The 111,887-nt window shown below is 68.6% G+C and carries 105 protein-coding genes (2 of these 105 only partly in view); 69 read left to right on the top strand and 36 right to left on the bottom strand.

Translation table 11 applies throughout. The features are described 5' to 3' along the window. A protein-coding gene (locus tag ACFFII_RS06390; protein ID WP_377698049.1) for a fasciclin domain-containing protein crosses the window boundary here: on the bottom strand, window positions 1-39 show its 5' portion. It extends 486 nt beyond the left edge of the window; 39 of the gene's 525 nt are visible here — the first part of the coding sequence; the start codon lies at window positions 37-39; its stop codon lies beyond the left edge, outside the window. A 198-nt stretch (window positions 40-237) separates the two neighbouring features. Here ACFFII_RS06390 and ACFFII_RS06385 point away from each other — a divergent pair, with 198 nt between their 5' ends. Then, window positions 238-1,014: an HpcH/HpaI aldolase family protein gene (locus ACFFII_RS06385; protein ID WP_377698048.1), complete on the top strand. Its 777-nt coding sequence runs from the start codon at window positions 238-240 to the stop codon at window positions 1,012-1,014. Between the two features lie 10 nt (window positions 1,015-1,024). Here ACFFII_RS06385 and ACFFII_RS06380 read toward each other — a convergent pair whose 3' ends face one another. Together ACFFII_RS06380 and ACFFII_RS06375 are read right to left on the bottom strand one after the other, a co-directional pair. Then, window positions 1,025-1,708, bottom strand: a complete 684-nt coding sequence (locus ACFFII_RS06380; RefSeq protein WP_377698047.1) for an HNH endonuclease — start codon at window positions 1,706-1,708, stop codon at window positions 1,025-1,027. Further along, window positions 1,701-2,282 carry a peroxidase-related enzyme gene (locus tag ACFFII_RS06375; protein ID WP_377698046.1) on the bottom strand — a complete coding sequence of 194 codons (582 nt, stop codon included), beginning with the start codon at window positions 2,280-2,282 and terminating at the stop codon, window positions 1,701-1,703. Before ACFFII_RS06375 ends, ACFFII_RS06380 begins: the two co-directional genes overlap by 8 nt. A 220-nt stretch (window positions 2,283-2,502) precedes the next feature. On the opposite strand from ACFFII_RS06375, the gene ffh reads away from it, so the two are divergent. From ffh to ACFFII_RS06320, 11 genes are all read left to right on the top strand, one after another. Beyond that, on the top strand, window positions 2,503-3,999 hold the full coding sequence (gene ffh, locus ACFFII_RS06370; RefSeq protein ID WP_377698045.1) for a signal recognition particle protein: 1,497 nt from the start codon (window positions 2,503-2,505) through the stop codon (window positions 3,997-3,999). A 106-nt stretch (window positions 4,000-4,105) separates the two neighbouring features. Beyond that, complete coding sequence (locus ACFFII_RS06365; RefSeq protein WP_377698044.1) at window positions 4,106-4,402, top strand: chorismate mutase; 297 nt, start codon at window positions 4,106-4,108, stop codon at window positions 4,400-4,402. 25 nt (window positions 4,403-4,427) lie between these two features. Continuing rightward, on the top strand, window positions 4,428-4,853 hold the full coding sequence (gene rpsP / locus ACFFII_RS06360) for a 30S ribosomal protein S16 (RefSeq protein WP_377698043.1): 426 nt from the start codon (window positions 4,428-4,430) through the stop codon (window positions 4,851-4,853). A gap of 64 nt (window positions 4,854-4,917) precedes the next feature. Continuing rightward, on the top strand, window positions 4,918-5,424 hold the full coding sequence (gene rimM / locus ACFFII_RS06355; RefSeq protein WP_377698042.1) for a ribosome maturation factor RimM: 507 nt from the start codon (window positions 4,918-4,920) through the stop codon (window positions 5,422-5,424). Further along, window positions 5,417-5,773, top strand: coding sequence for a hypothetical protein (locus ACFFII_RS06350; RefSeq protein WP_377698041.1), 357 nt, complete (start codon window positions 5,417-5,419; stop codon window positions 5,771-5,773). Before rimM ends, ACFFII_RS06350 begins: the two co-directional genes overlap by 8 nt. Then, window positions 5,766-6,635 carry a tRNA (guanosine(37)-N1)-methyltransferase TrmD gene (gene trmD / locus ACFFII_RS06345; protein ID WP_377698040.1) on the top strand — a complete coding sequence of 290 codons (870 nt, stop codon included), beginning with the start codon at window positions 5,766-5,768 and terminating at the stop codon, window positions 6,633-6,635. The genes ACFFII_RS06350 and trmD overlap by 8 nt, the downstream gene beginning before the upstream one ends. Beyond that, the gene (gene rplS, locus ACFFII_RS06340) at window positions 6,632-7,024 is read left to right on the top strand and encodes a 50S ribosomal protein L19 (protein ID WP_090752485.1); all 393 of its coding nucleotides are present in this window, start codon (window positions 6,632-6,634) and stop codon (window positions 7,022-7,024) included. The genes trmD and rplS overlap by 4 nt, the downstream gene beginning before the upstream one ends. Window positions 7,025-7,035: 11 nt before the next feature. Further along, window positions 7,036-7,257: a 50S ribosomal protein L31 gene (gene rpmE / locus ACFFII_RS06335; RefSeq protein ID WP_090752488.1), complete on the top strand. Its 222-nt coding sequence runs from the start codon at window positions 7,036-7,038 to the stop codon at window positions 7,255-7,257. Between the two features lie 177 nt (window positions 7,258-7,434). Next, entirely contained in the window at window positions 7,435-8,211 is a 777-nt protein-coding gene (locus ACFFII_RS06330; protein ID WP_377698039.1) for a division plane positioning ATPase MipZ, read from the top strand. A gap of 89 nt (window positions 8,212-8,300) precedes the next feature. Further along, complete coding sequence (locus ACFFII_RS06325) at window positions 8,301-9,632, top strand: efflux RND transporter periplasmic adaptor subunit (RefSeq protein WP_377698038.1); 1,332 nt, start codon at window positions 8,301-8,303, stop codon at window positions 9,630-9,632. Continuing rightward, window positions 9,629-12,685 carry an efflux RND transporter permease subunit gene (locus ACFFII_RS06320; protein ID WP_377698037.1) on the top strand — a complete coding sequence of 1,019 codons (3,057 nt, stop codon included), beginning with the start codon at window positions 9,629-9,631 and terminating at the stop codon, window positions 12,683-12,685. Before ACFFII_RS06325 ends, ACFFII_RS06320 begins: the two co-directional genes overlap by 4 nt. Before the next feature lie 96 nt (window positions 12,686-12,781). Here the strand turns inward: ACFFII_RS06320 and ACFFII_RS06315 are convergent, their stop codons facing one another. The 4 genes from ACFFII_RS06315 to ACFFII_RS06300 form a co-directional block, all read right to left on the bottom strand. Beyond that, window positions 12,782-14,167 carry a pyruvate dehydrogenase complex dihydrolipoamide acetyltransferase gene (locus ACFFII_RS06315; protein ID WP_377698036.1) on the bottom strand — a complete coding sequence of 462 codons (1,386 nt, stop codon included), beginning with the start codon at window positions 14,165-14,167 and terminating at the stop codon, window positions 12,782-12,784. A gap of 12 nt (window positions 14,168-14,179) precedes the next feature. Further along, entirely contained in the window at window positions 14,180-15,598 is a 1,419-nt protein-coding gene (locus tag ACFFII_RS06310) for a pyruvate dehydrogenase complex E1 component subunit beta (RefSeq protein WP_377698035.1), read from the bottom strand. Window positions 15,599-15,608: 10 nt separating this feature from the next. Continuing rightward, a complete protein-coding gene (gene pdhA, locus ACFFII_RS06305) occupies window positions 15,609-16,652 on the bottom strand; it encodes a pyruvate dehydrogenase (acetyl-transferring) E1 component subunit alpha (RefSeq protein ID WP_377698034.1) in 1,044 nt (347 codons plus the stop codon). 86 nt (window positions 16,653-16,738) lie between these two features. Continuing rightward, window positions 16,739-17,032, bottom strand: a complete 294-nt coding sequence (locus ACFFII_RS06300; RefSeq protein WP_377698033.1) for an FtsB family cell division protein — start codon at window positions 17,030-17,032, stop codon at window positions 16,739-16,741. Between the two features lie 157 nt (window positions 17,033-17,189). Here ACFFII_RS06300 and ACFFII_RS06295 point away from each other — a divergent pair, with 157 nt between their 5' ends. After that, the gene (locus ACFFII_RS06295; protein ID WP_377698032.1) at window positions 17,190-17,885 is read left to right on the top strand and encodes a DUF1523 family protein; all 696 of its coding nucleotides are present in this window, start codon (window positions 17,190-17,192) and stop codon (window positions 17,883-17,885) included. Between the two features lie 53 nt (window positions 17,886-17,938). Here ACFFII_RS06295 and ACFFII_RS06290 read toward each other — a convergent pair whose 3' ends face one another. The 4 genes from ACFFII_RS06290 to ACFFII_RS06275 all read right to left on the bottom strand — a co-directional run bounded on the left by ACFFII_RS06290 (window position 17,939) and on the right by ACFFII_RS06275 (window position 21,584). Then, window positions 17,939-18,493, bottom strand: a complete 555-nt coding sequence (locus tag ACFFII_RS06290; protein ID WP_377698031.1) for a sugar O-acetyltransferase — start codon at window positions 18,491-18,493, stop codon at window positions 17,939-17,941. Continuing rightward, a complete protein-coding gene (locus ACFFII_RS06285; protein WP_377698030.1) occupies window positions 18,493-18,852 on the bottom strand; it encodes an SUF system Fe-S cluster assembly protein in 360 nt (119 codons plus the stop codon). Before ACFFII_RS06285 ends, ACFFII_RS06290 begins: the two co-directional genes overlap by 1 nt. Before the next feature lie 74 nt (window positions 18,853-18,926). After that, entirely contained in the window at window positions 18,927-19,676 is a 750-nt protein-coding gene (locus ACFFII_RS06280; RefSeq protein ID WP_377698029.1) for a MipA/OmpV family protein, read from the bottom strand. Between the two features lie 60 nt (window positions 19,677-19,736). Beyond that, window positions 19,737-21,584 carry an ABC-F family ATP-binding cassette domain-containing protein gene (locus tag ACFFII_RS06275; protein ID WP_377698028.1) on the bottom strand — a complete coding sequence of 616 codons (1,848 nt, stop codon included), beginning with the start codon at window positions 21,582-21,584 and terminating at the stop codon, window positions 19,737-19,739. A 214-nt stretch (window positions 21,585-21,798) separates the two neighbouring features. Here ACFFII_RS06275 and ACFFII_RS06270 point away from each other — a divergent pair, with 214 nt between their 5' ends. Further along, the gene (locus ACFFII_RS06270) at window positions 21,799-22,005 is read left to right on the top strand and encodes a cold-shock protein (RefSeq protein ID WP_090752510.1); all 207 of its coding nucleotides are present in this window, start codon (window positions 21,799-21,801) and stop codon (window positions 22,003-22,005) included. Between the two features lie 145 nt (window positions 22,006-22,150). Continuing rightward, window positions 22,151-22,573 (top strand): nucleoside-diphosphate kinase, encoded by a 423-nt coding sequence (gene ndk, locus ACFFII_RS06265; RefSeq protein WP_377698183.1) that lies wholly within the window; start codon window positions 22,151-22,153, stop codon window positions 22,571-22,573. A gap of 58 nt (window positions 22,574-22,631) precedes the next feature. Here the strand turns inward: ndk and ACFFII_RS06260 are convergent, their stop codons facing one another. Continuing rightward, window positions 22,632-23,861: a cytochrome b/b6 domain-containing protein gene (locus tag ACFFII_RS06260; protein WP_377698027.1), complete on the bottom strand. Its 1,230-nt coding sequence runs from the start codon at window positions 23,859-23,861 to the stop codon at window positions 22,632-22,634. 70 nt (window positions 23,862-23,931) lie between these two features. Here ACFFII_RS06260 and fabD point away from each other — a divergent pair, with 70 nt between their 5' ends. The 4 genes from fabD to dps all read left to right on the top strand — a co-directional run bounded on the left by fabD (window position 23,932) and on the right by dps (window position 26,649). Continuing rightward, window positions 23,932-24,858 carry an ACP S-malonyltransferase gene (gene fabD, locus ACFFII_RS06255; protein WP_377698026.1) on the top strand — a complete coding sequence of 309 codons (927 nt, stop codon included), beginning with the start codon at window positions 23,932-23,934 and terminating at the stop codon, window positions 24,856-24,858. 60 nt (window positions 24,859-24,918) lie between these two features. Further along, window positions 24,919-25,656, top strand: a complete 738-nt coding sequence (fabG, locus tag ACFFII_RS06250; RefSeq protein ID WP_377698025.1) for a 3-oxoacyl-[acyl-carrier-protein] reductase — start codon at window positions 24,919-24,921, stop codon at window positions 25,654-25,656. Window positions 25,657-25,793: 137 nt separating this feature from the next. Then, complete coding sequence (locus ACFFII_RS06245; protein ID WP_095640207.1) at window positions 25,794-26,033, top strand: acyl carrier protein; 240 nt, start codon at window positions 25,794-25,796, stop codon at window positions 26,031-26,033. A 142-nt stretch (window positions 26,034-26,175) separates the two neighbouring features. Next, window positions 26,176-26,649 carry a DNA starvation/stationary phase protection protein Dps gene (gene dps / locus ACFFII_RS06240; protein WP_377698024.1) on the top strand — a complete coding sequence of 158 codons (474 nt, stop codon included), beginning with the start codon at window positions 26,176-26,178 and terminating at the stop codon, window positions 26,647-26,649. 87 nt (window positions 26,650-26,736) lie between these two features. On the opposite strand, the gene ACFFII_RS06235 is transcribed toward dps, so the two are convergent. The 4 genes from ACFFII_RS06235 to ACFFII_RS06220 are packed head-to-tail and all read right to left on the bottom strand — an operon-like array spanning window position 26,737 to window position 31,327. Further along, window positions 26,737-27,837, bottom strand: coding sequence for a BMP family ABC transporter substrate-binding protein (locus ACFFII_RS06235; protein WP_377698023.1), 1,101 nt, complete (start codon window positions 27,835-27,837; stop codon window positions 26,737-26,739). Between the two features lie 25 nt (window positions 27,838-27,862). Beyond that, entirely contained in the window at window positions 27,863-28,744 is an 882-nt protein-coding gene (locus ACFFII_RS06230) for an ABC transporter permease (RefSeq protein ID WP_377698022.1), read from the bottom strand. Next, on the bottom strand, window positions 28,741-29,817 hold the full coding sequence (locus tag ACFFII_RS06225) for an ABC transporter permease (protein WP_377698021.1): 1,077 nt from the start codon (window positions 29,815-29,817) through the stop codon (window positions 28,741-28,743). Before ACFFII_RS06225 ends, ACFFII_RS06230 begins: the two co-directional genes overlap by 4 nt. After that, on the bottom strand, window positions 29,804-31,327 hold the full coding sequence (locus tag ACFFII_RS06220; RefSeq protein ID WP_377698020.1) for an ABC transporter ATP-binding protein: 1,524 nt from the start codon (window positions 31,325-31,327) through the stop codon (window positions 29,804-29,806). The genes ACFFII_RS06225 and ACFFII_RS06220 overlap by 14 nt, the downstream gene beginning before the upstream one ends. Window positions 31,328-31,518: 191 nt before the next feature. Here ACFFII_RS06220 and dnaE point away from each other — a divergent pair, with 191 nt between their 5' ends. Continuing rightward, window positions 31,519-34,992 carry a DNA polymerase III subunit alpha gene (dnaE, locus tag ACFFII_RS06215; protein ID WP_377698019.1) on the top strand — a complete coding sequence of 1,158 codons (3,474 nt, stop codon included), beginning with the start codon at window positions 31,519-31,521 and terminating at the stop codon, window positions 34,990-34,992. A gap of 88 nt (window positions 34,993-35,080) precedes the next feature. Next, window positions 35,081-35,338, top strand: coding sequence for a DUF333 domain-containing protein (locus ACFFII_RS06210; RefSeq protein ID WP_090752533.1), 258 nt, complete (start codon window positions 35,081-35,083; stop codon window positions 35,336-35,338). 10 nt (window positions 35,339-35,348) lie between these two features. Here ACFFII_RS06210 and ACFFII_RS06205 read toward each other — a convergent pair whose 3' ends face one another. The 5 genes from ACFFII_RS06205 to ACFFII_RS06185 form a co-directional block, all read right to left on the bottom strand. Beyond that, window positions 35,349-36,608, bottom strand: coding sequence for an AI-2E family transporter (locus ACFFII_RS06205; RefSeq protein ID WP_377698018.1), 1,260 nt, complete (start codon window positions 36,606-36,608; stop codon window positions 35,349-35,351). 235 nt (window positions 36,609-36,843) lie between these two features. Continuing rightward, window positions 36,844-37,866, bottom strand: coding sequence for a ketol-acid reductoisomerase (gene ilvC, locus ACFFII_RS06200; protein ID WP_377698017.1), 1,023 nt, complete (start codon window positions 37,864-37,866; stop codon window positions 36,844-36,846). A 128-nt stretch (window positions 37,867-37,994) separates the two neighbouring features. Continuing rightward, window positions 37,995-39,185, bottom strand: a complete 1,191-nt coding sequence (locus tag ACFFII_RS06195; protein WP_377698016.1) for a UbiH/UbiF family hydroxylase — start codon at window positions 39,183-39,185, stop codon at window positions 37,995-37,997. A 5-nt stretch (window positions 39,186-39,190) separates the two neighbouring features. Then, on the bottom strand, window positions 39,191-39,427 hold the full coding sequence (locus ACFFII_RS06190) for a hypothetical protein (RefSeq protein ID WP_090752544.1): 237 nt from the start codon (window positions 39,425-39,427) through the stop codon (window positions 39,191-39,193). Continuing rightward, window positions 39,414-40,199 (bottom strand): pyrimidine 5'-nucleotidase, encoded by a 786-nt coding sequence (locus tag ACFFII_RS06185; protein WP_377698015.1) that lies wholly within the window; start codon window positions 40,197-40,199, stop codon window positions 39,414-39,416. Before ACFFII_RS06185 ends, ACFFII_RS06190 begins: the two co-directional genes overlap by 14 nt. A gap of 65 nt (window positions 40,200-40,264) precedes the next feature. On the opposite strand from ACFFII_RS06185, the gene ACFFII_RS06180 reads away from it, so the two are divergent. The 4 genes from ACFFII_RS06180 (at window position 40,265) to ACFFII_RS06165 (ending at window position 42,938) form a co-directional block, all read left to right on the top strand. Further along, window positions 40,265-40,912 (top strand): GntR family transcriptional regulator, encoded by a 648-nt coding sequence (locus tag ACFFII_RS06180; protein ID WP_377698014.1) that lies wholly within the window; start codon window positions 40,265-40,267, stop codon window positions 40,910-40,912. Further along, on the top strand, window positions 40,909-41,538 hold the full coding sequence (locus ACFFII_RS06175; RefSeq protein ID WP_377698013.1) for a DNA-3-methyladenine glycosylase family protein: 630 nt from the start codon (window positions 40,909-40,911) through the stop codon (window positions 41,536-41,538). The genes ACFFII_RS06180 and ACFFII_RS06175 overlap by 4 nt, the downstream gene beginning before the upstream one ends. Beyond that, entirely contained in the window at window positions 41,535-42,185 is a 651-nt protein-coding gene (locus ACFFII_RS06170; protein WP_377698012.1) for an alpha/beta hydrolase, read from the top strand. The genes ACFFII_RS06175 and ACFFII_RS06170 overlap by 4 nt, the downstream gene beginning before the upstream one ends. A gap of 153 nt (window positions 42,186-42,338) precedes the next feature. After that, window positions 42,339-42,938, top strand: coding sequence for an HNH endonuclease (locus ACFFII_RS06165; protein WP_377698011.1), 600 nt, complete (start codon window positions 42,339-42,341; stop codon window positions 42,936-42,938). A 4-nt stretch (window positions 42,939-42,942) separates the two neighbouring features. Here ACFFII_RS06165 and ACFFII_RS06160 read toward each other — a convergent pair whose 3' ends face one another. Next, window positions 42,943-43,128 (bottom strand): hypothetical protein, encoded by a 186-nt coding sequence (locus ACFFII_RS06160; RefSeq protein WP_377698010.1) that lies wholly within the window; start codon window positions 43,126-43,128, stop codon window positions 42,943-42,945. 121 nt (window positions 43,129-43,249) lie between these two features. Here ACFFII_RS06160 and ACFFII_RS06155 point away from each other — a divergent pair, with 121 nt between their 5' ends. Both ACFFII_RS06155 and arsC read left to right on the top strand, forming a co-directional pair. Further along, window positions 43,250-44,329, top strand: coding sequence for a PA0069 family radical SAM protein (locus ACFFII_RS06155; RefSeq protein WP_377698009.1), 1,080 nt, complete (start codon window positions 43,250-43,252; stop codon window positions 44,327-44,329). 21 nt (window positions 44,330-44,350) lie between these two features. After that, window positions 44,351-44,740 (top strand): arsenate reductase (glutaredoxin), encoded by a 390-nt coding sequence (gene arsC / locus ACFFII_RS06150; RefSeq protein WP_377698008.1) that lies wholly within the window; start codon window positions 44,351-44,353, stop codon window positions 44,738-44,740. A 105-nt stretch (window positions 44,741-44,845) separates the two neighbouring features. Here the strand turns inward: arsC and trpS are convergent, their stop codons facing one another. Beyond that, window positions 44,846-45,865: a tryptophan--tRNA ligase gene (gene trpS, locus ACFFII_RS06145; protein WP_377698007.1), complete on the bottom strand. Its 1,020-nt coding sequence runs from the start codon at window positions 45,863-45,865 to the stop codon at window positions 44,846-44,848. A gap of 80 nt (window positions 45,866-45,945) precedes the next feature. Between trpS and ACFFII_RS06140 the strand changes: the two genes are divergently transcribed. Continuing rightward, the gene (locus ACFFII_RS06140; RefSeq protein WP_377698006.1) at window positions 45,946-46,656 is read left to right on the top strand and encodes a rhomboid family intramembrane serine protease; all 711 of its coding nucleotides are present in this window, start codon (window positions 45,946-45,948) and stop codon (window positions 46,654-46,656) included. Window positions 46,657-46,848: 192 nt separating this feature from the next. Here ACFFII_RS06140 and murJ read toward each other — a convergent pair whose 3' ends face one another. The 3 genes from murJ to ACFFII_RS06125 are packed head-to-tail and all read right to left on the bottom strand — an operon-like array spanning window position 46,849 to window position 52,383. Then, window positions 46,849-48,381 carry a murein biosynthesis integral membrane protein MurJ gene (gene murJ, locus ACFFII_RS06135; protein WP_377698005.1) on the bottom strand — a complete coding sequence of 511 codons (1,533 nt, stop codon included), beginning with the start codon at window positions 48,379-48,381 and terminating at the stop codon, window positions 46,849-46,851. A 4-nt stretch (window positions 48,382-48,385) separates the two neighbouring features. Further along, complete coding sequence (locus tag ACFFII_RS06130; protein WP_377698004.1) at window positions 48,386-51,178, bottom strand: [protein-PII] uridylyltransferase; 2,793 nt, start codon at window positions 51,176-51,178, stop codon at window positions 48,386-48,388. Between the two features lie 5 nt (window positions 51,179-51,183). Beyond that, window positions 51,184-52,383 (bottom strand): penicillin-binding protein activator, encoded by a 1,200-nt coding sequence (locus tag ACFFII_RS06125; protein WP_377698003.1) that lies wholly within the window; start codon window positions 52,381-52,383, stop codon window positions 51,184-51,186. A 107-nt stretch (window positions 52,384-52,490) separates the two neighbouring features. Between ACFFII_RS06125 and rsmI the strand changes: the two genes are divergently transcribed. The 28 genes from rsmI to ACFFII_RS05985 all read left to right on the top strand — a co-directional run bounded on the left by rsmI (window position 52,491) and on the right by ACFFII_RS05985 (window position 83,664). Beyond that, complete coding sequence (rsmI, locus tag ACFFII_RS06120) at window positions 52,491-53,420, top strand: 16S rRNA (cytidine(1402)-2'-O)-methyltransferase (RefSeq protein ID WP_377698002.1); 930 nt, start codon at window positions 52,491-52,493, stop codon at window positions 53,418-53,420. Then, window positions 53,398-53,820, top strand: a complete 423-nt coding sequence (locus ACFFII_RS06115; RefSeq protein WP_377698001.1) for a YraN family protein — start codon at window positions 53,398-53,400, stop codon at window positions 53,818-53,820. The genes rsmI and ACFFII_RS06115 overlap by 23 nt, the downstream gene beginning before the upstream one ends. A gap of 72 nt (window positions 53,821-53,892) precedes the next feature. After that, window positions 53,893-54,843 (top strand): glutathione synthase, encoded by a 951-nt coding sequence (gene gshB / locus ACFFII_RS06110; protein ID WP_377698000.1) that lies wholly within the window; start codon window positions 53,893-53,895, stop codon window positions 54,841-54,843. Between the two features lie 143 nt (window positions 54,844-54,986). After that, window positions 54,987-55,979, top strand: coding sequence for a Gfo/Idh/MocA family protein (locus tag ACFFII_RS06105; RefSeq protein ID WP_377697999.1), 993 nt, complete (start codon window positions 54,987-54,989; stop codon window positions 55,977-55,979). Beyond that, complete coding sequence (locus tag ACFFII_RS06100) at window positions 55,979-57,550, top strand: acyl CoA:acetate/3-ketoacid CoA transferase (protein WP_377697998.1); 1,572 nt, start codon at window positions 55,979-55,981, stop codon at window positions 57,548-57,550. Before ACFFII_RS06105 ends, ACFFII_RS06100 begins: the two co-directional genes overlap by 1 nt. Next, window positions 57,547-58,314: an enoyl-CoA hydratase/isomerase family protein gene (locus ACFFII_RS06095; protein ID WP_377697997.1), complete on the top strand. Its 768-nt coding sequence runs from the start codon at window positions 57,547-57,549 to the stop codon at window positions 58,312-58,314. Before ACFFII_RS06100 ends, ACFFII_RS06095 begins: the two co-directional genes overlap by 4 nt. A 1-nt stretch (window position 58,315) precedes the next feature. Then, window positions 58,316-59,842, top strand: coding sequence for an aldehyde dehydrogenase family protein (locus ACFFII_RS06090; protein ID WP_377697996.1), 1,527 nt, complete (start codon window positions 58,316-58,318; stop codon window positions 59,840-59,842). Between the two features lie 30 nt (window positions 59,843-59,872). Then, window positions 59,873-61,126, top strand: a complete 1,254-nt coding sequence (locus ACFFII_RS06085; RefSeq protein ID WP_377697995.1) for an ABC transporter substrate-binding protein — start codon at window positions 59,873-59,875, stop codon at window positions 61,124-61,126. Between the two features lie 76 nt (window positions 61,127-61,202). Further along, on the top strand, window positions 61,203-62,120 hold the full coding sequence (locus tag ACFFII_RS06080; protein ID WP_377697994.1) for a carbohydrate ABC transporter permease: 918 nt from the start codon (window positions 61,203-61,205) through the stop codon (window positions 62,118-62,120). Next, window positions 62,117-62,998, top strand: coding sequence for a carbohydrate ABC transporter permease (locus ACFFII_RS06075; RefSeq protein ID WP_377697993.1), 882 nt, complete (start codon window positions 62,117-62,119; stop codon window positions 62,996-62,998). Before ACFFII_RS06080 ends, ACFFII_RS06075 begins: the two co-directional genes overlap by 4 nt. A gap of 3 nt (window positions 62,999-63,001) precedes the next feature. Beyond that, entirely contained in the window at window positions 63,002-64,114 is a 1,113-nt protein-coding gene (locus ACFFII_RS06070; RefSeq protein ID WP_377697992.1) for an ABC transporter ATP-binding protein, read from the top strand. A gap of 3 nt (window positions 64,115-64,117) precedes the next feature. Beyond that, window positions 64,118-65,596 (top strand): FAD-dependent oxidoreductase, encoded by a 1,479-nt coding sequence (locus tag ACFFII_RS06065; RefSeq protein WP_377697991.1) that lies wholly within the window; start codon window positions 64,118-64,120, stop codon window positions 65,594-65,596. Continuing rightward, entirely contained in the window at window positions 65,593-66,348 is a 756-nt protein-coding gene (locus tag ACFFII_RS06060; protein ID WP_377697989.1) for a 3-ketoacyl-ACP reductase, read from the top strand. The genes ACFFII_RS06065 and ACFFII_RS06060 overlap by 4 nt, the downstream gene beginning before the upstream one ends. Window positions 66,349-66,358: 10 nt before the next feature. Continuing rightward, the gene (locus ACFFII_RS06055) at window positions 66,359-67,960 is read left to right on the top strand and encodes a GMC family oxidoreductase (protein ID WP_377697988.1); all 1,602 of its coding nucleotides are present in this window, start codon (window positions 66,359-66,361) and stop codon (window positions 67,958-67,960) included. Next, window positions 67,957-69,129 (top strand): dihydrodipicolinate synthase family protein, encoded by a 1,173-nt coding sequence (locus ACFFII_RS06050; protein ID WP_377697986.1) that lies wholly within the window; start codon window positions 67,957-67,959, stop codon window positions 69,127-69,129. The genes ACFFII_RS06055 and ACFFII_RS06050 overlap by 4 nt, the downstream gene beginning before the upstream one ends. Before the next feature lie 6 nt (window positions 69,130-69,135). After that, window positions 69,136-70,146 (top strand): LacI family DNA-binding transcriptional regulator, encoded by a 1,011-nt coding sequence (locus ACFFII_RS06045; protein ID WP_377697985.1) that lies wholly within the window; start codon window positions 69,136-69,138, stop codon window positions 70,144-70,146. Continuing rightward, complete coding sequence (locus tag ACFFII_RS06040; RefSeq protein ID WP_377697983.1) at window positions 70,143-71,378, top strand: glycerate kinase type-2 family protein; 1,236 nt, start codon at window positions 70,143-70,145, stop codon at window positions 71,376-71,378. The genes ACFFII_RS06045 and ACFFII_RS06040 overlap by 4 nt, the downstream gene beginning before the upstream one ends. 9 nt (window positions 71,379-71,387) lie before the next feature. Further along, window positions 71,388-72,626 carry an AGE family epimerase/isomerase gene (locus ACFFII_RS06035; protein ID WP_377697982.1) on the top strand — a complete coding sequence of 413 codons (1,239 nt, stop codon included), beginning with the start codon at window positions 71,388-71,390 and terminating at the stop codon, window positions 72,624-72,626. 52 nt (window positions 72,627-72,678) lie between these two features. After that, on the top strand, window positions 72,679-74,193 hold the full coding sequence (locus tag ACFFII_RS06030) for a YifB family Mg chelatase-like AAA ATPase (RefSeq protein WP_377697980.1): 1,515 nt from the start codon (window positions 72,679-72,681) through the stop codon (window positions 74,191-74,193). A 222-nt stretch (window positions 74,194-74,415) separates the two neighbouring features. Further along, window positions 74,416-75,708, top strand: a complete 1,293-nt coding sequence (locus ACFFII_RS06025) for a bifunctional phosphopantothenoylcysteine decarboxylase/phosphopantothenate synthase (protein ID WP_377697979.1) — start codon at window positions 74,416-74,418, stop codon at window positions 75,706-75,708. Next, complete coding sequence (locus ACFFII_RS06020; protein ID WP_377697978.1) at window positions 75,705-76,751, top strand: cysteine desulfurase family protein; 1,047 nt, start codon at window positions 75,705-75,707, stop codon at window positions 76,749-76,751. The genes ACFFII_RS06025 and ACFFII_RS06020 overlap by 4 nt, the downstream gene beginning before the upstream one ends. A gap of 3 nt (window positions 76,752-76,754) precedes the next feature. Next, complete coding sequence (gene sufB / locus ACFFII_RS06015; RefSeq protein ID WP_377697977.1) at window positions 76,755-78,293, top strand: Fe-S cluster assembly protein SufB; 1,539 nt, start codon at window positions 76,755-76,757, stop codon at window positions 78,291-78,293. Window positions 78,294-78,410: 117 nt separating this feature from the next. After that, on the top strand, window positions 78,411-79,172 hold the full coding sequence (sufC, locus tag ACFFII_RS06010; RefSeq protein WP_377697976.1) for a Fe-S cluster assembly ATPase SufC: 762 nt from the start codon (window positions 78,411-78,413) through the stop codon (window positions 79,170-79,172). Beyond that, on the top strand, window positions 79,165-80,502 hold the full coding sequence (locus ACFFII_RS06005) for a SufB/SufD family protein (protein WP_377697974.1): 1,338 nt from the start codon (window positions 79,165-79,167) through the stop codon (window positions 80,500-80,502). The genes sufC and ACFFII_RS06005 overlap by 8 nt, the downstream gene beginning before the upstream one ends. Window positions 80,503-80,505: 3 nt before the next feature. Continuing rightward, window positions 80,506-80,994: a hypothetical protein gene (locus ACFFII_RS06000; RefSeq protein WP_377697973.1), complete on the top strand. Its 489-nt coding sequence runs from the start codon at window positions 80,506-80,508 to the stop codon at window positions 80,992-80,994. Next, window positions 80,991-81,569, top strand: a complete 579-nt coding sequence (locus tag ACFFII_RS05995) for a YIP1 family protein (RefSeq protein WP_377697972.1) — start codon at window positions 80,991-80,993, stop codon at window positions 81,567-81,569. Before ACFFII_RS06000 ends, ACFFII_RS05995 begins: the two co-directional genes overlap by 4 nt. After that, the gene (locus ACFFII_RS05990) at window positions 81,566-82,777 is read left to right on the top strand and encodes a cysteine desulfurase (protein WP_377697971.1); all 1,212 of its coding nucleotides are present in this window, start codon (window positions 81,566-81,568) and stop codon (window positions 82,775-82,777) included. Before ACFFII_RS05995 ends, ACFFII_RS05990 begins: the two co-directional genes overlap by 4 nt. A 44-nt stretch (window positions 82,778-82,821) precedes the next feature. Next, entirely contained in the window at window positions 82,822-83,664 is an 843-nt protein-coding gene (locus ACFFII_RS05985; RefSeq protein WP_377697970.1) for a lysozyme family protein, read from the top strand. Between the two features lie 3 nt (window positions 83,665-83,667). On the opposite strand, the gene ACFFII_RS05980 is transcribed toward ACFFII_RS05985, so the two are convergent. From ACFFII_RS05980 to ACFFII_RS05970, 3 genes are all read right to left on the bottom strand, one after another. Beyond that, a complete protein-coding gene (locus ACFFII_RS05980; protein ID WP_377697969.1) occupies window positions 83,668-85,287 on the bottom strand; it encodes a CHASE domain-containing protein in 1,620 nt (539 codons plus the stop codon). 253 nt (window positions 85,288-85,540) lie between these two features. Next, complete coding sequence (locus ACFFII_RS05975; RefSeq protein ID WP_377697968.1) at window positions 85,541-87,637, bottom strand: ATP-binding protein; 2,097 nt, start codon at window positions 87,635-87,637, stop codon at window positions 85,541-85,543. Window positions 87,638-87,693: 56 nt separating this feature from the next. Further along, entirely contained in the window at window positions 87,694-88,845 is a 1,152-nt protein-coding gene (locus ACFFII_RS05970; protein ID WP_377697967.1) for an RsmB/NOP family class I SAM-dependent RNA methyltransferase, read from the bottom strand. 259 nt (window positions 88,846-89,104) lie between these two features. Here ACFFII_RS05970 and recA point away from each other — a divergent pair, with 259 nt between their 5' ends. The 4 genes from recA to ACFFII_RS05950 all read left to right on the top strand — a co-directional run bounded on the left by recA (window position 89,105) and on the right by ACFFII_RS05950 (window position 95,191). Then, window positions 89,105-90,175, top strand: coding sequence for a recombinase RecA (recA, locus tag ACFFII_RS05965; RefSeq protein WP_090752643.1), 1,071 nt, complete (start codon window positions 89,105-89,107; stop codon window positions 90,173-90,175). A gap of 152 nt (window positions 90,176-90,327) precedes the next feature. Further along, window positions 90,328-91,545 carry a serine hydrolase domain-containing protein gene (locus ACFFII_RS05960; protein ID WP_377697966.1) on the top strand — a complete coding sequence of 406 codons (1,218 nt, stop codon included), beginning with the start codon at window positions 90,328-90,330 and terminating at the stop codon, window positions 91,543-91,545. Between the two features lie 79 nt (window positions 91,546-91,624). Further along, window positions 91,625-94,282, top strand: coding sequence for an alanine--tRNA ligase (gene alaS, locus ACFFII_RS05955; RefSeq protein ID WP_377697965.1), 2,658 nt, complete (start codon window positions 91,625-91,627; stop codon window positions 94,280-94,282). A 114-nt stretch (window positions 94,283-94,396) separates the two neighbouring features. Further along, window positions 94,397-95,191 (top strand): class II glutamine amidotransferase, encoded by a 795-nt coding sequence (locus ACFFII_RS05950; protein ID WP_377697964.1) that lies wholly within the window; start codon window positions 94,397-94,399, stop codon window positions 95,189-95,191. Here the strand turns inward: ACFFII_RS05950 and aroC are convergent. Next, a complete protein-coding gene (gene aroC, locus ACFFII_RS05945; protein ID WP_377697963.1) occupies window positions 95,188-96,288 on the bottom strand; it encodes a chorismate synthase in 1,101 nt (366 codons plus the stop codon). The genes ACFFII_RS05950 and aroC overlap by 4 nt on opposite strands. A 225-nt stretch (window positions 96,289-96,513) precedes the next feature. On the opposite strand from aroC, the gene ACFFII_RS05940 reads away from it, so the two are divergent. Next, window positions 96,514-97,008 carry a BrnA antitoxin family protein gene (locus ACFFII_RS05940; protein WP_377697962.1) on the top strand — a complete coding sequence of 165 codons (495 nt, stop codon included), beginning with the start codon at window positions 96,514-96,516 and terminating at the stop codon, window positions 97,006-97,008. A gap of 75 nt (window positions 97,009-97,083) precedes the next feature. Here ACFFII_RS05940 and ACFFII_RS05935 read toward each other — a convergent pair whose 3' ends face one another. From ACFFII_RS05935 to ACFFII_RS05920, 4 genes are all read right to left on the bottom strand, one after another. Then, window positions 97,084-98,211, bottom strand: a complete 1,128-nt coding sequence (locus ACFFII_RS05935) for a hypothetical protein (RefSeq protein WP_377697961.1) — start codon at window positions 98,209-98,211, stop codon at window positions 97,084-97,086. Between the two features lie 6 nt (window positions 98,212-98,217). Continuing rightward, window positions 98,218-101,556 (bottom strand): carbamoyl-phosphate synthase large subunit, encoded by a 3,339-nt coding sequence (gene carB / locus ACFFII_RS05930; RefSeq protein ID WP_377697960.1) that lies wholly within the window; start codon window positions 101,554-101,556, stop codon window positions 98,218-98,220. Window positions 101,557-101,761: 205 nt separating this feature from the next. Beyond that, a complete protein-coding gene (locus ACFFII_RS05925; protein WP_377697959.1) occupies window positions 101,762-102,430 on the bottom strand; it encodes a flagellar hook capping FlgD N-terminal domain-containing protein in 669 nt (222 codons plus the stop codon). A 10-nt stretch (window positions 102,431-102,440) separates the two neighbouring features. Continuing rightward, entirely contained in the window at window positions 102,441-103,841 is a 1,401-nt protein-coding gene (locus ACFFII_RS05920; protein WP_377697958.1) for a flagellar hook-length control protein FliK, read from the bottom strand. 105 nt (window positions 103,842-103,946) lie between these two features. Here ACFFII_RS05920 and ACFFII_RS05915 point away from each other — a divergent pair, with 105 nt between their 5' ends. The 6 genes from ACFFII_RS05915 to ACFFII_RS05890 all read left to right on the top strand — a co-directional run bounded on the left by ACFFII_RS05915 (window position 103,947) and on the right by ACFFII_RS05890 (window position 107,502). Continuing rightward, window positions 103,947-104,195, top strand: a complete 249-nt coding sequence (locus ACFFII_RS05915; RefSeq protein WP_377697957.1) for a flagellar biosynthesis protein FlgJ — start codon at window positions 103,947-103,949, stop codon at window positions 104,193-104,195. Continuing rightward, window positions 104,188-104,502, top strand: a complete 315-nt coding sequence (locus ACFFII_RS05910; protein ID WP_377697956.1) for a hypothetical protein — start codon at window positions 104,188-104,190, stop codon at window positions 104,500-104,502. Before ACFFII_RS05915 ends, ACFFII_RS05910 begins: the two co-directional genes overlap by 8 nt. 174 nt (window positions 104,503-104,676) lie before the next feature. Then, window positions 104,677-105,909: a flagellin N-terminal helical domain-containing protein gene (locus tag ACFFII_RS05905; RefSeq protein ID WP_377697955.1), complete on the top strand. Its 1,233-nt coding sequence runs from the start codon at window positions 104,677-104,679 to the stop codon at window positions 105,907-105,909. A gap of 59 nt (window positions 105,910-105,968) precedes the next feature. Continuing rightward, on the top strand, window positions 105,969-106,331 hold the full coding sequence (flaF, locus tag ACFFII_RS05900; RefSeq protein WP_377697954.1) for a flagellar biosynthesis regulator FlaF: 363 nt from the start codon (window positions 105,969-105,971) through the stop codon (window positions 106,329-106,331). Beyond that, window positions 106,328-106,729 (top strand): flagellar biosynthesis repressor FlbT, encoded by a 402-nt coding sequence (gene flbT, locus ACFFII_RS05895; RefSeq protein WP_377697953.1) that lies wholly within the window; start codon window positions 106,328-106,330, stop codon window positions 106,727-106,729. Before flaF ends, flbT begins: the two co-directional genes overlap by 4 nt. Further along, on the top strand, window positions 106,726-107,502 hold the full coding sequence (locus ACFFII_RS05890) for a DUF1217 domain-containing protein (protein ID WP_377697952.1): 777 nt from the start codon (window positions 106,726-106,728) through the stop codon (window positions 107,500-107,502). Before flbT ends, ACFFII_RS05890 begins: the two co-directional genes overlap by 4 nt. Window positions 107,503-108,137: 635 nt before the next feature. Here ACFFII_RS05890 and ubiB read toward each other — a convergent pair. Beyond that, complete coding sequence (gene ubiB / locus ACFFII_RS05885; protein ID WP_377697951.1) at window positions 108,138-109,664, bottom strand: 2-polyprenylphenol 6-hydroxylase; 1,527 nt, start codon at window positions 109,662-109,664, stop codon at window positions 108,138-108,140. 1 nt (window position 109,665) lies between these two features. Further along, window positions 109,666-110,430 (bottom strand): bifunctional demethylmenaquinone methyltransferase/2-methoxy-6-polyprenyl-1,4-benzoquinol methylase UbiE, encoded by a 765-nt coding sequence (gene ubiE / locus ACFFII_RS05880; protein ID WP_377697950.1) that lies wholly within the window; start codon window positions 110,428-110,430, stop codon window positions 109,666-109,668. Between the two features lie 54 nt (window positions 110,431-110,484). Between ubiE and mutM the strand changes: the two genes are divergently transcribed. After that, entirely contained in the window at window positions 110,485-111,327 is an 843-nt protein-coding gene (gene mutM / locus ACFFII_RS05875; protein WP_377697949.1) for a bifunctional DNA-formamidopyrimidine glycosylase/DNA-(apurinic or apyrimidinic site) lyase, read from the top strand. Window positions 111,328-111,396: 69 nt separating this feature from the next. Continuing rightward, window positions 111,397-111,887: the 5' portion of an enoyl-CoA hydratase gene (locus ACFFII_RS05870; RefSeq protein ID WP_377697948.1), read on the top strand. 286 nt of this gene lie beyond the right edge of the window; 491 of the gene's 777 nt are visible here — the first part of the coding sequence; its start codon is at window positions 111,397-111,399; its stop codon lies beyond the right edge, outside the window.

The following is a 111,887-nucleotide window of genomic DNA, read 5'->3' as shown; positions in this document are numbered from 1 at the left end:
GAACAGGGCGGCAGCGGTGAAGGTTCTGGCGAAGCTCATGGTCGTCTCCTGCAGGATAGATTGTTACGGTCGTGCCACGATAACTGCGCGACCTCGCAATCGGGATCCCTGCCGTCCGGTCAAACCGGCGTGAATGTTCAGGAGCTTGCCGTGATCCGCCTTTCGGGCGAAGTTCCCGCTTGTGCCCGGCGCGGGGCTTTTCCATCCTCCACCCGCCTTGCCCTGCCGGAGTTCCCCATGCCTGCCCCCGAGAACCGCTTCAAATCCCGGCTTGCGGCGGGCGAGATCCTGATCGGCGCCTGGGTGGGCCTGGGCGATGCCTATGCCGCCGAGATCACCGCGACGGCGGGCTTCGACTGGCTGCTGATCGACGGCGAGCATGCGCCGAACGACCTCCGCTCGACCCTTGCGCAACTGCGGGTGGTCGAAGGATCGGGCAGCGCCCCCGTGGTGCGACTGCCGATGGGCGAGACATGGGCCATCAAGCAGGCGCTGGACATCGGCGCGCAGTCGCTGCTGATCCCCATGGTCGAAAGCGCCGCGCAGGCGGAACAGCTGGTCCGCGCCGTCCGCTATCCTCCGAACGGGAACCGCGGCGTGGGGGCGGCGCTGGCGCGGGCGTCTCGCTTTTCCGCGATCCCCGACTATCTGGCGACGGCGGACGCGCAGATCTGGCTGGGCGTGCAGGTGGAAACCCGCGCGGGCCTGGACGTCCTGGACGAGATCCTGACGGTCGAAGGGGTGGACGGCGTCTTCATCGGCCCCTCGGACCTTGCCGCCGACATGGGCTTTCCGGGGCAACTGGATCACCCGCTGGTGCAGCGGGCGATCCGCGCCGCCATCCGGGTGATCTACGCCTCGGGCAAGGCGGCGGGCATCCTCTGGACGGACGAGGCGAACGCGCGCAACGCCGTGGCCGACGGCGCCCGCTTCGTTGCGACCGCCATCGACGTGACCACCTATGCCGCCGCGATCCGGGATGCGGCGGCACGGGGGCTGGCGCTGAAACCCTGAAGTTCAATAATCATCTGGCCTTCGTAGCAGAGTTCCGTGTGTTTTGCGCCGCAGCCAAGTGGCGCAGTTCGTTCAAAGTTAGAGGTGCCTCGCGCCGGGCGTGAGCGCTGCGGTGACAGTTGGGGCAGAGACAGACAAGGTCTTCTAGGCGCGTGACCACCGCCGTTTCGGTGGTGCCCAGCGGGTTCAAGTGATGCACCTCTATAATATACTGATTTTCAACACGACTTAGATAACCACACGCTTGGCAGCGGCAGCCATCCCTTGTGCGGGCAGCATCGACAAGGGTGCGGTTGCGCGAGCGTGTGAGATAGCGCGCTTCGCGCAAGATACCTTCAACACCTTTGGCATAGGCGGGCGCATTGAGGATCTCGTGAACTTCCGCAGGTGCATCGGCATCGCTGACCATGAACCTCTGTTTTAGAAAGTTGCGGTACTTCTTAATCACCGTCGCATAAACGGGGATGCTTGATCGCTTTTCCGTAACTGGAAGAGGATCAGGAGCCGAACGCTCCAGACGCAGAGAGCGTTCAACCTCCTCAAGTCGGTCCAAGTTGTAGAGTGTGTCTACCTCCCCATAGCGCTCTTTATAGCATGTCTCGATGCGTCGCAGATCGCTGAGATAAGTGCGGACTGTGCTTTCCTTGATAGATGGGTCCGACCTCAGATATGCAGCAAAATCCTCTTTATACATTCTTCGGCACCCGCCCCAGCAGGAAGAACTCGTCGTTCGGGGGCACGTCGGCCATGTTCACCAGCCGGTTCGACATGCCGAAAAAGGCCGCGATCGCGCCGATGTCCCAGATCTCGTCAGGGGTGAAGCCCGCGTCGATCATGTCCTCGTAATCGTCCTGGGTGATGTTGTCGGCATCCGTCGCCACCAGTTCGGCATAATAGAGCATGGCGTAATGCCGCTCGCTCAGGCCCGCCTTGCGCCAGTTGATCGCCACCTTGTCCGCGATCAGCGGGTCACGCGCGCGGATGCGCAGGATCGCCCCATGTGCCACCACGCAATACTGGCAGCGGTTCAGCCCGCTGGTCGCCACCACGATCATCTCGCGCTCGGCCTTCGACAGCCCCTCGTCCTTTTCCATCAGCGCGTCGTGATAGGCGAAGAAGGCGCGGAACTCGGCCGGGCGATGGGCCAGCGCTAGGAAGATGTTCGGGACGAAGCCCGACTTCTCCTGCACCGCGCGCATCATTTCCTGAATGTCGGGCGGGAGGCTGCGCAGGTTGGGGATCTCGAAACGGCTGATCGGCTGGTTCATGGTCTTCTTTCTGATCCAAATGCCCCGGAAGGCCGTGCAAGTGGCGCGGGGGGCGGGGCCCGTCCTTCCGGTTCCGGTTGACTCTCGCCCGCCAATCTGAAATGTCCACCCGGATTCCCGGAAGGTCAGCCTTCCGGTCCCCGCCTTGCCCGGGGATCGCCCCCCGTCAGCGCGGATGCGCCCACGGGGGCAAATGGTGTTTTCTTGCGGAGGGTCCGCGATGTTCGAGAGCCTGTCAGACCGCCTTGGCGGAGTCTTCGACCGCCTGACCAAGCAGGGCGCCCTGACCGAGGATGACGTCACCGCCGCTATGCGCGAGGTGCGCCAGGCGCTTCTGGACGCCGACGTCTCGCTGCCGGTCGTCCGCAGCTTCGTCCGCGCCGTCACCCAGAAGGCCACGGGCGCCGCCGTCACCAAGTCGGTCAGCCCCGGCCAGCAGGTCGTCAAGATCGTCCATGACGAACTGATCCGCACGCTTCAGGGCGAGGATGCGCCCGACGCGCTGAAGATCGACACGCCGCCCGCGCCGATCCTGATGGTCGGCCTTCAGGGCTCGGGCAAGACCACCACCACGGCGAAGCTCGCCAAGCGCCTGAAGGACCGCGAGAAGAAGCGCGTCCTCATGGCCTCGCTGGACACCAACCGTCCGGCGGCGATGGAGCAGCTTGCGATCCTCGGCCAGCAGGTCGGCGTCGATACCCTGCCGATCATCAAGGGCGAGAACGCGGTCCAGATCGCCAAGCGCGCCAAGCAGCAGGCGACGCTGGGCGGCTATGACGTCTACATGCTCGACACCGCGGGCCGTCTGCACATCGACGAAGTCCTGATGGACGAGGTCCAGGCCGTCCGCGACGTCGCGAACCCGCGCGAGACGCTGCTGGTCGTCGATGGCCTGACCGGCCAGGACGCCGTGAACGTCGCGACCGAGTTCGACGCCAAGGTCGGCGTCTCGGGCGTGGTCCTGACGCGGATGGACGGCGACGGGCGCGGCGGTGCCGCGCTGTCCATGCGCCAGATCACCGGCAAGCCCATCCGCTTCGTCGGCGTGGGCGAAAAGATGGATGCGCTGGAAACCTTTGACGCGGAACGCGTCGCGGGCCGCATCCTCGGCATGGGCGACATCGTGGCGCTGGTCGAGAAGGCCCAAGCGGTGCTGGAGGTCGAGCAGGCCGAGCGCATGATGAAGCGCTTCGCCAAGGGCCTGTTCAACATGAACGACCTGAAGAACCAGCTTGAGCAGATGCAGAAGATGGGCGGGATGCAGTCCATCATGGGCATGATGCCGGGCATGGGGAAGATGGCCAAGCAGGCCGAGGCCGCCGGCATCGATGACAAGATGATCCGCCGCCAGATCGCGCTGATCAATTCCATGACCAGGAAGGAACGCGCGAACCCCGAGCTTCTGCAGGCCTCCCGCAAGAAGCGGATCGCGGCGGGCGCCGGCATGGACGTGGCCGAGCTGAACAAGCTGCTGAAGATGCAACGGCAGATGGCCGACACGATGAAGAAGGTCAGCAAGATGGGCAAGGGCGCCATGCTCAAGCAGGCGATGCGCGCCATGTCCGGCAAGGGGGGCGGGCTGCCCGACCTGGGCGAGGTCGATCCGGCCAAGATGGCCGAGGCGACCAAGATGTTGCAGGACCCCAAGGGCCTCGGCGGTCAGCTTGGCGGCCTGAACCTGCCCGGCGGGCTTTCGGGGCTGTTCGGCAAGAAATGACCAGCCCTGCCGCACCTCTGCCGGTGATCGCATCTGCCCGGTTCATACCCTCCGTGCATCGGCTGTGCATGAACCGTGCATCCCATGCACAGCCCGGATCAGCCCGATGACCGACGCCGCCAACCGCGCCGCCGAGCTTCTGGCAGAGCATCGCGCCAGCATCGACCGGCTGGACGCCGTTCTGGTCTTCACCCTGGCCGAGCGGTTCAAGCACACCCAGTCCGTGGGACGACTCAAGGCCCAGCACGACCTGCCGCCCTCGGACCCGGCGCGCGAGGCGCAGCAGATCGCCCGGCTCGAACGGCTGGCGGCCGAGGCGGATCTCGATCCGGCCTTCGCCCGCAAGTTCCTCAATTTCGTGATCTCGGAGGTCATCCGGCATCACGAGCAGTTCCAGAAATAACCGCCATACTCAAGGAGATAGACCTATGGCCATGAAGATCCGGCTCGCCCGCGGCGGGTCCAAGAAGCGTCCCCACTACGCCATCGTCGCGTCCGACTCGCGCATGCCGCGCGACGGCCGCTTCCTGGAAAAGCTGGGCACCTACAACCCCCTGCTGCCGAAGGACTCGGAAGAGCGGATCAAGATGGACCTCGAGCGCGTGCAGTACTGGCTGGGCCAGGGCGCGCAGCCGACCGACCGCGTGGCCCGCTTCCTGGAAGCCGCCGGCGTGAAGGACAAGACCGAGCGCGCCAACCTCAAGAAGGGCGAGCCGGGCAAGGCCGCGAAGGACCGCGCCGAGAAGCGCGCTGCCCGTGAAGCCGCCGCTGCTGAAGCCGCTAACGCCCCGGCCGCGACCGACGAGACCGCGCTGGATGCCTCGGAATCGACCAGCGGCACCGAGTCGCCCTGATCCACGGATCACCGGCGGGCGCGCCTGTGCGCCCGCCGTCTGACGCTCGGCAAGGGACACCCGCATGGCTGAACCGTCCAACCGCATCTGCGTCGGCGCCATCGCCGGCGCTTTCGGCGTTCGTGGCGAGGTGCGGCTGAAGAGCTTCTGCGCCGTCGCCGAGGATATCGCCACCTATGGCGAGCTGACCAGCGAGGACGGCAGGCGCCGCTTCGCCGTCAAGCTGACCCGTCCTGTCAACGGGGGCCTCGGCGCGCGGCTGTCGGGAATTGACACAAAGGAACAGGCGGATGCGCTGAAGGGCGCGACGCTCTGGGCCGACCGCGCGGCGCTGCCCTCGCTGCCGGATGACGAATTCTACCACGCCGACCTGATCGGGCTCGAGGTGATGGACACGGGCGGCGCGAGCCTTGGCCGTGTCCGCGCCATCTATGACCACGGGGCGGGCGACATCCTCGAGGTTTACGGGCCTTCCGGCGTGCTGCTGATCCCCTTCACGAAGGCGGCGGTGCCGACGGTCGATCTGACCGCCGGACGCATCGTCGCAGACCCGCCCGCTTCGGATGAATAGGGTGTCCTCGCGGCAGTGGATCGGCCGCGCGCTGATCTTCGCCGGGCCGCTGCTCGCGGGTCTCGGCCGGGCAGGGGGCTGGTCGGTGGGGCTGTTCGCGCTGCTGGCCGTCTTGGGGCTGGTGCTGGCGGCACCGGGGGAAACCTGGCGTTCGCCCTTTCATCTCGCGGGGGCCACGGCAGCGGCGGCGCTGGGCTGCATGGCACTGTATTTCGGCACGGATGCACTGACGCGCAGTCTTGGCTGGTCGGCCAACTGGGGTGGACTCGGCCCCCTGGCGTTGTCCGCTGCAGGCGCGGTGCTGGCAGGCACCGACTGGTTCCCCATTGGCGGAGGCCGCGATGGCTGAGCCGCCCTCCCGTTCCCACGGCCGGGTCGCGGTGCGCCCGACGCTGCGGCCCCGCGACCTGATGGCACCGCCCGAGTTGGCGGGCGCCTGGACCGCGCAGGTCATCACCCTTTTCCCCGAGGCCTTTCCCGGCACGCTGGGCCTGTCGCTGACGGGCCGCGCGCTGACCGAAGGGCTGTGGTCCTTGCGCACGATCCAGTTGCGCGACCACGGCATCGGGCGGCACCGCAACGTGGACGACACCCCGGCAGGCGGCGGCGCCGGCATGGTCATCCGCCCCGACGTCATGGCCGCCGCCCTGCGCGAGGCGAAATCCGCCGCCCCCGATCTTCCGGTGGTCTATCTTTCCCCCCGTGGCCGCCCGCTGACGCAGGCCATTGCGCGGCGTCTGGCACAGGGGCCGGGCGTTACGCTGATCTGCGGGCGCTTCGAGGGCGTGGACCAGCGCGTTCTGGACGCCTTCGACGTGACCGAGATCAGCATCGGCGACTATGTCCTGACCGGCGGAGAGATCGCCGCTCAGGTCTTGATCGACGCGACGGTCCGCCTTATACCGCGCGTGCTGGGGAATCAGGAATCTCTGGCCGAGGAGTCCTTTTCCCACGGCCTGCTTGAGCATCCGCAGTACACGAAGCCCGCCGAATGGGAAGGCCGCAGGATCCCGGATGTTCTTCTGTCCGGAAATCACGCGGCAATTTCGCATTGGCGGGACGACGAGGCCGAAAGGCTGACAAAGGAACGCCGCCCCGACCTGTGGCGGGCATACCGCGACGGTATGGACCCGAACCGAAGGACGCAGCTCTCGGGCGCATCAGACCAATCGCGGAACCACCGCGAGCATGACGAGGATCAATCGCGATGAACCTGATCGCCCAACTGGAAGCCGAGCAGATCGCCTCGCTCGGCAAGACCATTCCCGACTTCAAGGCCGGCGACACCGTGCGCGTCGGCTACAAGGTGACGGAAGGCACCCGCACCCGCGTGCAGATGTACGAAGGCGTCTGCATCAGCCGCAAGGGCGGCGAAACCATCGGTGCGTCCTTCACCGTCCGCAAGATCTCCTTCGGCGAGGGCGTCGAGCGCGTCTTCCCGCTGTACTCGACCAACATCGACTCGATCGAGGTCGTGCGCCGTGGCCGCGTCCGCCGCGCCAAGCTGTACTACCTGCGCGATCGTCGCGGCAAATCCGCCCGCATCGCCGAAGTGTCCAACTACAAGCCGAAGGCCGCCAAGGCCGACGCCAACGCCTGAGGTCGCGCGCGATGAAAGCCGATACCCATCCCGAATACCACATGATCACCGTCAAGATGACGGATGGCACGACCTACCAGACCCGTTCGACCTGGGGCAAGGAAGGCGACACGATGTCCCTGGACATCGATCCGACCTCGCACCCGGCCTGGACCGGCGGCTCGGCCAAGCTGATGGACACCGGGGGACGCGTCTCCAGGTTCAAGAACAAGTACGCCGGCCTGGGCTTCTGATCCCCAGCACTGGAACCCGGAAGCGCCGCCCCGAAAGGGCGGCGCTTTCTCATGCGGCGGGGGCCATCGGCAAGGAACCGTCCAGGGGCGGCGATTGTCCACAGATGGGCGTCGGGACCGCCATGACTTGTCCCGCCCGGCCCGTTAGCCTTCCGCCGATCTGAAGCGAGGCGATTCGTGGCGCATATCATCGTTGTCGGCAACGAAAAGGGCGGCTCGGGGAAATCCACCACCTCGATGCATGTGGCGACCGCGCTGGCCCGCATGGGGCACCGCGTGGGCGCGCTGGACCTCGACGTGCGCCAGCGCAGCTTCGGCCGCTACCTGGAAAACCGCGTGGCCTTCATGGACCGCGAGGGGCTGTCGCTGCCCACTCCCACCTTGGCCGAACTGCCGCGCGACGAGGGCGGGGATCCCCTGTCGGCTGCCGTGGCGGGGCTGGACCCGGACCACGACTTCATCGTCATCGACTGCCCCGGCTCGCACACCAAGCTGAGCCAGATGGCGCATACGCTGGCCGACACGCTGGTCACGCCGATGAACGACAGCTTCATCGACTTCGACCTGCTGGCGCGCATCTCGCCGCAGGGCGAGGTGCTGGGGCCGTCGATCTATGCCGAGATGGTCTGGTCCGCGCGGCAGTTGCGGGGGCAGGCCGGGGCGGGGCCGATCGACTGGGTGGTGCTGCGCAACCGCCTGGGGACCACCGAGATGCACAACAAGCGCAAGGTGGGCGAGGCGCTGGCGCGGCTGTCGCGCCGCATCGGCTTCCGGGTCGCCGCGGGCTTTGCCGAGCGGGTGATCTTCCGCGAGCTGTTCCCGCGCGGGTTGACGCTTCTGGACCTGCGCGACATCGGCACGCAGAACCTGTCCATGTCGAACATCGCCGCGCGGCAGGAACTGCGCGACCTGCTGGTCGAGCTGCGCCTGCCCGGCGTCCGGGTCAACATCTAGGCACCATCGCGTCAACGCCTTGAACGCGGCCATTGTGGCGCGTCAGGGTGGCTCTTATGTGCCATCGGCACCAGAGAGACATCAGACCCATGCGGCGCCTTCCCCTTCTTGCAGCCCTGATCCTGCTTGTTCCCGGCCCGTTGCTGGCCATGGGCGGCGCCCCGCCCGAGGAACCGGCCGCCCCCGCCGCCACGGCCGTTCCGACCGTCACCGTCGAACCTGCCGCCGTGACCGAGGTGCAGCGGCGCGTGCCGCTGTCGGGCACGCTGGTCGCGCGGGCCGAGGTGCAGGTTTACCCGCAGGTCGAGGGGCTCGAGATCACCTCGCTGGGCGCCGAGGCGGGCGACCGCGTGGAAAAGGGGCAGGAGCTTGCCCGCCTGTCGGACGCGACCGTGCGGGCGCAACTGGCCCAGGCCGAGGCCGAGCTGCAGCGCGCCACCGCGGGCGTCAGCCAGGCCGAAAGCCAGATTTCCAGCGCCGAGGCCGCGCTGACGCAGGCCGTCACCGCGCTGGAACGTGCCCGCAGCCTGCGCCGCAGCGGCAGCGGCACCCAGGCCTCGCTGGACCAGGCCATCGCCGCCGAGGCCGCCGCCCGTGCCGCCGCCACCAGCGCGCGCGAAGGGCTGGCCGTTGCGCAGGCCGCCGAGGCGCAGGCGCGGGCCGCGCGCGAGATCGCGCAGCTGAACGTGGACCGCACCCGCATCGTCTCGCCCGTGGAGGGGCGGGTCGCCAGCCGCAGCGCCCAACTGGGCAGCATCGCCTCGGCCGCCTCGGGGCCGATGTTCACCCTGATCGCGGACGGCTCGATCGAGTTCCAGGGCGAGGTGATCGAGACCGACCTGCCGCAGCTTCGCCCCGGCCAGCCGGCCGAGTTGCAGGTCGCGGGCGTGGGCCGAGTCACGGGCCGCGTACGCCAGTTGCCCGCCGCCGTGGACGCGACCACGCGGCTGGGGCTTGTCCGGGTCGAGCTGGATCACGACGAGCGGCTGCTGACGGGGCTTTTTTCCAGCGGCGACATCATCACCGACCGGCATGACGCGGTGACGGTTCCCGCCTCGGCGATCCTGGCCGATGCCTCGGGCGCGCGCGTGCAGGTCGTGGCGGACGGGGTCGTCGAAACACGGCCGGTGGACGCGGGCCTTCTGTGGCAGGAGCGGCGCGAGATCCGGGACGGCCTGGCCGCGGGCGAGACGGTGATCGCCCGCGCGGGCGCCTTCTTCACCAGCGGCGACCGCGTGAACGCGACGACCGGAGACCTGGACGCGCCCGCCGTGGCCTCGGCCCAGCCCGCCGCGCAGCCGGCGGTCGCCACGCCCTCGGCCACGCTGGCCACCCCCGCCGCGGCGGCCACCATCCAGGCGGCGGTGCCGATCCCGACCGAGCCGGTGACCCCGGCGGCCCAGGCAGGGGCGCAGCCATGAACCTGTCCACCTGGTCCATCCGGCATCCTGTCCCGCCCATCGCCATCTTCCTGGTGCTGGTCGTACTGGGGCTGGTCAGCTTCCTGCGCCTGCCGGTCACGGCCATGCCGAACGTGGACCTGCCGATCGTCTCCGTCACCGTCGCCCAGCCGGGCGCCGCACCGACCGAGCTGATCTCGCAGGTGGTGCGCCCGATCGAGGACGCCATCGCCAATGTCCAGGGAATGCGCCACATCAGCGCCACTGCCTCGGACGGCTCGGCCAGCCTGACGGTCGAGTTCGAGCTGGAAACCGACAGCGACCGGGCGCTGAACGATGTCAAGGACGCGGTGGCGAGCGTGCGCTCCGACCTGCCGCAGTCCATTACCGAGCCGCTGGTCCGCCGTCTCGACGTGACGGGGATGCCGATTCTGACCTATGCGGTGGGCGACCCCACGCGGTCTATCGAGGGCCTGTCCAAGTTCGTGGACGACGTGATCGCGCGCGAGCTGACGACCCTGCGCGGCATCGGCCAGGTCAGCCGCATCGGGGGCGCGGACCGCCAGATCGAGGTCGCGCTGGACCCCGACCGGCTGCTGGCGCACGGACTGACGGCGGCCGAGGTTTCGAACGAGCTGCGGTCCCAGAACGTCAACATGGGCGGCGGCCGCGGCGACCTTGCGGGGACGGAATATTCCATCCGTACGTTGGGATCCGCCGACACGGTGGCGCAACTGGCGTCAACCCCGGTGTCCATCGCAGGCGGCAAGACGGTGCGGCTGGACCAGCTGGGCACCGTCACCGACGGGCCCACGGATGAACGCAGCTTCGCGCTGCTGGACGGCAAGCCCGTGGTGGCCTTCGGCGTCTACCGCGCGACGGGCGAATCCGACCTGATGGCCGGCGACAACGCCAAGGAGCGTCTGGCCGAGATCGCCGGACGCTATCCCAACCTGACCATCACCCTGGTCGATGACACCACGACCTATACCGAGCAGTCCTACGAGACCGCGATGCACACGCTGTACGAGGGCGCGGCGCTGGCGGTCATCGTGGTGCTGCTGTTCCTGCGCAACTGGCGCGCGACGGTGATCGCGGCGGTGGCGCTGCCCCTGTCGGTGATCCCCACCTTCTTCGTCATGGACGCGCTGGGCTTCACCCTAAACGGGATCAGCCTGCTGGCGATCACGCTGGTCACCGGCATCCTGGTGGACGACGCCATTGTGGAAATCGAGAACATCGTGCGCCACATGCACATGGGCTCGCCTCCCTACCAGGCCTCGGAGGAGGCCGCGAACGAGATCGGCACCACCGTCATCGCGATCAGCTTTTCCATCGTCGCGGTCTTCGCGCCCGTGGGCTTCATGAGCGGGATCGCCGGGCAGTATTTCAAGCAGTTCGGCCTGACCGTCGCGGTGTCGGTCCTGTTCTCGCTGCTGGTCGCGCGGATCGTCACGCCCATGCTGGCCGCCTATTTCCTGCGCGGCGCTGGCCACCCCGAGGAGGAGCGCGACGGGCGCATGATGCGCGGCCTCATGGCCGTGCTGCGCTGGACCATGCGGCACCGGGGGCTGACGCTGCTGCTGGGCCTGGGCGTCTTCGCGGGCTCGATCTATTCGGCCACGCTGCTGCCGACCGAGTTTATCGCCCCCGCCGACGTGGGCCGCAGCCAGATCGAGGTCGAGCTGCCCCCCGGATCGACCGTGGACGACAACGAGGAGGTGACGCGCGCCCTGACCGCCCGCGTGGCCGCGATCCCCGAGGTGCAGTCCGTCTTCGTCATGGGCGGCACCTCGGAACCCACCAAGTCGCGGTTGATGATCAACTACGGCAACAAGGCCGGCCGCGAGCGCACCCAGTTCGAGATCGAGGAGCAGCTGAAGGGCTTTCTGGCGGACACCCCCGACGTCCGGCTGAATTTCCAGAACGAGGCTGGGGCCAACGATCTGACCGTCAGCGTCCTGGGCGACACCGAGGAAGGCGCGGCCGAGGCCGCCGGGATGCTGGTGGCCGAGATGCGCGGGATGCCGGAACTGGAAAGCGTGACCTCGTCGTCCGCGCTGCAGCGGCCCGAGATCCAGATCACGCCGCATGTCGAACGCGCGGCCCAGATGGGCGTGTCCACCGCCGCGATGGCGCAGACGCTGCTGGTGGCGACGCTGGGCGATTCGGAATCGAACCTGCCCAAGTTCAACGCGGGCGACGAGCAGATCCCGATCATGGTCCGCCTGAACGAGGAGGCGCGCGAGGACCTGCTGCAGTTGCGGAACCTGCGCGTGCCGTCCTCGGTCGGGCAGGTGCCGCTGGGGGCGGTGGCGGACGTGTCGCTGTCCGCGGGCGCCACGCAGATTTCCCGCTATGACCAGCGCTATCGCACCACGGTTTCGGCCAACCTCGCGGACGGGGCGATCCTGGGACCGGTCGCGGCCAAGGTGCAGGCCGCGCAGTACCGGCTGAGCCTGCCGCCCGGGACCGAGTTCGAGGCCTCGGGCGACGCCGAGATCATGGGCGAGGTCTTCGGCGCCTTCGGCTTCGCCATGGGGGCGGGGGCGCTGCTGGTCTATGTCGTGCTGGTGCTGCTGTTCCACAACTTCGTGACGCCGGTCAGCATCCTTCTGTCGCTGCCGCTGGCCATCGGGGGCGCGATCCTTGCGCTTTATGCCACGGGCAATGCCATCGGCATGGCGGTGGTGATCGGGTTCCTGATGCTGATGGGGATCGTGACCAAGAACGCCATCATGCTGGTCGAGTTCGCCGTGCAGGCGATGGACGAGGGCGCCGCCAAGCGCGACGCGATCTTGGACGCCGTCCACAAGCGGGCGCGGCCGATCATCATGACCACCATCGCCATGGCGGCGGGGATGCTGCCCTCGGCCCTGTCCACGGCGGAAGGGTCCGAGTTCCGCTCGCCCATGGCCATTGCGGTGATCGGGGGGCTGCTGCTGTCGACGCTGCTGTCGCTGCTGTTCGTGCCCTCGCTGTTCTCGCTGCTGCATGGCGGGCAGCAGCGGGTCGGGGGCTGGTTGCAGCGGCGGCTGGGGCTGAACAAGGCCGAACCGGCTGCGGCGGAGTAGGGTGCGCTGCCCCCATTCATCCCTCAGGATATTGGGGCCAGAAAGAAGAAGGGCGCCCGGTTGGAGCGCCCTTTCTCTTTGCGGCTGCGGGATGGCTCAGGCAAGCATCCCGATCGGGTTCTCGAGGTGGTTCACGATGGCTTCGAGCAACTGCGCGCCGAGGGCGCCGTCGATCACCCGGTGATCGACCGACAGCGTCATGGACATGACGTTGCGGACGACGACCTGGCCGTCTTCCACCACCGGCGTCTGGATGCCTGCGCCGACCGCCAGGATCGCGCCGTGGGGCGGGTTGATCACGGCGTCGAAGTTCTCGATCCCGAACATGCCGAGGTTCGAGATCGCGAAGCTGCCCCCCTGGTATTCATGGGGCGCGAGCTTCTTGGTCTTGGCGCGGTTGGCGAGGTCCTTCATCTCGGTGGACAGGGCCGAGAGAGTCTTCTTGTCGGCGTCCTTCAGGACCGGCGTGAACAGCCCGCCTTCGATCGCGACGGCCACCGCCACGTCCGAGGGCTTGAGCTTGATGATCCGGTCGCCCGCCCAGACGGCATTGGCATCCGGCACCTGTTGCAGCGCCAGCGCGCAGGCCTTGATGATGAAGTCGTTGACCGACAGCTTCACGCCCCGCGAGCCGAGCTGGCTGTTCAGCGTGCCCCGGAACTCCATCAGCGCATCCAGCTTGGCCGAACGGCGCAGGTAGAAATGCGGGATGGTCTGCTTGGCCTCGGACAGGCGCGCGGCGATGGTGCGGCGCATCCCGTCCAGCGCGACCTCCTCGGTCTCGCGGCCTTCCAGCATCTTGCGGACGGTCTCGTAGCCCATGCCCTGCGGGGCAGCGGCGACAGGTTTCGGCGCCTCGGCGGTTGCAGCCTGCGCCGGGGCAGCCGCCGGGGCCTGGGTGGACTGGGCCGCAGGCCTTGCCGCGCCGGGCTGGGCGTTTTCCACGTCGGCCTTGACGATCCGGCCCTTGGGTCCCGTGCCGGTGAGGCCCGACAGGTCGATGCCGCGCTCGGCCGCGATGCGGCGGGCGAGGGGCGAGGCGAAGACGCGCTCGCCCTTGTCCCTCGACGCGGCAGTGCCGGAGGCGGCGGCTGCACCGCCGCCGTCGCCCGCGACCGGGGCGCCGATGGGACCGCCGTAGCCTTTTTCGGCAGCAGCCTTTTCCTCGGCATCCGTCGATGCGCCGGCAGCCGGAGCAGCCGGGGGCTTGGGCGCGCCTGCGGCGTCATCCACGCTTTCGCCGTCCTCGACCAGCACGGCGATGGGGGTGTTCACCTTCACCCCCTGCGTGCCCTCGGCGACCATGATCTTGCCGATCACGCCTTCGTCCACGGCCTCGAATTCCATCGTGGCCTTGTCGGTCTCGATCTCGGCGAGGATGTCGCCGGATTTGACTTCGTCGCCTTCCTTGACCAGCCATTTGGCCAAGGTCCCTTCCTCCATCGTCGGGGACAGGGCGGGCATCAGGATCTGCGTTGCCATCTGTGATTCCCCTTACCGATAGGTGACCTTGCGGACCGCCTGCACGACTTCGTCCGCCGTGATCAGCGCGAGGCGTTCCAGGTTCGCCGCATAGGGCATTGGCACGTCCTTGCCGGTGCAGTTGATCACCGGCGCGTCGAGCCAGTCGAAGGCGTTTTCCATGATCCAGGCCGACAGGTGGTTGCCGATGGACCCCACGGGGAAGCCTTCCTCGACCGTCACCACGCGGTTGGTCTTCTGCACGGACTTGAGGATCGCCGGGTAGTCGATGGGCCGCAGGGTCCGCAGGTCGATCACCTCGGCGTCGATGCCGTCGCCCGCCAGCTTTTCGGCGGCTTCCAGCGCATGGGCCATGCCGATGCCGAAGCTGATGATGGTCACGTCGCGGCCCTTGCGGGCGACGCGGGCCTTGCCGAAGGGGATGGTGAAGTCGTCCATCTGCGGCACGTCGAAGCTGCGGCCGTAGAGGATCTCGTTTTCAAGGAAGATCACCGGGTTCGGGTCGCGGATCGCGGTCTTGAGAAGGCCCTTGGCGTCAGCCGCGGTATAGGGCTGCACGACCTTGAGGCCGGGGATCGCCGCGTACCAGGCGGCGTAGTCCTGCGAATGCTGGGCCGCCACGCGGGCGGCGGCGCCGTTCGGGCCGCGGAAGACGATGGGACAGCCCATCTGCCCGCCGGACATGTAGAGCGTCTTGGCCGCCGAGTTGATGATGTGGTCGATCGCCTGCATGGCGAAGTTGAAGGTCATGAACTCGACGATGGGACGCAGGCCGCCGAAGGCCGCGCCGGTGCCGATGCCGGCAAAGCCCATTTCGGAGATCGGCGTGTCCACCACCCGGCGCGGACCGAAGCGGTCCAGAAGCCCCTGGCTGATCTTGTAGGCGCCCTGGTACTCGCCGACTTCCTCGCCCATCAGGAAGACGGTGTCGTCGCGCTCCATCTCCTCGGCCATGGCCTCGCGCAGCGCCTCGCGCACGGTCATCTGCCTGACGGTCGTGCCCTCGGGCCAGTCGGGGGATTCGTCGGGCTCGGGCGTGTTCACCTGCTCGACGGCCGATCTCGCGGCGGCGGGGGCGCGCTCTGGGGCCTCGCCGGTTTCGTCCTTGCTGGCCTCGCCTGCGCCGGGCTGGGCCAGCGGCTCGGCGGCCTGGGGGGCAGAGCCCTGGGGCGCGGCGTCGGCGGACTCGCCATCGGCCACAAGGACGGCGATCGGGGTGTTCACCTTCACCCCCTGCGTGCCCTCGGACACCAGCAGGCGGCCCACGGTGCCCTCATCGACGGCCTCGAACTCCATCGTGGCCTTGTCGGTCTCGATCTCGGCCAGGATGTCGCCGGATTTCACCGTGTCGCCTTCCTTGACCAGCCACTTGGCCAGGGTCCCTTCCTCCATCGTCGGGGACAGGGCGGGCATCAGGATTTCGGTTGCCATGCGTCAGCCCTCACACGTTCACGTCTTCGGCCGTCTTCTGCGGCACGTCGTCGGCATAGATGTCGGTCCACAGCTCATCCAGCGGCGGCTCGGGGCTTTCGCGAGCGAAGTCGGCCGAGTCGTTGACGATGTCCTTGATCTCCTTGTCGATCGACTTGAGATCATCCTCGCTGGCGTGTTTCCCGGTCAGCAGCAGGTTGCGGACGCTCTCGATCGGGTCGCGCTCGTCGCGCATCTTCTGCACCTCTTCCCGGGTGCGGTATTTCGCGGGGTCCGACATCGAGTGGCCGCGATAGCGATAGGTCATCATTTCCAGGATGTAGGGGCCGTTGCCGGCGCGGCAGTGCGCGACCGCCTTTTCGCCCGCGGCCTTGACCGCCAGCACGTCCATGCCGTCCACCTGCTCGCCGGGGATGCCGAAGGCCTCGCCGCGGCCGTAAAGCGTCGTGGACCGGGTGGACCGCTTCATGCTGGTCCCCATGGCATACTGGTTGTTCTCGATCACGAAAACGACCGGCAGCGCCCAGAGCTCTGCCATGTTGTAGGTTTCGTAGACCTGGCCCTGGTTCGAGGCGCCGTCGCCGAAATAGGTGAAGGTGACGTTGTCATTGCCCTTGTACTTGTCGGCAAAGGCGAGGCCCGCCCCCAGCGGCACCTGCGCGCCGACGATGCCGTGGCCGCCGTAGAAGTGCTTCTCGCGGCTGAACATGTGCATCGAGCCGCCCTTGCCCTTGGAATAGCCGCCGATGCGCCCGGTCAGTTCCGCCATGACGCCGCGCGCCTCCATCCCGCAGGCGAGCATGTGGCCGTGGTCGCGGTAGGACGTAATGCGCTTGTCGCCGTCCTTGGCGGTGGCCTCCAGCCCCACGACGACAGCTTCCTGGCCGATGTACAGGTGGCAGAAGCCGCCGATCAGGCCCATGCCGTAAAGCTGGCCGGCCTTTTCCTCGAACCGGCGGATCAGCAGCATGTCACGGTAGTATTTCAGCAACTCGTCGCGTGAGACATTCGCGGACGCGGCTGGCGCGGCAGTCTCGGTCGGCTTTCTGGCCATCTGCATCCTCCGGCGCAGGTAGTTCAACGTTGAACTAAACTTACGGCGGGGCGCCGGAGACGCGCAAGCCGATTTCTGACGTGGCGTCAGCGGACGATCAGCTCGTCGGCGCGCACCAGCCCAAGGACGTCGCGGGAGCGTTCGTCCAGCAGTTCGAGGTCGAGATACTGGTCCGACAGGCGGCGCGTCAGGTTGCGCATCCGGTCCACTTCGGACTGCAGGCGGTCGCGTTCGGCCACAAGCTCGGCCGTCTCGGCCTCGAGCTGCACGCGGCGAAGGATGCCCGAAGGGCCCTGCACGGCGGCGAAGGCGAAATAAAGCGACAGCATCAGCGCCGCGAAGAAATAGATCAGCGCGCCAATGGGCAGGGTCCTGGTCACGGTCGATGGCCTCGTGTCTTTTCGCCCATCATGGCACGCCGCGGCGTCAAGCGGAACGGCGGGCGAGGCAGCGCCGTTCTGCCATGGGGCGAGGCGGGCGTTTCCCTTGCGCGCCGTCACGTCTATTGTCCCGCCAGCCGCAGCCGAGGAGAGCCCCATGTCCATGCGCAATGTCCAGGTCGTGCTGGGAGTGCTGTTCGGTGTCGCGGTTTTCCTGTTCCTCGACTATGCGCTGCCCTCGCGCGAGACGGTGCGGATCACCAACACCTACAACAAGCTGACCGACCTGAACTGGAGCAACCGGATCTTCTATGCTTCGGCCAGGACCGGCACGGTCGAGAACGCGCAGGGATCGCGCGACGTCCGCTTCATCGACACGGTGCGCCCGAACGGCAAACCGCTGGTTTACCGCAACGAGGACACGGGCCTGATCTGGCCGCCTTATTTCAAGTACGACAGCTCGAACCTGCATGCAGTGGCGGGCGATCTGAGGTCCACGGCGGACAACCCGCGCTGGGTCAGCGTCACCTCCTATGGCTGGCGCAACGACCTGCTGACGATCTTTCCCAACGCGATCTCGATCACCCCCGTCGCGGGGCCGGGCGAGCGGCCGACGAACTGGCCCGCGCTGATGATCCTGGTCATCCTCGGGGTGCTGCTGGCACTGTTCTGGCGTGCCTGGAACCGCTTCCGCGAGGCCCGCATCTCGCCTGCCGTGACACGGGCCGAGCGGCGGCTGCAGCGGATGGACGCCCGTGCCGACCGCGCGCGCGACCGGCTGGGGGCCGAGGCGCGTGAGGCGCGGGGCCGCTTCCGGGGCTGGGTGCAAAGCTGGCGTCCGCCCCGTCGCTGATCCCGCGCCAAGGGCCGCACCGGGGTCTTCAGGTCAGACGAGGCTGCCGGCTTTCAGATAAACGGGGGCTTCGAGGCGATCGGCCGGGCCGGGTTGCCCGCGACCGTGGTCCTTGCCGCCACGTCGCGCGTCACGACCGCGCCCGCGCCGATGATCGCCCCTGCGCCGATGGTGACGCCCGGCAGGACAAGCGCGCCCGCACCGATCCAGACATCGTCGCCGATGGTAACGGGGCGGCCCGATTCCTCACCCGCCGCGCGGCGATGCGCCTCTCGCGGGTGGTCGGCGGTCAGGACCTGAGCCATGGGTCCGACCTGGACGCGGGCGCCAAGGCGGATCTCGGCCACATCCAGGAAGACGCAGCCGTAGTTCAGGAAGCAGCCCGGGCCGAAATGGATGTGAAGGCCATAGTCCACGTAGAAGGGCGGGCGGATCACCGCGCCGTTCCAGCTGCCCAGAAGGTCCGACAGGATGCTGCGGTCGTCGCCGTCGATGGTGGCGTTGTAGCTGCGCATCAGGCCCTGCGCGCGGCGGCGCAGGGCGGCGAGTTCGTCGTCCTCGGGATCATAGGGCAGGCCGGCCAGCATCGCCCGGCGGGCAGGCCCCATCAGATGAAGCCGAGTTCCAGCCGCGCCTCGTCCGACATCATCTCCATCCCCCAGGGAGGCTGGAAAACCATGTCCACGTCCACCTGCCGGACGCCGGGGATGGCATTGACGGCATCGGCGACCCAGCCCGGCATCTCGCCCGCCACGGGGCAGCCCGGCGCGGTCAGCGTCATCAGGATGCGCACCGCGTTCGTGTCGTCGATGGCGATCGTGTAGATGAGGCCGAGGTCGAAGATGTTGACCGGGATCTCCGGGTCATAGACCGTGCGGCAGGCCTCGACGACATTGTCGTAAAGGGGATGGTCGGTGGTCGAGGGCGCGATCAGCGGCTCGCCCTCGGTCGGCTGCGTCTGATACATGGGTCGGCCTCCGTCTCGGGTTCGTTCCCGCATATAGGGGCTGGCGGTCCGGGACGAAAGACCATGAGCACAACTCAGAACCGCAGGCTGAAGCGGTTGACGATGCCCAGCCGCAGCGCGGGCTGGTCCTTTTCCTCGACAAAGGGGGCATCCGCCGCGTCCCCCGTCAGACGGGAATATTCCGCCTCGCCCACGACCGCGAGGGTGGGGGTCAGGGCATAGCGCGCCTCGAGGCTGGCGCCGACAGCGTAGAAGCCGCCGTCGGGCGAATAGGCCTCGTAGCCGCTGCGGGCCGATTCGCCCTCGGTCACGCCGAAGAAGGTGCGGGTAAAATGGTTGTTGCCGAACTTGCCCTCGATCCCCGGCCAGAGGGTCAGGCGCTCGTTCGGGGCGATGCGGTATTTCGCGCCAACCGCGCCCACCAGCCCGTCATGACCGCCGAAGCCCTTGCGGACGACCAGGTAGCCGCTGGCCGGGCCACGGGTATAGCGGAAGCGCACGCCCGCCTCGATCGTGCGGTCGATGTCGTCAAGGCCCGCCAGCGCCTCCGAATCGCCCGGATCGCGCCCCCCGCGCCAGTTGAAGGTCGGCACGACCCGCAGGCCGTCCGACGAGCCGTCACGCGTCGCGGGCTGGCCCGGCGCGGTCACGTCGAAGTTGCGGAAGATGATCCAGGGCGAGGTTTCCATGTCCTTCGAGCCCAGCCAGTCCGGCTCGGTCTCGGCCCCAAGGCCGATATCGGCGGCAAGGCCCCAGCCCTCCTGCGCCTGGGCGGCGGGCGGCAGGGCAAGAGCGGCAAGAAGCAGGAGCAGGCTGGCGCGCATGGGGGTGTCTCCGGGGTTCGGGTCAAGCATTCGTCGGCAGGCGTTTCCGCGCAAGAGCGATCAGCCGCGCTCGGCGGCGTCCAGCCGTTCCAGCGCGTCCATCCACAGGGCCTCGGCGCGGGGCAGGGCCTCGGCGGCCTCGGCGTGCTTGCGGCCCCATTTCTCGGCCTCGGCCGGGTCATCGTACAGCGCAGGGTCGGCCATCTTCTCGCTGATCTTCGCCATCATGGCGGTCAGCTTCTCGACCCGCTCCTCTCCGCGGCGCACCTCGGCCCGCAGGTCCAGGATCTCGTCGCGGCTGGCCTTCTTCGGCGCGGGTCTTGGGGTTTCCTTCGGACGCTCGGGCTCCTCGGCCGTCAGCAGCGACTTGCGGTAGGTCTCAAGGTCGTGCGGATAGGGGGCGACCGCGCCCTCGGCCACCAGCCACAGCCGGTCGGCAACCAGTTCCAGCAGGTGCATGTCGTGGCTGACCAGCACCACGGCGCCGGTGTAGTCGTTCAGCGCCTCGGTCAGCGCCTCGCGCGATTCGATGTCGAGGTGATTGGTCGGTTCGTCCAGCACCAGCAGATGCGGCGCGTCGATGGTGGCCAGCAGCAGCGACAGCCGCGCCTTTTGCCCGCCTGAGAGGGCGCGGACCTTCGTCTCGGCCTGCGCCTCCATCAGACCGAAGCCGGCAAGGCGGGCGCGCAGGCGGGCGGGCGGCTCGTCGGGCCGCAGGCGGCGGACGTGGTCCAGAGGGGTTTCGTCCAGGTGCAACTCGTCCACCTGATGCTGGGCGAAGTAGCCCACGCGCAGTTTCGAGGACTGCGCCATCGTCCCGTCCATCGCGGGCAGGCGGTCGGCCAGCAGCTTGGACAGCGTGGACTTGCCCTGGCCGTTCCGTCCCAGCAGCGCGATCCGGTCGTCCTGGTCGATCCGCAGGTTCAGCCGCTTGAGCACCGTGCGGTCGCCATAGCCGACCGACACGCCGTCCAGCGCGAGGATCGGCGGCGACAGCTGGTCGGGCTGGGGAAATGTGAAGCGGTGGAACTTCGCCTCTTCGGGGGCGGTGATCGGCTCCATCTTCGCAAGCGCCTTCAGGCGCGACTGCGCCTGCGCGGCCTTGGTCGCCTTGGCACGGAAACGGTCCACGAAGCTTTGCAGATGGGCGCGGCGGGCTTCCTGCTTCTTGGCCTCGGCGGCCTGCAGCGCCCGGCGCTCGGCCCGGATGCGGGCGAAGCTGTCGTAGCCGCCCGAGTAGAGGTTCAGCTTGCGGTCCTCGAGATGCAGGATCGAGCCCACGGCCCGGTTCAGCAGCCCCCGGTCGTGGCTGATGACGATGACGGTGTGAGGATAGCGGGCCAGATACCCTTCCAGCCACAGCGCGCCTTCGAGGTCGAGGTAGTTCGTCGGCTCGTCCAGCAGCAGCAGGTCGGGCTGCGCGAACAGCACCCCCGCCAACGCCATCCGCATCCGCCAGCCGCCGGAAAAGTCGCCGGTGGGCCGCGCTTGGTCCCCGGTCGAGAAGCCGAGGCCGTGCAGGATCGATGCGGCGCGGCCTTCAGCCGACCAGGCGTCGATGTCGGCCAGCCGCGTCTGGATGTCCGCGATGCGGTGGGGGTCGGTGGCGGTCTCGGCCTCGGCCATCAGCGCGTGACGTTCGGTGTCCGCGGCCAGCACCGTGTCCAGCACCGACACGTCGGTCGCGGGCGATTCCTGCGCGACTCCGCCGATGCGCGCGCGGGCGGGCAGGCCGATCGTGCCGCCGTCCAGCGTCAGTTCGCCCCGGATCAGCCGGAACAGCGTCGTCTTGCCCGCGCCGTTCGGGCCGACGAGGCCCACCTTGTGCCCGGTCGGGATCACGGCCGAGGCGTGGTCGAACAGCGGCCGTCCCGCGATGGAATAAGAGATGTCGTCGATGCGCAGCATGGGCGGGGCTTGCAGCAGCCGCGCGGCTTCGTCAACGCGGCTGATCGGCCTCGGGCGAATATCCTTGTTGGAAGGACCGACCTCGCCTATATGGGGCAGGCAACGTTTTTCTATCTGCTCTCTGTCTCCGTCTACCGGCTTCAGTATGCTGCTATGACTGACTGCGCCGGGCCATCGCATTTCCGCGGATGGCGACATGACAGGAGATCTCACGATGGCCAACGGCACCGTGAAGTGGTTCAACTCGACCAAAGGCTTCGGCTTCATCCAGCCGGAAAGCGGCAACCGCGACGTGTTCCTGCACATCTCGGCGCTCGAGCGCGCCGGCCTGCAGGCTCCCGCTGACGGTCAGAAGGTCACCTTCGACCTGGAAAAAGGCCGCGACGGCCGCGAATCCGCGATCAACATCCGCTTCGTCTGATCGGACGCAGCGACGGACATCGAAAGGGCGGGCCTGCGGGCCCGCCCTTTTCCGTTCGGGCGCGGCTGTCGGCGCGGGGTTTCCTTCGCCCATGACCCGTGCTAGCCGCCCGGCCAATCTGACAACCCCGGACCCCGAGGACATCATGGCCATCGAACGCACCCTTTCCATCATCAAGCCCGACGCGACCCGCCGCAACCTGACCGGCAAGATCAACGCCAAGTTCGAGGACGCGGGCCTGCGCATCGTCGCGCAGAAGCGCATCAAGCTGTCGCCCGAGCAGGCCGGCCAGTTCTATGCCGTCCACAAGGACCGCCCCTTCTATGGCGAGCTGGTCGAGTTCATGGCCTCGGAACCCGTCGTCGTGCAGGTGCTGGAAGGCGAGAACGCCATCGCCAAGAACCGTGAAGTGATGGGCGCAACCAACCCGGCCAATGCCGATGCGGGCACCATCCGCAAGGAATTCGCCCTGTCGGTGGGCGAGAACTCGGTCCACGGCTCGGATGCGCCGGAAACCGCCAAGGAAGAGATCGCCTTCTTCTTCTCGGGCCTCGAGCTGGTCGGCTGAACGCCTGATCCCATTCGATGCGAAGGCCGCCCTTGGGGCGGCCTTTTTCGTTGGGACGTCAGCCGCGCGTGGCCGTCAGGTTGATCGTGACCACAACCGGGAAGGCCACCGTGCTTTCATCCGCGTAAGTCGCGCCCACGCGGAAGTCGCGGCGGTCCAGCGTCAGGGTCCCCCTGGCGGTTGCCCGGTCGCCCTCGATCGTCAGGTCAAAGGGCAGGGTGGCAGGCTGCGCCTGTCCTGCGACGGTCAGCGTTCCGGTGGCCTGGTGCGCCGTGCCCCCTTCGGTCGTGCGGGCGATCTGCCCTTCGAAGCGGGCGGCCGGGAAGGCGGCGGCGTTCAGGAAATCCGGCCCCGTCGCCATGCCGCTGACCGCGCCCAGGGTCAGCGAGGCGATGTTGACCTCGGCTGCGACCTCGCCCGTGCCGGTCGTCTCGTCATAAGCGATGGTGGCGGTCCAGGTGCCGAACTGCCCCTCGACCGCAACGCCCGCCTGCGTGACCGAAAGGCCGAGCGTGCCGGATTGGACTGTCCAGGCCGAAGCCGCCGTTTCCGCGGGCGCGACGGAGGCAGGCGCCTGCTGCGCGGCTTGTTCGGGGGGCGCTTCCGGCGCCCGTTCAACCGTGGCGGCCCAGGTGGCCAGCCCGCCCCAAAGCGCCAGCGCCAGCAGTGGCGGCAGCCAGCGGTGCCGCTGCGGGTGGCGCGGCGGCTCGGGCACAAGCGCCGCGTTGCCCGCCATGCGCGCCAGCGTCGCATCCCGGTCAATGATCGTGTGCTTCAAGGCGCCGCCGATATGCAGCGCGACAAGCGCGGTCAGCAGCCACCATCCGTTAACGTGGAAAGCGGTAAAACGCTCGGACAGCGCCGCATCCTGCGGCACGCCGGGCAGGCGCTGTCCGAAGGGCCAGAGAATGTCGGCAAAGCCTCCGCCCGGTGCGGCCGAATGCAGCAGCCAGCCCGCCAGCGGCATCAGCACCATGCCGCCGTAAAGCGCCCAGTGGACGGTCGAGGCGACCAGCGTTTCCAGCCGGCGCTGGGGATGCAGCGGCCTCGGGTGACCCTGCACCAGCACCCAGGCAATGCGGACCAGGGCCAGGAACAGCACCGCAATGCCCACGGTCTTGTGGATCGAGAAGACCTCGACCATCCGGGCCAGCGTTGCGGCGCCGCCCGCGCGGAAGCTTTCGGCGTAAAGGCCCAGCGCGATGGCTGACAGGATCAGGACGGCGATGGTCCAGTGCAGGAAACGGTGGACAGTGCCATAGGCGCGCGAGGTGTTGGTTGCGGGCATCGCTCTCTCCTGCCGTTGCGGGATCGCCGTGACCGGGCTATCCCAACCCAAAGCATGGAGGAAGCTCAAGATGCGCGCATTCGTCTTTCCCGGCCAGGGGGCCCAGACCATCGGCATGGGGCGCGCGCTGGCCGGTGCCTATCCGCAGGCGCGCGCCGTCTTCGAGGAAGTGGACGAAGCGCTGGGCGAGAAGCTGTCCGCGCTGATCTGGGACGGCGACATCGAGACGCTGACGCTGACCCGCAACGCCCAGCCCGCGCTGATGGCGACCTCGGTCGCGGCCATGCGGGCGCTGGAGGCCGAGGGATTTGCGGTGACCGACGCGGCCTTCGTCGCGGGGCATTCGCTGGGAGAGTATTCCGCGCTCTGCGCGGCGGGGGCGATCAGCCTGTCGGACACGGCGCGGCTTCTGTGCATCCGTGGCACGGCCATGCAGGAGGCCGTGCCCGTCGGCATGGGCGCCATGGCCGCGATCCTGGGGCTGGACTTCGCGGCAGTGGACGAGATCGCCCGCGAGGCGGCCGAGGACGAGGTCTGCCAGGCCGCCAACGACAACGACCCGGCGCAGGTGGTGATCTCGGGCCACAAGGCGGCGGTGGAACGGGCGGCGGCGCTGGCCAAGGCGCGGGGCGCCAAGCGGGCGCTGATGCTGCCCGTGTCCGCCCCCTTCCATTGTGCGCTGATGCAGCCCGCCGCGACCGTGATGGCCGACGCTCTGGCGGGCGTGGACATCCACGAGCCTGCCGTGCCCCTGATCGCCAACGTGCGGGCCGAGCCGGTGACCATGCCCGGCGCGATCCGGCAGTTCCTGGTCGAGCAGGTCACGGGCTCGGTGCGTTGGCGCGAATCCGTGCAGTTCATGGCCGACCAGGGCGTGACCGAGTTCTGGGAGATCGGCGCGGGCAAGGCGCTGTCGGGCATGATCAAGCGCATCGCGCCGGGCGCCGAGACGAAAGCCGTGGGCACCCCCGAGGATATCGCCGCGCTGAAGGGCTGAGGCCGAACCGGGGCGCTGCCCCGGACCCCGGGATATTTCAAGACAGAAGATGAGGCATTGATGTTCGACCTGACCGGAAAGAACGCTCTGATCACCGGCGCTTCGGGCGGCATCGGCGGGGCCGTGGCGGCGGCGCTGCACGCGGCGGGCGCGACCGTGACCCTGTCGGGGACGCGCGAGGCGCCCTTGCAGGAACTCGCCGCGTCGCTGGGCGGGCGGGCGCATGTGGTGACCGCGAACCTTGGCGATCCGGCCGAGGTCGAGGCGCTGCCGAAGAAGGCGGCCGAGGCAATGGGCTCGGTCGATATCCTCGTCAACAACGCGGGCATCACGCGGGACAACCTGTTCATGCGGATGTCGGACGAGGAATGGGCGCAGGTGCTGGACGTGAACCTGACCTCGTCCTTCCGGCTGGCGCGCGGGGTGCTGCGCGGCATGATGAAGGCGCGCTGGGGGCGGATCGTCAGCATCACCTCGGTCGTCGGCACCACGGGCAACCCGGGGCAGGGCAACTATGCCGCCGCGAAGGCCGGGCTGGTGGGCATGTCGAAAAGCCTCGCCTACGAGGTCGCCTCGCGCGGGATCACGGTCAACTGCGTGGCGCCGGGCTTCATCGAGACGGCGATGACGGACAAGCTGAACGATGATCAGAAGGGGCGCATCCTGACCCAGATCCCCGCCGGTCGCATGGGCCGCGCGGACGAGATCGCGGCCGCCGTGCTGTATCTGGCCAGCCCCGAGGCGGCTTACGTCACAGGCGCCACGCTGCATGTCAACGGCGGCATGGCGATGGTCTGAGGGGCCGCGAAAGCGGTTGCGGATCACATTGGCGTTGCTATATGCCGGGGCCAAGGCCGCAGGGACCCGCCCGCGGCTTGTTGCCGGGTGCGTCCCGGTCGCATCCGGGCGGAGTGCCCGTAACTGAGGAACGAGACATGAGCGATATCGCTGATCGCGTGAAGAAGATCGTCGTCGAGCATCTGGGCGTCGAAGAGGACAAGGTCACCGAGACCGCCTCGTTCATCGACGATCTGGGCGCGGACTCGCTGGACACCGTCGAGCTGGTCATGGCCTTCGAGGAAGAATTCGGCATCGAGATCCCCGATGACGCCGCCGAGACGATCCAGACCTTCGGCGACGCGGTGAAGTTCATCGGCCAGGCGACCGCCGCCTGATCGCTGCCTCCATCGGCATCCTTTGAACGGCGTCCCTAGGGGCGCCGTTTCCTTTTTACGGCTGTGGTGGAGGTGGCACGGCGGCGGAACCTCGGGCCTTGCGGTTCGTTGACCTGCAAATCAACGACATCAGGAGAAGATCATGCCTGTGAACCTGCAGGGACTGGAAGACAATGCCCGCAAGACCGCCATCTCGGAACTGCAGGCCTGCATGACCGACGGCTTGTCGCTGTCGATGTCGCTGAAGCAGGCGCATTGGAACCTCAAGGGACCGAACTTCATCGCCGTCCATGAACTGCTCGACGGCGTGAAGACGCGGCTCGACCCCAACATCGACGACATGGCCGAGCGCATCCAGCAGCTCGACGGCACCGCCGTCGGCACGGTCGAGGAGGTTGCCCGGGCGACCCGGCTCGAGCCCTATCCGACCAACCTGACCTCGGCCGAGGATCACCTGCGCGAGGTCGCGAACCGGCTGCGCGCTTATGGCGAGCGGGTGCGGACGGCCATCGACACGGTGGACGAGGCGGGCGACGCCGACAGCGCCGACATCCTGACCGCCGCCTCGCGTCAGGCGGACAAGGACCTGTGGTTCATCGAGGCGCATCGCGGCTGAGGGGCAGCCGCAGAGTACGCGCAGACCGCGCGCGCTATGGAAAAGGGCGGGCCGCAAGGCCCGCCCTTCGTGCAGCCGGGGGCTTGTTCAGCTCGGGATCTGAGCGGAAATGCCTTCCACGAAGAAATTCATCGAGGACAGTTCCTCGTCGGTGGCCTTCTGTCCCTCGGCCAGCCACGCGCTGCCGTCCTGCTTGTTCAGCGGGCCGGTGAAGGGATGATAGGCGCCCGAGCCGATCTGGTCGCGCAGGGCCTCGGCCTCTGCCTTGACCTCGGCCGGGACGGCTTCGGTGATCTCGCCGATCTCGACCTCGCCGTCGCCGATCCCCAGCCACACGCCATGCGACTTCCAGGTGCCGTCCAGCACCTCGCCCACGCGGCGGATGTAGTAGGGGTTCCAGTTGTCGATGATCGAGCTGACGCGCGGGGTGGGCTTGAAGGCCGCCATGTCGGACGCCTGCCCGAAGCCGATGCCGCCCTTTTCCTGCAGCTTGGCCAGCGGGGCGGTGGAATCGGTGTGCTGCAGGATCACGTCCACGCCTTCGGCCAGCAGGGCGGATGCAGCGTCAGCCTCTTTCGCCGGGTCGAACCAGGTATAGGCCCAGACGACGCGCATCTCGACATCCGGGTTCACCTTGCGGGCATGGATGAAGGACGAGTTGATGCCTTGGATCACCTCGGGAATGGGGAACGACCCGATGTAGCCGATCTTGTTCGACTTGGTCATGCGGCCTGCGATGGTGCCCATGACGGCGCGGCCCTCGTAGAAGCGGGCGTCATAGGTCGCCACGTTCTCGGCGCGCTTGTAGCCGGTCGCGTGCTCGAACTTCACGTCGGGGAACTTGGCGGCGGTGTTGATGACCGCGTCCATGAAGCCGAAGCTGGTCGCGAAGATCAGCTTGCAGCCCGACAGCGCAAGCTGGGTCAGCGCTCGCTCGGCGTCGGCGCCCTCGGGGACGCTTTCGATGAAGGTCGTCTCGATCCGGTCGCCGTATTCGGCCTCGATGGCCTGGCGGCCGAGGTCGTGCTGGTAGGACCAGCCGCCGTCGCCCACGGGACCCACGTAGATGAAGCCGACCTTCAGCTTTTCGCCTTCGGGGATCGGGGTCTGTGCGGTGGCGGGCAGGGCGGGCAGCATGGCGACCAGCGCCAAGGCGGCGGCCGAGGCCAGAAGGGTTCTGCGGTTCATCGACATCTCCTCTGTCGGGGTCTTGTTATCGCAGCGCGTGGAAGGGCCGGCCTAGGGAGCCCGGGGCCGTTCCGCCGCCGCCTGCGTATTTGTGGCGCGCCGATATGATCACCAGGACGATGATCGTGGCAAGATAGGGGGCCATGCTGAGCAGCTGGACCGGCACCGCCACGCCCGCCGCCTGCAGGCGAAGCTGCAGAACGGTCACGCCGCCGAAAAGCCAGGCACCGGCCAGAACGCCCCAAGGGCTCCACCCGGCGAAGACGACGATGGCGAGCGCGATCCAGCCCGCGCCGGCGGTCATCCCTTCGGTCCATTGCAGGACGGTGGCGATGGACACGTAAGCCCCGCCGATCCCGGCCAGCGCGCCGCCGATGGCGATCGCGGCCATGCGGGTGCCGCGCACCTTATAGCCGAGCGCATGGGCCGCGTCGTGGTTTTCCCCCACGCCGCGCAGGATCAGGCCGGGTCGGGTGCGGTTCAGGACCAGCCAGGTCACGGGCACGAGGATCAGCCCGAGCCAGATCACCCAGTTGATACCAAAGGGACCGCTGGCCATCGAGGGCGCCTTGACCCCTTCATAGGGCTTGCCGAACATCGCCGTCAGGCCAAGGCCGAACATGGTCAGCGCAAGGCCCGTGGCGACCTGGTTGGTCAGCAGGTATTGTGTCAGGCCCCCGAAGATCAGCGACAGCGCCGCGCCCGCCACCGCGCCCGCGACGAAGCCCGCCATGGGCGAGCCGGTCGCATGGGCGGCGGCAAAGCCCGCCAGCGCGCCGGTGATCATCATCCCCTCGACGCCGAGGTTCAGCACGCCCGCGCGTTCCGCGATGGTCTCGCCCAAGGCCGCGAAGAGGATCGGGGTCGCCGCCGACAGAAGCAGCAGGAAGGTCGTCCATTCGATCATTGCGCGGTCCCCCAGCGCAGGCGGTATCGGGTCAGCGTGTCGAACGCGAGCAGGAAAAACAGCAGCATCCCCTGGAAGACCTGCACGGTCGCGGCGGGCAGGGACAGCATCAGTTGCGCCAGTTCGCCCCCGATATAGGTCAGCGCCATCAGCAGCCCCGCCAGCAGGATCCCCAGCGGGTGCAGGCGGCCAAGGAAGGCCACGATGATCGCGGTGAAGCCGTAACCCGAGCCGAAGCTGTCGGTGATCTGGCCGCCGGGGCCAGCCACCTCGAACAGTCCTGCCATGCCCGCCAGCGCACCTGACAGGCCAAGGCAGAAGGCCACCAGCGTTTCCGGCCGGACGCCTGCGAAGCGCGCCGCGCGAGGGGCGAGGCCCGCCACCCGGATGCGGAAGCCGCGGATATGGCGGCTCATCAGGAACCAGGTCGCCAGCACCGCGATGGCCGCCGCGACCACGCCCCAGTGGATTCCGGTCCCGGCAATCAGTTCAGGGTTCGAGGCAGGGGGGTATTGCTGCAGGTTGCGCGAGCCGGGCATCCCGAAGCCTTCCGGGTTCCGCATCGGCCCGAAGGCCATCCAGGCGGCGACCCTCTGCGCCACATAGACCAGCATCAGCGACACGAGGATCTCGGACGCGCCCGTCCGGTTGCGCAGGACTGCCGGGATCATGCCCCAGGTCCAGCCCCCGGCCGCGCCCGCCAGCACCATCGCCGGGAAGATCCAGAAGCCCTCGGCGGGATAGGCGGCCAGCGCCACGGCCGCGCCGCAGATGCCGCCGATGATGTATTGCCCCTCGGCCCCGATGTTCCAGATGCCTGCCCGGAAGCCGATGGCAAGCCCCGCGGCGATCAGGATCAGCGGCCCCGCCTTGACCAGCAGCTGCGGGCGGGAATAGCCGGCCGCAGGCCCGAACAGCGGGTCCCAGAAGATCGTGCGGATCGAGGCGACGGGGTCGAAGCCCATCAGCGCGAACAGCAAGCCGCCCACGATCATGGTGGCGACTACCGCCATGACTGGCGAGGCGACGCCCAGCCACCAGGGCGCGCGGGTCCGGGGCTCAAGCCGCAACATGGGCGACCTCCATCCCGTGCGCGCCGCCCAGCATCAGGCCGACCTGTTCCAGCGTCAGCCCCTCGGTCGGAACGGGCGGGGACAGCACCCCGTTGTTCAGCGCGGCGAAGCAGTCGGAGAGTTCGAGCAGTTCGTCGAGGTCCTGGCTGATGACGACCACCGCCGCGCCGCGCCCGGCGAGGTCCAGCAGCGCCTGCCGGATCGCGGCGGCAGCCCCCGCATCGACGCCCCAGGTCGGCTGGTTCACGACCAGCGCGCGAGGCTCCTGCAGGATTTCGCGGCCGATCACGTATTTCTGCAAGTTGCCGCCGGACAGAGCGCCCGCCGCCGTGCCCGGGCCGGGGGTGCGCACGTCGAAGGCCGCGATGATCTTCTCGGCAAAGCTGCGGGCGGCGCGGTGGTCGAGGATGCCGTTTTTCTGCAACCCCTGCCGGGTGGCGCCGGTCAGGATGGCGTTCTCGGTCAGGCTCATGTCGGGGACCGCCGCATGGCCCAGCCGGTCCTCGGGGGCGGCGAGCAGGCCCGCGCGGCGCCGCGCCTCGGGGCCTTCGGCCGACAGGTCGCGGCCGTCCAGGGTGACGGTGCCGGGCCGGCCGGTCGTCTCACCGGATAGCGCGGCGATTAACTCCTCCTGCCCGTTGCCAGCGACGCCGCCGATTCCGAGGATCTCGCCCGCACGGACCTGGAAGCCCACGTCCTTCAGCGCAGTCCCTTCAAGCCCCGCGGCCGAGGTCAGCCGGGCGACGGTCAGCACGACCTCGCCCGCCTGTCGGCCCGAGCGGTCCACCAGCCGCATCTCGGCCCCGACCATCATCGCCGCCAATTCGCGCGCCGAGTGGTCGGCAGGGTTCACCGTGCCCACGACGCGGCCCTGCCGCAGGATCGTCGCGCAGTCGCAATGGGTGCGGATCTCGTCCAGCTTGTGGCTGATATAGAGGATCGAGGTTCCCTGCGCGGCCAGCTGGCGCAGGGTGGCAAACAGGATCTCGGCCTCCTGCGGGGTCAGAACGCTGGTGGGCTCGTCCATGATCAGCAGGCGCGGGTTGCCCAGAAGGCAGCGCACGATCTCGACCCGCTGGCGCTCGCCCGCCGACAGGCTGGCGATGCGGCGGGCAGGGTTCAGCGGCAGTCCATAGGCCGTGCTCACCTCGGTGATCCGGCGCGACAGGTCCGCGCGGGGGGGTGGCGAATCCATCCCCAGCGCGATGTTTTCCGCCACCGTCAGGGCGTCAAAGAGGCTGAAGTGCTGGAACACCATGCCCACGCCCGCGGCCCGCGCGGCCCTTGGGTCTGCCGGCGCATGGGGCTGCCCGCCCAGGGTCATCCGCCCTTGATCGGGGCGCACGAGGCCATAGATCATCTTCACCAGGGTGGACTTGCCGGCGCCGTTCTCGCCTAGCAGCGCGTGGATTTCACCCGGTGCGACAGAGAAGGACACATCGTCGTTGGCGCGGACGCCCGGATAGGACTTCGCCAGGCCGTCGGCCCGGAACAATTCGCTGGTCGTCACGCCATCCCCGTTGTCTTTTTCGCACGTTAGCCGGTTCCGGCGCCCACACAATCATCCTTCCGGTCGCCGATTATAGTGGTCCCCGCGAAGACTGTCTTCGTGAACCTCACGGCAATCCCGGCGCCCATATGCCGCGTCGGAAGCTGCAGCGCCACCTTCTGCGTGGCTCTTTCTGGTGCTAGCAACGGCCCATGACCGACCTGCCCAAGTTCATCCACCTGCGCTGTCATTCCGAGCATTCGCTTCTGGAAGGCGCGATCCCCGTCAAGAAGCTGCCGGCCTTGGCCGCCAAGCACGGCATGCCCGCCGTCGCCCTGACCGACACCAATGCGCTGTTCGCCGCACTGGAGTTCTCGGTGAAGGCCATGGACGAGGGCATCCAGCCCATCGTCGGCTGCCAGATGACGCTGGACGCAGGCCCCATGTGCGGCCCGGTCGTGCTGCTGGCGCAGAGCCAGCAGGGCTGGATGAACCTGATGGCGCTGTCCACCTGCCTTTACGTGACGCCGCCGCGCGAGTTTCCCCATGTGACGATGGCGGAACTGGGCAGGCACGCCGAGGGGCTGATCTGCCTGACCGGAGGCGCCTGCGGCCCTCTGGGCCTGATGGTCGCGGCGGGCAAGATGGCGGACGCCGAATCGCACCTGCGCAACCTTGCGGGCATGTTCGGCGACCGGCTTTATGTCGAGATCCAGCGCCACATGCAGGACAACGGCCAACTGATGCAGGCGGAACTTGCCAGCGAAGGCGGCATGATCGACCTCGCCTATGCGCTGAACCTGCCGCTGGTGGCGACGAACGACGTCTATTTCCCAAAAGCCGAGATGTTCGGCGCCCATGACGCGCTGATCTGCATCCGGGAACGCGCGATGGTGGACCAGTCCACGCCCCGTCGCCGTCTGACCGCGAACCACGACTTCAAGTCGGCCGAGGACATGCTGGTCCTGTTCGCCGACCTGCCCGAGGCCACCGCCAACACGGTCGAAATCGCGCAGCGCTGCGCCTTCGCCGTTTCCAAGCACAAGCCGATCCTGCCGCGCTTTGCCGATGACGAGGTCGAGGAACTGCGCCGCCAGGCGCGCGAGGGGCTTGCCGCCCGCCTGGCCGTCATTCCCCATGCCGTCAGCGTCGAGGAATACAACGCGCGGCTCGACTTCGAGCTCGGCATCATCGAGCAGATGGGCTTCCCCGGCTATTTCCTGATCGTGGCCGACTTCATCAAGTGGGCCAAGTCGCAGGGCATCCCCGTCGGTCCCGGGCGCGGCTCGGGCGCAGGGTCGCTTGTGGCCTATGCGCTGACGATCACCGACCTCGACCCCCTGCGCTATTCGCTGCTGTTCGAGCGCTTCCTGAACCCGGAACGCGTCTCGATGCCGGACTTCGACATCGACTTCTGCATGGACCGGCGCGAAGAGGTCATCGACTACGTCTGCCAGAAATACGGGCGCGAGAAGGTAGGCCAGATCATCACCTTCGGCGCGCTTCTGTCCAAGGCCGCCGTCCACGACGTGGGCCGCGTGCTGGGCATGGGCTTCCCGCAGCGCGACCGGTTGTCGAAGATGATCCCGGTCGAAGGCGTGAAGCCCGTCTCGATCACCAAGGCGCTGGCCGACGAGCCGCGCCTGCGCGAAGCCCGCGACGCAGACGAGAACGTCAAGCGGATGCTGGAGTTCGCCGAGAAGGTCGAAGGGCTTTACCGCAACGCCTCGACCCACGCGGCGGGCGTCGTGATCGGTGACCGTCCGCTGGACCAGCTGGTGCCGCTGTACCGCGATCCGGCGTCCGACATGCCGGCCACGCAGTACAACATGAAATGGGTGGAACAGGCCGGGCTGGTGAAGTTCGACTTCCTCGGACTCAAGACCCTGACGGTGATCCAGAACGCCGTGGACCTGATCCGCGCGGGCGGGCGGCACCTGCATATCGCCGCCGACGGGCGCCAGCTCTACAATCCGCCCGCAGGTGCCGTGGACGAAATCAACCTGATCCCGCTGGACGATCCAGCGACCTATCAGCTTTTCGCCTCCGCCCGCACGGTCGCGGTGTTCCAGGTCGAAAGCTCGGGCATGATGGACGCGCTGCGGAGGATGCGGCCCACCTGCATCGAGGACATCGTGGCGCTCGTCGCGTTGTATCGCCCGGGTCCGATGGAGAACATCCCGGTCTATTGCGACGTCAAGAACGGCGTCCGGCCGCTGGAATCGATCCACCCGACCATCGACCACATTCTGGCGGAAACGCAGGGCATCATCGTCTACCAGGAACAGGTGATGCAGATCGCGCAGGTCATGGCGGGCTATTCGCTGGGCGGCGCCGACCTTCTGCGCCGGGCCATGGGCAAGAAGATCGCCGAGGAAATGGCGAAGGAGCGTCCCAAGTTCGTCGAGGGCTGCAAGGCGCAAGGGGTGGACGAGAAGAAGGCCGGCGAGGTCTTCGACCTGCTGGAGAAATTTGCCAACTACGGCTTCAACAAGTCCCACGCCGCGGCCTATGCGGTGGTCAGCTATCAGACCGCATGGCTCAAGGCGAACCATCCGGTCGAGTTCATGGCCGCTGTGATGAACTGCGATATCCACCTGACCGACAAGCTGGCGATCTACCGCCGCGAGGTGGACCGCATGGGGATCGAGGTGATCCCGCCCTCGGTCAACCGCAGCCAGCCCCGCTTCAGCGTGGACCAAGGCCGCATCGTCTATGCGCTGGGCGCGCTGAAGAACGTGGGCGTCGAGGCGATGAAGACGCTTGTGGCCGCGCGGGGCGACCGACCCTTCCGCGACCTGACCGACTTTGCCCGCCGCGTGCCCATGCGCCAGATCGGCAAGCGCGCCTTGGAAATGCTGGCGCGGGCAGGGGCCTTTGATGAACTGGACCCGAACCGGGCACGGGTACTGAAATCGCTGGATGCGCTGGTCGCCTGGTCCACGGCAGTGCAGGAGGCCGCGCAGTCCAGCCAGTCCTCGCTGTTCGGCGCGGGAGAGGACCTGCCGCCGCCGCGCCCTGCGCTGGCCTCGGTCTGGATGCCCGCCGAGAAGCTGGCCGAGGAGCGCACGGCCATCGGCTTCTACCTGTCCGGCCACCCGCTGGACGATTACGTCCCCGCGCTGAAGCGCAAGGGCGCGATGACGCTGGACCAGGTGCAGGCCGCCTGCGCCGACGGCCCCATGGTCGCGCAGATCGCGGGCACGGTCGCGGCGCGGGCCGAGAAGAAATCGGCCAAGGGCACGCGCTATGCCTTCGTGACGCTGTCGGATCCGACCGGACTTTACGAGGCAACCGTCTTTTCCGACGTGCTGGACGCCCACCGCTCGCTGCTGGAACCCGGCATGAACGTCCTTCTGACGGTCAACGCCGAGCCCTCGGGCGATCAGGTCAAGATGCTCGCCCGGTCCGTCCAGGCGCTTGAGGAAGCGGTTGCAGACGCCGGTTCCGGCCTGCTGGCGGTCGAGGTGGCGGACCCCAGGACGGCGGTCGCGGTGCTGAACCGGCTGCGCGAAACCAGCGCCGAGATCGCGGTCTCGGCCAAGGGCCGCGGTCCCCTGCTGATGCGGGTGCGCGAGGGCAACACTGTCTATGATGTCGAGGTCGCCCCCGACGTGCCGGTCACGCCCAAGATGCGCCAGGCCCTGCGCGCCGTCGAGGGCGTGATCGACGTGACCGAGGAATAGGGCCGGTTGCCCCCCCGGCCCAAATCGGGGCAGGGTAGGCGCCACGCCCCAGACCTGCGGACCCGTGAGACGTGAAAGGACCGACGCCATGCCCCGACGCCTGATCCATGCATCCCTCGCCGGTGCCGCGGCCCTGCTGGTTGCCGCCTGTGGCAGCCCGGCGCCCCGCACGACGGGCGCCGTTCCGCCTGCCGCGCTGGTCGATCCGGCGGCGCTTTACTGTCAGGGAACGGGTGGGACGGTGATCCCCCGCGTCTCGCAAGGGCGGCGCGCGGACCTGTGCCGGACGCGAGACGGCCGAACCGTCAGCGCGGCCGCCCTGCTGAACAGCCACAACGACCTTTAAGGGCGCGCCCCTACTTGGGGCGCGTGGCCTCGGCCAGGCCTTCCATGTCCGTGCGGTCCGACAGAAGCAGCGCCCAGGGGCGCAGGATCGGCACATGCGCCCCCAGCACGACCAGCGCCACGGTGACGGGGGCCGCCAGCAGCGCGCCGGGAATGCCCCAGATCCAGGACCAGAACAGCAGCCCCACCAGCACCACCAACGGCGAGACCGAGATGCGGTTGCCCGACACCTTGGGGTCGACGAAGTTGCCCATGACCTGCTCGATCACCAGCAGGCCCGCCCCCACGGCCACTGCCGTGCCCAGATCCTGCGTGGCGACCACGTAGATGACCGGCAGCAGCCCCGCGATGATGGAGCCGACGGTGGGGATGAAGTTCAGAAGAAAGGTCAGCAGCGCCCAGACGAAGATCAGCCCCGCGCCGAAGAACCACAGCCACAGCCCGTAAAGAGCGGCGGTGGCCAGTCCGAGAACTCCGCGGATCAGCAGGTAGGCGCGGACCTTCTGGGCGATCACCTCGGCGGATTCGGTCAGCCGCCATTCCGTGCGCCAGTGGGTGATCGTGGAGATCTTCCGGCCCCAGTCCCGGCTTTCGATCAGGATCAGCAGTGTCAGGAAGAAGATCACCACCAGCGCCGACACGATCCCCACGGCAGACCCAAGCAGGATCTTGGCCACCCGCGTCAGGACGCTGACCAGGGTGTCGCCGAAGCGCGAGGCAAGGCCATCGGCGGACTCGCCAGCCGACCCTTGCCCGGCCTGCGGCACCTGACCCGAGGCGCCCGGCTCCGCCACGCCCGAGGGCAGCCCCAGCGGCAGGCTGGACCCGGCATTGTCCTGGGAAGGCTGCGCCTCGGTCCCGCCCTGCGCCTCGGTCCCTTCCTGCGGCATGGCCTGTTCGATGACCTGCGTGATCTGCTCGGTGCCACCGGGGACCTGGGCGATCACCTGCTGGGCGGCCAGCCACAGCGCGCCGAAGAACAGCCCGATCACCAGCAGCAGCAACGTCATGGCCGCCACCACGCCCAGCCAGCCGAACTTCCTTGACACCCTGCGCTGCACCCAGTTTCGCACCGGCATGACGGCCAGCGCGATCATGATCGAGGCGACCAGCGGGACGAAGACGCTGGACATCGCCCGCAGCGCCCAGCCCGCCAGGACCAGCGCGACGATGACCAGAAGGATGGTGCGGATGGCAGGCCGCTGTCCCGAGGCTTGCGAGGGCACCGCCTGCTCCTCGTCCCGTCGGGTGGGGCTGCTTCCATCGACCATGATCCGCTCCTCGGCTTGTGTCGGGGTCAAACCGCCGCTTTCCCGGAAGGTTCCCGCAACCGGATCGCGCCGGCCAGGAAACCGCAGGATTAACAGGAATTTGGCTAAAGTCCCGCAGATGACTGCAAAAGAAGAAGGGCGCCGCAAGGGCGCCCTTCTTCTTGGCTGATATATCCCGGGATCGTCGTATGTGACGATGGGGCAGAGCCCCGGTCGGGCGAGGCCGCGAGCGCGATCAGTTCCGCGCGCGGTCCACCATCTTGCCCTTGGAAATCCAGGGCATCATCTCGCGCAGCCTGGCGCCGACCTGCTCGATCTGGTGCTCGTCGTTGATGCGGCGGGTCGCCTTGAAGGACGGCTGGCCGACGGCGTTCTCCTGCATGAAGTCGCGGACGAACTTGCCGGTCTGGATGTCGCGCAGGACCTCCTTCATCCGCTTCTTCGTCTCGTCATAGGGCAGGATGCGCGGCCCCGAGACATATTCGCCATATTCGGCGGTGTTCGAGATCGAGTAGTTCATGTTGGCGATGCCGCCTTCGTAGATCAGGTCCACGATCAGCTTCACCTCGTGCAGGCACTCGAAATAGGCCATCTCGGGCTCGTAGCCCGCCTCGACCAGCGTCTCGAAGCCCATGCGGATCAGCTCGACCAGACCGCCGCAGAGGACCGCCTGCTCGCCGAACAGGTCGGTTTCGCATTCCTCGCGGAAGTTGGTCTCGATGATGCCCGAGCGGCCGCCGCCGATGGCCGAGCAGTAGGACAGGCCGATGTCCATGGCCTTGCCGGATGCGTCGTTGTGGACCGCGACCAGGCAGGGCACGCCGCCGCCCTTTACGTATTCGCCGCGCACGGTGTGGCCGGGGCCCTTGGGCGCCATCATGATGACATCGACGCCCTTCTTGGGCTCGATCAGGCCGAAATGGACGTTCAGGCCGTGGGCAAAGGCGATCGCGGCGCCTTCGCGCAGGTTGTCGTGGACATACTTCTTGTAGGTCTCGGCCTGCAGTTCGTCGGGCATGGTGAACATGATCAGGTCGGCCCAGGCGGCGGCCTCGGCGATGCCCATGACCTTCAGGCCCTCGCCTTCGGCCTTGGCCGCCGACGGGGAGCCTTCGCGCAGCGCGACGACCAGGTTCTTCGCGCCGGAATCGCGCAGGTTCAGCGCATGTGCATGGCCCTGGCTGCCGTAGCCCAGGATCGCGATCTTCTTGTCCTTGATCAGATTGACGTCGCAATCGCGATCATAATACACGCGCATCTTTGTCTGCCCTCGTGGTTCCCGATGTTTCGCGCAAGGGCCTACACCGCGCATCTTTGGGTGTCCAGAACGCGGGCGCGCGCAATCTCAGGAAAGGCAGGGCTTTCCGCCATGCGGCAGGGACCCGCTCAGCGCATCCCCAGCCCGGCGCGCATCATCGTCCGCCGCACGGGGGCGAGCGCGTAAAGCCCGCCCAGCGCCGCCGCGCGCAGGTCGCGCAGGGGGCGGGGCGTCAGCATGCTGGCGCGGTTCAGCGCGTCGATGCCCATCAGGCGGACCATCGCCTCGGGGCGGCGGGCGCGGGCATAGCGGTCCAGCGCCGCCTGATTGCCCGGATCGGGCGCCATCAGGTCCAGCAGGGCCGACAGGTCCGCGAGGCTCATGTTCAGCCCCTGCGCGCCGATGGGCGGGACGACATGGGCGGCCTCGGCGATGAGCGCCGTGCGCGGGCCGGTATAGCGGTCGGCGATCTGGCTGATGATCGGCCATTCGGTCAGGCCCGTGGCCTGCGTCAGGTGGCCGAGGATGCCGGCGGAACGGGCGTTCAATTCGACCTCGAAGGCATCGCGGGGCAGGCCCCGCAGCCGCGCGATCTCGGCTCCGCGTTCCATCCAGACGACCGCCGACGACGGCTTGCCGTCGCGGTCGGGCAGGGGGACCAGCGTGAAGGGGCCGCCCCAGCGGTGGATCTCGGTCGAGATGTTCTCGTGCGGGATCTCGTGGGTGACGGCGAAGGCCAGCGCCTTCTGGCCGTAGCGGATCGTGCGGACGCCGATCCCCAGTGCCTCGCGCACGGGCGAGTTGCGCCCGTCCGCCGCCACGACCAGCCGGGCCCGCATGCGGCTGCCGTCCGACAGGTCCACCAGCGCCGCGTCGTCGCGCACGGTCAGCCCGGCGGTGCCGGTGCCGGGCCGGAACTCGACATTGGGCAGTTCCCCCAGCCGGGCCGAGATCTCGCGGCGCAGCAGCCAGTTGGGCAGGTTGTAGCCGAAGGGCTTGTCCGAGATTTCCGAGGCGTCGAAGGCCCGCGTCAGCCGTGCGACCGGTTCCGCCCCGCCCGCGTCCACGATGCGCATGACCTGCAGGGGCGTGGCATAGGGCGCCAGACGGTCCCACAAGCCGATGCGGGTCAGCAGATCGACGGACGGCTGCAGGAAGGCCGTGGTCCGCAGGTCGGCGCCCGCGCCGCCTTCTTCCGTCACCGGGGGCGCGGGGTCCACGCACAAGACGCTCAGGCCCGAGGCGCCGAAGGCCGCCGCCGCTGTCAGCCCGGCGACGCCGCCGCCGGAAACCAGGACATCCACGGACGCGCCCGGCACGGGTCCTAGAACCCGGCCGCGTAGGCGATCAGCAGGCCCATGACGACAACCGTCGCCAGCAGCGCGATCATGGTCAGCGCGGGCAGGCCGAACAGCGCCACGACCACGATCACCAGCACCACCACCAGCGCCAGGATGACGAGGATGCGGGCGGCGAGGATGCGTTCCTTCTGCGTCTGCATCTCGGCGTCGGGGCTGAGCGCAGAGGCAAGGTGCTCGGCAGAGGTTTCAGTGCGGCTCATGGTCGGCCTCGGCTGTTGACGGATTTGGCTGCGAACTTGCCACGGCGCCAAGGGCCGCCGCAAGCGCAGGCAGGAATGCCACGATGTCGCGGGTGTGCCACAGGACGTGGCTTCCATGGCTGTGATCCTCGGCCAGTTCGTCGGGGCCGTGGCGTCCCGCACCCACCAGAATCGTCCTCATTCCCAAGGAAAACGGCACTTCGAGGTTGCGGGGATCGTCCTCGAACATGGCGCAGTGGGTCGGGTCGAGGCCGTGCGCGCGAAGAACTGCGGCAAAGGAGCGCGGGTCGGGTTTGGGGTGGTATCCGACCTCTCCGATGCCGTGGATGGCGTCGAAGACGTCCAGTTCGCGCCGGGCGAGCACCCGGTGCGCGTAGGCCGCGTCGGCGTTGGTGTGGATGATCTTCAGCCCCGGCAGCGACCGGATCGCCTGTGCAAGCGCGGGTTCCGGCGTCAGGGCGGTGAAGTCGATGTCATGGACCTCGGCCAGGTAGGTCTCGGGGTCGATGCCGTGATGGGCCATCAGCCCGGCCAGCGTGGTGCCATGCTCGCGCCAGTAATGGGCGCGCAGGCGGTCGGCTTGGGCGGCGTCGACGCCCAGAAGGCGCTGGACATAGGCCGTCATCCGCGTCTCGATTTGCGAGAACAGCCGCAGGTCGGGGGAGTAAAGCGTGTTGTCCAGGTCGAAGATCCAGGCGTCCACGCCGGCGAAATCCGCCTGCAGGGCGGCGGTGTCGATATCGCGCCGGGGGCGCATGAAGGGCCTATCCATGACCAAGGGCTAACGCGGACGCTGCGGCCTTGCAATCGTGGGGGCACCCGGCCAACTCTGCCCGGATGAAAGATGCATACAGCCTGATCCTGTCGGCGATCGACGACGGCACCTACCGCCCCGGCGACCGGCTGGTCGAATCGGAACTGGCCGAGCGCTTCGGCGTGAGCCGCACCCCCGTGCGCGAGGCGCTGCAGCGGCTGGAAACCCAGTCCATGCTGACCCGCGACGGCCGCAGCCTGATCGTGGCCACGCTGGACCACAACCAGCTGGCCGAGCTTTACACCGTCCGCACCGAGCTTGAGGCGCTGGCCGCTCGCCTCGCCGCCCGCCATGCCACCCCCGAGGAGGTGCGGGTGCTGGGCCAGATGGTCGAGGACGACCTGCGCATCGTCGACGACCCGCAGGCGCTGAGCCGGGCCAACCGCCGTTTCCACCACCAGATCCACCTTGCCTCGCACAACCGCTATCTCGTCCAGCAACTCGACATCGTGCACCGGACCATGGCGCTGATGGCGCGCACGTCGCTCGCCGCCGAGGGCCGGGGTCTGCGGTCGCTGGCCGAGCACCGCGAGATCGTCGACGCCATCGCCTCGGGCGACGGGGATGCGGCGGAGAAGGCGCTGCGCCACCACATTTCGACCGCCTTCGAGACGCGCCTGATGGAGTCGGCGCGCCTTTGGGCCAGCACCATCGAACAGGGCCGCAAGTGAGCCTGCGCGTGATCGCGTCCGAGGCCGACCTGGCCGAAGGCGCAGCGCATCTGGCCTCGGTCTGCCCGGTGTGGGCGCGGGTGCTGCCGCAGCTTGGCCCCCTGCCGCTGCGCCGGCGCGCCGACGGCTTCGGCGCACTGATGTCGGCCATCGTTTCGCAGCAGATTTCCACGGCCGCCGCGGCCTCCATCTCGGCGCGGCTCGCGGCCGCGGGGCTGGACCGGCCCCAGACGATCATGGCGGCGGATGACGCCGCGCTCAGGGCTTGCGGGCTGTCGGGGCAGAAGGTGCGCTACCTGCGCGCCTTGGCCGGGGCAGGGATCGACTTCGACGCCCTGCGGCTGATGCCCGACGAGGAGGTCAGCGCCACCCTGACCGCACTGCCCGGCATCGGACGCTGGACGGCCGAGATGTACCTGATCTTCGCGCTGGGCCGGGCCGATACCTTCGCGCCCGACGACCTCGCCCTGCAGGAAGCGGCGCGGCTGATGTACGGCTTGGCCGAACGCCCCAAGGGTCGTGCGCTGGCCGAGCTTGCGCGCCCCTGGGCGCCCTGGCGCGCGGTTGCGGCGCGGGGGCTCTGGGCCTATTACCACGCAGCCAAGGGACGCGAGGGAGTGACATGACGCGCGAGTTGCAATCGGGCCGCCGCGGCCCCGAGAAGGCCGGCTCGGTCATCGTCTTCCTGCACGGCTATGGCGCGGATGGCGCGGACCTGCTGGGGCTGGCCGATCCGCTGGGACGCTACCTGCCCGACACCGCCTTCTATGCCCCGAACGCGCCCGAGCCCTGCCGCAACAATCCCTTCGGCTTCCAGTGGTTTCCGATCCCCTGGCTGGACGGCTCGACCGAGGCGCAGGCCCGCGCCTCGATGGAGAAGTCCATCGACGACGTGAACGCCTTCCTCGACGCCGTTCTGGCGCGCGAGGAGCTGGAGCCCGACCGCATGGTGGTGGTGGGCTTTTCCCAGGGAACCATGATGGCGCTGCACATCCTGCCGCGCCGGGACGATGCGGTGGCGGGGATCGTCGGCTTTTCCGGCCGGCTGCTCGCGCCCGAGCTGCTGGGCCAGGTCAAGGTCCGCCCGCCGGTCATGCTGCTGCACGGCGACCAGGACCAGATGGTGCCCTTCGCGGACATGGGCCTGGCCGAACGGGCGCTGTCAGGCGCGAACTTCACCGTGACCACCCATACCATGCGCGGCACGGGCCACGGCATCTCGCCCGATGGCCTGGGTGCGGCGCTGGGCTTCGTGCGCGAGGCGCTGGGCTGACGCCTGCGTCATCCCAGCGTCGCGTCGCGTCACCGTCACGCAACGGTTACGACCGCCCCCGATACCCGTCCATATCCGAAGCCTTGTCAGGACGCCGCCGCCCAATATAGTCGGCGCAAAGTCCTGAGGCGTCATGGCGGGGGGACAGACCGGATGCTTGACGACCCGAATGTAGACGATTTCCGCAGCCAGTTCGTGCGCGACCCTGCCGCGTTGCGCCGCAACCCCGCATTGGTGCTGAACGCAGACTACCGCCCGCTCAGCTATTATCCCCTGTCGCTGTGGCCTTGGCAGGAAACGATCAAGGCGGTCTTTCTGGACCGCGTCCTGATCCTCGCCGAATACGACGAGGTCGTGCGAAGCCAGAAGGAGACCATACGCATCCCCTCGGTCGTGGTGCTGAAGGATTATGTGAAACCCAGGAAGCGCGTGGCATTCACGCGCTTCAATCTTTTTCTGCGGGACGAATTCTGTTGCCAGTACTGCGGATCAAGGGGCGACCTGACCTTTGACCATGTCGTGCCGCGCTCGCGCGGGGGCACCACCGCCTGGGAAAACGTGGTCGCCGCCTGTTCGCCCTGCAATCTGAAGAAGGCGAACAAGAGCCTGCGCGCGTCCGGCCTGCGGCTGAGGCGCGCCCCCCGCCGCCCCACCACCGAAGAGATGCACGCCATCGGCCGGCGCTTCCCGCCGAACCACCTGCATGTCAGCTGGATGGACTATCTTTACTGGGACGCCGAACTGGAAAGCTGACGGCTTACGCGTCGGGCGTGTGGCGCGGCCCGTCGCCGGTGCGCGCCGACAGATGCGCCACCACCGCCGCGATCCCCGCAGCCAGGGCCAGCGCCTGCAGCGGCACCCCCATGACCAGCGCGAGAACCAGCGTCGCGCCCGCCGCCAGGATCACGGCTGCGACCAGCAGAAGGAAATGGGGCAGGGGCATCGCGTCCTCCTTTACGGTCCGAATATGTGACCTGACGCACCGAATGAAAAGCCGCCATGGGCCGCAAACGTTCCATGGGCGCGGACTTGCCAATGTTCTCTTGATGTTCCAGTCTTGGACCATGCTGCCGCCTCGCGACCCCGACCAGATCCTCAAGGCCCGAGGCGCCGCCCACCGCCCGGCCGGACGGTTCGAGCCCTACCGGGCGGTGCGCGAGGACGATGGCTGGGACAGCCCCCCGGACCAGACGCTGCTGCGCACCGATGTCACGACCGAGACCCCGCGCCGGATCATCACCCGCAACGATTCGCCCGACGTTCCCTTCGACCGCTCGGTGAATCCCTATCGCGGCTGCGAGCATGGCTGCATCTACTGCTTCGCCCGCCCGACGCACGCTTACCTCGGCCTTTCGCCGGGACTGGATTTCGAAACGCGGATCACCGCAAAGCTCGATGCCGCGCGCCTGCTGGAGGCCGAGATCGCCCGGCCGGGCTATGCCGTCGCCCCCATCGCCTTCGGCACCAACACCGATCCCTACCAGCCGGTGGAAGCGCGGCTGGGGATCATGCGCGCCTGCCTGCAGGTGATGCACGACTGGAACCACCCGCTCAGCATCGTGACACGCGGAAGGACGATCCTGCGCGACCTCGACCTGATCGGGGCGATGGCCGCGCGGGGCCGGGTCTTTGTCGGCATCTCGCTGACCACGCTGGACGCAGGGCTGGCCCGGCAGATGGAGCCACGCGCGCCCGCCCCCACGACCCGGTTGAAGATGATCCGGGCGCTGGCGGATGCGGGCGTGCGTGTCCGCGTCATGCTGTCCCCCATGATCCCGGCCCTGACGGACCACGAGATCGAGGCGCTTCTGTCCGCCGCGCGCGATGCGGGCGCGGCCACTGCCAGCATGATCCCGATCCGCCTGCCGCATGAGGTCGCGCCGCTCTTCCGCGACTGGCTGGACCGCCACCATCCTGGTCGCGCGGCCCATGTCATGTCGCGCATCCAGGCAATGCGGGGCGGGCGCGACAACGATCCCCGCTTCGGCCACCGGATGCGCGGCGAAGGCCCCGAGGCCGATCTGATGCACCAGCGCTTCCGCCTGGCCCGCAGGCGGCTGGGCTATGACCGCGAGAGTCCGCCGCTGGATGCCAGCCGCTTCGCTCCGCCCCCGCGCGCGGGCGACCAGCTTGCGCTGTTCTGACGATCCGGGCAGGTTGGCCCCATGACGGTGATCTGGCATAACCCGAACTGCTCGACCTCGCGCCGCGTGTTGCAGATGCTGCAGGACGGTGGAGAGGCTCCCGAGGTCATCGACTACCGCCGGACCCCGCCCGACCGGGAAACGCTGCGCCAGTGGATTGCGGATGCCGGCCTGACGGTCCGGCAGGCGCTGCGCCGCCGGAACACGCCCTATGACGACCTCGGCCTCGACGCCCCCGAACTGACCGAAGATCAGCTCGTCGACTCGATCCTGGCGCATCCGATCCTGCTGGAACGCCCCTTCGTGCGGACGCCCCTCGGCACCCGCCTCTGCCGCCCGCCCGAGCGCGTCTTCGAGATCATGGCGAACCCGCCCGCGCCCTCGACCCCGGACGGCCAGCCGCCCGCCTGACCCTACGGCGCCAGGCAGGCCCGTTCTTCTTCGTCCAAATATTTCGTGGGGTGAATGGGAGTGGGGCCCCATTCATACGAAGGGACGGGGGCAGCGCCCCCGATCTTACCGTGCCCCGCGGATCATCCCCATGATCTCGCGCGCCTCGGCCACGATGGGCGAGGCGATGGCGTCGGCCTTCTCGGCCCCCGCCAGCAGGATGCGGTCGATCTCGTCAGGACTCGCCATCAGTTCGTTCATCCGCCGCGTGATCGGCTCCAGCACCGACACCGCCAGGTCCGCCAGCGCCGGCTTGAAGGTGCCGAAGCCCTGGCCCTCGAAGCGCGCCAGCACCGCGTCCGGCGTCTCGCCCGACAGGGCCGCGTGGATGTTGACGAGGTTCCGCGCCTCGGGCCGGTCCTTCAGCCCTTCCATCGTCCCCGGCAGCGGGTCGGCGTCGGTGCGCGCCTTGCGGATCTTCTGGGCAATGGCGTCGGCGTCGTCGGTCAGGTTGATGCGGCTGGCGTCCGAAGGATCGGACTTCGACATCTTCTTCGTCCCGTCGCGCAGGGACATGACGCGGGTCGCCGCGCCCTCGATCACCGGCTCGGGCGAGGGGAAGAAATCCGTGCCGTAGTCGTGGTTGAACTTGGCCGCAATGTCGCGGGTCAGTTCCACATGCTGCTTCTGGTCCTCGCCGACGGGCACATGGGTCGCGCGATAGGCAAGGATGTCGGCCGCCATCAGCGCGGGATAGGCGTAAAGTCCAAGGCTCACGGCCTCGGCGTTCTTGCCGGCCTTGTCCTTGAACTGGGTCATGCGGTTCATCCAGCCGACACGGGCCACGCAGGACAGCATCCAGCCGAGCTCGGCATGGGCGGGCACGTGGCTTTGCACGAACAGGACCGACTGCGCGGGATCGATGCCTGCCGCAAGAAAGGCCGCCGCCGCCTCGCGCGTCTGGTGGCGCAGCCGCTCGGGTTCCTGCCAGACGGTGATGGCGTGCAGGTCCACAAGGCAGTAGATCGTCTCGACCTGTCCCTGCTTCTCGACGAAACGGCGTAGGGCGCCGAGATAGTTGCCCAGCGTCAGCCCTCCCGACGGCTGGATGCCTGAAAAGATGCGCGGGGTGTGGACGCGTGCCATGCTGCTGCCTGCTGGAAAAACCGTCGCGGCCGGATTACCGCTTGAGTCCTGTGGGCGCAACCGCGCCGGAAAGGACCCCGATGCGCGCCGGAATGAACGAAAGCCCCGTCAACAGCCTTCCCGCCGTGCTGTGGCTGCTGGCCATGCCCATCATCGCGGCCGAGGCCTATTTCGGGCTGGGCCGGCTGGGATTCCTTGCGGGGGGCGTGAACGCGGGCCAGGCGGCGCGCCAGATCACGATCGAGCGCACCGCCTTCGCGCCCGAGTTCCTGGTCCGCGCCGTCGACCGCTCCTCGGTCGCAGGGGCCGAGCTTTACCGGCTGCTGACCTATCCCTTCGTGCATTACTCGCTGACCCACGCGATCTTCGTCCTCGTGTTCCTTCTGGCGCTGGGGAACATGGTGGCGCGGGTCTTCCGCCCTGGGGCAGTGGTCGCGCTGTTCCTGGCCTCGGCCATCGGCGGCGCGGCGCTCTATTCGCTGGTTGCGGGCTTCCTGCCGATGGTCCGCTTCGATCCGCTGGTGGGGGGCTATGCGCCGGTCTACGGGTTGCTCGGCGCCTTCACCTTTCTGCTCTGGACGCGGCTGGGCGAGGAGAACGCCAACCAGCTGCGCGCCTTCACCCTGATCGGAATGCTGCTGCTGTTCCAGCTTGTCTTCGGCATCGCCTTTGGCGGAGCGGGCAAGAACTGGATCGCCGAGGTGTCCGGCTTCGTGATCGGCTTCCTGCTGTCCTTCGTCCTGATCCCCGGCGGCATGGGCCGCGTTCGTCGGCGCATCCGCCAGCGGTAGCTTCCGGACCGTCGCGGCGCTCCCTGCTGCACGGTTACAGGCGGGGGTTTCACACCCCCGCGCCCCCGTGGGATATTTGGCCAAAAGAGAATGACAGAGCGGCCCTGTGGTACATTCTTCTTCGCGTAAACATCCTGGGATCGTCGTATACGGCGATGGGGCTGGCCCCCGGTCCGGGTCCGGCGCCGATCCTCAGCGCCGCCGGCGGACGTTGGCGCGCAACTCGGAAGGGCTGATCGCCCCGGTCAAGAAGCTCAGGACGAAGTAAACGGCCGCGCCGCCGAAGACGAGGATCGCAAGTCCCGCGATGTCGCCCTCGCCGTCCTGTGCAAGCCAGCCCCGCAGCGCCCACAGCCCCGCCGCCATCAGCGCCGAGGACAGCACGATCCGCGGCAGCCGGCTGTGCAGCCGCCCGTCCAGTTGCGCGGCCTGGCCCATGCCGCGCGTGCCCCACCAGAGTTGCCCGACCATCACCCAGGCGGCAACGGTCGTGCCCAGCGCGGCGGCCACGAAGCCGACCAGCGGCATCAGCCCGACGGCGACGACGGCGTTCACGACCATCGAGTTCACTGCATAGCGGAAAGGCGTCCTGGTATCCTCGCGCGCGAAATACAGCGGCTGCAGGATCTTCTGCAGGACAAAGGCGGGCAGGCCCAGCGCATAGACGACCAGCGCCCGCGCGGTCATCTGGGTGTCATGCGGGCCAAAGGCGCCGCGCTCGAACAGGGTGGCGACCATCGGCACCGCGATCACGGCGATGGCGAAGGCGGCGGGCAGGGTCAGGAACATCCCGAACTCGGTCGCGCGCGACAGGGCCGACTGGCCGCCCGCCTCGTCGCCCGCCCGCAGGCGGCGCGACAGCTCCGGCAGCAGGACCACAGCCACGGCCGCGCCGACGACCCCCAGCGGCAACTGGTACAGCCGGTCGGAATAGCTGAGCCAGCCGATCGCGCCCTCGAAGAAGGACCCGACCTGCCGCCCGACCAGCAGGTTCACCTGCACCACGCCGCCCGCGAACATCGCGGGCATGGCGATGGCCAGCAGCCGCTTCATGTCGGGCGTCAGCCTCGGACGGCGCGGCACGAAGCGCCAGCCGGTGCGCGCCGCGTCCCACCAGACCAGCGCCAGCTGCGCGATCCCCGTGACGGGCGTGGCCCAGGCGAGCGTCAGGCCCAGGTCCCAGCCGAACCAGCGTCCCAGCAGCATCCCCGCGATAAACAGGAGGTTCAGCAGCACGGGCGCCGCGGCGGCCACACCGAAGCGGCCGTTCGCGTTCAGCACGCCCGAGATCATCGAGGCGAGCGAGATCAGAAGGATGTAGGGGAAGGTGATGCGGCTGTATTCGACCGCCAGGTCGAAGCGCTCGTCCCCCGCGAATCCCGCCGCCATCAGCCAGACGAGCCCCGGCATCAGGATCATCGCCACAGCCGAGAAGACCGCCACCACGAACCCTAGCCCCGCAAAGGCGTCGGCCGCGAAGGCTCGCGGCGCCTCGCCCGATTCCAGCTTTTTCGAGAACATCGGCACGAAGGCCGTGTTGAAGGCGCCCTCCGCGAAGAAGCGGCGGAACATGTTGGGCAGGGACAGCGCCACCAGGAAGGCCTCGGCCTGGGCACCGGTGCCAAGCCAGCGCGCCATCAGGATGTCGCGCACGAAGCCCGTCAAACGGGACAGGAAGGTCCAGAGGCCCACGGAGATGAACCCCCGCACCAGTCCGCCGCGCATGAATTCAGGCCTCCGCTCGTTCTGCGCCTTCGCGTATCGCCTGTCGCAGCCTGCGTTCAAGGGCCTCTCGCTTCGCGGCCTGGGTCAGCTTCAGCCCGAAGGCGTCCTTGACGTAGAAGCTGTCCACCACCTGCGCGCCATAGGTTGCGATCACGGCGCTGACGATCTGGATGTGGTTGGCGGCCAGCGTCCGCGTCAGGTCGTAAAGCAGGCCGGGCCGGTCGCGGGCGTCCACCTCGATGATCGTGTGGATGTCCGAGCCCTCGTTGTCGAAGGTGATGTGGGTCGGGAAGCGGAAGGCGCGGTCGCGCTTCTTGGGCTTGTCGCGCTCGGTCAGGGCGTCGCGCGGCACGACCTCGCCTGCCAGCGTGCGGAAGATCATGCGCTTGAGCTGGGGCAGGCGGTCAGCGGAATAGGGCTTTCCCTCGGCGTCCTGCACCCAGAAGACGGCGGTCGCATAGCCGTCGCGCGTGGTGTAGGTGCGCGCGTCCACGACATTGGCGCCGACCAGCGCCAGCGCCCCTGCCAGACGCGAGAACAGCCCCGGGTGGTCCGCCATGACAAAGGCCGCCCGTGTCGCGTCGCGCCGCAGGTCGGGGTCGAGGTCCATGCGGATCTCGTCGGCGGTGATGTCCTTCAGAAGCCGGGCGAAGACCTGCTGCGTGTCCGTGGGCAGCCCTTGCCAGTAGCTGTCGTAATGGCGCTTGGTTTCGGCCCTGATGTCGGCGGGAGGCCAGCCCTGGGCGACCAGAAGGTGGCGCAGGCTGCGCCGGGCCTCGTCCACCCGCTGCTCGCGGTTGACGTCCTCGAACCCGTTTTCCAGCAGGTCCGCCGTTTGCCGGTGCAGCTTGCGCAGCAGCTCGGCCTTCCAGTTGTTCCAGGTGGTGGGGCCGACCCCGCGGATGTCGCAGACGGTCAGCACCGTCAGCAGGTCCAGCCTGCGCCGCGTCCGCACGGCCTTGGCGAAGTCGCGCAGCGTGCGCGGGTCCGAGATGTCGCGCTTCTGCGCCACGTCGGACATGACCAGGTGGTTGCGGATCAGCCATTCCACAAGCTGCACCTGAACGGGCGTCAGCCCCAGCCGCTGGCAGACGCGCCGGGCGATCTGCGCGCCGATGATGGAATGGTCCTCGGGCCGGCCCTTGCCGATGTCGTGCAGCAGGGTGGCAAGATAGATGACCGTGCGGTCCAGCTTTCCTTCGGCCATGATGGCGCTGACGATGGGCAGGTCCTCGACCAGCTCGCCCCGCTCGATCTGGGCCAGCGCCGCCACGCACTGGATCAGGTGCTCGTCCACCGTGTAGTGGTGATAGACGTTGAACTGCATCATGGCGACAATGCGTTCAAATTCCGGGATATAGGCGCCCAGCACGCCCAGCTCGTTCATCCGCCGCAGCGCGCGTTCGGGGTTTCCGTGCTTCAGCAGCAGGTCCAGGAAGATGCGCGCGGCCTCGGGGTCAGAGCGCACCTGATCGTCGATGCGGTGCAGGTTCTGCGCGACCAGCCGCATCGCCTCGGGATGGATCAGGATGCCGCTGCGCAGCGCTTCCTCGAACAGCCGCAGGATGTTCAGCGGATCGGCGAAGAAGGCCCGGGGGTCGGCGATGGCCAGCCGCCCGGTTTCCACCTTGAAGCCCGCCGCAACCCGCGGGCGGCGGAAGCGTTCCAGCAGGGGTGCGCGATACAGGTGGCGCTGTTCCAGACCGGTCAGGAAGACGCGGGTCAGCTCGCCCACCTTTGTCGCGTGGCGGAAATAGTCCTGCATGAAGATCTCGACGCCGCGCCGCCCGCCCGCGTCGCGGTATCCCATGCGCGCCGCCACCTCGAGCTGCATGTCGAAGCTGAGCTTTTCCACGGCCCGGCCCGCCGCCAGGTGCATGTGGCAGCGCACGGCCCACAGGAAATCCTCGGCCGCCCAGAAGGTGGTGTGCTCGGCCCGCGTGAAATGGCCGAGATCCACCAGCTCGATCGCCCGGTCCACCTGATGGATGTATTTCGCGATCCAGTAGAGGGTCTGAAGGTCGCGCAGTCCGCCTTTCCCCTCCTTGACGTTGGGCTCCAGCACATAGCGCCGGCCGCCCTGTCGGCGGTGGCGGTCCTCGCGCTCTTCCAGCTTGGCCTCGATGAACTGGGGCACGGTGCGGGCGAACAGCTCGGGCCAGAGCCGCTCGCGCAGGGACTGCGCCAGCACGGCATCGCCGCAGACAAGCCGGTGTTCCAGCAGGCTGGTGCGGATCACCATGTCGGCCTCGGCCAGGCGGATGCATTCGTCCACGGACCGCGTGGCCTGGCCCACCTTCAGCTTGAGGTCCCAAAGCATGTAGAGCATCGACTCGACGACGCTTTCGATCCAGCCGGTGGGCTTCCATGGCAGCAGGAACAGCAGGTCGATGTCGGAATGCGGCGCCATCTCGCCGCGCCCGTAGCCGCCGACGGCCAGCACGGCCAGTCGCTCGCCCTCGGTGGGGGACAGGTTCGGATGCAGGCAGTTCGTCGCCACGTGATGGATGGCCCGCACCGTGGCATCGGTCAGCTGGGCGATGGCGCGGACCGTTTCGCGCCCCTTGCGGGGGTGGGTGGCAAGTCCCGCGACGATGTCGGCCATGGCCTCGGCCCGCGCGGCGGCCAGCCAGGCGACGGTGCGGGCGCGGATCTCGCGCGGGTCCGCCAGCCCCTTCAGCTCGGCGGCCAGGGCGGCAATCGCCGTGTCGCCGTCGAACAACGGATGCGCCCCGGGCAGGGCCGGGGCGCTCTGGACCGGGCGGAAAGCCGGGTCGTTCTCGTCGTCGGGTCGCACCAGGGTCAGAGCCCGGCCCCGCGGAAGCTGGCGCGGGGGGCGTCGATGATGACAAGCTGGCCGTTCCGCAGCGTGGCGACCGCCAGCTGGCGCTGGTTGCTGCCGTCGGGCAGCAGGCGGAAGGCGCCCTGGATGCCCGCGAAGCCGCCGCCGTGGGTCAGCCCGGCGGTCGTCACCGCATTGCTGCGGCCCGCCCGGACCGAGGCCGCCACGGCCGAGACCCCGTCATAGGCGAGCGTCGCGAATTCATGCGGCGTTTCGCCGAAGGCCGCCTGGTAGCGGCGGTTGAACTCGGCGATGCGGGGCAGATCGGGGACGGCGAACCAGCCGTTCTGCATCTGCGGCAGGCGGGCGCGGTCGCCGGGCACGTCCCAGCGCGTCAGCCCCATCAGCTGGATGGACTGGCTGCTCAGGCCCACGTTGGCCAGCGCGCCCGTGATCTCGGGCAGGACGGCGGTGTTGTTGCCGGTCAGGAAGATCGCCTGCGCCTGGTTGGCGGCGGCGGCCTGGGCAATGGTGGGGGCGATGCGGTCCATCTCGGCCCGGCTTGGCCCGTGGCCCGTCTTTCCAACCAGCGTGGCACGGTTGCGGGCAATGGCGCCCTCGATCGCGGCGCCGCCGATCTGGCCTGCCACGTCTGTCTCGTGCACGATCAGGAAGCGGCGCAGGCCTTGGGAAACGCCGTAGGACACCAGCCGGTTCGCGGTGTTCGAGAAGGTGTTGCCCAGCACGAACAGGTTGCCGCCCGCGATGTCGGCGTTGTTCGAGAAGGACAGCACGTTCACCCGTCCCCGCACGGCATTGCCGACCGCGTTGGCCGATTCCGCGTGCAGGGGACCCACGATGATCTTCGCACCCTCGGACACCGCCCGGTTCGCCTCGCGCACGGCAAGGCCCGCGTCATCGCCCGTCTCGTAGACGCGCAGGTCGATCCGCGCGCCCTGCGCATCGGCCACGGCCATCCGCGCCGCATTCGCCATGGAGCGCGCCATGTACTCGTAATTCGGGTCCCCCGATCCGCCCGGCACCAGCAGCGCCACCTGGACAGGCTGAGAAGGGTCGATCGTGGGCCCCGTCTGCGGTCCCGCGGCCTGTTGCTCGACGGGTTCGCAGGCGGCCAGGGCGGCGGCGGCCACCAAGGCGGCCACGCGCATCAGCGGACGCCGCCAGCCCGCGGGGCCAAGGCGCAGGGGAATGGAGAGCATGGGTGATTCCCTTGTTCTGGGGTGCCGGTTCCGGCGGAAGGGTAGCCACAGACCCCCCGGCGTGGCAACCTGACGGACCGGCAGGCGAAGGGAACGGCAGGATGGACATGGATGACGACGGACCCGGTCCGGCAGAGGGCGCGCGGGTGCTTGCGGCCTCGGTGCTGGCGGCAAGGCTCGACCCCGGGCTCTACCTCGTCGCCACGCCCATCGGGACGGCGCGCGACATCACCCTGCGGGCGCTGGACGTGCTGAACGCGGCCGACCTGCTGGCGGCCGAGGACACGCGCACCCTGCGCCACCTGATGTCGATCCACGGCATTCCCCTGCGCGGGCGGCGCATCCTGGCCTATCACGATCACAATGCCGACCGGGCCCGCCCGGCGATCCTGTCGGCGATCGGGGCGGGGCAGGCGGTCGCCTATTGCTCGGACGCGGGCACGCCGCTGGTGGCCGATCCGGGCTTCCGGCTGTCGCGCGACGTGGCGCAGGCGGGCGGGCGCGTCCATGCTGTTCCCGGCGCCTCGGCGCTGCTGGCGGCGCTGACGGTCGCGGGGCTGCCCACGGACCGCTTCCTTTTCGCGGGCTTTGCGCCCTCGCAGAAGGGCGCGCGGCGGCGCTGGCTGGAAACCCAGGCGCGGCTGGACGCGACAGTGGTGATCTTTGAAAGCCCACGGCGCGTTAAGGATATGTTGAGAGATCTGTGCGAGATCGACGAGGAACGTGATATCGCGGTCTGCAGGGAGCTGACCAAGAAGTTCGAGGAAGTGCTGCGCGGAACCGCCCGTTCCGTGATGGAGACGATCCCCGAGGAGGGGCTGCGGGGCGAGATCGTGGTGGTCATGGCGCCGGGCGGCGCCGTGGTGGCGGATGACGATGCCGTGCGCGCGGCGCTGGCCGAGCGGGCGGGGCGGATGAGCCTGCGGGATGCGGCGGCCGAGGTCGCGGCGGCGGCGGGGCGCCCGCGCAAGGACGTGTATCGCATGGCGCTGGCCATGCAGGAGGAGCGGGACAATGACGATCATGCCCTGGATTGAGGCGGGACGGCCCGCGCCGCGGCGGCCTTCGCATTCCCGCGTCGCCCGCGGCGTCGCCGCCCATGCAAGCGGTCACGCGGCCGAGCGGCGGGTGGCCGAGCATTACGCTGAGCGCGGCTGCGAGATCCTGGAGCGCTGCTGGCGCAGCCCCGCCGGAGAGGTCGACCTGATCCTGCGCGACGGCGAGGCGGTCGTCTTCGTAGAGGTCAAGAAATCCGAAACCCATGACATCGCCGCCCAGCGCATCTCGCGCCGGCAGATGGACCGGATCTGCCAAGCGGCTCTGCTGTATACCGATCGGTTGCCCACGGGCGGGCTGACCGAGTTGCGCTTCGACGCGGCGCTGGTGGATGCGGACGGCCGGGTCCAGATCGTGGAGAACGCCTTCGGCCTGAACTGACCGCCCGGCTTGCATCGCCCCTTGGCGCGGGCCAGAACCGGAGCCGAGTTCAAATCCAGCCCGGAGCCGACGATGCCCCTCAAGGTCGCCCTGCAGATGGACCCGATCGAGAATGTCTCGATCTCGGCCGATTCCACCTTCCGGCTGGGGCTCGAGGCCGAGGCGCGGGGACACAGCCTGTTTCAGTACACGCCAGACGGGCTGATCTTCGACGAGGGAAAGCTGTTCGCCCGCGGTCGCGACGTCAGCCTGCGGCGGGAACAGGGCAACCACGTCAGCTTCGGAGAATGGCGCACGGCGGAACTGGCCGAGTTCGACGTGGTCTGGTTGCGCCAGGACCCGCCCTTCGACATGGGCTATGTCACGACCACGCATCTTCTGGACCGTGTCCACCCGGAGGTGCTGGTGGTCAACGATCCCTTCTGGGTGCGCAACTCGCCCGAGAAGCTTTTCGTGCTGGACTTCCCCGAGCTGACGCCGCCCACGATGATCGCCCGCGACGTCGAGGCGATCCGCGCCTTCCGCCAGCGCCATGACGAGATCATCATCAAGCCGCTTTACGGCAACGGCGGCGCGGGCGTCTTCCACCTGCCGCAGGCTGACGCGAACCTGTCGGCGCTGCTCGAACTTTTCGGCGGCATCAACCGCGAGCCGGTGATCGTGCAGAAATACCTGCCCGCCGTGATCAAGGGCGACAAGCGCGTCATATTGGTGGACGGCGAGCCGGTCGGCGCCATCAACCGCATCCCCGCCCAAGGTGAGGCGCGGTCCAACATGCATGTCGGCGGCCGCCCCGAGAAGGTCGGCCTGACCGAACGCGAGCGCGAGATCTGCGCCACCATCGGCCCGGTCCTGCGCGAGAAGGGCCTGATCTTCGTCGGCATCGACGTGATCGACGGCTGGCTGACCGAGATCAACGTGACCTCCCCTACCGGCATTCAGGAACTCGAGCGCTTCGACGGCATCAACGCCGCCGCCCTGATCTGGGAGGCCATCGAGCGCCGCCGCGCCGCCCAGGGCTGAGGACGAACGAAGTACCCAAGTTCCGACGGGTCAGGCGCGGATCGCGCCTGACCCTTTTGCTTTCCGACAAGCCGCAACATCACCGTTGACAGAACGATCGAACCGTTCCAAAAGCATTGGAACGGTCCAAATGGAGGATGCGGATGCGTTGGGGCCTGATCGGGGCGAGCAACATCGCCGCCACGCAGATGATCGATGCCATCCGGTCAAGCGGGGGAGAGATCGCCTCGGTCCTGTCGGGCGATAGCCGTCGCGGGCAGGACTTTGCCGCGCAGCATGGGATCGCAGCCAGCACCACGGAACTCGACAGCCTGCTGGACGGGGTGGACGCGGTCTACATCTCGACCACCAATGAAAAGCACTTCCCGCAGGCCATGGCGGCCATCTCGGCGGGCAAGCATGTGCTCTGCGAAAAGCCGCTCGCGATGAACGTGGCGGATGCCGTGACGATGGTCGCAGCCGCCCGTCAGGCAGGGCTGGTCTTCGGCACCAACCACCATCTGCGCAACGCGGGCAGCCACCTTGCCATTCGCGACGCCATCCGCGCAGGCCGGATCGGGCGCGTGCAGAGCGTCCGTGTCTTTCACGCGGTCCAGCTTCCTGCCCATCTGCAGGGCTGGCGCATCGACAATCCGGCTGCGGGCGGCGGGGTGATCCCCGATATCGTCGTCCATGATGCCGACACCGTCCGCTTCCACCTGGGCGAGAACCCGGCCGAGGTCGTGGCCATGACCGCCGACGCGGGCCTGGGCGCTGGGGTCGAGGACAACGTCATGTCCGTCTGGTCGATGCCTTCGGGCGCGCAGGTCATGGCCCATGAAAGCTTCACCCATGGCTTCGCGGGCACGGGAATCGAGATCCACGGCACCGAGGGCTCGATCTTCGCCCGCAACGTCATGACCGGCCGCCCGGTGGGCGAGGTCATGCTGGTCACGGAAGCGGGCGCCGAGGCAATCCCCTTCGAGGACCACAACCTTTACCACCGCAGCGTCCGCCTGTTCACCGGGGCTGCGCAGGGGCAGGGCCGCCCGGCGGCGGATGGCGAGGACGGCATCCGCTCGCTTGCCGTGGCGCTGGCCGTGGCCGAGGCTGCCCGCACCGGGCGCCGCACCCCTGTCGATTACGGAGGGATCTGATGGCCCGGATCGTTTCCGCCGCCGAGGCCGTGGCGCAGATCGGGGATGGCGCGGTCGTCACCGTCTCCTCCTCTTCGGCACTGGGCTGTCCCGACGCGGTGCTGGCCGCATTGGGCGAGCGGTTCCGCGCCGAAGGCCATCCGCGCGGACTGACCACGCTGCATCCCATCGCGGCGGGGGACATGTATGGCGTCAAGGGCATGGACCACCTGGCGCAGGACGGGCTGCTCGTCCGGGTGCTGGCAGGCTCCTACCCCTCGGGACCGTCCTCGCTGCCGATGCCCGAGATCTGGCGCATGGCCGTGGAGAACCGGGTCAAGGCCTACAACGTGCCTTCGGGGATCATGTTCGACATGCACCGCGACGTGGCCGCGCGCCGTCCGGGCGTGCTGACGCAGGTGGGGCTGGATACCTTTGTCGATCCTGTCCGGCAGGGCTGCGCCATGAACGAGGCCGCCGCGGCCGAGCCCATCGTTCATAGGCAGGACTTCGGCGGGCAGACCTGGCTGCATTTCCCCAACATCGTGCCCGACGTCTGCATCCTGCGCGCCACCACCGCCGACGAGAACGGCAACCTGACCTATGAGCACGAGGGCGCCTATCTGGGCGGGCTCGACCAGGCCATCGCCACGCGCAACCACCGCGGGCTGGTGATCGCACAGGTCAAGCGGGTGACGGCGGCAGGCTCGCTGCGGCCCCATGACGTCCATGTGCCGGGCCATCTGGTGGACCTGGTCGTGGTCGCGCCCGACCAGTGGCAAACGACCGAGACGCCCTATGACCCCGCCATCTCGGGCGAGATCATGCGCCCCTGGTCCAGCTTCGCCCTGGCCGAGCATGGGGTCGAGAAGGTCATCGCCCGCCGCGCCGCGATGGAACTGCGGCGGGGCCAGACGGCGAACCTTGGATTCGGCATCTCGGCGCTGGTTCCCCGCGTCCTGCTGGAAGCGGGCGAGCCGCAGGCTGTCACCTGGGCCATCGAGCAGGGCGCCGTGGGGGGGATGCCACTGACCGGCTTTGCCTTTGGTTGCGCGTCCAACGCCTTCGGCTTCGTGCCCTCGCCCAACCAGTTCACCTATTTCCAGGGCGGCGGCTTCGACATGTCCTTCCTGTCCTTCCTGGAAGTGGACCGGCAGGGCAACGTGAACGTGTCCAAGCTGGGCAAGAAGCCCTATCTGACCGCCGGCTGCGGCGGCTTCGTGGACATCACGGCCAACGCCCGCAAGCTGGTCTTTTCCGGCTTCTTTGAAGCCGCGGCCGAGCTGGACCTGTCGCCCTCGGGCCTGCGGGTGACGAAACCCGGCCGCTTCACCAAGATGGTGGACGAGGTCGAGCATGTGACCTTCTCGGGGAGGCGCGCGCTCGAACTGGGCCAGGACGTCCTTTACGTTACCGAGCGCTGCGTCATGCGCCTGACGCCCGAGGGCCTGGCCGCCGTCGAGATCATGCCGGGGATGGAGCCCGAGCGCGACATCGTGACCGCCTCGCAGGGCCGCGTCCGCATCGCTCCTGACGCGCGCACCATGCCGCTGTCGCTGCTGGCCGAGGGCCCCATGGAGTTGGCGCTGTGAGTGCCGTGCATCTGGAGATCGAGAATGGCATCGCCATGCTGCGGCTGGACAACCCCGCGCGGCTGAACGCCTTCACGCCCGCGATGCTGGAACAACTGGCCGCGCATTGCGAGGCGCTGGACCGGGACAGCGCCGTGCGGGCCGTCCTGCTGACCGCAGAGGGCGAACGCGCCTTCTGCGCGGGCGCCGACATCGGGGCCTGGGCCGGTATTCCTCCGGCCGAGTTCGCGCGCCTCTGGGTGCGGGGCGGACATCGCATCTTCGACCGGCTGGCGCGGCTGCCCATGCCGACGGTGGCCGTGATCCGGGCCCATGCCTTTGGCGGCGGGCTGGAGCTGGCCGCCGCTTGCGATCTGCGGGTCATGGCGCCCGGCGCGACCCTCGCCCTGCCGGAAACGCAGGTCGGCATCGTGCCGGGCTGGTCGGGCACGCAGCGGCTGGCCCGCCTGATCCCCGAGCCGCTGCTGAAGGAAATGGCGCTGTTCGGGCGCCGGTTGACCGCCGAACGCGCCCATGCGGCAGGCTTCGTGGCCGAGGTCGCGGAAGACCCGCTGGCCGCCGCGCAGGCGATCGCGGGCAAGCTGCTGGAAACTTCGCCGCGCGCCACCGAGGTCGCGAAATACATGATCCACGCCGCCGCGGGCGAGGATCGGGACGCCATGATCGAGGCGCTGGGGTCCGGCATGATCGCCGCCAGCGCCGACAGGGCCGAGGGAGTCGCCGCCTTCGCCGCCAAGCGCAAGCCCGTCTTTCCGGGGACATGAGATGACCGAGCACACCCTGATCGCAGGCCCCGCCACCCCCGTCGCACTGGAGCCCCGGACCAACCGCCACCTGATCGGCGGCGAATGGGTGGACAGCGCCGACGGCGCAAGGTTCGACCGCCTGTCGCCCTCGCACGGGATGCTGGTCAGCCGTTCCGCCAAAGGCGGCGCGGCCGAGACCGAGGCTGCCATCGCCACCGCTCGCGCGGCGTTCGATGGGGACGACTGGCGCTTCCTTCCGGGCAGGCAGCGCGCGACCCTGCTGAACCGCGTGGCCGAGCTGATCGACCGGGACCGCGAGCGTATTGCCCGCATCGAGGTGCTGGAATCCGGCAAGCCCATTACCCAGGCGCTGGCCGAGATCGAGGGCGCGGCCGACCTGTGGCGCTATGCGGCGGCCCTGGCGCGGACAGTCCATGGCGACAGCCACAACAGCCTCGGCCCCGACATGCTGGGCGTCGTGCTCAAGGAGCCCATCGGCACCGTTGGCATCATCACGCCCTGGAACTTCCCCTTCCTGATCGTCTGCCAGAAGCTGCCCTTCGCGCTGGCCGCGGGCTGCACGGCGGTGGTGAAGCCCTCGGAGTTGACCCCTTCGACCACCGTGATCCTGGGCGAGTTGCTGATGGAAGCGGGCCTGCCCGCGGGCGTCGTCAACATCGTGCTGGGCCACGGCGAGCCGGTGGGCGCGGCCTTGTCCAGCCATCCGGGCGTGGACATGGTGTCCTTCACTGGCTCGACCGCCGTGGGCAAGCGCATCGTCGCGGCGGGTTCGGGGACGCTGAAGAAGGTCTTGCTGGAACTGGGCGGCAAGAACCCGCAGGTGGTCTTTCCCGACGCGGACCTTGATGCTGCCGCCGACGCCATCGCCTTCGGCGTTTATTTCAACGCGGGCGAATGCTGCAACTCGGGCAGCCGCATCATCGTGCACGAGGACGTGGCCGAGGATCTGGTCGCCCGCGTGGCCGCGCTGTCCCGCCGCGTGCCCTTCGGCGACCCGCTGAACCCGGCGACGCAGGTGGGGGCCATCATCTCGGACGACCACCTTGCCAGGATCGACGGCCATGTGCGGGCCGCGCGCGAGGCGGGGGCGCGGGTGGTGATCGGGGGCGGCGTGCTGACGGTGCCGGGCCTCGACGGCCGCTTCTATGTGCCGACCGTGATCGCGGACGTGACCCCCGGCATGGCGGTCGCGCGCGAGGAGGTCTTCGGCCCCGTCCTGTCGGTCCTGACCTTCCGTGCCGAGGACGAGGCGATCCGCCTTGCCAACGACGCCAGCTACGGCCTGTCGGCGGGCGTCTGGAGCCGCGATGTCCACACCTGCCTGAACTTCGCCCGCCGCGTGTCGGCCGGGACGGTCTGGACGAATACATGGATGGACGGCTTTGCGGAAATGCCGTTCGGTGGCATGAAGGAAAGCGGCCAGGGGAGGGAGCTTGGCCGCTACGGGTTGGAGGAGTTCCTGGAGGTCAAGACCGTCCAGATGCGCGTCGCGCGGGGGCGGAGCCTCTGGGTCGATAACGGCTGACAAGGCCGGTTTGCGCAGGGGGAGGAACGAATGCGCGTCTTGAACAGACTGATGATGTCGGCGGCCCTGGTGGTCGCCTCGGCGGGGGCGGCCTCGGCTGCCGAGGTCGAGGTGCTGCACTGGTGGACCTCGGGCGGCGAGGCCGCGGCGCTGAACGTGCTGAAGCAGGACCTGGAGGGGCAGGGTATCACCTGGCGCGACATGCCGGTCGCGGGTGGCGGCGGCGAGGCCGCGATGACCGCGCTGCGCGCCCGCGTGACGGCAGGCGACGCGCCGACCGCCGTGCAGGTGCTGGGCTTCGACCTGCTGGACTGGACCGAACAGGGCGACGTGCTGGCGAACCTCGACGAGGTCGCGCAGGCGGGCAACTGGGACGCGGTGATCCCGGCGGCGCTGCAGCGGTTTTCCAAGCCCGGCGACCACTGGGTCGCCGCGCCGGTGAACGTGCATTCGACGAACTGGGTCTGGGCCAACAAGGCCGTGCTGGACGAACTGGGCATCAGTCAGCCCACGACCTGGGACGAGTTCATCGCCGCGCTGCAGAAGGCCAAGGACGGGGGCAAGGTCGCGCTGGCCCATGGCGGGCAGCCCTGGCAGGAGGCCACGATCTTCGACAGCGCCGTGCTGGCGTCGGGCGGGCCCGAGTTCTACCAGAAGTCGATGATCGACCTCGACCCCGAGGCGCTGGGCTCGGATCAGATGGTCGCGGCCTTCGACAAGATGGAACAGCTGCGCGGCTTCGTGGACGACAACTTCTCGGGCCGCGACTGGAACCTGGCCAGCGCCATGGTCATCAACGGCGAGGCCGCCTTCCAGATCATGGGCGACTGGGCCAAGGGCGAGTTCCTGAACGCGGGCAAGCAGCCGGGGACCGACTTCCTGTGCTTCCGGGTTCCGGGCACGGACGGCGTGGTCACCTTCAACAGCGACCAGTTCATGATGTTCAGGCAGGACGACCCCGAGGCCACCAAGGCGCAGATGGCCATGGCGGCGGCGATCGAGTCGCCCGAGTTCCAGGTGGCCTTCAACACGGTCAAGGGCTCGGTCCCCGCGCGCAGCGCCGCGCCCGACACCGAGTTCGACGACTGCGGCAAGAAGGGCATGGCCGACTTGAAGGCCGCGTCCGAGGCGGGCACGCTGCTGGGGTCCATGGGCCACGGCCATGCCAACCCGGCCGCCGTGAAGAACGCGATGTATGACGTCATCACCGCGCATTTCAACGGCGAATACGACAGCCGGCAGGCCGCCGAGGAACTGGTGAACGCGGTCGAGGGCGCGCAGTAAACCACCGGCGCGGGGCCCGCGCGGCCCCGCCCTTTCCGCCGCGGGAGGGCGCGGCGGTCCATCCGGGAGGAAACTCATGTCCGCAGAAGCCATGCCCGCGGCGGCAAGCCGCGCGGATCTGCGCGGGCGCTTGCAGGACTGGCTGCCGAGGCTGGTGCTGTCGCCCTCGGTCGCGGCAATGCTGGTCTTCGTCTACGGCTTCATCGCCTATTCGGTCTTTCTGTCCTTCACCGGCTCGAAGATGCTGCCCAGCTACGACTGGGTGGGCTTCGACAACTACCGGCGCCTGTTCGGCCTGTCGGCCTGGACCACGGCGCTGGTGAACCTCGGGATCTTCGCGAGCCTGTATATCCTGATCTCGATCGCCATCGGCCTGATGCTGGCGATCTTCCTGGACCAGAAGATCCGCGCCGAGGGCACCCTGCGCGCGATCTACCTGTATCCGATGGCGCTGAGCTTCATCGTCACCGGCACCGCCTGGAAGTGGCTTCTGGACCCCGGCATCGGGATCGAGAACACGATGCATCTGTGGGGCTGGGAAAGCTTCCGCTTCGACTGGATCAAGGACCGCGACATGGCGATCTACACGCTGGTGATCGCGGCGGTCTGGCAGTCCTCGGGCTTCGTCATGGCGATGTTCCTGGCGGGCCTGCGCGGCATCGACAACGAGATCCTGAAGGCCGCGCAGATCGACGGGGCCTCGAACCTCAGCCTGTATCGCCGTATCGTCATCCCGCTGCTGCGGCCCGCGTTCCTGTCGGCCTTCGTCATCCTCGCGCATCTGGCGATCAAGTCCTATGACCTGGTGATCGCGCTGACGGGCGGGGGGCCGGGGCGGGCGACCGAGCTGCCCGCGACCTTCATGTATTCCTATACCTTCACCCGCAACCAGATGGGCGTGGGCGCGGCCAGCGCCGTGATCATGCTGATGGGCGTGGCCTCGGTGATCGTGCCCTACATCTACGCCGAGATGCGGCAGGGAGAGGAGCGATGAGCGTCGCCACCCAGGGCTCTGCCGTCCGCACGGGCCGCGTCGGCCGTGCGCTGATTGTCACGGTGCTGATCTTCTTCGCGCTGTTCTACCTGCTGCCGCTGGGCGTCATGCTGATCAACAGCCTCAAGCCGCTGCCCGAGATCACGGGCGGCAACATGATGGCCCTGCCGCGCGAACCCACGATGGACCCCTGGCGCTCGGCCTGGTCCACGGCGCAGATCGGGGTGCAGGCGACGGGGCTGAGGCCCTATTTCCTGAACTCGATCCTGATGGTCGTGCCCGCCGTCGCCATCTCGACCATGCTGGGGGCGCTGAACGGTTATGTCCTGACCAAGTGGCGCTTTCCGGGGCACCGCTGGGTCTTCGGGCTTCTGCTGTTTTCCTGCTTCATCCCCTTCCAGATCGTGCTGATCCCGATGGCGCGTCTGCTGGGGCTGATGGGTCTGGCGGGGTCGCTGCCGGGGCTGATCCTCGTGCATGTCGTCTACGGGATCGGCTTCTCGACGCTTTACTTCCGCAACTACTATGCCGCCTTCCCGACCGAGCTTGTGCGCGCGGCCATGATCGACGGGGCGGGGTTCTTCCGCATCTTCTGGCGCATCATGCTGCCGGTGTCGGGACCCATCGCCGTCGTCTGCATCATCTGGCAGTTCACCAACATCTGGAACGACTTCCTGTTCGGCGTGTCCTTCGCGGGGCTGGATGCGATGCCGATGACGGTGGCGCTGAACAACCTCGTGCAGTCCTCGACGGGCGTGCGGGAATACAACGTCCACTTCGCGGCCGCGATCCTGGCCGCGCTGCCGACGCTGCTGGTTTACATCGTCGCGGGCCGCTATTTCGTGCGTGGCCTGATGGCGGGTTCCGTGAAGGGCTGACCCATGGGCTTTCTCGATATCGACAACGTCACCAAGTCCTATGGCACGGTCGAGGTGCTGCACCGCGTGGACATCTCGGTGGGCGAGGGCGAGTTCCTTGTCCTCGTCGGCCCCTCGGGCTGCGGGAAATCGACGCTGCTGAACATGATCGCGGGTCTCGAGGAGATCACCTCGGGGACGATCTCGATCAACGGGCGGGTGGTGAACGACGTCCACCCCTCGCGCCGCAACATCGCGATGGTGTTTCAGAGCTACGCGCTTTACCCCAACATGACCGTGGGCCAGAACATGACCTTCGGGCTTGAGATGCACGGCGTTCCCAAGGCGGAACGCGAGCGCGCGCTGAAGGACGTGGCCCAGCTTCTGCAAATCGGCCACCTGCTGGACCGCAAGCCGGGGCAGCTGTCGGGCGGCCAGCGCCAGCGGGTCGCGATGGGACGGGCGCTGGTGCGCGACCCCGACGTGTTCCTGTTCGACGAACCGCTGTCGAACCTCGACGCGAAACTTCGCGTGGACATGCGGACCGAGATCAAGAAGCTCCACCACCGCCTGGGCCGCACCACCGTCTATGTCACCCACGACCAGATCGAGGCGCTGACGCTGTCCACCCGCATCGCCGTGATGAACAAGGGCCACGTCCAGCAACTGGGCACGCCGCGGGAAATCTATGACCGCCCGGCCAACACCTTTGTCGCCAGCTTCATGGGCAACCCGTCCATGAACCTGATGCCCGCCCGCATTGTCGTCCACAACGGCGCGCCGCACGCCCAGGTCACGCTGGAGGGCGCCTCGCAGAAGCTGCTGCGGCTGGGCCAGCCCGCGCTGGCCGCCCAGGACGGGCGTGAGGTGATCCTGGGCCTGCGCCCCGAGGCGATCACCGACGAGGGCGGCGCCGACCGCAGTGCGCAGCTGGTCGAGCAGGTGGACCACGTGGTGTCCGTGGTGGAACCGGCGGGCGCGGACACCTTTGCAGCCTTCACGATCGGCGGGCGCGACGTGGTGGCGCGGCTGCGTGCCAATTCGCAGCCCCGCGTGGGAGCGCAGTTTCCCTTCCGGCTGAACATGGACAAGGCCGTGGTCTTCGATCCCCGGACCGAAGCGCGGATCGGGGACTGAGGAATGGATGCCGACATCATCATCGTGGGCTCGGGCATCGGCGGGGCGACGGCGGCGGCGGCGCTGGCGCCTTCGGGGCGGCGCATCCTGATCCTGGAACGCGGCGAACGGCTGGCCGACGCGCCCCATTGCCGCGACCCGCAGGCGATCTTCCGCGATGGCCGCTTCCGGCCCGAGGAAAGCTGGCTCGACGGCGAGGGCCAGCCCTTCAACCCCGGCAACTATTACTACGTCGGCGGCAATTCAAAGTTCTACGGCGCGGTGCTGATCCGCTATCGCGCGCAGGATTTCCGCCCGATCCGCCACATGGGCGGGACCACGCCCGGCTGGCCGGTCAGCTACGAGGAATACGAATCCTGGTATGCCCGCGCCGAGGCCATGTTCCAGGTGCGCGGCACCACGGACGATCCGACCGACCCGCCGCGCTCGACCCCCTTTCCGCATCCGCCCGTGCCCGACGAGCCCGAGATCGCAGACTTGCGCGCGCGTCTGCGTCGGATCGGGCTGCACCCCTCGCACCTGCCGCTGGGAGTGGATCTTGACCGCTGGTTGGAACGTGCCAAGACGCCGTGGGACGCATTCCCTGATACGACCGGCGCCAAGATGGACGCCGAGTCCATCGGCATCGCGCAGGCGCTGGCGCATCCGAACGTCACGCTGCTGACCGGCACGCGGGTCACTGCCTTGGAAGCCGATGGCAACCGCGTCACTGCCCTGCGGCTGGCGGACGGACGTCGGCTGACGACGGGGACGGTGGTCCTGGCTGCGGGCGCAGTGAACACGGCGGCGCTGCTGCTGTCCTCGGGCTCCGAGGCGCATCCGAGGGGGCTCGCCAACCGCTCGGACCAGGTCGGGCGGAACTTCATGAACCACAATGCCTCGGCCGTGCTGGCGGTGCATCCCTGGCGCAGGAACCGCTCGGTCTACCAGAAGACGCTGATGATCAACGACTACTACCTGACCGGCGGCCCGAACGGAGAGCCCCTGGGCAACGTGCAGATGCTGGGCCGCGTGTCGGGGCCGATCCTCGCCGCGACCTCGGGCCTGCCCCGGCGTGCCGCGCACTGGATCGCGGACCACGCGCTGGACCTTTACGCCATGTCCGAGGACCTGCCCTCGCCCGACAGCCGCGTGACGGTCGAGAACAGCCGCATCCGGCTGGACTGGCGTCGGTCCAACTGGGAGGCGCATCTGGCGCTGGTGTCGCGGCTCAAGCGCGACCTGCGGCGGGCGGGCTTTCCGCTGGTGCTGTCGCGGGCCTTCGACCGGCGCACACCCTCGCACCAGTGCGGGACGGCGCGGATGGGGCTGGACCCGGCGGCCAGCGTGGTGGACCCCTGGGGCCGGGCGCATGACCATCCGAACCTGTTCCTCGCGGATGCGAGCGTCCTGCCGACCTCGGCCGCCGTGAACCCCGCGTTGACCGTCGCGGCGCACGCGCTGCGCGTCGCCCACCACATCAACGAAGGGGCGGGGGCATGAGCCGCGTGGCCCTGGTCACGGGCGGCCAGCAGGGCATCGGCCTCGGCATCGCCACGGCGCTGGCGGACGCAGGCTGGACCGTCGCGCTGGCGTCCGAGCGGGCGGAGGACGATCCCGCCGTCGCCGCCGCGCTGCGGACCCTGCCAGACGCGCGCTACTTCCGCCACGACCTTGCGGACATCGCCGCAGCGCCCGAGTTGGTCGAGCGGGTCGAGACCGCGCTGGGTCCCATCACCACCTTCGTGTCGAACGCGGGCGTCCCGGCGCTGTCGCGGGGCGACATGCTGGAGATGTCTGCGGACAGCTTCGATCTTGTCATGGGCGTGAACCTGCGTGGCGGCTTCTTCCTGGCGCAGGCCGTGGCGCGGCGGATGCTGGCGATGCCCGCCCGGGATTATCGTGCGATGATCTTCGTGACCTCGGTCAGCGCGGAACTCGTGTCGGTCGAGCGGGCCGAATACTGCATCTCGAAGGCCGCGGCCTCGATGATGACCCGGCTCTACGCGGCGCGGCTCGCCCCCCACTGCATCGGCGTCTTCGAACTGCGCCCCGGCATCATCCGCACCGCCATGACGGAAGGGGTCGCCACAAAATACGACGCCCGCATCGCGCAGGGCCTTGTTCCCGCAGGCCGCTGGGGCGCGCCCGCCGACATCGGCGCGGCCGTCCTGCCGCTGGCGCAGGGGGCGATGGCTTTCTCGACCGGCGCCGTCATCCCGGTCGATGGCGGCCTGTCGCTGCACCGTTTGTGAAGGGACGAGGATGCCCGAAGGCTTTGACTACATCATCGTCGGCGGCGGCAGCGCGGGCTGCGTGCTGGCCAACCGCCTGACCGAAAATCCTGACGCACGTGTGCTGCTGGTCGAGGCAGGCGGCCGCCCGCGCCATCCCTTCTACGCCATGCCCGCAGGCTTCGCGAAGATGACCAAGGGCATCGGCAGCTGGGGCTGGCACACGGTCCCGCAGCGACACATGGGCGGCATGGTGATCCGCTACACGCAGGCGCGCGTCCTCGGCGGCGGCTCCAGCATCAACGCGCAAATCTACACGCGCGGCAATGCGCTGGACTATGACGAATGGCGCCAGCTCGGCTGCGAGGGCTGGGCCTACGAGGACGTGCTGCCCTATTTCCGCAAGTCCGAGGACAACGACAGCTTCAACGACCGCTATCACGGCCAGGGCGGTCCCCTAGGTGTCTCGAAACCGGCCGCCCCCCTGCCGATCTGCGAGGCCTATTTCCGCGCGGCGGGCGAGCTTGGCATTCCCTTCAACCCCGACATGACGGGCGCCACGCAGGACGGCGTGGGCTATTACCAGTTGACCCAGCGGAAGGCACGGCGGTCCTCGACCTCTGTGGCCTTCCTTGATCCGGCGCGGCGCAGGCCGAACCTGACGGTGCGCTCGGGGGCGCAGGTGCTGCGGATCCTGGTGGAAAACGGCCGCGCCACGGGGATCGAGCTTGCGGGCAAGGCCGGGCCGGAACGGATCACGGCGGAAACCGAGGTGATCCTGTCAGCGGGCGCCATCGGCTCACCGCGCCTGCTGATGCTGTCGGGGATCGGACCCGCCGAACATCTGCGCGAGGTGGGCGTTCCGGTGCTGCTAGACCAGCCCGGCGTGGGCGCGGACCTGCAGGACCACGTGGACCTGTTCGTGATCGCCGAATGCACCGGCCCGCATACCTACGACCGTTACGCGAGGCTGCATCTGTCGGCGCTGGCGGGGCTGCAATACCTGCTGACACGCAAGGGACCGGTGGCCTCGAGCCTGTTCGAGACCGGCGGCTTCTGGTATGCCGACCCCCATGCCCGCTCGCCCGACATCCAGCTGCACCTGGGGCTCGGCTCGGGGATCGAGGCAGGGGTGGCGGCAATGCCGGACGGGGGCGTCACGCTGAACTCGGCCTACCTGCGGCCGCGTTCGCGGGGCACGGTGCGGCTGGCCTCGGCGGACCCTGCCGCCGCGCCGCTGATCGACCCGAACTACTGGGCCGATCCGCATGACCGCGAGATGTCGATCCGGGGCCTGAAGCTCGCGCAGCAGATCATGCGGCAGGAGGCGCTGAAGCCCTTTGTCCGGCGTGAGGTCCTGCCCGGCCCCGAGGTCGTCACCGACGAGGACTATATCCGCTACGCCTGCCGCAACGCCAAGACCGACCACCACCCGGCGGGCACCTGCCGCATGGGCCCGGACCCGGCGGCGGTGGTGGACCCGCGGCTGCGGCTGAACGGAATCGAGCGGCTGCGCGTCGTGGACGCCTCGATCATGCCGCGGCTGGTTTCGTCGAACACCAACGCGCCCACGATCATGATCGCGGAAAAGGCCGCCGACATGATCCGCGCCGACCGGGGGACAAGCCCATGATCACCATCACCCTGCCGACCGCCGAGGGGCGGCTTGAAGCCTGGACCCTGACCGGCGTGCCGCTGGAACCCCGCACGCCCCGCGTCCCCCTGACCCGCACGGCCTTTGCCGCCGCCCATGTCGTCAGCGACCCCCTGCGCGAGCGCGATCCCTGGGGCGGCCGCCCGGCGGTGGACTGGGACGCGACGCTGCGCTTTCGCCATTGGCTCTGGGATCAGGGCCTGGGGTTGGCCGAGGCGATGGACACCGCCCAGCGCGGCATGGGCCTGGACTGGCCCACCGCCCGCGAACTGATCGAGCGCACGATGCGCGAGTCGAAGGCCCATCCCCTGAAGCCCCGTGTCGCCTGCGGGGCCGGGACAGATGGCGTGCCCCCGGCGGAACTGACCAGCGCGGATGCCATCATTGCCGCCTACGAGGCGCAGATGGAGGCGATCGAGGCCGCGGGCGGGCAGGTGATCCTGATGGCCACCCGCGCGCTGCCCAGCCTTGGCGCGGGGCCGGATGCCTATGCCCGCGTCTATGGCCGCCTGCTGGGGCAGGCCCGCGACAAGGTGATCCTGCACTGGCTCGGGCCCATGTTCGACCCGGCGCTGGCGGGCTACTGGGGCGCCGGCGATCTGGCGCAGGCGACCGAACTCGTTCTGGGCATCATCGGGGAAAACGCCGCGAAGGTGGACGGCATCAAGATCTCGCTGCTGGACCGGGCCCATGAGGAAGCCTTCCGCGCCCGCCTGCCCCAAGGCGTCCGGCTTTATACCGGCGACGACTTCAACTACGCCCCGCTGATCGAGGGCGACGGCCAGCGCCATTCCCATGCGCTGCTGGGCATCTTCGCCGCCATCGCCCCTGCCGCCTCGCAGGCGCTGGAGGCCCTGGCGCAGGGCGACACCGCCACCTATCGCGCGCTCCTGGACCCCACCGTGCCCCTGTCGCGCGAGATCTTCCGGGCGCCCACGCAGTTCTACAAGGCGGGCATCGCCTTCCTTGCCTGGCTGAACGGGGCGCAGGACCATTTCGCCATGCCGGGGGGCCTTCAGTCCGCGCGCTCCATCGGCCATTATGCCGAGGTGTTCCGCCTGGCCGACCAGGCCCGCCTGCTGGCCCGGCCCGATCTGGCCGTGCGGCGGATGGGCCACCTGCTGGCGGTGAACGGCATCGGAACCTGAGGCCCCATGCGCCGACCCACCATCAACGACGTGGCCCGCGCGGCGGGCCTGTCCAAGTCCACCGTCTCGCTGGTCCTCAAGAACAGCCCGCTGGTGCGCGAGGAAACCGCCCGCGACGTGCGCGCGGTGATGGCGCGGCTGGGCTATGTCTACAACCGCGCAGCCGCGGGCCTGCGGTCCAGTTCCGGCGGGCTGATCGGGCTGATCATCAACGATCTGCGCAACCCCTTCTTCACGGAATTCGCGGCCTCGTTCCAGATGGCCGTGGCCCAGCACGATTATGCCGTGGTGATCGCCAACTCGGACGAGGACGCGGGCGCGCAGGCCCGCATCGCGCGGTCCATGATCGAACATGGCGTGGCCGCGCTGGTGATCTCGCCCGCCTTCGGCGAGGGCGGAGGGATCTTCGACCAGCTGTCGCGCGCGGCCGTGCCGACGCTGCAGGTGCTGCGGCAGGCGGACCCGAGGACGGACCTCTTTCCCTTTGCCAGCTTCGACTACACCGACGGCGGGCGGCAGGCGACGCGCCACCTGCTGGACCAGGGCGCGCGCCGCATCGCCTTCGTGGGCGGCCTTGACGGGCGCCCCATTACCGCCGAGCGCCGGTCCGGCTATCTCGAGGTGCTGGAAGCGCGGGGGATCGAGCCCGTGGTGATCGGGGGCGCGAGTTCGCGCGGCTGGGGGCTGAACGTCGCCGCGCAGCGCATCGTGGCCGACCCCTCCATCGACGCGGTGCTGGCCTTCAACGACCTGGTGATGCTGGGGCTGATGGCGGGGCTTGCGCGGGCAGGGCGGATGCCCGGCCGCGACATCCGGCTGGTGGGCTTCGACGACATCGAGGAATGCGCGCAGGTCTGGCCCGATCTCAGTTCCGTCAGTTGCGATATCGCCAAGTTCGGCCGCGACGTGGCCGCAACCCTTCTGGACTGGCTGCGCGAGGGCCGCCATCCTCCGCCCGAACGCCGCGAAGGGGTGACCCTTGTCTCCCGCCGGTCCAGCCTTGGAGTAACCGCATGACCCCACCCCAGCTTCTGCGCGCCATGTTCGACCGGGCCGTCGCCGTGGCCGATCCCATGGAAAGCCTCGGGGGCTTCCTGCCCGAGCGTCCGGCGGGCCGCGTCCTCGTGATCGGGGCGGGCAAGGCCAGCGCGCGCATGGCCGAGGCGGTCGAGGCCGCCTGGGGTCCCTGCGAGGGGCTGGTGATCACCCGCTACGGTTATGCCCGGCCCACGCAGGGCATCGAGATCGTCGAGGCTGCCCATCCCGTCCCGGACCAGGCGGGGGTGGACGCCACGCGCCGGATGCTGGCGCTGCTGGACGGTGCGGGTGAGGGCGACTTCGTCCTTGCGCTGATCTCGGGCGGGGCCTCGGCGCTGCTTTGCGCGCCCGCAGGCGAGGTGACGCTGGAGGAAAAGCAGGCGGTGAACCGTGCACTGCTGGCCAGCGGCGCGCCCATCGGGCAGATGAACGTGTTGCGCAAGCACCTCAGCCGGGTCAAGGGCGGCCAGCTTGCCGCCGCTGCCTATCCTGCGCGGATGCTGGCGCTGATGGTGTCGGACGTGCCGGGGGACGACCCGGCGCTGATCGGCTCGGGGCCGACGGTGGGGGACCGCTCGACGGCCGGGGAGGCCCGCGCGATCCTGGACCGCTGGGGGATCGAGGCGCCGCCTTCGGTCCGCGCGGTGCTGGACGGCCCGACCGGCGTGCGCGCGCCCGAGGACCCGGCGCTGTCGCGGGTCGAGAACGTGGTCTATGCCGCGCCCTCGCGCTCGCTCGAGGCGGCGGCGGAACTGGCCCGGACGCAGGGCTATGCGGTGGAAACCTTGGGCGATGCGCTGGAAGGCGAGGCGCGGGACGTCGCCGCCGCCCATGCCGCGCTGGCGCTTGCCGCCAAGGGGCCGCGGGTGATCCTGTCGGGGGGCGAGCTGACCGTCACCCGGCGCGGCGACGGCACCGGCGGGCCGAACGCCGAATATGCGCTGGCGCTGGCGCTGGCGCTGAAGGGCGCGCCGGGCATCCATGCCATCGCCTGCGACACCGACGGCGTGGACGGCGCGGCCGAGGTCGCGGGCGCGCTGGTCGGCCCCGAGACGCTGGCCCGCGCGGCTGCGGCAGGCACCCATGCAGGGGCCGCGCTGGACAGCAACGACGCCCATGGCTTCTTCGGCCGCATCGGCGGTCAGGTCGTGACCGGCCCGACGCTGACCAACGTCAACGACTTCCGCGCCATCCTGATCGAAGCCCCCTGAGGTGCCCCGATGAACGACGACGCCCTTGGCCCCGACACCGACCAGCCTTGGATCAGGGATCCCGGCCACCGCGACTGGCTGGCAGCCGACGCGCTGCGGCAACTGGATTTCTTCCGCGCGAGCCTGCGCGGCGACGGCGGCTTCGACGTGCTGGACCGCGTGGGCCGCCCCCTTCCCGGCCCGCAGGAGCTGCACACCACGACCCGGCTGGTCCATTCCTTTGCGCTGGCCCATGCCGCGGGTGCGCCGGGCTGCGAGGACATCATCGACGCAGGCTTGGGCTTCCTGTGGCGCAGGCACCGCGATGCCCAGCACGGCGGCTATGCCTGGGCCGTCGCGCCCGAGGGTTTCGCCGACGACACCAAGCTTGCTTACGGCCATGTCTTCGTCCTGCTGGCGGCTGCAAGCACCCGGCAGGTCGGCCATCCCGACGCCGACCGCCTGCTGGGTGACGTGGCCGAGGTGTTGGACCTCCGCTTCTGGGACAACGGCGCGGGGCTTCTTTCCGACGAATATCGCCGCGACTGGACGCCCTTTTCCACCTATCGCGGCATGAACGCCAACATGCACGGCGCCGAAGCCATGCTGGCCGCCCATGAAGCCACGGGCGAGCGCCAGTGGCTTGACCGCGCCGGCCGCATCCTTGAATTCTTTGCCGGTCGGATCGCGCCCGAGCACGGCTGGCGCCTGCCCGAGCATTACACCCAGGGCTGGCAGGTGGACCCGGCCTATTCCGGCAACCCGATGTTCCGCCCGCCCGGCAGCACGCCCGGCCATTCCTTCGAATTCGGCCGGCTCGTGCTGCAGCACTGGGACCTGTCGGGGCGCAGCGACGACGCGCCCGACCGCGCCCGGCACCTGGTGGAACGCGCCTTCGCCGACGCCTGGCGCCGGGACGGCGGCTTCGTCTACACGCTGGGCCGCGACGGCGGCCCGGCGATCCGCGACCGCTACTGGTGGCCGGTGACCGAGGCCATCGGTGCCTTCGCCCGCCTGCTCAAGCTGGACACCGCGCCCGAGGACGAGGAGCGTTACCGCGACTGCTGGCGCTTCGCCGCGGGCCATTTCATCGACGCGCGTCACGGCGGCTGGTTGCCCGAGATCGGCGAGGATGGCCGTCCGGTCGAGCGCCAGTTCCGCGGCAAGCCCGACATCTACCATGCGCTGCAAGCGACGCTGATCCCGCAGGTGCCCGGCCTGTCGGGGCTGATGCGCGAGCTTGCCGAAGCCCGGCCACTGCGCCGTTAACCATTCCTAAAGACTCCGCCGCTAGACCGTCACGATCTGGTGGAGGAAGGGAATGGTCGCCATCGCCTATACCGTCGCCTTCGACGGGATCGAGGCGCGGCTGGTCGAGGTTCAGGCGGCGGTCTCGCCCGGCCTGCCGTCCTTCACCATCGTGGGCCTGCCCGACAAGGCGGTCAGTGAGGCGCGCGAACGCATCCGGGCGGCCTTCGGGGCGATGTCGGTGGCGATGCCGAACAAGCGGGTGACGGTGAACCTGTCGCCCGCCGACCTGCCCAAGGAGGGCTCGCATTTCGACCTGCCCGTGGCGCTGGCGGTGCTGGCCGCGCTCGAGGTCCTGCCGGGGGAGGAACTCGAGGGCGTCGTGTCGCTGGGGGAACTGTCGCTGGATGGTCGGCTGGTCTCGGTGGCGGGTGCGCTGCCGGCCGCGATGGCCGCGGCGGAAGAGAGCCGGACTCTGATCTGCCCACCCGCCTGCGGAGCCGAGGCGGCGTGGGTCGGCGCGGTGCCGGTGATTGCGCCACAAGGACTGCGGCAGGTCGTCGATCACCTGACCGGCCGCGCGCCGGTTGTGCCCTCCGAGCCGGGGCAGGTGCTCAGGAAGCCGCGGCTGGCCGACATGGCCGACGTCAAGGGCCAGGAACGCGCCAAGCGCGCGCTGGAAATCGCAGCCGCCGGGCGCCATCACCTGCTGATGGTGGGTCCTCCGGGGTCGGGCAAGTCGATGCTGGCCGCTCGCCTGCCGGGTCTGATGCCGGAACTGACGCCGGCCGAGGCGCTGGAAACCTCGATGATCCAGTCGCTGGCGGGCACGCTGACGGACGGCGGCATCTCGCGCGAGGCGCCGTTCCGCGACCCCCACCATACAGCGTCCATGGCCGCCATCGTGGGCGGCGGCCGGGGGGCCAAACCCGGAGAGATCAGCCTCGCCCATAACGGCGTGCTGTTCATGGACGAACTGCCCGAGTTTCCCCGGCCCGTCCTCGAAACCCTGCGCCAGCCGCTGGAAACGGGCGAGGTCGTGGTCGCCCGCGCGAATGCCCATGTGCGCTATCCCTGCCGCTTCCTGCTGATCGCCGCGGCGAACCCCTGCCGCTGCGGGCATCTGGCCGATGCCGCGCGTGCCTGCGCGCGGGCGCCACAATGCGGGGCGGATTACATGGGCAAGCTGTCGGGGCCGCTGATGGACCGGTTTGACCTGCGCATCGAGGTGCCCGCCGTCGCGATCGGCGACCTCGAAGCGCGGCCGGGCGGCGAGTCCTCGGGAACCATCGCGGGCCGGATCTCTGCGGCCCGTGACCGTCAGGCCCGCCGCTTTGCCGATCATCCCGGGTTGCGGGTGAACGCGGATGCCTCGGGGCCGGTACTGGACGAGATCGCAGCGCCGGACAGCGAAGGCCGCACCCTGATCACCCGCGCCGCCGAGCGGCTGAGCCTCAGCGCGCGAGGCTACCACCGCATCCTGCGCACGGCGCGTACCATCGCCGACCTCGACCACAGCGAGACGGTCCGTGCGCCGCATGTCGCCGAGGCCATTGGATACCGCCTGCCCTTCGTGGTGGGGATTTGAGGCAAGTCTTTTCTTCTTCGTGAAAATATCCCGGGGTCCGGGGCAGCGCCCCGGTCCGGCAGTTCCGCAAGGCAGGTGCATCTCCAAAGGCACTGAAGCCCAACCTGCGCTGCCCGCTTCAAGACGCCATGGTGTCCGCAGAAGGGCCTGCCTTCCTTGCCCCATGCGCCTCGGTCTTCTAAGTCTCCCCGCATCCGCCAGCGAAGTCAGGGAAAAAAGCCGATGATGCAGGAAAAGCGCGTTCTGCTGATCGTGGGGGGCGGGATCGCCGCCTTCAAGATCCCCGAACTGGTCCGCCTGCTGAAGGGTGGGGGCATCGGCGTCACCACGGTCCTGACCGAAGGCGGCGCGCAGTTCGTCACGCCCCTGACGCTGTCGGCCCTGTCGGGCGAGGCCTGTCACACCGCCCTGTGGGACCTGACGCGCGAGGCCGAGATGGGCCATATCCAGCTGTCGCGCGCGGCCGATCTGGTGGTGGTGGCGCCCGCGACCGCCGACCTGATGGCGAAGATGGCGGGGGGGCACGCGGACGACCTCGCCTCGACCCTGCTGATGGCGACCGACAAGCGGGTGCTGATCGCGCCCGCCATGAACGTGCGCATGTGGGAACATCCCGCCACCCGCCGCAACCGCGCCACGCTGGAAGACGACGGCATCCTCTTTGTCGGTCCCGACGCGGGCGAGATGGCTTGCGGCGAATGGGGCGAGGGCCGCATGGCCGAGCCGGAAGCGATTTTTGATGCCATCCGCGACGCGCTGGGGGACGATGCCGAGCGCCCGTTGCGGCTGACCGACGCCATCCTGCGGCTGCCGCCCGAGGCCGTCGTCCTGCCGGGCGTGACCGCGGGGCCGCTGGCCGGGCGGCATGTGATCGTCACCTCGGGCCCGACGCACGAGCCGATCGACCCCGTGCGCTACATCGCCAACCGCTCCTCGGGCGCTCAGGGAACGGCGGTCGCGGCGGGGCTGCGCGACCTCGGCGCGCGGGTGACCTTCGTAACCGGCCCCGCGACGGTTCCGCCGCCCGCGGGCGTGCAGGTGGTGCGCGTGGAAACCGCGGCCGAGATGCGCGCGGCGGTAGAGCGGGCGCTGCCCGCCGATGCGGCGGTGATGGCGGCGGCCGTGGCGGACTGGCGCGTGACCAGCGCCTCGGACCGCAAGATCAAGAAGGACGGCTCGGGTCGCCCGCCGGCGCTGGAAATGGCCGAGAACCCCGACATCCTTGCCTGGATCAGCCGGGCCGAGGCGCGTCCGCCCCTGGTCGTGGGCTTTGCCGCCGAAACCGACGACGTGCTGGCCAACGCCACCGCCAAGCGCCTGCGCAAGGGCTGCGACTGGATCGTGGCGAATGACGTCAGCCCCGCGACCGGGGTCATGGGAGGCACCGAGAACAGCGTCATCCTTGTCACCGACGAGGGCGCCGAGCCCTGGCCGCAGCTGCCCAAGGACGAGGTCGGCCGCCGCCTGGCCGCGCGTATCGCAGACCACCTGGGCCACGAGGCGGGTCGACCATGAGCCGCGTCTATCTGGACTGGAACGCGACCGCCCCCCTGCGCCCCGAGGCACGAGCGGCCATGGCCGAGGCCTTCGACGTGATCGGCAACCCCTCTAGCGTCCATGCCGAGGGGCGTGCGGCCAAGATGCTGCTGGAACGGTCGCGCGAGGAGATCGCCGAGGCGCTGGGCGCATCCCGCGCCGACATCGTCTTCACCTCGGGTTCGACCGAGGCGGCGGCGCTGGCGCTGGACGGGCAGGGGCTTGCCTGCGCGGGCGTCGAACATGACTGCGTCCGCGCCTGGTGCGAGGAAACGCTGGTCGCCGACGCCCTGGGCCGCGTTACGGTCCCCGATCCAGCCCGCGCCACGCTGCAGCTTGCCAACAGCGAGACGGGGGTGATCCAGGACCTGCCGCAGGGGCTTGCCGTCAGCGACATGACACAGGGCTTCGGGAAGATCCCGCTGGCCTTCGACTGGATGGGCGTGCGTGCGGGCTTTGTCAGCGCCCACAAGCTGGGCGGGCCGCGCGGCATCGGCGCGCTGGTGCTGGCGGAGGGCGAGGACCGCCCGGCACGTCTGCGCGGCGGCGGGCAGGAACAAGGCCGCCGGGCGGGGACCGAGAACCTTGCCGCCATTGCCGGCTTCGCCGCCGCCGCCCGGGCCGCCCAAGGTGACCTTGCGGCCGGAATCGCGGAAAGACTCGCGGAAATGCGAGATCATCTGCTGCGAAGACTGGAAGATCATGACGGAAACACTATGTTTCCGGGGCGCGAATCCCGACGCCTGCCGCAGACGCTGTCCATCCTGACTCCGGGGTGGAAGGGCGAGACGCAGGTGATGCAGATGGACCTGGCCGGCTTTGCCGTATCCGCCGGGTCCGCCTGCTCTTCCGGCAAGGTCCGGTCAAGCGGGGTGCTGCGCGCGATGGGCGTGGCCGAGCAGGATACCGGCTGCGCGCTGCGCGTCTCGTTCGGGGGAACGACGACGCCCGAGGAATTGGACCGCTTTGCCGAGGCGTGGCTTTCCGCCTGCGCCCGTTGGCAGAGCAAGAAGGGAAGGTAACCGATGGCCGTTCTGGACGTGCCCGAGATCGAAGTCCGCGAAGGCGTCGACCGTGAGACGGTCGAGACCGTCGCCAACATGGGGTCCTACAAATACGGGTGGGACACCGAGATCGAGATGGAATACGCCCCCAAGGGCATCAACGAGGACATCGTCCGGCTGATCAGCCAGAAGAACGACGAGCCCGAGTGGATGACCGAGTGGCGCCTGGCCGCCTTCCGCCGCTGGCAGGGCATGACCGAGCCGCGCTGGGCGATGCTGAACTATCCCCACATCGACTATCAGGACCAGTATTACTACGCGCGTCCGAAAAGCATGGCCGTCAAGCCCAAGTCGCTGGACGAGGTCGATCCTGCGCTGCTGGCGACCTATGAGAAGCTGGGCATCCCGCTGAAGGAGCAGGCGATCCTGGCCGGGGTCGAGGGCGCCGACGCCTCGCCCATCCAGGGGCGCGAGGACGCGCGCCGCGTTGCCGTGGACGCCGTCTTTGATTCCGTCAGCGTGGGGACGACCTTCAAGGATGAACTGGCCAAGGCCGGCGTGATCTTCTGCTCGATCTCGGAAGCCATCCGCGAGCATCCCGAGCTGGTCAAGAAGTACCTCGGCTCGGTCGTGCCGCCCTCGGACAACTTCTTCGCGACGCTGAACTCGGCCGTCTTCTCGGACGGGTCCTTTGTCTACATCCCGCCGGGCGTGCGCTGCCCGATGGAGCTGTCCACCTATTTCCGCATCAACGCCGAGAACACCGGCCAGTTCGAGCGCACGCTGATCATCGCCGACAAGGGCAGCCACGTCAGCTACCTGGAAGGCTGCACCGCGCCCAAGCGCGACACCGCCCAGCTTCACGCCGCGGTGGTGGAAATCGTCGTGCTGGAAGACGCCGAGGTGAAATACTCGACCGTCCAGAACTGGTTCCCCGGCGACGAGGAAGGCAAGGGCGGCATCTACAACTTCGTCACCAAGCGTGCCGACTGCCGCGAGGCGCGCGCCAAGGTGATGTGGACGCAGGTGGAAACCGGCTCGGCCATCACCTGGAAGTACCCGTCCTGCATCCTGCGGGGCGAGGAAAGCCAGGGCGAGTTCTACTCGATCGCCATCGCCAACAACGCCCAGCAGGCCGACACCGGGACCAAGATGATCCATCTTGGCAAGAACACCCGGTCGCGGATCGTGTCCAAGGGCATCTCGGCGGGCCGCGCGCAGAACACCTATCGCGGGCTGGTGACGATGCACCCGCGCGCCACCAACAGCCGCAACTACACCCAGTGCGACAGCCTGCTGATCGGCGACCAGTGCGGGGCGCATACCGTGCCCTATATCGAGGTCAAGAACACCTCGTCGCGCGTGGAACACGAGGCCACCACGTCCAAGGTGGACGAGGACCAGCTGTTCTACTGCCGCGCCCGCGGCATGGACGAGGAAGAGGCCGTGGCCCTTGTCGTCAATGGTTTCTGCCGCGAAGTGCTGCAGGCCCTGCCGATGGAATTCGCGATGGAGGCGCAGAGCCTGGTCGCGATCAGCCTGGAAGGCTCGGTGGGCTGATTTGCGATCCGGGGCTGGCGGGATGCCTGCCCCGGTCCTGTGCCGAACGAACACCATCACGCGAAGCCTGCGCTGGCCACTCGGGCCGCAGGCATCAGCCGCCGAAAAGGAGTGAAAATGCTGGAAATCAAGAACCTTCACGTGCAGCTCGAGGAAGAGGGAAAGCAGATCCTCAAGGGCGTCACGCTGACCGTCCCGGCGGGCGAGGTTCATGCGATCATGGGCCCGAACGGTTCGGGCAAGTCCACGACCTCGTACGTGCTGTCGGGCCGCGAGGGCTATGAGGTCACGGACGGCACCGCCACGCTGGACGGCCGTGACCTGCTGGAGATGGAGCCCGAGGAACGCGCCGCCGCGGGCCTGTTCCTGGCCTTCCAGTATCCGGTGGAAATCCCCGGCGTCGGCAACATGACCTTCCTGCGCACGGCCGTGAACGCCCAGCGCAAGGCGCGCGGCGAGGAGGAGCTGTCCTCGGGCGACTTCCTCAAGCTGGTGCGCGAAAAGGCCAAGGCGCTGGACATCGACGCCGAGATGCTGAAGCGCCCGGTGAACGTCGGCTTCTCGGGCGGCGAGAAGAAGCGCAACGAGATCCTGCAGATGGCCATGCTGGAACCCCGCATGTGCATCCTGGACGAGACGGACTCGGGCCTCGACGTGGACGCGATGCGTCTGGTGGCCGAGGGCGTGAACGCGCTGCGTTCGCCCGAGCGCAGCTTCCTCGTAATCACCCACTACCAGCGCCTGCTGGACCACATCGTGCCGGACGTCGTCCACATCATGCATGACGGCCGCATCGTGAAGTCGGGCGGCCCCGAGCTGGCGCTGGAAGTCGAGCGCAACGGTTACGGGGACATCCTTGCCGAGGCCGCCGATGCTTGAAGCCGTCAAGACCCAGCAGACCCCCGTCATCGAGGGCGCCCCGCGCTCGGCCCCGGCCGATGTGCAGCTTGACGCCCGTCTTGCTGCCGCGCCCGCGCCCATGACGGGCGCCACCGCGCCCGCGCGTGCCGATGCCTTGGCGCGGCTGAAGGAGCAGGGCCTGCCCGGCCCGCGCCACGAATACTGGCGCTACACCGACCCGGCGCCCTTCAACGCCGCCCGGCCCGAGCCGGTCGCGCTGGAAGCCGTGGCGGGCGACCCGAAGCTGTTTGCCAACGTGGACAAGCTGCGGCTGGTCTTCGTGGAAGGCCGCTTCGATGCCGCCGCCTCAGACGACCCGGCGCTGGCCGGGGTGGAAATCACCACGCTGGCCCAGGCCGACGCGCAGCCCGGCCACTGGGTCGCGGAAGCCTATGGCGTGCTGGAAGCCCAGGGGCAGAAGCCCGTGCGCCGTCCCTTCGCCGCGCTGAACACGGCCCTGGCCACCGACGGCGTGGTGATCCGCGTCACCGGCAAGGCGGACCGTCCGGTGCAGATCCTGTATCGTCCCTCGGACGCGGGGGCCGACGTGGTGGTCCACCACGTCCTGCGGCTCGAGGAAGGGGCGGAACTGACGCTGCTGGAAAACGGCTTGCTCGGCGCGCGCGGCAACGTGGTGATCGAGGCCGACCTTGCCGCCGGCGCCAAGCTGCACCACATCGCCGCGCCCCGTGCGGGCGTGGCGCGCATCGCGACCACCCATCTGTTCGCCCGTGTGGCCGAGGCTGCCTCGCTGAAAAGCTTCGAGCTGTCGGTCGATGGCCGCCACATGCGGTCGGAGTCCGTGGTCGAGCTTGCCGGTGACGATGCCGTGGCCCATGTCGCGGCGGCCGTCCTCGGTGACGGCGGGCATCTGCGCCATGACGACACCGTCTTCATCACCCACGGGGGACTGCGGGGCGAGAGCCGGCAGGTCTTCAAGAAGGTGCTGAAGAACGGCGCGACGGGCGTCTTCCAGGGCAAGATCCTCGTGCGTCCCGGCGCGCAGAAGACCGACGGCTACCAGATCAGCCAGGCCTTGCTGCTGGACGAGGACAGCCAGTTCCTCGCCAAGCCCGAGCTTGAGATCTACGCCGATGACGTCAAGTGCAGCCATGGCTCGACCACCGGCGCGCTGGACGAGACGGCGCTGTTCTACCTGCGCTCGCGCGGAGTGCCGCGGGAACGGGCGATCGTGCTGCTGGTCCTCAGCTTCCTCGCGGACGCGCTGGAAGAGGTCGAGGACGAGGACCTGCGGGCCGAGATCTCGGACCGCCTGGAAGACTGGCTGACCGCCAAGGCTCAGGGCTGAGGCATGGCGCTGGTCCCGCGCATCCTGCAGACCTGGCGCGCGCCCGGTGCGGCGGTGCGCGGGATGGCGGGCCTGTCCGAGCCGGGGCTGCTTGCGCTGCTTCTGGGCACCATGGCGGTCTATTTCGTGGCCCAGTGGCCCGCGCACGCGCGCGCGGCGGCGCTGGACCCCTCGGTGCCCTTGGACGCCCGGTTGGGGGGCGCGCTGCTGGCCACGCTGTTCATGATGCCGCTGATCGTGATGGCGGTGGCCGCCGTCGCGCAACTGGTCGCCCGCGCTTTCGGGCTGCGGCTGGATGGCCGCGCCTCGCGCCTGGCGCTGGTCTGGGCCTTGGCGGCTGTCGCGCCGGTCATGCTGCTGCAGGGACTGACGATGGGCTTTGTGGGGCCGGGCCCGGCCGTCGCGGCCGTGAACCTGCTGGCGGGCGGCGCGTTTCTGGTGTTCTGGATCTCGGGACTTCGCGCCCTGAGCCAGCAAAGGCAGCCCGCATGATCGAACTGATGAGGATGACCCTCCGCGACCCTCTCGGGGGGTTCCGGGTCCTGAAGGCCAAGCCGTGGCAACCGGGCGACCGTTGGGCGCTGATCTTCGCCACCGCCGCCTGCTCGGCCATCCTGTCCTGGTTGTCGGGGGTCCTTCTGGCCGCGCCGGGGGACGGGGCGGGGGTGCTGGGGTTCCTCTCGGCCTCGCCCATCTCGATGGCCTCGGTGCAGGTCGTCTCGGCCGCCTTCGGCGCCTATCTGCTGGCCGAGGTGGGCCGCATCTTCGGCGGCACCGGGCGCTTTTCCGACGCGCTGCTGGCCGTAGGCTGGGTCGAGGCCATCATGGTCGCGCTGCAGACCCTGCAGCTTGTCGTCACGCTGGTCCTGCCGCCCTTCGGCGCGCTTCTGGGCATTGCGGCGCTGCTGCTGGCTGCCTATCTGATGGTGGCCCTGACGATGGCCGTCCATGGCTTTCGCAACGCCCTTCTGGTGGTTCTGGGGATCCTGGGCACGATCATGCTGACCAGTTTCCTTTTATCCATCCTCGCCGCCACCCTCGGCTTCCTGCCCGGAGCGCCCGCATGAGTTTCGACGTTTCCCGCGTCCGTGCCGATTTCCCGATCCTGTCGCGGCAGGTGAACGGCCGGCCGCTGGTTTATCTGGACAGCGGCGCCAGCGCCCAGAAGCCGCAGGTGGTGATCGACGCGATCTCGGCGGCCTATGCGGGCGAATACGCCAACGTGCACCGGGGGCTGCATTTCCTGTCGAACCTGGCGACCGACAACTACGAACGCGTCCGTGCCACCATCGCGCGCTTTCTGAACGCCCCGCGCGAGGACGAGGTGATCTTCACCAGCGGCTCGACCGAGGGCATCAACCTCGTCAGCTATGGCTGGGCCGCCCCGCGACTGCAGCCGGGCGACGAGATCGTCCTGTCCCTGCTGGAACACCACGCCAACATCGTTCCCTGGCATTTCCTGCGCGAACGGCAGGGCGTCGTGCTGCGCTGGGTGGAACCCGAGCCCGACGGCAGCCTGCCGCCCGAAAAGGTGCTGGCGGCGGTCGGTCCCCGGACCCGGCTGATCGCGATCACCCACATGTCCAACGTCACCGGCACGGTGGTGGACGTGGGCGCCATCGCGCGCGGCACCGATGTGCCGGTGCTGGTCGACGGCAGCCAGTCGGCCGTCCACATGCCCGTGGACGTGGGCGCGCTCGGCTGCGACTTCTATGTGATCACCGGCCACAAGCTTTACGGTCCCTCGGGGTCGGGCGCGATCTGGATCAGGGCCGAGCGGCAGGCCGAGATGCGCCCCTTCCTGGGCGGCGGCGACATGATCCACGAGGTCACGCGCGACGCCGTGACCTACGCCGACCCGCCCCTGCGCTTCGAGGCGGGCACCCCCGGCATCGTCAACCAGATCGGCCTGGGCGCCGCGCTCGACTACATGATGTCGCTCGGCATGGAAAACATCGCCGCGCATGAGGCTTCCCTGCGCGACTATGCGATGGAACGGCTGGGCGGGCTGAACTGGCTGCAGATCCAGGGGACGGCGCCGGGCAAGGGCGCGATCTTCTCGATGACGATGGAAGGGGCGCATGCCCATGACATCTCGACGATCCTCGACCAGCGCGGCATCGCCGTGCGGGCGGGGACGCATTGCGCCATGCCCCTGATGCAGCATTACGGCATCCCGGCCTCGGCCCGCGCGAGCTTTGCCATGTACAACACCCGCGAGGACGTGGACGCCCTTGTTTCGGGGCTCGAGTTCTGCCGCGAGCTTTTCGCCTGACCGCAACGGTTTCTTAAGCCTGCGCTGCTATCCTAGGCCCGTGAATGGCAGGGGTGGCGCAGATGCGGCTGATGGGGGTTCTGGCGCTGCTGCTCTGGCTGCCGCTGACGCCCATGGCACAGGCCGCAACTGACCCGGCCGACCAGCCCGCGGCCGTCTGCGAATGGGCCGCCATGACGGCGGCGGCCGAGATGGGGGTGCCCCCCGACATTCTTGGCGCCCTGACCCTGACCGAAACCGGCCGCCGCCGCGGCGGCGTCGTCCGCCCCTGGGCCTGGAGCGTGAATGCCGAAGGCGCGGGCAGCTGGTTCGACGACCCGGCCGAGGCGCTGGCCTTCGCGCAGGACCGCATTGAGCAGGGCCGGCCGAACATGGACATCGGCTGCTTCCAGCTGAACTACCGCTGGCACGGCGAGAATTTTCCGTCCGTGGTCGAGATGTTCGACCCGTTGGAAAACGCCCGCTACGCCGCCCGCTTCGTCCGCGACCTTTACGCCGAGACAGGCGACTGGCGCCGTGCGGCGGGCGCCTTTCATTCCCGCACGGCCGTTCATGCGAACAGGTATCTCGCGCGCTTTGATGACCTGCGTGCGACCTTCCGGGAACGTGGCTTCGAAGGCATGACCGGCACGCCCGAGACCTACAACGACTTCGCCATGGCGGCCCCCGTTGCGCCCGAGAAGGTGGCCCGTGCCCGTCAGAGACTGACCCTGCTGGGCGCGCCGCTGGGGTCGGAAAGGACGGGCTCGCCCGGCTCGTTGGCCGTGGTGGCGCCGGGGCGGGGCGCGCTGATCGGCCTCAGCCGCGGGGCGCTGATCGGCCCCCGCGAGGCGCGGGCCGACGCGGTCGAGCCCTCGCCCGATCCTGCCCCGGCCGAAGCGCTCTAGGCGTCAGGCCAGCGATAGCGGGAAGGCGATGGTGATCACCATGCCATCCGCGCCGAAGTCGCGCGAGAAGGCGCCGTTCAGGTCGCCCCCGATCAGCGCATGGATCAGTTGCGTGCCGAAGCCGCCCGCGTCGCCCTCCGTGCCGCCGGGCTGGGCCTCGGGCTCGATCCAGCGCAGAACCAGCCAGTCGGCCGTGCCGCGCTGTTCGACCTGCCATTCGATGCGGATCGTCAGGGCATCGGCATCCGCGCTGTATTTCATCGCGTTGGTGCTGAGCTCATAGGCCACCAGCCCCAGCGCCTGCGCCTCGCGTCCGTTCAGCCGCACGGGCGGGCCACCCAGCATCGCCTCGGCCCGATCCGCCTCGACGACCCCGTCGATCTCGGCCAGCAGCAGCGCGCGCAGGTCCGCCGAGTCGCGTCCGTCGCGGTTGATCGCGTCCTGCGCCTTGGCCATGGCCGAAAGCCGGGCGCCGAAGATCCGCCCGAACTCGGCCAGGTCCGTGGCCGAGCGCATGGTCTGGCGCGCGATGGCCTGGATGCGGGCAAGATGGTTCTTGATCCGGTGCTGCATCTCGCGCAGCAGAAGCGCGCGCTGCTCGGCTTCGCGCGTCGAAAGGGCCGCCGCCCGCTCGGCCTCGGCCAGCGCGCGCATGAAGCTCCAGGTGGCCCCGCCCACGGCGATCACCAGCAGCAGCGACAGCACGCCCACCATCAGGCTGGCCGAGCGGTCCCTCCATCCCGAGAAGCCCGGCGGGGGGGTCATGGTCATCTGCCAGCGCCGGCCCGCGATCGGGATCTCGCGCGTGATCGCCTGCGCCGCCAGGTGTGGCGGGATTTTCGGGGGGTTGTTGTCGAACAGCGGCTGGTCGGGGGCAAGGGCGTCCACCGTCCGCAGGCTCATCGGAAGGCCGGGCAGGGTGGCCAGCACGGCGGCATGCAGGTCGCCCGCGCGGAAGGGAGCATAAACGAAGCCGCCGTCGCGCTGCTCGCTTCTCCCGAACAGACTTGCGTGGGTCGGGATGTAGATCAGGAAGCCCGTCTGCTTCTCGTCGGTGATCTCCTGCACCAGCTCGACCGGGCCGGTGGCCCGCGGCTCGCCGGTCTCGAGCGCCGCGGTCATCGCCTCGCGGCGGGCAGATTCGGAGAACATGTCATAGCCGAGCGCATGACGGTTCCGCTCGTCCAGCGGCTCGAGCATGACGATGGGGCCGACGAAGGTCTGGTCGCCGGGGGGACGGGCCGCGATCTGGTGCCCATGCGCGGCCGCGATGCGGTCACGCGCCTGCTCGGCCTCGGCCGCGGGCAGCAGCGCGGCAAAGCCGATGCCCTGGATCCCCTGGTAGTCGCCCTGCAGGTCGAGCCCGGCAACATAGCGCGCGAACTCGGGCACCGCGACCGGCTCGAGTTCCGCGTCGAACTGGCTGCGCGTGGCACGCAGCAGCGCGACATGCTGGTTCATGCGCTGCTGGAGGCGGCCGGACACGAGATCGGCAAGCCGCGCGAAACGCATGGCGACGGCCTGGTTCTCCAGCCGGACGGTGGCCACGGTCAGCCCGAGGCCCAGCGCCAGCGTGACAAGCACGGCGCCCAACATCAGAACGGTCTGGCGGGCGCGTGTCATTCCGTGCTCGGAAAGGGAGGGCCGCTTCGGCTGCTTCAATCTGGGGAAAGGACGGGGAACCGCCCGTGTCTTGACCGCTCCCCTACGCTGCGGGGAAAGTCCTGTCCATAGCGCCGCGAGGCCTCCCGGCCGGGCCTTGTCATTCGGTGGGTGCAGCAGGCCAGCACGGACAAGCCCCCGCAGTCCGCGCGCCCATTCGATGGTCTTCGGCGCCTTGCGCCTCGCTTCTGCAACCGGCCGTCCGAGGGGAGCGTCACTGCAAGGCAGAAGTCTCACCGGCTTCGCCGCCATCGGCAGACTGGGCCGGGCCGGCGCGCCCGGCGAGGTGGTTCTCGACGCTGGCGACCAGGTCGGTGAGAGAGAAGGGCTTGGGCAGGAACAGCGCATTCGGGATCGCGGCGTTGCCGTCCGACAGCGTCGCGTCCATGTAGCCGGACATGAAGATGACACGCGTGCCTTCGCGGTCGCGCAGGGCCGCGCGGATCCAGGCAGGGCCATCCATGCCGGGCATCACGACATCGGTCACGAAGATGTCCACCACCAGCGCGGCATCCGACAGGATCTCGAGCGCCCGCTCTCCGCTGTCAGCCTCGATGACGTCGAAGCCGTGCAGCTTGAGCGCGCGGGCGGCGAAGGCGCGCACGGGCGCCTCGTCCTCGACCAGCAGCACGGTGCGCCGGCGCTCATCGGGCAGGTCGTCCAGGGCGGCGGGTGCCTGCGGCACAGGTCTGGCGCTGGCGGGTCGCGCACGTTGGGCGGGGAAATACAGCGTGAAGGTCGTGCCCTCGCCCGGAAGGCTGTCGCAGAAGATGTAGCCGCCCGTCTGCTTGACGATGCCATAAGCCGTGGACAGCCCCAGGCCCGTGCCCTCGCCCTGCTTCTTTGTGGTGAAGAACGGATCGAAGATCTTGTCCAGCGCCTCGGGGGGGATGCCGCAGCCCTGGTCCGAGACGGTGATGCGGACGTATTCGCCCTTGGGGATGCTGGCCTGCTCCAGCGTCAGCCGGGACCGCAGGCGGACATTCTCGGTGCGGATCGCGATCTCGCCGCCACCCGGCATGGCGTCGCGGGCGTTCACGACAAGGTTCATCAGCACCTGCTCGAACTGCCGGGCATCGGCGCGGATCGGGCGCAGCGAAGGGTCGTGCGTGACCGTGACGACAACCCGTTCGCCCACGAGCCGGTTCAGAAGATGGCTGAGGTCGGACAGCGTGTGGCGCAGGTCGATGAGCTGCGGCGTCAGCGTCTGCTTGCGCGAGAAGGCGAGCAGCTGGCGCACCAGCGCCGCCGCGCGGTTGGCGTTCTGCGAGATCTGGTGCAGGTCGGCGTAATCGGGATCGGTGTTGTCGCGCCGCAGCATCAGCAGGTCGCAATGGCCGGTGATCGCCGTCAGCAGGTTGTTGAAGTCATGCGCGATGCCACCCGCCAGCTGGCCGATGGCCTGCATCTTCTGGCTTTGCACGAACTGCGCCTCGAGGGTCTTGAGGGCGCTGACATCCGTCAGCACCGCCACGATGCGGTTCGTGCCGGGGCTTGCGCCCAGCGTGACCTGCAGCGCGCGCTCGGGCTCTCCGGTGCGGGTCTGCAGCACCTCGCCCCGACCGGTGTCGCGGCCCTCGCGGACCTCGGCGATCCAGTCGTTCAGGGGACGGCCGGGGCCGTCCACCAGATCGCCAAGGAAGGTGCCGCAGGCGACCGGGCCCAGCAGCCCCTGCGCGGCGAGATTGGCCGTGAGCACCTGGCCCGAGGCGTCGAGTTCCAGCAGCGCGATGGGCAGGTTCAGGTCGCCGAATCCCATGCCGGGTCCCGTCACCTGCACCGGGGGCACCGGGGCGTGCCGCGGAGCCTCGTGCCGCCACAGTTGCAGGACCGTGCCGGGGATGCGGCAGGCCGTCAGGCAGGCGCCATCCTCGAGCGGCAAGCGCGCGGGGCGGTCGTCGCCGACCCGCGCCAGAAGCCCGGCGGCTGCGGCGGCAGGGCGGGCACGGTGGCGGGTCAGCAGCGCGGCGGCATCCCGGCCCGCCATGTCCTGCACCAGTTCGGCCTGGGCCGATTGCGCGCGGATGGCGCCCTGCGCATCGACGATCCAGGCGCAGCCCGGTTCGTCCACGAGCATCCGCCGCGCGGCCCGGACCTGCCGCAGCACCGCAAGTTCCGAGAAAAGCCGCTGTCCCGCAAAAATACCCGCGAGCAGGTACCAGGCCACCGCGACGGTTCCCGTGACCACCAGCACCCGCGCGGGCGCCGCGCCCGGTGCAAGCGCCAGCCACAATGCGCCGAGAAGCGTCGGCAGCATGAGGACCGGCACCACCACGAGGCCGCGCGAGGGCAAGATCCCGTTCTGCTTCATTCCCGCCTCAAGACCGATTCGCGCCCGAGGATAATGCTCTGCCGGTTAAGCGTCGCTTAACGGAGAAGCTTCGCGAGGAAAAAACCGTCGCTCGCGGTCAGGGGCGTCCAGGTGACGGCCTCCTGCAGGCGAAACCCGGGGTGCCGGGCCAGGAACCCGGCGACCTGCTCCTCGTTCTCGCGCGCCAGCAGCGAGCAGGTCATGTAGGCCAGCGTACCGCCGGGGCGCACATGCGCGGCGGCGCGTGCGACGATCTCGGCCTGCGTGCGCGTCACCTGCGCCAGATCCTCGGGCGACAGCCGCCATTTCGCATCCGGCGTCCGCCGCCAGGTGCCCGACCCCGAGCAGGGCACGTCCGTCACGACAAGGTCGAACTGGCCGCGCGGCCCGCCTGTCCCCGCCGCCGTTATCCTCACCCCGGCGCGGGCCGCGCGCGCGGGCAGGTCGCGCATCCGCGCGGGCGCGGCGTCCCAGGCCGTCACCCGTGCGCCGTGCGCCGCCAGCGCCAGCGACTTGCCGCCACCGCCCGCGCAATAGTCCAGCACCGTCGTTCCCGGCCCTACCTCCAGCGCGGCGCAGGCCATCTGCGGGGACAGGTCCTGCAGCTCCACCAGCCCCTCGCGGTAGGCAGCCGAGGACTGGAGCCGCCGTTCTCCCGCCGTCACGCGCAGGGCCGTCGCGCAGCGGGGATCGGGTTCGGCCTCGATGCCCTCGGCGGCAAGGGCCGCCCGCGCGGACTCGGGCGTGGCGCGGGCGAGATTTGTGCGCAGCCAGACCGGCGCGCGGTCCCGCAGCGCCTCGGCAACCGCTGGGAAATCGGGGCCGAGATCCGCTGAAAGCGCCTGCGCGATCCAGTCGGGCAGGTCGGCGGTCTCGGCCGGTGTCGGCGCCCGCCCGCCTGCGGCCTCGGCAGGCGTCAGGGGCGCCGGGGCGTGGCCTTCGCCCGTGAAGATCGTGGACGGATCGGCCCCGGCCTCGCGCAGCGCCCCCAGGATCAGGCCGCGCCCGTTGTCGCCTCCTCCAAGGGCTGCGCGGCTGCGCCGCCGCCGCAGCGTGTCATAAACGAGGTCGCGCACGGCCGCGCGGTCGCCCGAGCCCGCAAAGCGACTGGCGCGCGCCCAGCGGGTCAGTTGCGCCTCGGCGGGCTCGCCCCGCAGGATGGCATCGAGAATCTGGATGGCTGCGGCGGCGCGGGCGGCGGGCGTCATGGCCGCAGGCCGGCGCTGAGACGGGGGAAGGAGAGGTGCATGGAAGCCAGTTTATCCCCCCGGCGCGCAGCCTCAAGACGACCGCCGGAAACTGGTCAACGCTTTCTTAAGAATCTTCCTCCAGACTGCGATTCCAAGGCGGCAAGTCCTTGTGGTCAGGGGCCGAAATCACCATCTGGGGGCCAGAACATCAGGTGAACAAGAGATGGCTGCGCCGCATCGTTGTGCACGGCCATGCGCTGCAATAGAGTAGGTGAAAATGTCTGGGGCGAGCATCCTGAAGATGGACGACAAACGCAGCGCGGACCGGCAGAAGGCGCTCGACAGCGCCCTGGCGCAGATCGAACGCCAGTTCGGCAAGGGCTCGATCATGAAGCTCGGCGCCGACAACCCCGTGGCCGAGATCGAGGCGACCTCGACCGGCTCTCTGGGGCTGGACATCGCGCTGGGGATCGGCGGCCTGCCCAAGGGCCGCATCATCGAGATCTTCGGGCCGGAAAGCTCGGGGAAGACCACGCTGACGCTGCATGTGGTCGCCGAGGAGCAGAAGAAGGGCGGCGTCTGCGCCTTCGTGGACGCCGAACACGCACTTGATCCGCAATACGCCCGCAAGCTGGGCGTGAACCTGGACGAGTTGCTGATCTCGCAGCCCGACACGGGCGAGCAGGCGCTGGAGATCGTGGACACGCTGGTCCGCTCGGGTGCCGTCAGCCTGGTCGTGGTCGACTCGGTCGCGGCGCTGACGCCCAAGTCCGAGATCGAGGGCGACATGGGCGACATGCAGATGGGCAGCCAGGCCCGCCTGATGAGCCAGGCGATGCGCAAGCTGACCGCCAGCATCGGCCGCTCGAACTGCATGGTGATCTTCATCAACCAGATCCGCATGAAGATCGGTGTGATGTTTGGGAACCCCGAGACGACGACGGGTGGCAACGCGCTGAAGTTCTATGCCTCGGTGCGTCTGGACATCCGCCGCACCGGCTCGATCAAGGACCGCGACGAGGTGGTGGGCAACTCGACCAAGGTGAAGGTCGTCAAGAACAAGGTCGCGCCTCCGTTCAAGCAGGTCGAGTTCGACATCATGTACGGCGAAGGCATCTCGAAGGTCGGCGAGCTGATCGACCTTGGCGTCAAGGCCGGCGTGGTCGAAAAGTCGGGCGCTTGGTATTCCTATGGCGACGAGCGGATCGGGCAGGGGCGCGAGAACGCCAAGCAGTTCCTGCGCGACAATCCCCATGTCGCCACGGCCATCGAGGATCGCATCCGTGCCAGCCACGGGCTCGACTTCGGCGCGACCGAGAGCGACGACGAGGCGCTGACCGAGGAGTGACCCTCCTGCCGGCTCCTGGGGGCCGGATGTCCTGTCGTCCCCATGACCCTGCTGCTGCGGGCGCCCCTGTCGGGCGCCCGTTTTCTTTCCGGGACTGGCACTTGGCGGTGCAAGCGGGCAGGTTGGCCATGAGCCATCATGGAGACTGCCCGATGAGAACTCCCGTTGCCATCCGCCTCGTGCTTGCCGCCCTTGCCCTTGCAGGGCCCGCACTGGCCGAAACGCCCTATCGCCACGCGGAGGAGCCCATCGGGACGGTCGAGCAGATCTATGACGGCGACCTCTTGCCCGACGATGCGGTGGCGACCTTCCGCAATATCGACCGGCTGTTCCCCACCCGCAGCATCGCGCCCTCGGCCACGCCGCGCGCGCTGGAGCCCTCGGACCTGAAGCTGGGGCCGCTGGATCTGACTGTTGACGGCAAGAGCTATGACCTCGACGACGTGATCGCCTTGGACAGCATCACCGGCCTGATTGTCCTGAAGGACGGCAAGGTGGTGGCCGAGATCTACCAGCGCGGCAACGGCCCGGACACGCGCTGGATGTCGATGTCGCTGGCCAAGTCGGTGACCTCGACGCTGATCGGCGCGGCGATCCGGGACGGCGCCATCGCCGGAGAGGATTCGCTGGTCACCGATTACGTCCCCGCGCTGAAGGGCAGCGCCTATGACGGGGTGACGGTCGGCCAGATCCTAGCGATGACCTCGGGCGTGCAGTGGGACGAGACCTACACCGACCCCGCCTCGGACCGCCGGGCGCTGCTGGCCGCGCAGGTCGCCCAAGCGCCGGGCGGGCTGATGAAGGTCATGGCGGCGCTGCCCCGCGCGGCCGAGCCGGGCGCCGTCCACACCTATTCGACCGGCGAGACCCAGGTCGCGGGCGAGATCGTGATCGGCGCCACCGGCAAGACGCTGTCGGACTACCTGGCCGAGAAGATCTGGCAGCCCTACGGCATGGAGGCCGAGGCGAAATGGTGGCTGGACAGCCCCGAGGGCCACGAGATCGGCGGCAGCGGCCTGTCCGCCACGCTGCGCGACTTCGCCCGCTTCGGCCAGTTCTTCCTAGAAGGTGGGATGATCGGCGGCCAGCCGGTCCTGCCCGACGGCTGGACCGACCGCGCGGGCCTGCCGATCACGCTGAAGGACGGCAGCACGGCCGACTATGGCCTGATGTGGTGGCCCGCCTGGACCGAGCAGTCCATCGCCCACAAGGCCTATGCCGCGATCGGCATCCAGGGGCAGAACATCTACATCGACCCGGCCGAGCGGGTGGTGATCGCCATGACCGCCGCGCAGCCCGAGCCGCTCGGCAAGGAGCAGGTCGATCCGATGGCCTTCTTCGACGCCGTGGTGAACGCGATCGGCGAATAAGCCTCCGGCGCGCGTTCTGGACAGGAGGGGGCGGCGGTCTTACATGTGACCGCTGCCAATCCCCGCAGGAATCCGTCCCATGCCCAGCCTGAACGACATCCGCTCGACCTTCCTCGACTTCTTCGAACGGAACGGCCACCGGCGCGTGGACAGCTCGCCCCTGGTGCCGCGCAACGACCCGACGCTGATGTTCACGAACTCGGGCATGGTCCAGTTCAAGAACCTGTTCACGGGGCTGGAACACCGCGACTATACCCGCGCGACCACGGCGCAGAAATGCGTGCGCGCGGGCGGCAAGCACAACGACCTCGACAATGTCGGCTATACCGCGCGGCATCACACCTTCTTCGAGATGCTGGGCAACTTCTCCTTCGGCGACTACTTCAAGACCGAGGCGATCCCCTACGCCTGGGAGCTGCTGACCAGGGACTTTGGCCTCGCCAAGGACAAGCTGCTCGTCACGGTCTATCATACCGACGACGAGGCGGCGGCGATCTGGAAGAAGGTCGCGGGCCTGGGCGACGACCGCATCATCCGGATCCCCACCGACGACAACTTCTGGCGCATGGGCCCGACCGGCCCCTGCGGCCCCTGCACCGAGATCTTCTATGACCACGGCCCCTCGATCTGGGGTGGCCCGCCCGGCTCGGCCGAAGAGGATGGCGACCGCTTCATCGAGATCTGGAACCTTGTCTTCATGCAGTTCGAGCAGTTCGAGGACGGCTCGATGAAGCCTCTGCCGAACCCCTCGATCGACACCGGCATGGGGCTGGAGCGGATCGGCGCGCTCTTGCAGGGCAAGCACGACAACTATGACACCGACCTGATGCGGGCCCTGATCGAGGCTTCGGCCCATGCGACCAACTCGGACCCCGACGGGCCGGGCAAGGTGCATCACCGGGTCATCGCCGACCACCTGCGGTCCACCAGTTTCCTGATCGCGGACGGCGTCATGCCCTCGAACGAAGGCCGCGGCTATGTGCTGCGCCGCATCATGCGCCGCGCCATGCGCCACGCGCACATGCTGGGCGCGCAGGACCCGGTCATGCACCGGCTGGTTCCGGCGCTGGTCCAGCAGATGGGCGCGGCCTATCCCGAACTGTCGCGCGGCCAGGCGATGATCGAGGAAACGCTGAAGGGCGAGGAGACGCGCTTCAAGCAGACGCTCGACCGGGGCCTGCGGCTGCTGTCGGACGAGGTTGCGCGCCTGCCCGAGGGCGCCGACCTTCCGGGCGAGACGGCCTTCAAGCTTTACGACACCTACGGCTTCCCACTGGACCTGACGCAGGACGCGCTGCGCGAGCAGGGCCGGGGCGTCGAGGTCGCGGGCTTCGACGCCGCCATGGCCGAGCAGAAGGCCAAGGCGCGCGCCGCCTGGGCGGGCTCGGGCGAGACCAAGGACGCCGCGATTTGGTTCGACCTGGCCGACCGCTTTGGTGCGACCGAGTTCCTGGGCTATGACACCCAAGCTGCCGAGGGCGCGATCCTTGCGCTGGTGCAGGACGGCGCCGAGGTCGAAGCGGCGGGCGAGGGCCAGCAGGTCCAGATCGTCGTCAACCAGTCGCCCTTCTACGCCGAAAGCGGCGGCCAAGTGGGCGACACCGGCCTGATCAAGACCGAGACCGGCGCGGCGCAAGTCACCGACACGAAGAAGTCGGGCAACCTGTTCATCCATTTCGCCACCGTGACGCAGGGCCAGCTGGCGCGCGGGCAGGGGGCAACCCTGTCGGTGGACAGCGCCCGCCGGGGCGCGATCCAGGCCAACCACTCGGCCACGCACCTGCTGAACGAGGCGCTGCGGAATGCCCTGGGCGAACACGTCGCGCAGAAGGGCAGCCTGAACGCCGAGGACCGGCTGCGCTTCGACTTCAGCCACAGCAAGGCGCTGAGCGCCGAGGAACTGGCGCAGGTCGAGGCCGAGGTGAACGCCGTCATCCGCCAGAACACCCCCGTCGAGACGCGGGTGATGGCGCCCGACGACGCGCGCGAGATGGGCGCCCAGGCTCTGTTCGGAGAGAAATACGGCGACGAGGTGCGCGTGGTGTCCATGGGCCGGCGCGAGGGCTCGGGCAAGGGCACGAACCGCGACATCTACTCGATCGAGCTTTGCGGCGGCACCCATGTCAGCCGCACCGGCGACATCGGCGCCTTTGTCCTGCTCGGCGACAGCGCGTCCTCGGCCGGCGTGCGGCGGGTCGAGGCGCTGACCGGACAGGCGGCGCTGGCGCATCTGCGCGAGGCGGAACGGCAGCTTGCGGAAATCGCCGGGATGCTCAAGGCGCAGGCGGGTGACGTTGTGGGCCGCGTCAAGGCGCTGGCCGACGACCGCAAGGCCATGCAGAACGAGATCGCGCAGCTCAAGCGCCAGTTGGCGATGGGCGGCGGATCGGAGGCCGCGCCCAAGGACATCGGCGGCGTGCAGGTGATCGCGCGGCGGGTCGAGGGCGTTTCGGGCAAGGAACTGGGCGCGCTGGCCGACCAGATGCGCTCGGGCCTCTCGACCGGCGCGGTCGTCGTCATGACCGAGGACAACGGCAAGGCCACGGTGGCGGCGACGGTGACGCCCGATCTCGCGGAACGGGTCAGCGCGGTGTCGCTGGTCCAGGCGGCGGTTGCCGCGCTGGGCGGCAAGGGCGGCGGTGGCCGTCCCGACCGCGCGCAGGGCGGAGCGCCGTCGCTTGACGCGCTCGACGACGCCATCGCGGCGGTCGAGAAGGTGATCGCGGACGCCGCGTGATCCATTCCCTGCGCGGGGTTGTGATCAGCAACCCCGCGCAGGGCCGAAGGAATATGCTGATTTGTCGCCCGGCCGCTGCTAACGTCCGCCCAAACACGAATGCGGGGGACGGGAATGTGTCGCTGGGCGGCCTATCTGGGCAGGCCGATCTTTCTTGAGGACATCGTCAGCCGGCCGGGGCACTCGCTGATCCGCCAGAGCCACGGCGCGGTCCGCTGCCAGACTCCGGTCAACGCCGACGGCTTCGGCCTCGCTTGGTATGGCGAGCGGGACGAGCCCGGCCTTTACCGCGACGTGATGCCCGCCTGGTCGGACCCGAACCTCCGTAGCCTGACCGCGACGGTCAAGTCGCACCTGTTCATGGCCCATGTTCGCGCCTCGACCGGCACGGCGACCAGCCGCAACAACTGCCATCCCTTCGCCGTAGGCCGCTGGTCCTTCATGCACAACGGCCAGTTCGGCGGCTATGACGGCTGGCGCCGCGCGGCCGAGCTGCTGATCCCTGACGCGCTTTACCCGCACCGCAAGGGCGCGACCGACAGCGAGGCGCTGTTCCTCTGCGCCTTGGGCGAGGGGCTTGAGAACGACCCCTGCGGCGCGCTGGCCCGCGCCACCGCGCGGTTCGAGGCGCTGGCCCGGCGGCGCGGCGCCGCGCCTCATGTCCGTCTGACCTGCGCCTTCTCGGACGGGCGGCGGCTTTACGCGGCCCGCTATGCCACGGACGACTTTGCCCCGACGCTGTTCCACCGCTGGTCCGACAGCCGCATGGGCCGCGCCGTGGTCTCCGAGCCGCTGGAAACGGACGAGGCCGACTGGCTGGAGGTCCCGCCCGGCTCTTTCTGCGTCTTCGAGGGCGACACGGTCACGATCACGCCCTTCGTGGTCGAGCCGCTGCGCGAGGCGGCCTAGCCGATCTCGCCCCGCTGGCCGCCCGTTTGGGCGCGGTCCAGCAGCAGGTGGTCGAGGATCACGCAGGCTGCCATCGCCTCGGCCACCGGCACCGCGCGGATGCCGACGCAAGGGTCGTGGCGGCCCTTGGTGATCAGGTCGATCTCCTCGCCTGCGCGGTTGATCGTCCGGCGCGGGGTCAGGATCGAGCTGGTGGGCTTCACCGCGAAGCGCAGCACGATGTCTTGGCCCGTGGAAATGCCGCCGAGGATGCCGCCCGCGTGGTTTGACAGGAACTCGGGGCCGTTCGGACCCATGCGGATCTCGTCGGCGTTCTCGGTTCCGCGCAGGCGGGCGGCGGCCATGCCCTCGCCGATTTCCACGGCCTTGACCGCGTTGATCGACATCATCGCCGCCGCGAGATCGGTGTCGAGCTTGCCATAGACCGGCGCGCCGAGGCCCGGAGGGCAGCCCTGGATCAGCACCTCGACGACGGCGCCGACGCTGTCCTGCTCCTTGCGGATGCGGGTCAGGTAGTCGGTCCAGTCGGGGACCGCCGCAGCGTCGGGCAGGAAGAAGTCGTTGCGGGTGATCTCCTCGGGATCGAAGCGCGAGCGGTCGATCGTCAGCTCGCCCATCTGCACCATATACCCCGTGATCGTCACCTGTTGCGCCAGTTCGCGCAGGACCGCGCGGGCGACGCCCCCCGCAGCGACGCGGGCGGCGGTTTCGCGGGCGCTCGAGCGGCCGCCGCCGCGATAATCGCGGTGGCCGTATTTCAGGTGATAGGTGATGTCGGCGTGGCCGGGGCGGAAGGCTTGGGCGATCTCGCCATAGTCGCGCGAGCGCTGGTCGGTGTTCTCGATGGTCAGCTGGATGGGGGTGCCGGTCGTGCGGCCCTCGAAAACGCCGGAGAGAATCCGAACGGAATCAGGCTCTTGCCGCTGCGTGGTCATCTTCGACTGGCCAGGGCGGCGGCGGTCGAGGAAGGGCTGGATCGCCCCTTCGTCCAGGGCCACGCCGGGGGGGCAGCCGTCCACGGTGGCACCCAGCGCGGGGCCGTGGCTTTCGCCCCAGGTGGTGACGGTGAAGATGCGACCGAAGCTGTTGACGCTCATGCGGAAAACCCCTTTGCGACGGCATAGGCGAGGGGGAGGCGCGGCGCAACGGGGCGCGCTTTCGGAACTCCGGCCCCGGCCTGTCCGGGGCGGATTTCCCCGGAAAACGCCATGCACATCGGATGTACGGGGGATGCACAACCCATGCACAGCCGATGCGAACGCCGCATTGAGCGGGCGTTAACTTCTTTCCGCCAGACTGCGGCCAAAGGGCAGGGGGCGCGCATGGCGGGATCGAAGGCCGAGTCGGCGAGGCGGTTGAACTATCACTACATGGCCGACGCGATGCGGCGGCTGGAATGGGACCTGCACCAGAAGCTGCTGACCGAGGGGCGCATCCCCGAGGCCTGGCACGAGATCGCGCGCGAGCGCGGCGAGGCGAAACGCATCCGGGTGACGATCGCGCTGGAGGAGGACGTGGTCCGCTTCTTCCGCGGCATGGGCGAGGGCTATGGCCCCCGGATGAACGCGGTGCTGCGCGCCTTCATGCACGCGCGACTGGCGGGCCTGCTGCGCGGGGGCGAGACGATGGACTACCTGTCCCGGCGCGCCGAGGAGGGGCTGGACGGCCGCAAGCCGGGCTGGGGCGAGGCGCAGAAGGACTTCGAAGACCTCGGCCCCGACGCCGCCCGGCTGATGAGCGACGAGCCGGGGGTGCCCCTGGGCGAGGAGAAGCGCGCGGCGCGGGCGGATACGATGGCGTGGTTAAGGGCGAGGTAGGGTGGGGTATCACCCCGCCGTTGTGGGGTGGTCAGGTAAAGTCCCATCCTGCGCTTGCTGCCGACGTGCAAAGGCTTACAGTTGTAGATATGCGCGATAGCCAGTCCTTCTCTCAATGGAACTTTTCAAAGCTGCAAACCGCTTAATTCCATTATTGTGTGAGTCAATTGTATTTGTGGACAGCTTGAGTGATCCTGTCGTAACAACGGGAGCAAAAACCGCTCCTAAAGACGCGCCTATTAGGCCGCCCATGTGCTCGCCAATGGCAGCGCCACTCGCACTTGCAACCAAACTGATGGCAAGATTGGCACCAGAGTTGAACCTGTCTTTCCGGATAGCTGATTGCGCGCGATTGATCTCGCGGGAGATGTCAGCCGTCTTCTCTAGGGTATATTCCTTGAATTCACGAACGTTGCTTTTTGAGGTAAGATTAAATCGACCCGCAACGCTGTGAACGAGTTCGTGAATATTGTTTCTGACATCTTCGTACTCGTCTCTAATGCTTCCGTAGTCCTTTGGTCTTATTTTAGCTATAGAGTCAGGTATGCTTATATTAAGCAGAAGTGCTAGGAGAGTGTCGTGCTCGCTCTCTAAATCGCCCTCCGGCTGGAAAAGTGCATCTTTCAATGCGGTTTTATTTGATGTTACCAAGCTAAGAGTCTGGTCAGCTGCGATGCTTCGTGCAAGCTGCGAAAGAATAAATGCTCCTACTCGCGGATGGACTAGGATAGGAAATGCTTCATGGTGGAGAGAGTTCACTCTTGCTGCAAGTCTGATCTCGAGTAGTTCCTCTAGTAAGTCTTGAGGGAACTTTTGTTGCGCTAGGTAAATCCAAGATTCTGAATATTTTCTACCTGAAGTAAGGATGTGCGCAGACTCCGGCGTTAGCTTTCCTTGCGAATCAAACTTAAGCCTTCTCCATACTTCATTGTGTCGAGATGAATTGACTGTAGGGGAGTAAAGTAGGCTTAGCTGATCACGAAATTCTTTTCTTTCGTACCAGCTGTTATAATGATAGTTTGGATCTACAAATCCCATAGCGTCATCAGGGATGAAGTCTTTGATTGCGCTTATGGGCGCGCGCCGAAGAACACCCGCTTGGTCCGACGCAGGTACAATAGTACGGACGGTATGATTAACTAGCAAGTGTGTCCGCAATTCAGCATGATCGGGCAGATACTGCGGATAGATTAGAGAGTTCATAGCGTTTCACCCCTGCAACGTCCTGACTCCCACGTCCCCTTCCTCGCGTGACTTGATCGCCGCCACGGCGGCGATCGCTCCGGCCGCCGTCGTGAAATAGGGGATCTTATCGTAAAGCGCGACCGAGCGGATGTCGCGGGAATCGGCGATGGCCTGCGCGCCCTCGGTCGTGTTCAGGACCATCGCGATGTCGCCGTTCTTCAGGCGGTCCACGATGTTCGGGCGGCCTTCGTAGACCTTGTTGACCAGCTCGGCCTGGACCTCGGCGCCGCGCAGGAAATCAAGCGTGCCACGGGTGGCGATCAGGGTGAAGCCCATGGCGGAAAGGTCGCGCATCGCCTCGGCCATCTCGGGGGTCTTGTCGGCGTCCTTGACCGAGACGAAGACGCGGCCCTCGTCCGGCAGATGCGTCCCCGCGCCCAGCTGCGCCTTGAGGAAGGCGCGGGCGAAGTTGCGGTCCCAGCCCATGACCTCGCCGGTCGAGCGCATCTCCGGCCCCAGCAGCGTGTCGACGCCGGGGAAGCGGGCGAAGGGCAGCACCGCCTCCTTGACCGAGAACCAGGGCGTGACCGGGTCGGCCAGCGTCAGCGGGTCGGCATAGGGCAGGGGCGTGTCGGGGCCGACGCCCTCGGGGTAGGCGGGGCGGAGGGGGAAGTTCTCCATCGGCTCGCCCGCCATCAGGCGCGCGGCGATGGAGGCGATGGCGCTGTCGGTGGCCTTGGCGACGAAGGGCACGGTGCGCGAGGCGCGGGGGTTGACCTCGAGCACGAAGATCTCGCCGTTCTTGATGGCGAACTGCACGTTCATCAGGCCCACGACGTTCAGCGCGCGGGCCATGGCGACGGTCTGGCGCTTGAGCTCCTCGATGGTGGCGGCGTCGAGCGTATGGGGGGGCAGCGAGCAGGCCGAGTCGCCCGAATGGACGCCGGCTTCCTCGATATGCTCCATGATGCCCGCGACATGGACGGTGGTGCCGTCGGACAGCGCGTCCACGTCGACCTCGATGGCGCCCGAGAGATAGCTGTCGAGCAGCACAGGGTTCTTGCCGGACACCTGCACCGCGGTCGTGATGTAGCGGTTGAGGTGGTCGGTGTCGCGCACGATCTCCATCGCGCGGCCGCCGAGGACGTAGGAGGGGCGGATCACCAGCGGGAAGCCGACGCGCTGCGCGATCTCGCGCGCCTCGTCGGCGGAATGGGCGATGCCGTTGACGGGCTGCTTGAGGCCGAGGTCGTGGAGCAGCTTCTGGAAGCGCTCGCGGTCCTCGGCGAGGTCGATGGCGTCGGGGGTGGTGCCGAGGATCGGGATGCCCTCGTCCTTGAGCGCCTGAGCGAGCTTCAGCGGGGTCTGGCCGCCGAACTGGACGATGACGCCGTGGAGGGTGCCGTTTTCCTGCTCCACCCGCAGGATTTCGAGGACGTGCTCCAGCGTCAGGGGTTCGAAGTACAGGCGGTCCGAGGTGTCGTAGTCGGTCGAGACCGTCTCGGGGTTGCAGTTGACCATGATGGTCTCGTAGCCCGCGTCGGTCAGCGCGAAGCAGGCGTGGCAGCAGCAGTAATCGAACTCGATCCCCTGGCCGATGCGGTTGGGGCCGCCGCCGAGGATGACGACCTTCTTGCGGTCGCTGGGGCGGGCCTCGTCCTCGACGTCGCCCATCGCGGGGGTCTCGTAGGTCGAGTACATGTAAGGGGTCTGGGCCTCGAACTCGGCCGCGCAGGTGTCGATGCGCTTGAAGACGGGCAGGACGCCGGCGCCGCGGCGGGCGCGGCGGATGGCGGTTTCCGTCTGGCCGGTCAGGTGAGCGAGGCGGGCATCGGTGAAGCCCATCATCTTGACGCGGCGCAGGCCGGCGGCGTCCGAGGGCAGGCCGTGGTGGCGGATCTCGGCCTCGGCGTCCACGATCTCGCGGATGCGGGCGAGGAACCAGGGGTCGAAGCTGGTGACGCGCTGGATTTCATCGTTGGAAAGCCCGGCGCGCATGGCTTCGGCGATGACGCGGATGCGGTCGGGGGTCTGACGCGACAGGGCCTTGATGAAGGCGGGCTTGCCTTCCTCGGCGGCGCCCTCGATGGCGATCTCGTCGAGGCCGGTCAGGCCGTTCTCCATCGAGGCCAGCGCCTTTTGCAGCGATTCGTGGAAGGTGCGGCCGATGGCCATGACCTCGCCCACCGACTTCATCGCGGTGGTCAGATCGGGCCTGGCGCCGGGGAACTTCTCGAAGGCGAAGCGCGGGATTTTCGTGACCACGTAGTCGATCGACGGCTCGAAGGAGGCGGGCGTGACCTTGGTGATGTCGTTGTCGAGTTCGTCCAGCGTGTAGCCGACAGCAAGCTTGGCCGCGACCTTGGCGATGGGGAAGCCAGTGGCCTTGGACGCCAGCGCCGAGGAACGGCTGACGCGCGGGTTCATCTCGATCACGACCATGCGGCCGTCGGCGGGGTTCACGGCCCACTGGACGTTCGAGCCGCCGGTCTCGACGCCGATCTCGCGCAGCACCGCGATCGAGGCCGAGCGCATCCGCTGGTATTCGCGGTCGGTCAGCGTCAGCGCCGGGGCAACGGTGATCGAATCGCCCGTGTGGACGCCCATCGGGTCCACGTTCTCGATCGAGCAGACAATGATGGCGTTGTCCGCGCGGTCGCGGACGACTTCCATCTCGTATTCCTTCCAGCCGAGCAGGCTTTCGTCCACCAGAACCTGCGCGACCGGCGAGGCATCAAGGCCCGAGCGCACGATGGCCTCGTAATCGTCGCGGTTATAGGCCACGCCGCCGCCCGTGCCGCCCAGCGTGAAGGCGGGCCGGATGATGGCGGGCAGGCCGATCTCCTCCAGCGCCTCCATGGCCTGCGCGACGCCGGCCGAGATGTCGTATTTCCCGTTCGGCAGCTTGGGCGCCGAGACGATGGTGGCGCGGGGGTTTTCCAGCCCGATCCGCTCCATCGCCTCGCGGAAGAGCTTGCGGTCCTCGGCCATCTCGATGGCGGAACGCTGGGCGCCGATCAGTTCGACGTTGTATTTTTCCAGCACGCCCATGTCGGCCAGTGCCAGCGCCGTGTTCAGCGCGGTCTGCCCGCCCATGGTCGGCAGCAGCGCGTCGGGACGCTCGGCCGCGATGATCTTTTCCACGATCTCGGGGGTGATCGGCTCGATATAGGTCGCGTCGGCCATGCCGGGATCGGTCATGATCGTGGCGGGGTTCGAGTTCACCAGGATGACCCGGTAGCCTTCCTCGCGCAGGGCCTTGCAGGCCTGAGCGCCGGAGTAGTCGAACTCGCAGGCCTGGCCGATGACGATGGGTCCGGCGCCGATGATCAGGATCGAGGAGATATCATTTCTTTTCGGCATGGCTGTCCCCTCGACGATTGTCGGCGTGCAAATCGTCGGGGGTTATAGACAGCGGCGGCGGTTCCGCAAGGGCAGGCAGCATTGCACGGGGCGGGACGCAGCGTGGAAGGGCATGAGGCGTCCGCGCGAGAGGAAGCCTTGCGACGGACGGAGGAGGGGCAGCGCAGGAGCCGCCCCTTGGCCGCACCCACGCCTGCGCCGGGCCTCATGCCTCGCGCAGGGCGGTGATCTCGCGTTCCAGCGCGCTTGCGCCGCCGGGCAGGGACAGGCGGATGCCGTCCGCCGTCACCTCGGCGCCGGTCACGCGGGCATAGGCGCCCACGGCCTGTGTGCTCAGGACCTCTTCGCCACGATAGCTCACCAGCTTGAAGCTGTAGAGCCCGTCGGCCAGCGGGCCTTCGGCTGTCCGACCCGCCCAGTCGATCTCGCCCGTGCCGGTGCCGATGTCCTCGCGCAGCGCCTCGCGGCCGTGCGCGTCCATCACGACCAGTTCGACCCGGTCGGCGCCGCTTGCGGGGCGGATGTCCAGCGTGAGCGGCTCGCCGTCGAAGCTGACGGGCGCGGATGTCCGCACCTCCTTCCCGATCCAGCCGGCCAGCGCGCCCAGGCCCCCCATCTGACCGATCGCGACCTGTTCCAGCAGCTGGTTGGTGCGGACCTGCTGCTCGACCCCCGAGAAGGTCGCCAGCTGCACCGCGAAATCGGACCCTTCCATCGGGTTCAGCGGGTCCTGGTTCCTGATCTGTGTCGTCAGCATCTTCAGAAAGGTTTCGAAGTCGCCGCCGGCCATGGTCGAGGCAGAGGGGGCGGCTCCCCCGCCGGGCAGGGCAGGAGAGGTGGCGGAGGCGGGGGCAGGGGAGGTGATGCTGTTCATGCGGTTGATCCTAAAGGCGGATGTCGAGGCGGGAGAGGGAGGGTGCGGGGGGCGCGGGCCGGTCGGCAGGTCCTGCGCGCGCGCCCTCGGGGGCGCTTTCGGGGGCGCCAGCCTGGGAGGGCTGCCGGAAGCCGCCGCCCCGGTTCTGGCCCTGACCGTCCTGCCGCAGCAGGTCCAGCCGCGCCTCGGGCATGCCGTTCTCGCGCAACTCGCGCAGCAGCTGGTCGCTGTGGCGCCGGATGAGATCGGCGGTGTCCGGGCGCTCGACATACAGCCCCAGGTGCCCCGGATCGCCTTCGGCCCCCAGCAGAAGCGTGACGCGTCCCAGTTCGACAGGGTTGAGCACGACCTCGACCTGGCCGTCCCGCGTGCGCACGATGGCGTCGGCAACGGGACGTTCGGGCGCGGGCACATGCGGCGGGTGCGGAGCGGCTGCCTCGGCCCTTGCAGGAGGGCGGGAGGCCGCCTCGGGCACGGGTGCAGGTCCGGGCATGGCCGGCGCGGAGGTTGCGGCGTCGGCCGCCGCCTGCGGAGCATGGAGGTCGGCGTCTTCCCTGGCAGCCGCTTCAAGCGGGGCAGGCTCACCGGACGCGGTCGAGGCGCCTGCCTGTTCGTGGGCTGCGCCCTCGCTGGGCGCGGCCGTTTCGGCCGGACGCGCTGATGAGGCGGCGTCGCGGTCATGTCCCAAAGAAGCGGGCGGGGCTGCCGTCTCCTGAGCTGCCGCAGGGCCAGTCAGTTCCGGGATTTCCGTTCCAGGTGCCTGGAGTGCAACCCTCACGGTCTGGCGGCCTTGTCGATGCTCTGCCAAGGCGGGTGCGGGGCTTGCCCCGGTCGCCGTCGGCGCCGCGCCGCGCAGGGAAGCTTCCTGCGTCATGGAACGCAGCGGGGGCTCGGCCGCGAGAAAAGCGGGGCGGCCCGCACGTTCCGCCTGGAGCGGTGCCTGATCCGGGGATGGCACCTGGGAGCCCGGGAGATTCGGGTCCGACGCGGCCGAGCCCTCCCGCAGCGCTGGAGTCGTGGCCGCAAGTGCCCCCGCCTGAGCGCCCATGAGGGCGGTATCCCGCGCAGGGTCAATGCCCTGCTGCCAGGCAGGGGGCGCGTCGCCAGGCGGCTGGCCCAGGAAGGTCCCGGCAAGGGTTGGCGGCGCTTCGGACCAGACGGGCTGCCCAACCCCCTCGGGATCGGCCTTCTCGGCGGCATGCTCCTCCTCGGCCGCATCCGGGTCCGGCGCCTCCGGCTCGGCGGTCGGAGCCTCCTTCCGCAGACCGGAGGACCGGGCTGCGGCGAGCAGGTCCAGCACCGCCTCGAATGCAGCGGCCTGACCCGGAGAGGCCGCCTCTGCCGGGGCTGTGCCGGTCTGCGCGGGCAGGGCCGAGGCGGCAGAAGAAAGACGTGCAATCGCGGTCGGCATCGCATGGCCCCTGAGAATCACGGTTTGTGATTACCCGGTCCGGGTTACCGAATATTTACCGCTGAAGGGTAATTGAGGGATCAGGCGAATTAATCTGGTGAGAAGATGAAAATCCAAGGATACGGGGCGGATATTTCCCCGCGGATTCAGCTTGCAGGGGCCGGAGATCAGCTGGAAACGGCGTTCCTTGCGGAAATGCTGAAGATCGCCATGCCGGATGCGGGGGCGGGCGCATTCGGTGGCGGAACGGGAGAGTCGCAGTTTTCCTCCTTCCTGACCGAGCAGCACGCGGCCGCGCTGGCCTCGCGCCTCGACCTCGGCCTTGCGGGCAGGCTGGAGGCGGACCATGGATAAGGCGGAACGGCTGCTCGAAACCGCCTGCGCCGCCATGGCCCAGGGCGACCCCGAGGCTTGCCGCAAGGCGCTGGAGTCCTTTGCGGCCCAGGTCGCATGCGAGCCCCTGAACCCCGAGGCGCAGGCAGCCTGCGAACGCCAGCTGGCGCGCCTGCGCGGGCTTGCCCTCTCGGCGCTGGAGGGCCTGGACAGCGCGCGCGCCTGGCTGCGCGAATTGTCGGCGCTGCTCGGCGGGCTGGATGTCTATGACCGCAGCGGGCGGCAGCGGGTCGCCACCGTGCTTTCCGCCCGCACGCAGCGGTTTTGATAAAATGCCTGCAACTCGGTTTTTGGCGCCGCCGCGGCAATTCACTATTCCTTAGGCGGCACCGGATAGAAAGGTGATCGCGTCGGAAGGCGCCGGGCGCAGCCCGATGGTCAGAAGGCCGGAACTCACGAAACCCGGACGGGGATAAAACGTCCGCAAGCGAAGGGGGACACAATGTCCAGCATTCTGACCAACAACGGCGCGATGGTCGCGCTGCAGACCCTCAAGGGGATCAACGCCGGCCTGGCCAAGACGCAGGACGAGATCTCGACCGGCAAGTCGGTGGCGACGGCCAAGGACAACGCCGCCGTCTGGGCGATCTCGAAGGTGATGGAGGCCGATGTCAGCGGCTTCAAGGCGATCTCGTCGGGCCTTGCGACGGCGGGGCAGACGGTCGGCATGGCGCGGGAAGGGGCCGAGCAGATCACCGGCCTGCTGACCAAGATGCGCGACACGATCGTGACCTCGCAGAACGCCACCAATGCGCAGGACCGCGCCAAGCTGCAGGAGGATGTCACCAACCTGAAGGCGCAGATCGAGGGCGTCGTGAAGGGGTCGCAGGTCAACGGCCTGAACCTGCTGGACGGCAGCACGACCTCGGTGGACTTCCTGTCGTCGCTTGACCGCAGCTCGACGGGCGTCAGCACCTCGAACATCAACGTTTCGGGGAAGAACCTGTCCACCGGCGGATACGTCGCCAAGGACATCTTCGGCGCGGGCACGGCGCCCGCCTCGGCCGCGGGCGATAGCGCGGTGATGTCGCTGGGGGCCGGAGACACGACCGGCGTCACCCTGGTCATCGGTGCCGGCGCCGGTAGCCTTGCCGCCGGCGACAGCGTCTCGATCCGCATCGGCGACAAGACGGCGACCTACACGGTCAGCGCGGCGGATGCGGGTTCGACCACGCCCAACGACGTCGTGGCCGTGGGCCTCAAGTCCGCCATCGAGAAGCTGGGGATCAGCGGGGTCAGCGTCGATTACGACTCGGGTACCGCGGGGCAGCTCACGATCAAGTCGGGCACCGTTCCTGCGACCACCAACGACCTGAACATCACCGCGCAGTTCCGGAACGCGGGTGCGGGCGGGCTTGGTGCGCTGGCCGGCCTCGACGTCACCACGCCTGCAAACGCCCAAGCGGCGCTCGCCTCGATCGAGACGATGATGCAGGCCTCTACCAACGCGGCTGCCTCCTTCGGTGCCGCCGGACGCCGGATCGAGATGCAGTCCGACTTCGTATCCAAGCTGACCGACACGCTGAAATCCAGCGTGGGCGCGCTGGTGGACGCGGACATGGAGGAAGCCTCGGCCCGCCTGCAGGCGCTGCAGACCCAGCAGCAGCTGGGCATCCAGTCGCTGTCGATCGCCAACAAGGCGCCGCAGAACATCCTGTCGCTGTTCCGTGGCTGACGACGCCCGGGCGCGCCTTTGCGCGCGCCCGTCCCCTTTCCGTCTGAAGGAGTCCAGAATTGACCGCTCACCAGACCGGGCTTGCGGCCCGCCGCTTCGGATCGGAACAGGTCCGCACCGCGCGGGGCATGGAATACGACGCCTTCTCGCGCGTCACCCGCCAGTTGCAGCACGCGCTTTCCGGGCAGGCCTCGCCGGCCGTTGCCGCTGGCGCCAACGCGCAGCTGTGGACCATTCTGGCCAGTGATCTGGCCGAGGAGGACAACGCCCTTCCCGCCGAGTTGCGCGCGGGCCTTCTGTCGCTGGCGATCTTCTCGCTGCGGCATGGCCGGGCGGTGATGACGCAGGGCGCCAGTCCGCAGCCGCTGATCGACATCAACCTGCATGTGATGAAGGGCCTTCGCGGCGAGGTTGCCGCATGACGGGCCTGGTTCTCAAGCTCGCACCCGGCGAGCGCCTGTTGATCAACGGCGCGGTGATCGAGAATGGCGACCGCCGCTGCAGGATCTCGATCAAGACCCCGAACGCCAGCATCCTGCGGCTGAAGGATGCAATCCATCCTGATGACGTGGCGACTCCGGTGGCGCGGGTGTGCTATGATGCGCAGCTTCTTCTGTCAGGGGATGCCGATCCCGCGCAAGGTCAGCGCGATCTTCTGCGGGGGATCGAGCAGCTGGTCCAGGTGTTCGACGATCCCGAAAGCCGCGAGACCCTGGGCGCTGCGGCCGAGGACGTGATTGCAGGCAATGTGTATCGCGCACTGCGCCAGTTGCGCAGCCTGATGCCACGCGAGGCGCGGATCTTCGCGCAGATCACATGAGCTTCCAGCCGCTTGTCGGACAGGGCGGTTACGCCGGCTGGCGGCTGCTCGCCAGAACAGGCGAGACGCAGAAGGCGCTGATCGCGCGCGATCCCCAGGTGGCGCGCGACACGGCCCATGTCCGCGCGAAGCTGGGCCAGGTGGGCAGCGCCGAGGAACTGGTGTCGGATTTCCGCCTGCTGCGCACGACGCTCAGCGCCTTCGGGCTTGAGACGGACGCGAGCAACCGCTTCTTCATCCGCAAGGTGCTGGAGTCCGATCTGGACGATCCGAAAAGCCTGGCGAACCGGCTGGGCGACAAGCGCTATCGCGCCATGGCCGAGGCGTTCCGCTTTGCTGAGGGCGCGCGCCCGTCGGTCAAGCTGGCCGATGAGATCGCCGAGCGTCATGTGTCGGCGGAACTGGAGCGCCGCGTGGGCACGGTCGATGGCAACCTGCGCCTGGCCATGAGTGCCAGGCGTGAACTCGGCGTGCTGGCCGGCTCGAGTGCGACGGACAATACGCGATGGTACAATATCCTTGGCTCGGCGCCGCTGCGGAAGGTGGTCGAGGGCGCGCTGGGCCTTGGGACCGACTTCGGCAAACTGCCGATCGACCGCCAGCTTTCCGAGATGAAGCTGCGGAGCGGCAGGCTCTTCGGCTCCGAGTCGCCTTCGGTCTTCGCCGATCCGGCCAATGTCGAGAAGCTGATCCAGCGGTTCCTGGTCCGCGCCCAAGCCGTCAGTCCCGCGCAGTCCTCCTACAATGCGGCGCTCGTGCTGTTGTCGGGTTGAAGACGACAGGACAAGAGGGGGAGGGCGGCATAGGCCGGCAAGAGCACGCAAGTCTTCGGCGATTTTGCAGGCTGGGTCCGGCGGGCAGGCAGGCTGCGAGCGCAGGTAAAGGTGGCTTCATCATGCAGTTCCCGGCAGAGCCTGCGCGTCCGTCTGGCCCAGGCTGATCCTGCCTGGCCCGACGAGCTTGCAGGAGAGAGGCGGGCGGGTGCCGTCCAGCACCTCCGCACCGCGCACGCCTCTTTTTTCGCCGCCCTGAGTCCGGCCTGATCCGAGTGGGCCGGACGGTCTTGCAGCAATAAAGCAGGCGGGTGTCACCCGACAGGCCCGCGCCTGTGCATCTTTCTGCCGCGCCCTCGTTCATGACACCGGTCTGTGTCCAGACAGCCTTCCTCTCCGAAAGGGCAGAGCCGGGAGCTTGAGCAGAAGAGGCAAAGGAGAAGTGAGGAGGCGGAAGGAAGGGACGGAGAGGGCAGGGGCAAGTACGGGGGCAGGGGCAACTAGCAGGAACAGGTCATCTTGGGTTGGCGCCGTTCGGGCAATGGCGCGAAAGGCTGGTTCGCAGGGCCAGCCATCCTTGAGATCCCAAGTTCAGCGCCGTCCGAAAGTTGGCGTGGAAAGCGCGGTTCTGATCCTCATGACAGCAGCGCGCCCAGCACGACGCCTGCGGCCAGCAGGCTGATGGCCAAGGGCCAGCGGGGTGCCGCCGTTTCGACGATGATTGTGCCGGGCTCGGGACGGGACAAGCGGTCGATCTGGCGGTCCACGACCTCGGGCAGCAGGGGGCCTCGGCGGCCGAGCGCCTGGACGACCTTCAGCCCGTCGCGCAGGGCGGCGCGGGGGCCGAGGTTGTCGCGGATGTAAAGCTCGACCACCGGCCGCGCGGCGGCCCAGATGTTGATCTGGGGGTCGAGCGTGCGGGTCACACCCTCGACCACGACCATGGTGCGCTGCAGAAGGATCAGCTCGGTCCGGGTGGCCATGCCGAAGCGCTCGGTCACCTCGAAGAGATAGGCCAGCAGGTTCGCCATCGAGATGCGGCTCGCGTCGGCGCCGAAGATCGGCTCGCCCACCGCGCGCAGGGCGCGGGCGAACTGCGCCATGTTGCGGTCAGGGGGGACGTAGCCCGCCTCGAAGTGGACGCGGGCGACGCGATGATAGTCCCGCTGGATGAAGCCGTAGAGGATCTCGGCATAAACCCGGCGGGTATATTCGTCGATCTGGCCCATGATGCCGAAGTCGAAGGCGACAATGTCGCCGTTCGGCGCAATCCGCAGGTTTCCCTGGTGCATGTCGGCGTGGAAGAAGCCGTCGCGCAGGGCATGGCTGAGGAAAAGCTGCAGCAGCCGCTCGGCCAGACGCGAGGTGTCGTGCCCCGCCGCGCGGATCGCGGGCACGTCGGCCATCGGGATGCCCTCGGCCCAGTCGCTGGTCAGCACGCGCCGGCCGCTGAGGTCCCAGTGCGGGTGAGGGACGGAAAAGCCCGCGTCCTCGCGTGTGTTCTCGGCGAATTCCGAGGCCGAGGCCGCTTCGAGCCGCAGGTCCAGCTCGCCCATCACGACGGACTCGAAATGCGAGATCACGTCGCGCGGGCGCAGGCGGCGGCTGGAGGGGGACAGCCGCTCGATCATGCCGGCAGCGAAGTGGAAGGCGTCGATGTCGCGGCGGAAGGCGGCGGCGATCCCCGGCCGCAGCACCTTGACCGCGACCTCGGCGCCCGTGTCGGTGCGGCGCGCCCGGTGGACCTGCGCGATCGAGGCGGCGGCCACGGGTTCCGAGAACTCGGAAAACAGCGTTTCGACCGGAGCGCCCAGATCCTCCTGCACCTGCAGGCGGGCGATCGGGGTCGCGAAGGGCGGCAGACTGTCCTGCAGCATCCGCAGGTGGCCCGCCATCTCGGCGCCGACCACGTCGGGGCGGGTCGAGAGAATCTGCCCGAACTTGATATAGGCCGGACCCAGCGCGGTGATCGCCCGCGTGACGGGGGGCAGCGCCGGGTCCCCGCGATAACCGAGCCAGGCAAAGGGCAGGCCCAGCAGCCGGGCGGCGACCCGCAGCCGGGGTGGGGCGTTCATGGCGTCCAGCGCCTGGCCCATCGCGCCCGTGCGCTGGAAGGTCGCGCCCGTGCGGATCAGGCGCCAGATGTTGTGAGGGCCGCGCATCTCAGATCTTCCAGCCCGAATGCAGCGCGGCGATGCCCATGGAGAGATTGCGGTACTGCACCCGCGCGAAGCCCGCGTCCCGGATCATCCCCGCGAAAGTCTCCTGGTCGGGGAAGCGGCGGATGGATTCCACGAGATACTGGTAGCTGTCGCGGTCCCCCGCGACCAGTTGCCCGAGCGGCGGGATCACGTTGAAGGAATAACGGTCATAGGCCCATTGCAGCATGGGGACGGGAAGCTGCGAGAACTCCAGCACCATCAGGCGGCCGCCGGGCTTCAGGACGCGGAAGGCCTCGGCCAGCGCATCGGGGATGCGGGTCACGTTGCGGATGCCGAAGCTGATCGTGTAGCGGTCGAAGCTTTCGTCGGCAAAGGGCAGGGCCATGGCGTCGCCCGTGACCCAGGCGAGGCGGTCGGCCAGACGGTCTGCCTCGGCGCGCTTGCGCCCCTCGACCAGCATGGACTCGGTCATGTCGCAGACCGTCACCCGCGCCCCCGGGGCGCGCTGAAGGAAGCGGAAGGCGATGTCGCCGGTCCCGCCCGCCACGTCCAGCAGGTGCTGCCCGTCGCGTGGGGCCAGCCAGTCCATCATGGCGTTCTTCCAGATGCGGTGGATGCCCACGCTCATCAGGTCGTTCATCACGTCGTACTTGGACGCCACGCGCGAGAAGACGCCATGCACCATTCCCGCCTTTTCGCCCTCGGGCACGTCGCGGAAGCCGAAATGGGTGTGCCCCTCGGATTGTTTCGGGGAGTCTTCGGTCATAGCTGAACATCCAGTCGCCGGTCAGGGCGGCACCATGCAGCGGATGGGCGGGAAATGCCAGAACTGCCGGAAGTGGAAACGGTGCGTCGCGGTCTTGCGCCGCACCTTGTCGGGCGGCGCATTGTCCGGGTGGACCAGCGCCGCCCCGACCTGCGCTGGCCGATGCCGCCGGACCTCGTGCAGGTGCTGACGGGCGCGCGGGTGACGGACCTGCGGCGGCGGTCGAAGTATATCCTCGCCGATCTCGACCGCGATGCGAGCCTGCTGCTGCATCTGGGCATGTCGGGCCGGGTGCGGATCGAGGGCGAGGGGCTGGGCCGGTTCCACCACGATCCTGCCGTGTTGCCCCGGCACGACCACCTTGTGCTGGTGACCGAGGACGGCACGACCATCACCCTGAACGATGCCCGCCGCTTCGGCGCGGTGGATTTCGTACGCGGCGAGGACCACCCGCTGCTGGCGGCCCTGGGCCCCGAACCCTTGGACGAGGATTCCACGCCCGAGCGGTTGGCGGCGGCCCTGGCCGGGCGGCGGACTCCCATCAAGGCGGCGCTGCTGGACCAGCGGATCGTGGCGGGCCTGGGCAACATCTATGTCTGCGAGGCACTGTTCCGCGCGGGCATCCACCCGACCCGCCCCGCCGGCCGCATCGGGTCCGAGCGCATCGCCCGCCTGCACGCCGCCATCCGCGAGGTGCTGCTGCAGGCGATCGAGGCGGGCGGCTCGTCCCTGCGCGACCACCGCCAGACCTCGGGCGAGCTTGGCTATTTCCAGCACAGTTTCCGCGTCTACGGCCGCGAGGGGCAGCCCTGCCTGCGGGACGGCTGCGGCGGCACGCTGCGGCGGATCGTGCAGGGGGGGCGGTCCACCTGGTATTGCCCGGTCTGCCAGCGGTGACGCTGGAAGGGGCGCGCGCGCTTTGCTAAGCCGGGGGCCACGCTTCAATCGCTCCGGGGAACCGCTTCCATGGCCTACCAGACCCTGATCGTCGAAATCACCGACCATGTCGCCCTGATCCGGCTGAACCGCCCCGAGGCGCTGAACGCGCTGAGTGGCCAGCTCGTGTCCGAGCTTGCCGCCGCCATGAAGGCCGCCGACGCCGACGCGGACGTGCGCTGCATCGTCCTGACCGGCAGCGAGAAGGCCTTTGCCGCAGGCGCCGACATCAAGGAAATGGCCTCGAAATCCTATGTGGACGTGCTGACGGGCGATCTTTTCGGTCCCGAGATCGAAGTGATCCAGCGGGTCCGCAAGCCGGTCATCGCCGCCGTCGCGGGCTATGCGCTGGGCGGGGGCTGCGAACTTGCGATGATGTGCGACTTCATCATCTGCGCGGATAACGCCAAGTTCGGCCAGCCCGAGATCAACCTGGGCGTCATCGCGGGCATCGGCGGCACGCAGCGGCTGACGCGCTTTGTCGGCAAGTCGAAGGCCATGGACATGAACCTGACGGGCCG

Source organism: Paracoccus niistensis, from assembly GCF_042432925.1.
Classification (GTDB): domain Bacteria; phylum Pseudomonadota; class Alphaproteobacteria; order Rhodobacterales; family Rhodobacteraceae; genus Paracoccus; species Paracoccus niistensis.
This window is presented reverse-complemented; position numbering and strand designations above follow the sequence as displayed.

Excerpts from the sequence above, each read along its gene's own strand:
- ACFFII_RS06385 (WP_377698048.1), top strand. The coding sequence starts at position 238 with ATGCCTGCCCCCGAGAACCGCTTCAAATCCCGGCTTGCGGCGGGCGAG.
- ACFFII_RS06380 (WP_377698047.1), bottom strand. The coding sequence starts at position 1,708 with ATGTATAAAGAGGATTTTGCTGCATATCTGAGGTCGGACCCATCTATC.
- ACFFII_RS06375 (WP_377698046.1), bottom strand. The coding sequence starts at position 2,282 with ATGAACCAGCCGATCAGCCGTTTCGAGATCCCCAACCTGCGCAGCCTC.
- ffh (WP_377698045.1), top strand. The coding sequence starts at position 2,503 with ATGTTCGAGAGCCTGTCAGACCGCCTTGGCGGAGTCTTCGACCGCCTG.
- ACFFII_RS06365 (WP_377698044.1), top strand. The coding sequence starts at position 4,106 with ATGACCGACGCCGCCAACCGCGCCGCCGAGCTTCTGGCAGAGCATCGC.
- rpsP (WP_377698043.1), top strand. The coding sequence starts at position 4,428 with ATGGCCATGAAGATCCGGCTCGCCCGCGGCGGGTCCAAGAAGCGTCCC.
- rimM (WP_377698042.1), top strand. The coding sequence starts at position 4,918 with ATGGCTGAACCGTCCAACCGCATCTGCGTCGGCGCCATCGCCGGCGCT.
- ACFFII_RS06350 (WP_377698041.1), top strand. The coding sequence starts at position 5,417 with ATGAATAGGGTGTCCTCGCGGCAGTGGATCGGCCGCGCGCTGATCTTC.
- trmD (WP_377698040.1), top strand. The coding sequence starts at position 5,766 with ATGGCTGAGCCGCCCTCCCGTTCCCACGGCCGGGTCGCGGTGCGCCCG.
- rplS (WP_090752485.1), top strand. The coding sequence starts at position 6,632 with ATGAACCTGATCGCCCAACTGGAAGCCGAGCAGATCGCCTCGCTCGGC.
- rpmE (WP_090752488.1), top strand. The coding sequence starts at position 7,036 with ATGAAAGCCGATACCCATCCCGAATACCACATGATCACCGTCAAGATG.
- ACFFII_RS06325 (WP_377698038.1), top strand. The coding sequence starts at position 8,301 with ATGCGGCGCCTTCCCCTTCTTGCAGCCCTGATCCTGCTTGTTCCCGGC.
- ACFFII_RS06320 (WP_377698037.1), top strand. The coding sequence starts at position 9,629 with ATGAACCTGTCCACCTGGTCCATCCGGCATCCTGTCCCGCCCATCGCC.
- ACFFII_RS06315 (WP_377698036.1), bottom strand. The coding sequence starts at position 14,167 with ATGGCAACGCAGATCCTGATGCCCGCCCTGTCCCCGACGATGGAGGAA.
- ACFFII_RS06310 (WP_377698035.1), bottom strand. The coding sequence starts at position 15,598 with ATGGCAACCGAAATCCTGATGCCCGCCCTGTCCCCGACGATGGAGGAA.
- pdhA (WP_377698034.1), bottom strand. The coding sequence starts at position 16,652 with ATGGCCAGAAAGCCGACCGAGACTGCCGCGCCAGCCGCGTCCGCGAAT.
- ACFFII_RS06295 (WP_377698032.1), top strand. The coding sequence starts at position 17,190 with ATGTCCATGCGCAATGTCCAGGTCGTGCTGGGAGTGCTGTTCGGTGTC.
- ACFFII_RS06290 (WP_377698031.1), bottom strand. The coding sequence starts at position 18,493 with ATGGGGCCTGCCCGCCGGGCGATGCTGGCCGGCCTGCCCTATGATCCC.
- ACFFII_RS06285 (WP_377698030.1), bottom strand. The coding sequence starts at position 18,852 with ATGTATCAGACGCAGCCGACCGAGGGCGAGCCGCTGATCGCGCCCTCG.
- ACFFII_RS06280 (WP_377698029.1), bottom strand. The coding sequence starts at position 19,676 with ATGCGCGCCAGCCTGCTCCTGCTTCTTGCCGCTCTTGCCCTGCCGCCC.
- ACFFII_RS06275 (WP_377698028.1), bottom strand. The coding sequence starts at position 21,584 with ATGCTGCGCATCGACGACATCTCTTATTCCATCGCGGGACGGCCGCTG.
- ACFFII_RS06270 (WP_090752510.1), top strand. The coding sequence starts at position 21,799 with ATGGCCAACGGCACCGTGAAGTGGTTCAACTCGACCAAAGGCTTCGGC.
- ndk (WP_377698183.1), top strand. The coding sequence starts at position 22,151 with ATGGCCATCGAACGCACCCTTTCCATCATCAAGCCCGACGCGACCCGC.
- ACFFII_RS06260 (WP_377698027.1), bottom strand. The coding sequence starts at position 23,861 with ATGCCCGCAACCAACACCTCGCGCGCCTATGGCACTGTCCACCGTTTC.
- fabD (WP_377698026.1), top strand. The coding sequence starts at position 23,932 with ATGCGCGCATTCGTCTTTCCCGGCCAGGGGGCCCAGACCATCGGCATG.
- fabG (WP_377698025.1), top strand. The coding sequence starts at position 24,919 with ATGTTCGACCTGACCGGAAAGAACGCTCTGATCACCGGCGCTTCGGGC.
- ACFFII_RS06245 (WP_095640207.1), top strand. The coding sequence starts at position 25,794 with ATGAGCGATATCGCTGATCGCGTGAAGAAGATCGTCGTCGAGCATCTG.
- dps (WP_377698024.1), top strand. The coding sequence starts at position 26,176 with ATGCCTGTGAACCTGCAGGGACTGGAAGACAATGCCCGCAAGACCGCC.
- ACFFII_RS06235 (WP_377698023.1), bottom strand. The coding sequence starts at position 27,837 with ATGAACCGCAGAACCCTTCTGGCCTCGGCCGCCGCCTTGGCGCTGGTC.
- ACFFII_RS06230 (WP_377698022.1), bottom strand. The coding sequence starts at position 28,744 with ATGATCGAATGGACGACCTTCCTGCTGCTTCTGTCGGCGGCGACCCCG.
- ACFFII_RS06225 (WP_377698021.1), bottom strand. The coding sequence starts at position 29,817 with ATGTTGCGGCTTGAGCCCCGGACCCGCGCGCCCTGGTGGCTGGGCGTC.
- dnaE (WP_377698019.1), top strand. The coding sequence starts at position 31,519 with ATGACCGACCTGCCCAAGTTCATCCACCTGCGCTGTCATTCCGAGCAT.
- ACFFII_RS06210 (WP_090752533.1), top strand. The coding sequence starts at position 35,081 with ATGCCCCGACGCCTGATCCATGCATCCCTCGCCGGTGCCGCGGCCCTG.
- ACFFII_RS06205 (WP_377698018.1), bottom strand. The coding sequence starts at position 36,608 with ATGGTCGATGGAAGCAGCCCCACCCGACGGGACGAGGAGCAGGCGGTG.
- ilvC (WP_377698017.1), bottom strand. The coding sequence starts at position 37,866 with ATGCGCGTGTATTATGATCGCGATTGCGACGTCAATCTGATCAAGGAC.
- ACFFII_RS06190 (WP_090752544.1), bottom strand. The coding sequence starts at position 39,427 with ATGAGCCGCACTGAAACCTCTGCCGAGCACCTTGCCTCTGCGCTCAGC.
- ACFFII_RS06185 (WP_377698015.1), bottom strand. The coding sequence starts at position 40,199 with ATGGATAGGCCCTTCATGCGCCCCCGGCGCGATATCGACACCGCCGCC.
- ACFFII_RS06180 (WP_377698014.1), top strand. The coding sequence starts at position 40,265 with ATGAAAGATGCATACAGCCTGATCCTGTCGGCGATCGACGACGGCACC.
- ACFFII_RS06170 (WP_377698012.1), top strand. The coding sequence starts at position 41,535 with ATGACGCGCGAGTTGCAATCGGGCCGCCGCGGCCCCGAGAAGGCCGGC.
- ACFFII_RS06165 (WP_377698011.1), top strand. The coding sequence starts at position 42,339 with ATGCTTGACGACCCGAATGTAGACGATTTCCGCAGCCAGTTCGTGCGC.
- ACFFII_RS06160 (WP_377698010.1), bottom strand. The coding sequence starts at position 43,128 with ATGCCCCTGCCCCATTTCCTTCTGCTGGTCGCAGCCGTGATCCTGGCG.
- ACFFII_RS06155 (WP_377698009.1), top strand. The coding sequence starts at position 43,250 with ATGCTGCCGCCTCGCGACCCCGACCAGATCCTCAAGGCCCGAGGCGCC.
- arsC (WP_377698008.1), top strand. The coding sequence starts at position 44,351 with ATGACGGTGATCTGGCATAACCCGAACTGCTCGACCTCGCGCCGCGTG.
- trpS (WP_377698007.1), bottom strand. The coding sequence starts at position 45,865 with ATGGCACGCGTCCACACCCCGCGCATCTTTTCAGGCATCCAGCCGTCG.
- ACFFII_RS06140 (WP_377698006.1), top strand. The coding sequence starts at position 45,946 with ATGCGCGCCGGAATGAACGAAAGCCCCGTCAACAGCCTTCCCGCCGTG.
- murJ (WP_377698005.1), bottom strand. The coding sequence starts at position 48,381 with ATGCGCGGCGGACTGGTGCGGGGGTTCATCTCCGTGGGCCTCTGGACC.
- ACFFII_RS06125 (WP_377698003.1), bottom strand. The coding sequence starts at position 52,383 with ATGCTCTCCATTCCCCTGCGCCTTGGCCCCGCGGGCTGGCGGCGTCCG.
- rsmI (WP_377698002.1), top strand. The coding sequence starts at position 52,491 with ATGGATGACGACGGACCCGGTCCGGCAGAGGGCGCGCGGGTGCTTGCG.
- ACFFII_RS06115 (WP_377698001.1), top strand. The coding sequence starts at position 53,398 with ATGACGATCATGCCCTGGATTGAGGCGGGACGGCCCGCGCCGCGGCGG.
- gshB (WP_377698000.1), top strand. The coding sequence starts at position 53,893 with ATGCCCCTCAAGGTCGCCCTGCAGATGGACCCGATCGAGAATGTCTCG.
- ACFFII_RS06105 (WP_377697999.1), top strand. The coding sequence starts at position 54,987 with ATGCGTTGGGGCCTGATCGGGGCGAGCAACATCGCCGCCACGCAGATG.
- ACFFII_RS06100 (WP_377697998.1), top strand. The coding sequence starts at position 55,979 with ATGGCCCGGATCGTTTCCGCCGCCGAGGCCGTGGCGCAGATCGGGGAT.
- ACFFII_RS06090 (WP_377697996.1), top strand. The coding sequence starts at position 58,316 with ATGACCGAGCACACCCTGATCGCAGGCCCCGCCACCCCCGTCGCACTG.
- ACFFII_RS06085 (WP_377697995.1), top strand. The coding sequence starts at position 59,873 with ATGCGCGTCTTGAACAGACTGATGATGTCGGCGGCCCTGGTGGTCGCC.
- ACFFII_RS06080 (WP_377697994.1), top strand. The coding sequence starts at position 61,203 with ATGTCCGCAGAAGCCATGCCCGCGGCGGCAAGCCGCGCGGATCTGCGC.
- ACFFII_RS06075 (WP_377697993.1), top strand. The coding sequence starts at position 62,117 with ATGAGCGTCGCCACCCAGGGCTCTGCCGTCCGCACGGGCCGCGTCGGC.
- ACFFII_RS06070 (WP_377697992.1), top strand. The coding sequence starts at position 63,002 with ATGGGCTTTCTCGATATCGACAACGTCACCAAGTCCTATGGCACGGTC.
- ACFFII_RS06065 (WP_377697991.1), top strand. The coding sequence starts at position 64,118 with ATGGATGCCGACATCATCATCGTGGGCTCGGGCATCGGCGGGGCGACG.
- ACFFII_RS06060 (WP_377697989.1), top strand. The coding sequence starts at position 65,593 with ATGAGCCGCGTGGCCCTGGTCACGGGCGGCCAGCAGGGCATCGGCCTC.
- ACFFII_RS06055 (WP_377697988.1), top strand. The coding sequence starts at position 66,359 with ATGCCCGAAGGCTTTGACTACATCATCGTCGGCGGCGGCAGCGCGGGC.
- ACFFII_RS06050 (WP_377697986.1), top strand. The coding sequence starts at position 67,957 with ATGATCACCATCACCCTGCCGACCGCCGAGGGGCGGCTTGAAGCCTGG.
- ACFFII_RS06045 (WP_377697985.1), top strand. The coding sequence starts at position 69,136 with ATGCGCCGACCCACCATCAACGACGTGGCCCGCGCGGCGGGCCTGTCC.
- ACFFII_RS06040 (WP_377697983.1), top strand. The coding sequence starts at position 70,143 with ATGACCCCACCCCAGCTTCTGCGCGCCATGTTCGACCGGGCCGTCGCC.
- ACFFII_RS06035 (WP_377697982.1), top strand. The coding sequence starts at position 71,388 with ATGAACGACGACGCCCTTGGCCCCGACACCGACCAGCCTTGGATCAGG.
- ACFFII_RS06030 (WP_377697980.1), top strand. The coding sequence starts at position 72,679 with ATGGTCGCCATCGCCTATACCGTCGCCTTCGACGGGATCGAGGCGCGG.
- ACFFII_RS06025 (WP_377697979.1), top strand. The coding sequence starts at position 74,416 with ATGATGCAGGAAAAGCGCGTTCTGCTGATCGTGGGGGGCGGGATCGCC.
- ACFFII_RS06020 (WP_377697978.1), top strand. The coding sequence starts at position 75,705 with ATGAGCCGCGTCTATCTGGACTGGAACGCGACCGCCCCCCTGCGCCCC.
- sufB (WP_377697977.1), top strand. The coding sequence starts at position 76,755 with ATGGCCGTTCTGGACGTGCCCGAGATCGAAGTCCGCGAAGGCGTCGAC.
- sufC (WP_377697976.1), top strand. The coding sequence starts at position 78,411 with ATGCTGGAAATCAAGAACCTTCACGTGCAGCTCGAGGAAGAGGGAAAG.
- ACFFII_RS06005 (WP_377697974.1), top strand. The coding sequence starts at position 79,165 with ATGCTTGAAGCCGTCAAGACCCAGCAGACCCCCGTCATCGAGGGCGCC.
- ACFFII_RS06000 (WP_377697973.1), top strand. The coding sequence starts at position 80,506 with ATGGCGCTGGTCCCGCGCATCCTGCAGACCTGGCGCGCGCCCGGTGCG.
- ACFFII_RS05995 (WP_377697972.1), top strand. The coding sequence starts at position 80,991 with ATGATCGAACTGATGAGGATGACCCTCCGCGACCCTCTCGGGGGGTTC.
- ACFFII_RS05990 (WP_377697971.1), top strand. The coding sequence starts at position 81,566 with ATGAGTTTCGACGTTTCCCGCGTCCGTGCCGATTTCCCGATCCTGTCG.
- ACFFII_RS05985 (WP_377697970.1), top strand. The coding sequence starts at position 82,822 with ATGGCAGGGGTGGCGCAGATGCGGCTGATGGGGGTTCTGGCGCTGCTG.
- ACFFII_RS05980 (WP_377697969.1), bottom strand. The coding sequence starts at position 85,287 with ATGACACGCGCCCGCCAGACCGTTCTGATGTTGGGCGCCGTGCTTGTC.
- ACFFII_RS05975 (WP_377697968.1), bottom strand. The coding sequence starts at position 87,637 with ATGAAGCAGAACGGGATCTTGCCCTCGCGCGGCCTCGTGGTGGTGCCG.
- ACFFII_RS05970 (WP_377697967.1), bottom strand. The coding sequence starts at position 88,845 with ATGACGCCCGCCGCCCGCGCCGCCGCAGCCATCCAGATTCTCGATGCC.
- recA (WP_090752643.1), top strand. The coding sequence starts at position 89,105 with ATGTCTGGGGCGAGCATCCTGAAGATGGACGACAAACGCAGCGCGGAC.
- ACFFII_RS05960 (WP_377697966.1), top strand. The coding sequence starts at position 90,328 with ATGAGAACTCCCGTTGCCATCCGCCTCGTGCTTGCCGCCCTTGCCCTT.
- alaS (WP_377697965.1), top strand. The coding sequence starts at position 91,625 with ATGCCCAGCCTGAACGACATCCGCTCGACCTTCCTCGACTTCTTCGAA.
- ACFFII_RS05950 (WP_377697964.1), top strand. The coding sequence starts at position 94,397 with ATGTGTCGCTGGGCGGCCTATCTGGGCAGGCCGATCTTTCTTGAGGAC.
- aroC (WP_377697963.1), bottom strand. The coding sequence starts at position 96,288 with ATGAGCGTCAACAGCTTCGGTCGCATCTTCACCGTCACCACCTGGGGC.
- ACFFII_RS05940 (WP_377697962.1), top strand. The coding sequence starts at position 96,514 with ATGGCGGGATCGAAGGCCGAGTCGGCGAGGCGGTTGAACTATCACTAC.
- ACFFII_RS05935 (WP_377697961.1), bottom strand. The coding sequence starts at position 98,211 with ATGAACTCTCTAATCTATCCGCAGTATCTGCCCGATCATGCTGAATTG.
- carB (WP_377697960.1), bottom strand. The coding sequence starts at position 101,556 with ATGCCGAAAAGAAATGATATCTCCTCGATCCTGATCATCGGCGCCGGA.
- ACFFII_RS05925 (WP_377697959.1), bottom strand. The coding sequence starts at position 102,430 with ATGAACAGCATCACCTCCCCTGCCCCCGCCTCCGCCACCTCTCCTGCC.
- ACFFII_RS05920 (WP_377697958.1), bottom strand. The coding sequence starts at position 103,841 with ATGCCGACCGCGATTGCACGTCTTTCTTCTGCCGCCTCGGCCCTGCCC.
- ACFFII_RS05915 (WP_377697957.1), top strand. The coding sequence starts at position 103,947 with ATGAAAATCCAAGGATACGGGGCGGATATTTCCCCGCGGATTCAGCTT.
- ACFFII_RS05910 (WP_377697956.1), top strand. The coding sequence starts at position 104,188 with ATGGATAAGGCGGAACGGCTGCTCGAAACCGCCTGCGCCGCCATGGCC.
- ACFFII_RS05905 (WP_377697955.1), top strand. The coding sequence starts at position 104,677 with ATGTCCAGCATTCTGACCAACAACGGCGCGATGGTCGCGCTGCAGACC.
- flbT (WP_377697953.1), top strand. The coding sequence starts at position 106,328 with ATGACGGGCCTGGTTCTCAAGCTCGCACCCGGCGAGCGCCTGTTGATC.
- ACFFII_RS05890 (WP_377697952.1), top strand. The coding sequence starts at position 106,726 with ATGAGCTTCCAGCCGCTTGTCGGACAGGGCGGTTACGCCGGCTGGCGG.
- ubiB (WP_377697951.1), bottom strand. The coding sequence starts at position 109,664 with ATGCGCGGCCCTCACAACATCTGGCGCCTGATCCGCACGGGCGCGACC.
- ubiE (WP_377697950.1), bottom strand. The coding sequence starts at position 110,430 with ATGACCGAAGACTCCCCGAAACAATCCGAGGGGCACACCCATTTCGGC.
- mutM (WP_377697949.1), top strand. The coding sequence starts at position 110,485 with ATGCCAGAACTGCCGGAAGTGGAAACGGTGCGTCGCGGTCTTGCGCCG.